Origin of the sequence: Halomonas sp. JS92-SW72, assembly GCF_003547075.1 — a bacterium.
Lineage (GTDB): Bacteria > Pseudomonadota > Gammaproteobacteria > Pseudomonadales > Halomonadaceae > Halomonas > Halomonas alkalicola.
This window is the reverse complement of the sequence record NZ_CP032147.1, coordinates 505265-616010: the sequence shown is the minus strand read 5'-3', so window position 1 is coordinate 616010 and position 110746 is coordinate 505265. Positions and strand designations below refer to the sequence as shown.

The following is a 110746-nucleotide window of genomic DNA, read 5'->3' as shown; positions in this document are numbered from 1 at the left end:
ACGACATGCGTATCTCGATCATGGGCTGGCGGGTCGGCCACAGACCGCACGCTCAGGGGTGGAAATCAGGGGGGAGCCGGCCGATAAGCCGGGTTCTGTCGTGGACAGTCATTCCTCTAGGGGGCGCGTCACCGCGACCCTCAAGCAACCTACCCGAACCCGACGCGGGCCACGTCATGGGGTTCCTATTTGGTCTTGCTCCGAGTGGGGTTTACCGTGCCACGCACTGTTACCAGGCGCGCGGTGCGCTCTTACCGCACCCTTTCACCCTTACCGGCCTCCCGAAGGAGACGTAGGCGGTCTGCTCTCTGCTGCACTTTCCGTCGGCTCACGCCGCCCAGGCGTTACCTGGCACTCTGCCCTGTGGAGCCCGGACTTTCCTCCCCCGGATCACTCCGGCGGCGACTGTCTGGCCGACTCCCGCGGCAAGGATAACAGCGCCCCGCAGGCCCCTCAATGCCTGATCGCGGCTCAACCCGCATCCTTGAGAGCCTGGGCGCGGGCATACCAGGCCTTTTTGGCGCCCCCCACCACCCGCGCCGCCACCGAGGCCGCCTGCTTGACGCCAACGCCCTCGGCCAGCAGCGCGGCGAGCAGCGCCTCACCCTCCACCACCGAGGCCCCCTCTTCCACGCGGGGGGCGGCACCGGCCACCATCACCACGAACTCGCCGCGGGCCTGGTCGGGGTCGGCCTCCATGCGCGCCAGCAGCTCGTCCGCCGAGCCGTCGAGGAAGGTCTCGAAGGCCTTGGTCAGCTCCCGGGCCAGCACCAGGCGCCGCTCGCCGACCACCGTCGCCAGGTCGGCCAGGGTGTCGCGGATGCGATGGGGCGACTCGTAGAAGACCAGGGTCTCCTCCCGGGCGGCCAGCGCCTCGAGGCGCGCCCGGCGTCCGCTCCCCTTGGCCGGCAGGAATCCCTGGAAGGTGAAGCGGTCGGTGGGCAGGCCCGCCGCCGAGAGCGCGGCCACCAGAGCGCAGGCGCCCGGTACCGGCACGATGCGCCGCCCCCGGGCGCGCAGCTCGCGTACCAGAACGAAGCCCGGATCGCTGATCAGCGGCGTGCCGGCGTCGGAGACCAGGGCGATGGACTGGCCGGCCACCAGCCGGGCGTCCAGCTGCTCGACCCGCGCCGCCTCGTTATGCTCATGCAACGAGAGCAGCGGCACCGAGAGCCCCAGGTGGCGCAGCAGCCGGCCGGTATGGCGGGTATCCTCGGCGGCGATCAGCGCCACTTCGCCCAGCAGCCGCGCGGCGCGCGGGCTCAGGTCCTCCAGATTCCCAATCGGCGTGGCGACCACGTACAATGAGGCTGAGTTAGCGTCTGACACTTGTGGCTCCTCGGCGCAATGACCGACACAACGGACTAAGGATGGATTCATGCGGATACCCACTCGCGGCCTGCTGGCCACCGCGCTCCTTGCGCTGCTGCTGGCGGGCTGTGCCACGGCACCGGGCATCGTCGATCGCGTGACGGAAGACGACCCCGCACGCCTGCTCGAACAGGCCGGCCAGCAGGAGCCGACCCAGGCAGCCAGGAGCCGGCTCGAGGCGGCCGACATCCTAGCACGCCAGGGGGAACGCACCCAGGCGCTTCGGGTCGCCTCCGACATCGACGATAGCCTGCTCGAGGGCCCGCAGCGCGCCCGCTGGGCCCTGCTGCTGGCCGACCTCGGCGAGGCGCTGGGCGAGCCGCAGGCGGTGATCCAGGCCACCCGTGACCTGGATGAGCTCGCCCTGGAGCCCGCCCAGGTCAGGGCCCTGCGCGAGCGGATGGGCCTGGCGCTGCTGGCCGAGGACGAGCCCGCCGGCGCCGCACGGGCGCTGCTGCGCGTCCAGGCCGAGACCGATGACGTGGCGCTCAACGATCCGATCTGGGAGGCCCTCATCCGCATGGACCACCAGGCCATCAGCGCCCTGGCCCAGGACGAGGACGCCCTGACCCGGGGCTGGCTCGAGCTCACCGAGCTCTACCGCGCAAGCGGCGGCGATATCGAGCGCTTCCTTGAGCGCCTGGAGGAGTGGCGCAGCCGCAACGGCCGCCATCCGGCGGCCCGCCAGCTGCCCGCCGACCTCGCCGCTCTGGGCGAGCTGCGCGGCCTGGAGGTGCGCCATATTGCCGTACTGCTGCCGGAGTCCGGCCCCTTGGCGCGCCCCGCCGCGGCCATCGCCGAAGGCATGCGCACCCAACATCGCAGCAGCGGAGGCGACATCCGCCTGAGCTTCATCGACGCCGCCAGCGGCGACCTCGAATCGCTCTATCGCGAGGCCGAGAGCCGTGGCGCCCAGGTGGTGATCGGCCCCCTGGACAAGGACCAGGTGAGCCAGCTCGAGGCGCGCGACCGCGTGCCGCTGCCCACCCTGGCGCTCAACTACGGCCATGCCGAACGCAACCGCGCCGACGGGCTCTTCCAGTACGGCCTCTCCGCCGAGGACGAGGCACGCCAGGCCGCCGTCCGCACCTGGCGGGACGGCCATCGCCGCGCCGCCCTGCTGGTGCCCGATAACGACTGGGGGCGCCGCGTCGGCGAGGCGTTCTGGAACGAGTGGCAGGCCCTGGGCGGTGAGGTGACCAACGCCGTGCGCTACAACCCCGGCGCCCCGGCCACCGAGAGCACCCGCCGCGCCATCAGCAACCCGCGCCCGGACGCGCTCTTCCTCCTGGGCCTGCCGGACTACGCCCGCCAGGTGCCGCCCACCCTGGACTACTTCAACGCCAGCCGGCTGCCGGTCTATGCCACCTCGCACCTCTTCGAGGGGAGCATCAATCCGCGGCTCGACAACGACCTGAACGACGTCCAGTTCCTCGACATCCCCTGGCAGATCCCCGAGGCCGCCGTGGGCGGCGTCGAGGTGCTGCCCTTCCTCGACAGTTACCGTTCGCTGCGCGAGGAGTCGGACCCCACGGTGTTCCGCCTGCAGGCCATGGGCGTGGACGCCTTCGAACTGGCCCGCCGCCTGCCCCAGCTGCAGGCCATCCCCGGCAGTGAAGTGCAGGGCGCCACCGGCACCCTGCGTCCGGGCAGCGACGGCCGCATCGAGCGCCAGCTGCCCTGGGCTCGCTTCGTCAACGGCGTCCCCCAGCCGATCCTGATTCCCGGGCTCTTCGGCGATGAACGGACCCCGTGATGCCCGCGCCCGCGGCGAGGTCATCGAGCGCCTCGCCGCGGCCTGGCTCGCCGAGCGCGGCCTGGCCCTGGAGGCGGTGAACCAGCACGCCAAGGGAGGCGAACTCGACCTGGTGATGCGCGACGGCGAGACCCTGGTGTTCGTCGAGGTGCGCCACCGGGCCGACAGCCGCCACGGCCACCCGCTGGAGACCGTCACCCCCTCCAAGCAGCGCCGCCTGATCCGGGCCGCGCGTTTTTATCTCCATCGCAACCGGCTATCATGTCCCTGCCGCTTCGATGTGCTGGCCGTCACCGGCCTGCCGCCCCACCTCGAGTACGACTGGGTCGCCAACGCCTTCGAGGCGTACTGACCGGTCACGTCACACTGCCAAAGGACCCGGACGCCACATGGATTTCCAGCAGCGCATTCTCGGCCATTTCAACGCCAGCATCGACACCAAGACCTACGCCAGCGAGGTGCTGCCGCCCTTTATCGAGGTGGCCAGCCAGATGATGGTCCAGTGCCTGGTCAACGAGGGCAAGATCCTGGCCTGCGGCAACGGCGGCAGCGCCGGCGACAGCCAGCACTTCTCCTCCGAGCTGCTCAACCGCTTCGAGCGCGAGCGCCCCAGCCTGCCGGCCCTGGCGCTGACCACCGACACCTCGACGCTGACCTCCATCGCCAACGACTACAGCTACAACGAGGTCTTCTCCAAGCAGATCCGCGCCCTGGGGCAGCCCGGCGACATCCTGCTGGCGATCTCCACCAGCGGCAACTCGGCCAACGTCATCCAGGCCATCCAGGCCGCCCACGACCGCGACATGACGGTAGTGGCGCTGACCGGACGCGACGGCGGCAACATGGCCTCGCTGCTTGGCCAGGACGACTGCGAGATCCGCGTCCCGGCCACCTCCACGGCCCGCATCCAGGAAGTGCACCTGCTGGTGATCCACTGCCTCTGCGACCTGATCGACGAACAACTCTTCGGTACAAGCGAGTAAAGCCCATGACCCGCAAGCCCCTGCTCACCTCCCTGCTGCTGGCCACCGCCCTGGGCGTCGCCGGCTGCACCACCGTCACCGGCGTCACCCACCAGGGCACCATCGACGAGAACTACGGCAAGCGCACCGTCGGCACTCAGGTCGAGGATCAGAACATCGAGACCAAGATCAGCCACAACCTGCGCCGCACCGATGCCCGCCTGGGCGACGCCCGCATCAACGTCGACGCCTACAACGGCGTGGTGCTGCTCACCGGCCAGGTGCCGAGCCAGGAGCTCAAGGAGAAGGCCAGCCAGGTCGCCCGCGAGGTGCGCAACGTGCGCGAGGTGCACAACGAGCTCTCCGTGGCTGCCAACCTCCCGGCCAGCCAGCGCCTCTCGGACTCCTGGCTCAACACCCGCATCCGCACCAGCCTTGCCGCCAACGAGCGCATCGACTCGGGGCGGATCCGCGTGATCACCGAGAATGCCAGCGTCTACCTGATGGGTATCGTCAGCCGCGCCGAAGGCGACCGCATCGTCGACGCCGTCTCCAACGTCGGCGGCATGCAGCGCATCGTCAAGGTGTTCGACTACACCGACTGAGGGCGGCCTCCCCGAAAGAAGCGGAAGCCGCAAACGCGAAACGGCAGGCCAGTGGCCTGCCGTTTCGCGTTGTTGGCGCCGTGCCGAGACCTGGGCGAGGCGCTACTTGATCACTCTGAGCGAGGGCTTGCGCTTGCGCGGCGTCCCGTCGGCCTTCTCGGCACCACCCTGCTCGCCCCCCTCGCTCCGGGGCGCGCCGGGCGCTTCACCGTCGCCCTCCACGCTGGTCAGGCTCGGCCCCTCCTCGCTGGGCGCCTCGGCGCCGGCCAGCACCGGCTCATGGCCGAATACCATGCCCACGCCGTTCTCGCGGGCGTAGATGGCCACCAGGGCCGAGGTGGGCACCATCACCCGCATCGGCTGGCCGCCGAAACGGGCGGAGAAACCCAGCGCCTCGTTCTCCATGAAGAGGTCCCGCACCGCGCCGGGCGAGAGGTTGAGCACGATCTGCCCGTTCTGGACGAACTGCCGCGGCACTTCCACGCCGGGCTGCTCCGCATCGACCACGATATAGGGGGTCAGGTCGTTGTCCAGCAGCCACTGATACAGGGCTCTGGCCAGATAGGGGCGACTCGACTCGGGGCGACTGGATGACATCGTCAGGCCCTCCGGATTGCGGCCCCCGGCCAGGCCGGGGGCGGTGTATTCAGCTGCGCATCTCGCGCTCGATTTCGCTCAGCGAGGCCTTGAAGCCCTCACGCTCGAAGACCCGCTCCATGTAGCCGAGCAGCGGCTTGACCTGCTTCTCGGGCAGCTCGATGCCGAGTGCCGGGAGACGCCAGAGCAACGGCGCCAGGCAGCAGTCCACCAGGGTGAACTCCTCGCTCATGAAGTAGGGCATGTCCTCGAAGATCGGCGAGATGCCGATCAGGCTCTCGCGCAGCTCCTTGCGCGCCTTGTCCGCCTCCTTCTTGGGCCCCTTCTCGATCTGCTCGACCAGCGGGCACCACTCGCGCTCGACGCGATGCATCCACAGCCGGCTCTGGGCACGGGCGACCGGGTAGACCGGCAGCAGCGGCGGATGGGGGAAGCGTTCGTCCAGGTACTCCATCATCACCTTGGACTCGTAGAGCACCAGCTCGCGATCCAGCAGGGTGGGCACGCTGTTGTAGGGGTTGAGGTCGGCAAGCTCCTCGGGGTGCTGCTCGTCGGTGACCTCGACGATGTCCACCGCCACGCCCTTCTCGGCGAGCACGATCCGCACGCGATGGCTGAAGTGATCAGCACCACCCGAGTAGAAGATCATCGACGACCGCTTGGCCACTACACCCATGAAAGAATCCTCGCTTCAGTTCGAACGGCAATGATAACACGACAGCGGACAGCGGGAGGCCGTGCTCCGGCTGCCAGCAGAAACCACAGGGGGCGCATGACCCTCGGCCATGCGCCCCCGAACGTCACCACCGCAGTGGATCAGTGGATATCGCGCCAGTACTCACGCTTCAGCAGGTAGGCGATGACACCGAAAATGAAGATGAAGATCAACACCTTGGGCGCCAGAGCCTGGGCCTGGAGCTTGGAAGGCTCACCCACGTAGACCAGGAAGTTGGTCAGGTCGTACATGGCCTCCTCGAACTCGTCCGGCTCCATGCTGCCCGGGCGAGTGATCTGCAGCACCTCGCAGGACTGGTACTTGCCGGTCAGCGGGTCCAGCTCGGCGCCCGGCAGCGGCCGGTCGCTCTCGCTGCACACCATCTCCTGCACGCCCTGCAGGGGCTCGAGCACGTTGGGCATGGCCGACGCCTCGAGCACGGTGTTGTTGACGCCGAGCGGCTGGCTGGGATCACGATAGAACCCCAGCAGATAGGAGTAGATGTAATCCGCTCCCCGCAGGCGGCTGAACAGCGTCAGATCGGGCGGCGCCACACCGAACCAGTTCTCGGAGTCGCCCGGCTGCATGGCAACGTGCATCTGGTCGTTGAAGGCCAACTCGCTGGAGAAGATCAGATTCTCCTCGATCAGGTCCTGGGGAATACCCAGGTCGGCAGCAGAGCGGGCGAAACGATGGTGCTCCAGAGAGTGGCAGCCCATGCAGTAGTTGACGTAGAGCTGCTTGCCACGCTGCAGGGACGCCGTGTCGCTGAGGTCCGGCGTCATCGAGTGCGGCATGTCCGGCAGCGGAGCTGCCATGGCCGCGAACGGCACCAGCGCGAAGAGCAGTGCGAAGAGTTGCTTTTTCATTAGCCAGTCACCCTCTCCGGAACGGGTTTGGTCTTCTCCAGCCTGGTGTAGATCGGCATCAGCAGGAAGAAGGCGAAGTAGATCGCGGTGCACAGCTGCGCCACCGCGGTGCGGAGCCCTGTGGCCGGGATGGCGCCCAGGATGCCCAGGACCACGAAGCTGATGGCGAACAGCGTCAGCATCACCTTGGACATCCAGCCCTTGTAGCGCATGGAGCGCACCGGGCTGCGATCGAGCCAGGGCAACACGAAGAGCACCGCGATGGCGCCGCCCATGAAGAGCACGCCGAGGAACTCGGCCTGAAGCGGACCAATGTTGAAGGTGATCGCACGCAGGATCGCGTAGAAGGGCGTGAAGTACCAGACCGGCGCGATATGGTCCGGCGTCACCATCGGGTTGGCGGGCTCGAAGTTCGGACGCTCGAGGAAGTAGCCGCCGCCCTCCGGGAAGTAGAAGATCACCGCCGCGAAGACGAACAGGAACACGGCCACGCCGACGATGTCCTTCACCGTGTAGTAGGGGTGGAAGGGGATGCCGTCCAGCGGTTTGCCGGTCTCGTCCTTCTTCTCCTTGATGTCGATGCCGTCCGGGTTGTTGGACCCCACCTCATGCAGGGCAATCAGGTGCAGCACCACCAGCGCCAGGATCACGATGGGCAGGGCCACCACGTGCAGGGCGAAGAAGCGATTCAGGGTGATACCGGAGATCAGGAAGTCACCACGAATCCACTGGGCCAGGTCGGGACCGATGAACGGGATGGTGGCAAACAGCGAGATGATCACCTGGGCGCCCCAGTAGGACATCTGGCCCCAGGGCAGCAGGTAGCCCATGAAGGCCTCGGCCATCAGCAGCAGGTAGATGGCCATGCCGAAGATCCACACCAGCTCGCGGGGCGCCTTGTAGGAGCCGTAGAGCAGGCCGCGGAACATGTGCAGGTAGATCACCACGAAGAAGGCCGACGCACCGGTGGAGTGCATATAGCGAATCAGCCAGCCGTACTCCACGTCGCGCATGATGTACTCGACGGAAGCGAAGGCGCCCTCTCCAGAGGGGTTGTAGCTCATGGTCAGCCAGACGCCGGTGAGGATCTGGTTGACCAGCACCAGCAGGGCCAGCGAGCCGAAGAAGTACCAGAAGTTGAAGTTCCTGGGCGCGTAGTACTTGGTCAGGTGGTCCTGAACCATCTGGGTGGCGGGAAAGCGATCATCGACCCAGCGCATCAGGCCCTTCTCCGCCTTCGCCTTGTTCGGGTTACCCATCAGGCAGTCTCCTCGTCTTCACCGACAATGATGATGTCGTCGGTCTCGAAGCGATACGGCGGCACCTCCAGGTTACTGGGCGCCGGCACGTTGCGGAATACGCGACCCGCCAGGTCGAAGTAGGAGCCGTGGCAGGGGCAGAAGAAACCGCCCGGCCAGCCACTCATGTCGACCGCATCGGGCTCGGGACGGTAGAGCGGCGAGCAGCCCAGGTGGGTGCAGATGCCGATCAGCACGCCGATCTCGGGGCGAATGGAGCGCAGCGGGCCGCTGATGTAGGCGGGCTGCTGCTGCACCTGCGAGTCAGGATCGGACAGACGAGAGCCGTCGAAGCTCTCGGTGCGCTCGATCATCTCCGGCGTGCGGTTGATGATCCATACCGGCCGACCGCGCCACTCGACGGTCATGCGCTGCCCCAGCTCAAGCTTGGAGATATCCGCCTGAACCGGCGCACCCGCCGCTCTCGCCCTGGCACTGGGCTGCCAGGAAGCCACAAAGGGGACCGCTACCCCGACGGCACCCACCGCACCCACGACGGTGGTGGCACCTACGAGGAAACGGCGCCGACCCTTGTTTACGCCGTTATCTGCCATTTCAAGGTTTCTCCCATCAGCTTACCCGTTGATCCATCACGGGCGGAAAAGCATCCCGCGACCACGGATACCAAATGCGCACTATAGTAAGAAAATGCGGCTCACCATACAAGGACAATGACCCTTGACGAAGGTGTAACACGCCCGTCAAATCATTGATCCTAAAACAAAAACGCCCGAGTCGTAGACTCGGGCGTGAGCGTCTCTGGCGCGATAATCGGCGCTTAACGCTTGGAGAACTGCGGGCGACGACGCGCCTTGCGCAGACCCACTTTCTTACGCTCGACCTGACGAGCGTCGCGGGTCACGTAGCCGGCCTCACGCAGCTGGCTGCGGAATTCCTCGTTGTACTCCATCAGGGCACGGGTGATGCCGTGACGGATGGCGCCGGCCTGGGAGGAGCCGCCGCCGCCCTTGACGGTCACGAAGACGTCGAACTGGTTCAGGGTGTCGGTCAGCTCGAGCGGCTGGCGGACCACCATGCGGCCGGTAACGCGACCGAAGTACTGGTCCAGCTCAAGGCTGTTGACGGTGATCTTGCCGGTGCCCGGCTTCATGAAGACACGGGCGGTAGAGGTCTTGCGGCGCCCGGTACCGTAATACTGCTGTGTCATGGCGAAGACTCCCTCAGATGTTCAGTTCTTGCGGCTGCTGGGCGGCGTGCGGATGCTCGGCACCGGCATAGACCTTGAGCTTGGAATACATGGCGCGGCCCAGCGGACCCTTGGGCAGCATGCCCTTGACGGCGCCTTCGATGATGCGCTCGGGCGCATGGTCGAGCAGCTTGTCGAAGGTCATGGAGCGCAGGCCACCGGGGTAGCCAGTATGACGGTAGTAGGTCTTGGCCTTGGCCTTGTTACCGGTGACCTTCACCTTCTCGGCGTTGACGACGACGATGTAATCGCCGGTGTCGACGTGCGGGGTGAATTCCGGCTTGTGCTTGCCACGCAGGCGACGAGCGATTTCGGTGGCCAGGCGGCCGAGCGTCTTGTCCGTGGCGTCGACGACATACCAGTCGCGCTGGACGGTCTGCGGCTTAGCAGTGAACGTCTTCATGGAGCTATCACCAGTTCAAGTGTATTGGGTTCTCAGCCGGCTCTCCGGCATGGAACCATCCCTATTCTTCTTGGTTGCCACCCGCCGGGGCTCGCCGCGTGGCGAACAGGGACGGGGACAACGAGTAGAGCGCGCGAATTCTACACGAGATCACGCCAGGGACGCAATGCTGATCACGGCTTGTGGGGCAGCGCCAGGTACTCGTGGGACTGCATCTCCTGCAGCCGCGACAGCGTGCGCTGGAATTCGAACTCGAGGCGGCCATCGGCGTAGAGCCGCTCGGCGGGCACCTCGGCGGACATCAGCAGCTTGACGCCGCGGTCGTAGAACTCGTCGACCATGTTGATGAAGCGTCTCGCCTGGTCATCCGTCGCCCCGCTCATGCGGGTGACGTTGGCGACCAGCACGGTGTGAAACTCGCGAGCCAGCTCGATGTAGTCGTTCTGGCTGCGCGGACCATCGCACAGCTCCCGAAACTCGAACCACACCACGTCGTCGTGGAGACGCCGCGCCCGCAGCACGCGATGGTTGATCTCGATGGGCGCATCCGCCTCGCCCTCATGGCCGGCGATCTCCCGGAAGCTGCGTGCAAGCTCGCTCTCCGCGGCGGCATCCAGCGGCGCATGGAAGATCTCGGCGCGCTCCAGGGCGCGCAGCCGGTAGTCGATGCCCGAATCGACGTTGACCACCTCGCAGTGACGCTTGAGCAGCTCGATGGCCGGCAGGAAACGCGCTCGCTGCAGGCCGTCCTTGTACAGCTCGTCGGGCACGATATTGGAGGTCGCCACCAGCACCACGCCATGCTCGAAGAGCGCCTCGAGCAGGTTGGCCAGGATCATCGCGTCGGTGATGTCCTTGACGAAGAACTCGTCGAAGCAGATCACCCGCGCTTCGCTCGCGAACTTGGCGGCGATCAGCTTCAGAGGGTTCTTCTCGCCCTTGTAGTGGGTCAGCTCGTTGTGGACCCGCTGCATGAAGCGATGGAAGTGGGTCCGCATCTTCTCCGGGAAGGGCAGCGACTCGTAGAAGGCGTCCACCAGATAGGTCTTGCCGCGCCCCACCCCGCCCCAGAAGTAGAGGCCGGTGACCTCGGGCAGCACCGGCTCGGGCGCCGACGCCTGACGGCTGCGCTTGCCGAACAGGCCTGCCATGCGCGAGGCGATCTTCCCCTGGGGAGGCACGGCCCGCGGCCGGCGCCGTGGAGCGGCCATCAGGTCGTCATGCAGACGCTGCAGGTGGGCGACCGCCTGCTCCTGGGCGGGGTCGTACTGGAAGTCGTCCCGCTTCAGGTCGGCGCGATAGCGCTCAGTGGGCGACAGGCGAGCGTCTCGGGACTCGGGCGGGGTCGGCGTGGCACTCATGCGGGGTTCGGACCATCTCGGCTGTGGATGGCTGCGCATTATACGCATAGAGGCCGAGGCACGCACCGCCATGACCCCGCCAGAGGGGCGCGTTGACCCGCCGCCGCGGCTCGGCCCTATAATGGGCGCCCGGGGCCTTGCCCCAGACGGGCCCGCACCGAGGCGGGCCGATCCACCGCCGCAGGGAGACAGACGTGGACGCAAGCAAGATCAATTGGATTCTGGCCATCGCCTGCCTGCTAGCCGGCATCGGTCTAGGCGCGCTGGGCTACCACCTGCTCAACTCCAGCGCCGCCAGCCTGCAGAAGCTGCGCCAGCGCCTGGCCGAGCGCGACCGTGAACTGGCGGCCCTGCGCGATGGCGTGGACGATCACCTGGGGGAGATCTCACGCCTGGTGAGCGCCCTGCAGCGCGACGGCGAGGCACTGGCCAGCCGCCTGGCCCAGGACGCCAGCCGCCTGGGCGGCAAGGGCGCCCCGCGCGCCGGTCTGGAGGCCAGCCCCGCCAGTCCCCCCGCGGTCGAGGGCGGCGAGGAACCGGCGATGCCCCGGGACTATGCCGATGGCACCGGCGGCACCCTGTCGGAGGATTTCGGCCTCAAGGACGACGAGGACGCCAAGGCGCCTCAGCCGCCACGCTACTGAGGCCGCCGCGGCACCCTCTCAGAGCTCTCGACAAGGTCTCGGCCTCAAGGACGACGAGGACGCCAAGGCGCCTCAGCCGCCACGCTACTGACCTCCTCCCCCACCGCCCCGGCCTCCGGGGCTATCGCAGTCACCGATGCCTTGTCAGCGAAAGGCGCCGGGGATAGGCCGGAGAGGGTGTCCGTGGACCAGGGGTGAAGAGCACTGCTCCAAACGGGCTGGCCATGGATGGCCAGCACCGGTCCTGCAAGCGGAGCAGGATGCGAGAGCGAAGCAGGGTCTAGGTAGCCCCCAGGGAGGGGTTCATGGCGCCCCCTAGCAGGCCTATCGCCGGAACAGCCTTGAGCGATGCCGCCGACAACCATAGTCCTGCCCCGGCCTCAGGCGGGATTGTCGATATCCACGAAGCGGTGCTCGATCCCACCCCCTCTTGCCAGCCACTCGCCCAGCGCCTGGACCCCGTAGCGCTCGGTGGCGTGGTGCCCCGCCGCCAGGTAGTGGATGCCGAGCTCCCGGGCCAGGTGGGTAGTGCGCTCGGAGATCTCGCCGGAGATGAAGGCGTCGGCACCCGCCTCCCAGGCCGCGGTGATCATGTCCTGGGCGCCCCCCGTGCACCAGGCCACCCGACGGATCTCGCCCTGGCCCGGCGCCTCCACCAGCAGCGGCTCGCGCTCGAGCCGCTGCCCCAGGTGGGCGGCCAGGCCCCGGGCATCCAGCCCCGCCGGCGGCGAGCCCAGCCACAGCAGTCCCTCGCCCGGCTCACCGTCGGCGCAGCCCTGGACCCGGAACGCCAGCCGGCGAGCCAGCTCGGCGTTGTTGCCCAGGGTCACATGGGCATCCAGCGGCAGGTGATAGGCCAGCAGGCTGATGTCGTGGGCCAGCAGGGTGCGGATGCGCCGGCGCTTCATGCCGGTGATCGCCACCGGCTCGTTCTTCCAGAAGAAGCCGTGGTGCACCAGCACCAGGTCCGCCTGCCAGGCCACCGCCTCGTCGAGCAGTGCCTGACAGGCGGTAACGCCGCTCAGCACCCTGCGTACCGTCTCGCGCCCCTCGACCTGGAGGCCGTTGATCGTGTAGTCCTTGAAGCGTTCCGCCGCCAGTTCCCGGTCACAGGCGGCCACCAGCGCATCGCGATTCATCATGGAGAGCTCCCTACGTCCAAGGGGTGACAATGTTACAATTGCCCCATTGTACCGGCGGGGCCACCCTCCCCGCGACCGCCCGCCACAAGGACGCCGACCCGCATGCCTCGCCTTCTGCGCTCGCTCACGCCCTACCTGCTGCCGATCACCATCGGGGTGCTGCTGGCCGTAGTGCTGCTCAACACCTTCCCGCAGTTGAGCGGACGCCAGGCGGCGCCCACGCCGCCGCCGCCACCCACGGTCCAGCCTCCCCCGGCGCCCTTGAGCGTCTCCCCCCGGGTCGAGGCACCGCAGGAGAGCGAACCGCGCCCCGCACCGGAGCTGCGCCAGGCCGCCCCGCTCTCCCGGGAGCAGGGGCCAGTGAGCTACTCCGCCGCCGTGGAGAAGGCAGCGCCGGCGGTGGTCAACATCTACTCCTCGCGGGTAGTGGAGCGCGACCAACACCCGCTGATGTCGGACCCCTTCTTCCGTCAGTTCTTCGGCGACGACGTGCCCGCCCGCCAGCGCATGCTGTCGAGCCTCGGCTCCGGGGTGATCGTCAGCGAGGAGGGCTATGTGCTGACCAACCACCACGTGATCGGCGGGGCCGACCAGATCCAGGTGGCGCTGCGCGACGGCCGCGAGACCCTGGCCGAGGTGGTCGGCACCGACCCGGAGAGCGACCTGGCCGTGCTGCGCATCGACCTCGACTCCCTGCCGGTGATCGAGCTGGCCGATTCCACCGAGGTGGCCATCGGCGATGTCTCGCTGGCCATCGGCAACCCCTTCGGCGTGGGCCAGACCGTCACCATGGGCATCATCAGCGCCACTGGACGTAGCCACCTGGGCCTCAACGCCTACGAGGACTTCATCCAGACCGACGCCGCCATCAACCCCGGCAACTCCGGCGGCGCGCTGATCAACGCCGAGGGGGCGCTGGTAGGGATCAATACCGCCATCTTCTCGCGCTCCGGCGGCTCCCAGGGCATCGGCTTCGCTATCCCCGCCAACCTCGCCGCCAACATCCTCGAGGAGCTGGTCACCCGGGGACGGGTGATCCGCGGCTGGCTCGGCGTCGAGGCCCAGGAGCTCAACCCGGAGCTGGCCGCCTCCTTCGGCCTGCAGGCCCCCCGCGGGGTGGTGATCGCCGGCGTGGTAGCTAACGGCCCCGCCGACCGGGCCGGCCTCAAGCCCGGCGACGTGCTGCTGGCCATTGACAACCGGCCGATCCTCGATGCGCGGGTCACCATGTCCGATATCGCCGCGGTGGCCCCCGGTGAGACGCTGCCACTCACCGTGGTGCGCGGCGGCGAGACGCTGCAGGTCACCCTGGAGGTGGGCGAGCGCCCGGCACCGGAGCTGCGCCGCCCGGAGTAGCCTGTCGCGCCCCGCACCAACGCAGGAGGCCCCGCCATGGCGGGGCCTCCTGCATATCGACCGAACCGTCCGACCGGCTCGGGCTCACTCCTTGATGCGATACTCGGCGCTGCGCGCGTGGGCGGTCAGCGACTCGCCGCGGGCCAGCACGGAGGCCACCCGGCCGAGCCGGGACGCCCCCTCGGCGGAACAGTGGATGATCGATGAGCGCTTCTGGAAGTCGTAGACCCCGAGGGGCGAGGAGAAGCGCGCGGTGCCCGAGGTGGGCAGCACGTGGTTGGGGCCGGCGCAGTAGTCGCCGAGCGCCTCCGCGGTATAGCGACCCATGAAGATGGCCCCGGCGTGGCGGATCTCCGGCAGCCAGCCCTCGGGGTTGGCCACCGAGAGCTCCAGGTGCTCGGGGGCGATGCGGTTGATCAGCGCCACCGCCTCCTCGCGGCTGGTGCACTGGATCAGGGCGCCGCGCCGGGAGAGCGACGCGCGCACGATCTCCTCTCGCTCCAGGGTCGGCAGCAGCCGATCGATGGCGGCCGCCACGGCGTCGAGGTGCTCGGCGTCCCAGCTCACCAGGATCGACTGGGCATCCTCATCGTGCTCCGCCTGGGAAAAGAGGTCCATGGCCAGCCACTCCGGGTCGGTGCCACCGTCGGAGACCACCAGGATCTCCGAGGGGCCGGCGATCATGTCGATCCCCACCTGGCCGAACACCGCGCGCTTGGCCGTAGCCACGTAGATGTTGCCGGGCCCGACGATCTTGTCGACCCGCGGCACCGTCTCGGTGCCGTAGGCCAGCGCCGCCACCGCCTGAGCACCGCCCACGGTGAAGACCCGGTCGACGCCGGCCAGGTGGGCCGCGGCCAGCACCAGCTCGTTGAGCACGCCGTCCGGGGTCGGCACCACCATGATGATCTCGCGCACCCCGGCCACGTGAGCAGGAATGGCATTCATCAGCACCGAGGAGGGATAGGCCGCCTTGCCCCCCGGCACGTAGATGCCGGCGCGGTCCAGCGGCATCACCTGCTGGCCCAGCACGCTGCCGTCGGCCTCGGTGTAGTGCCAGGACTCGGGCTTCTGGCGCTCGTGGTAGAGGCGGATGCGCTCGGCGGCGTGGGCCAGCGCCTCGCGCTGCTCGGCGGGCAGGCCGTCATAGGCCTGGCGCAGCCGTTCGGCGGACAGGGTCAGCTCCGCCATGCCGGTCGCCGAGAGGCGATCGAAGCGGTTGCTGGCCTCCACCAGGGCAGCGTCACCGCGGGCCTTCACCGCCGCGATGATCTCGTCGACGCGGTGCTGCACCGCGGCGTCGGAGACCCCCTCCCAGGCCAGCAGGGTCGACAGGCGGTCTTCGAAGCTCGCCTCGGCAGTGGCAAGCCGGGCGATGCCGGAGGGGGCGGTTGTCTCGGTCATGGCAGCTTCCGTCATCAATCGGGGAGGACTCTATTGTTCGGGCCCGGGGGCCAGGGGGCAAGGGGGCTTGGGCTATGGCGTCGAGACGCCGTCGCTATCATTCCTCCAACCCCTCAGGCTCAGGCCAGGGTTTCCCGGCGCGCGGCCACAGCCTGGCCGAGGCGCTCCAGCAGCGGCTTGATGCGCGCGTGCTTCATGGTCATGGCGGCCTTGTTGACCACCAGCCGGGTGGAGACCTGCGCGATCAGCTCGCGGGGCTCCATGCCGTTGGCGCGCAGGGTGTTGCCGGTGTCGACGATGTCGACGATCTCGTCGGCCAGGTTCATCAGCGGGGCCAGCTCCATGGCACCATAGAGCTTGATCACCTCGGCCTGGATGCCCTGCTCGGCGTACCAGCGGCGCGCCACTCCGACGAACTTGGTGGCCACCCGACGCCTGGCGCGGGCCGGCTCGGCCCCGATGATCCCGGCGGTCATCAGCTTGCAGCGGGCGATCTCCAGGTCCAGCGGCTCGTAGAGCCCCTCGGCGCCGTGCTCGAGCAGCACATCCTTGCCGGCGACCCCCAGGTCGGCGGCGCCCAGCTGCACATAGGTGGGCACGTCGGTGGCGCGGATCACCACCAGCTTGACGTCGGGCAGGTTGGTGTCGAACAGCAGCTTGCGGCTCCTGCCCAGGTCCTCGGCCGGGGTTATGCCGGCATCGGCCAGCAGCGGCAGGGTCTCGTCGAGTATGCGGCCCTTCGAGAGGGCCAGGATCAGTTGTTTGCTCATGCTCTTGCCTTGGTCGTCCTTAGCCCGGCACGCGACGAATCTGCGCACCCAGCAGCTGCAGCTTCTCCTCGATGCACTCGTAGCCGCGGTCGATGTGGTAGATGCGGTCGACCAGGGTCTCGCCCTCGGCCATCATCGCCGCGATCACCAGCGACGCCGAGGCGCGCAGGTCGGTGGCCATCACCGGGGCACCGGAGAGGCGCTCGACCCCCTCGATCACCGCGGTATTGCCCTCCAGGGCGATCCTGGCGCCCATGCGGTTGAGCTCCTGGACGTGCATGAAGCGGTTCTCGAAGATGGTCTCCACCACCCGGGAGGTCCCCTCGGCCACCGCATTCATGGCCACGAACTGCGCCTGCATGTCGGTGGGAAAGGCCGGATAGGGGGCGGTGCGGATGTTCACCGGCCGCGGGCGCTTGCCGTGCATGTCCAGCGCGATCCAGTCGTCGCCGGTGGTGATCTCGGCGCCGGCCTCTTCGAGCTTGGCGAGCACCGCCTCGAGGATATCGGCGCGGGTGCGACGCACCTTGACGCGTCCCCGGGAGAGTGCGGCGGCCACCAGGAAGGTGCCGGTCTCGATGCGGTCGGGCATCACGTCGTGGTAGGCGCCGTGCAGGCGCTCGACACCCTCGATGACGATGGTGTCGCTGCCGTGGCCGCGGATCCTCGCCCCCATCTTGATCAGGCACTCGGCCAGATCGACCACCTCCGGCTCCCGGGCGGCGTTCTCGAGCACCGTGGTGCCGTCGGCCAGGGTGGCCGCCATCAGCAGGTTCTCGGTGCCGGTCACGGTCACGGTATCGAAGAAGATGGTGGCGCCCTTGAGGCGACCATCGACCCGGGCGCGAATGTAGCCGCCCTCGACGCGGATCTCGGCGCCCATGGCCTCGAGGCCGCGCAGGTGCAGGTCCACCGGGCGCGAGCCGATGGCACAGCCGCCCGGCAGGGAGACGTCGGCGTGGCCGAAGTGGGCCAGCAGCGGTCCCAGCACCAGGATGGAGGCGCGCATCTTCTTGACCAGCTCATAGGGCGCATCGCAGTGCTTCACCTGGGCGCCGTCGAGCTGGATGGTCATCTTCTCGCCCATCACCGGCTCGACGCCGAGGTGGCCGAGCAGCTCCAGGGTGGTGGTGATGTCCTGCAGGTGCGGCAGGTTGCCGATGGTCACCGGCTCCTCGGCCAGCAGGGTGGCGCACAGGATAGGCAGGGCAGCGTTCTTGGCGCCGCTGGCCCATACCTCGCCGTCGACCGGCCCGTTGCCGGTGATGATCAACTTGTCCATGGGGGCTCGATCTCAGGCACCGGCGTTTTCCGGCGCGCTTTCCCACTGCGCCGGGGTATAGGTCTTGATGCTCACCGCGTGCAGGGCGCCGGAGGCGATCTCGTCGGCCAGTGCCCCGTAGATGAGCTGCTGGCGCTTGACCGGCGACAGGCCCGAGAAGACCTCGCCCACGGCCACCACCTGGAAGTTGCAGCCTTCGCCCTGAATATGAAACTCGCAGCCTTCGATGCGCGCATCGAGCAGCGCCTTGACGTCGCTGGGGTGCATGGAGCGGCACTCCTGTCTATGAAACGGGAAGGCCACCGGGCGCGGCGCGGCCGATGGCACGAAACGGGGATGGCCCATGGTAATGAAAAGCGCGTCGCTTGGCGATCTCGGCAGGCCATCGCCTCAGGCAGCGTCGCTCTCCACCGGGAGCAGGCGCTCCAGTCCGGCGAGATCGGTGAGCCGGCGCAGGGCCGGCGAGAGGCGCACCGCCTGCAGCTTGAGGCCGGCGGTGCGCGCGGCACGGGCCCACTCCAGCAGCACGCTGAGCGCCGCACTGCTGACATCGGCCACGCCGGTGAGGTCGAAGCTAACCCGGGTGCCGGCGGGCTGGCTGGCGAGCCAGCCGCGTCCCGCCTCGGCCAGGTCCGCGGCGGCCTCGAAGCCCACCCGCCCCTCGACCTTGAGAGCGCTGCCGTGGGCCTCCAGGCAGACGTCCGCGCCCTCGAGCAGCCGGGTCATGCGCTGCCGCCCTCCTCGAGCTCCTCGACGGCCAGCTCCGGCGCCCAGCCGTCGATCACCGCGTCGTAGTCGCGGCCCTGTTCGCGCATGGCCTGGTCGAACTGGTTGCGGAAGGTGAGCCCCAGGTTGATGCCGTTGACGATCACGTTGACCACCCGCCACTCGTCGCCGGAGAGGCGCAGCGAATAGCTGACCGGGTAGACCTGGCCATTGGTCGCGACCACCTCCATGTCGACGCTGGCCTGGTCCTCGTGGCGCTGGGGGCGCTGGCTGTTCAGTACCCGCAGCTCACGATAGTCGAAGGTGACCAGGCCCTTGGTGTAGGTGTCGATCAGGGTCTGGCGGAAGGTGTCGGCAAACCGCGCGCGCTGCTGGGGCGTGGCATTCTGGAAGTAGCGCCCCATCACGCTGGCGCCGATGTAGCGGAAGTCGGCGATGTCATCCAGGCTCTCGTCGACCAGCGCCTTGAGCTCGTCGAGGTTGTCGGCGAAGTAGTCGCGACGCCCCTCGATCTCGGCGGTGAGCGTCTCGACGCTGTCACGGATCACCTGCTCGGGGGAGCGCTCGGGGGCGGCGCTGGCCGGCAGGGCGAACAGGGCCAGCGCCAGGCCGGCCAGCAGGGCACGCACGGGAAGAAAAAGACGGCTCATGCAGAAACTCTCCTTGAAGGGGGCGCAAAGCGGTACCGCTGGGGTCAGTCGCTCATCATGTTGGACAGGAACTGCTGGATGAGTTCTTCCAGCACCACGGCCGACTGGGTGTCGCGAATGGTGTCGCCGTCGGAGAGGGTCTCGGGGTCCCCGCCCACGCTGAGCCCGATGTACTGCTCGCCGAGCAGCCCCGCGGTGAGAATCGCCGCGGTGGTATCGCGGGAGAGCCTGTCCTCCAGGTCGCCGTTGAGCTCGAGGATCACCCGGGCATCGTACCAGTCGGTGTCGAGCTCGATGGCCGAGACCCTTCCTACGGTGACGCCGGCCATGGTGACCCGCGCCCGCGGCTTGAGGCCGCCGATATTGGCGAAGTTGGCCTCCAGGCGGAAGGTGTCGCCGGGCGCCTGGAAGGTCAGCCCGCTGACCCGCAGGCCGAGGAATACCAGGCCGAGGATGCCGGCGAGCATGAACAGGCCCACCCCCAGCTCCATCATCTTGCTGCGTTTCATCGTTTCTCTCCGAACATCAGGCTTGCGGGGCGTCTCTTCCTGTCGGGCATCCGCTCAGGAGAGGCCACCGAACATCACCGCGGTCAGCACGAAATCGAGGCCGAGGACCGCCAGCGACGAGTAGACCACCGTGCGGGTGGTGGCCCGGGAGATTCCCTCCGAGGTGGGCACCAGGTCGTAGCCCTGGAACACCGCGATCCAGGTCACCACCACCGCGAACACCAGGCTCTTGACCATGCCGTTGCCCACGTCACCGATGAACTCGACGCTGGACTGCATGTTGCCCCAGTAGGAGCCCTCGAAGACGCCGAGCCACTCCACGCCCACCAGGTAGCCGCCGTAGATCCCCACCACGCTGAAGCCGATGGTGAGCAGCGGCAGGGCCACGAACCCCGCCCACAGCCGCGGGGCCACCACCCGGCGCAGCGGGTCGACGCCGATCATCTCCATGCTGGTGAGCTGCTCGGTGGCCTTCATCAGGCCGATCTCGGCGGTCAGCGCCGAGCCGGCGCGGCCGGCGAACAGCAGCGCGGCCACCACCGGCGCCAGCTCGCGCAGCAGCGACAGCGCCACCATCTGGCCCAGCGCCTGTTCGGCGCCGAAGTCCACCAGAATGGTGTAGCCCTGCAGCGCCAGCACCATGCCGATGAAGAGCCCGGAGACCAGCACGATGGCCAGCGACAGCACCCCCACGAAGTGCATCTGGCGCAGCCACAGGTGCCAGCCCTCGCGGCTGGGCACGCCCACCGCCGACTGGGCCACGAAGATGCCGGCTCGGCCCAGCGACTCGAGAAGCTCGCAGCCGCGCCGGCCGAGGCTGGTGATCCGCCCGATCATCGCCGCCCTCCCGCATTGAGGATATCGGTAAAGAAGTCCACCGCCGGATAGTGGAAGGGCACCGGGCCGTCGGGCTCGCCATGGACGAACTGGCTCACCCGGGGGTCCTGGTCCACGTCGAGCCCCTCGGGGGTGCCGTGGGCCATTACCTGGCCGTCGGCGATCACATAGACGTAGTCGGCGATGGTCAGGGTCTCCTTGATGTCGTGGGAGACCACGATGGAGGTGAGCCCCAGCGCCTCGTTGAGGCGCTTGATCAGCTGCACCAGCACGCCCATGGAGATGGGATCCTGGCCGACGAAGGGCTCGTCGTAGAGGATCAGCTCGGGGTCCAGGGCCATCGCCCGGGCCAGCGCCACCCGGCGTGCCATGCCGCCGGAGAGCTCCGCCGGCATCAGCTCGCGGGCGCCGCGCAGCCCCACCGCCTCGAGCTTCATCAGCACCAGGTCACGAATCATCGCATGGGGCAGGTCGGTGTGAACGCGCAGCGGGAAGGCGACGTTCTCGAACACGCTGAGGTCCGAGAAGAGCGCCCCGCTCTGGAACAGCATGCCCATGCGCCGGCGCATGGCGAACAGCGCCCGGCGCGACTGGCGATGCACGTCCTCGCCGTCGATCAGCACGCGGCCGGCGTCGGGGGCCAGCTGGCCGCCGATCAGCTTGAGCAGCGTGGTCTTGCCGGTGCCGCTGGGACCCATGATGGCGGTAATCCTGCCCCGCGGGATGACGAGATCGACGCCGCGAAAGATCTCCTTGTCACCCCGCGAGAAATGCAGACCCTCCACCACCACGAAGGGAGTGTCACTCATCGGCTCGTCAACTCTTCCGGAACCCTGGGGATAATTATCGAACATCGTATCCTAACTGCCCGGGCCGGCGCCAGCGAGACGCTCTTCGCCCCTCCCCCGGCGCCTTGCACTCCCCGTGGCCAGCGCGTTTAATGCGCCCTTCCCGCTTCATCCGCCAAGGACACCCCATGCTGGTACCGCTGATCGTCGTGCTGCTGGGCCTCGCCGCCCTGCTGTGGAGCGCCGACCGCTTCGTGGGGGCGGCGGCGGCCACCGCCCACCGGGCCGGCATGAGCACCCTGCTGGTGGGCATGACGGTGGTGGCGCTGGGCACCTCGGCGCCGGAGATGGTGGTCTCGGTGGTGGCCAGCCTGGACGGCATCCCCGACCTGGCCACGGGCAACGCCCTGGGCTCCAACATCGCCAACATCGGCCTGGTGCTGGGGATCACCGCCCTGATCGTGCCGATCCCGGTGCGTTTCTCTCTGGTGCGCCGCGAGCTGCCGCTGCTGCTGGGTGCCACGGGCCTGGCCGGCTACGCCCTGGCCAATGGCATCCTCGGCCGCTTCGACGCTCTCTTCCTGCTACTGCTGCTGGTCTTCAGCCTGTGGTGGCTGTTCCGCGCCGACACCCCGGACGCCCCCCACCCTGACGCCGGCGAGATCCCGGACATGGCCCTGCCCCGGGCGCTGGCCTGGCTGGCGGCGACCCTGCTGGTGCTGGCCGCGGGCTCCCGCGCCGTGGTGTGGGGCGCCAGCGAGCTGGCCCGCGGCCTGGGGGTGAGCGAGCTGGCCATCGGACTGACCGTGGTGGCCATCGGCACCAGCCTGCCGGAACTGGCCGCCTGCGTGGCCAGCGCCCTCAAGCGCCACCACGACATCGCCATCGGCAACGTGATCGGCTCCAACCTCTTCAACCTGCTCATCGTGCTGCCGATTCCCGGCCTGCTGGCCCCCGGCCCCAGCGATCCCGCCGCCGCGGGCCGCGACTACCCGGTGATGCTGGCGCTGACCCTGGCGCTCGGCATGCTGCTGCTGTGGCAGCGTCGCGGCCGAGTCGGCCGCCTCCCCGGAGCCCTGCTGGCGGCCACCTACCTGGGCTACCTGGCCTGGGTCGGCGTGGCCAGCCTCGCCGCTGCCCCTTGAGTGAACCCGCGCAACAGGCAACAATCATCGCCATGACCCAACAGACCCCCCAGGCCCCGCACACCTCATCGCTGCGCGACAGCGCCCGGCGCACCCTGCGCCTCGAGCAGCAGGCCATCGGTGCGCTCATCGCCCGCCTCGACGCCGACTTCGACCGCGCCTGCCAGCTGATCCTCGCCTGCCGCGGCCGGGTGGTGGTCACCGGCATGGGCAAGTCCGGCCATATCGCTGGCAAGATCGCCGCCACCCTGGCCAGTACCGGCACCCCCGCCTTCTTCGTGCACCCCGGCGAGGCCAGCCACGGCGACCTCGGCATGATCACCCCGGGGGACGTGGTGCTGGCGCTCTCCAACTCCGGCGAGACCGCCGAGGTGACCGCCCTGCTGCCGCTGCTCAAGCGCATGGGCGTGCCCCTGGTCAGCATGACCGGCCGCCCCGCCTCGACCCTGGCCCGCCACGCCGAGGCCCACCTCGATGCCGGCGTGGAACGCGAGGCCTGCCCGCTGGACCTGGCGCCCACCGCCTCCACCACCGCCGCCCTGGCGCTGGGCGATGCCCTGGCGGTGGCGCTGCTGGAGTCTCGCGGCTTCACCGCCGAGGAGTTCGCCCTCTCCCACCCCGGCGGCAGCCTCGGCAAGCGGCTGCTGCTGCGCGTGGCCGACCTGATGCACGACGGCCCCCGGCTGCCCATCGTGCCGCTGGGCAGCCCGCTGCGCGACGCCCTGCTGGAGATCACCCGTCAGGGGCTCGGCTTCACCTGCGTGGTGGACGAGCAGGGCCGGCTGGCCGGCGTCTACACCGACGGCGACCTGCGCCGCACCCTCGACCAGCATAGCGACCTCTCCGGCCTGACCGTCGACGCGGTGATGACCCGGCCCGGCAAGCGAGTGGCACCGGAGATGCTGGCCGCCGAGGCGGTGAAGCTGATGGAGGACCATCGCATCTCCGCCCTGGCGGTGGTCGACGACGACGACCGGCCGGTCGGCGCCCTGCACATGCACGACCTGCTCGCCAGCGGCGTGATCTGACCCCCACCCACCGAACCGGAGCTCCCATGCCCCACACCCTCCCGCTGCAAGACCCCCGCCTGGTGGACCGCCTGCGCCGCATTCGCCTGCTGGCCCTGGACGTCGATGGCGTGCTCACCGACGGCCAGCTCTACTTCCAGGCCGACGGCATCGAGATCAAGGCGTTCAACGTGCAGGACGGCCACGGCCTCAAGCTGCTCAAGCGAGCCGGCATCGAGGTGGCGCTGATCACCGGCCGCGACTCCCCGACGGTGAGCCGCCGCGCCGCGGCGCTGGGCATCCCGCACGTCTTCCAGGGGGTGGAGAAGAAGCTGCCGGTGCTGCGCGACCTCTGCGCCCGCCTCGGCCTCGAGTTCGATCAGGTCGCCTACTGCGGCGACGACATGCCCGACGTGGGCGCCATTCGCCGCGCCGGGGTGGGCATCAGCGTGCCCAACGCCCCGGAGTACATCCAGAAGCACGCCGACTGGGTCACCGTGAAGGGGGGCGGTCAGGGCGCCGCCCGCGAGATCGCCGACACCCTGCTCAGGGCCCAGGGCCACTGGGACGCCGTGATCGACACCTACCTGCACGGGGCCGGCTGAGCCCATGGCCCTGCCACGGCCGTCGTTTCGGGTCTGGCTCTTCCTGCTGCTGGTGGCGCTGGGGGGCATGCTGGTGCTGCTCGACTCGCGCAGCGTCAGGGAGCCCGGCGCGGTCCCGCGGGACGAAGCCGGCGAGCCGGACTTCTACCTGGAGGGGGCGCGACTGACCCGCTTCGACGGCGAGGGGCGAGCCCATCAGCGCATCGAGACGCCACGCCTGGTGCACACGCCCCACGACGACGTCACCCGCCTCGAGACCCCCGACGCACGGCTCTACGACAACGCAGGCAGAGTGTGGCTGGCCGAGGCCGACAGCGGCGTGCTGGGTCCCGGCGGCAACCCGCTCACCCTCTCCGGCAGCGCCCGACTCCACGCCCCCGAGGAGCGCTGGCAGCTCGACACCGAGGTGCTCCACTACGACGCCGAGAGCGGCCACGCCTGGAGCGACACCCCGGCCCTGCTCCAGCAGCCCCCCCAACGCATGAGCGGCGAGCGCTTCGACGCCTGGCTCCATGACAACCGTGCCCGACTGACCGACAATGTGCGCGGCCACCATCCGCCCGAGACCCGAGAGGACCCCCAGCCATGAAGCGAACCTCCGCCCTGCTGCTCTGCCTGCTGCTGCCGCTGGTCGCCGCGCCGACCCTGGCCCAGGGCCGCGATGCCGAGGCCCCCATCGAGGTGGAGGCCGACCGGCTCGACCTGGACGACCGCGCCGGCACCGCCGTCTATACCGGCGAGGTGGATATCCGCCAGGGCAGCATGCGCCTGACCGGCGAGCGGGTGGAGATCCAGCGCAACGCCCAGGGCCAGCTCTCCCGCGCCATCGCCACCGGCGAGCGCGCCTATCTGGAGCAGCAGCCCGATCCCGCAGAGCCCATGGTGCGTGGCTGGGGCCGCACCATCATCTACCACGTGGCCGAGCGGCGCATGGAACTGATCGACCGCGCCGAGCTGCACCAGGGCGGTGACACCTTCGACGGCGGCTACCTGGAGTACTTCCTCGACCGCCGCGTGGTCCAGGCCCGCAGCGAGGGCGAGGGCGTCGAAGGGCGCCAGCGCATCCGCATGACCCTTCAGCCCGAGCAGTAAGGCCGCCCATGAAGACCCTCCATGCCCGCCACCTGGCCAAGAGCTACAAGCGTCGCCGCGTGGTCCAGGACATCAGCCTGGCCATCCGCCAGGGCAGCATCGTCGGCCTGCTCGGCCCCAACGGCGCCGGCAAGACCACCTCCTTCTACATGATCGTGGGGCTGGTGCGCGCCGATGCCGGCGAGGTGGCCATCGACGACCTGGACCTGTCCCGGGCCGCCATGCACCAGCGCGCCAGGGCCGGCATCGGCTACCTGCCCCAGGAGGCGTCGATCTTCCGCAAGCTGTCGGTGGCCGACAACATCATGGCGATCCTCGAGACCCGCAAGGATCTCGACCGCGAGGGGCGCCGCGCCCGCCTCGAGCAGCTGCTCGGGGAGTTTCACGTGACCCATATCCGCGACAACCTCGGCATGAGCCTCTCCGGCGGCGAGCGACGGCGGGTGGAAATCGCCCGGGCTCTGGCCACGGAGCCCGCCTTCATCCTGCTCGACGAGCCCTTCGCCGGCGTCGACCCCATCTCGGTGGGCGAGATCAAGGGGGTCATCCGCCAGCTCAAGGCCCGCGGCATCGGCGTGCTGATCACCGACCACAACGTGCGCGAGACCCTGGATATCTGCGACACCGCCTACATCGTCGGTGACGGCAAGATCATCGCCGAGGGCAACGCCGAGGCGATCCTCGCCAACCAGCGGGTGCGCGAGGTCTACCTGGGCGAAGATTTCCGGCTCTGAGCACAATCCTCTGATATGTCTGTCGTTATTCGATGACGGCATGGTGATTGCGGGTGGCACAGAAGTTGCTTAACAAGCGCTTGCATGCCCGCGTCGGCCGCGCTAGGGTGAGGCCTTACGGCCACTTCCCGGCACAAGAGGGCAGACGATCACGATGGCCATGAAAGCCTCCCTTCAGCTCCGCGTCGGCACGCAGCTGACCATGACGCCCCAGCTGCAGCAGGCCATTGCCTTGCTGCAGCTCTCCACCCTCGACCTGCGCCAGGAGATCCAGCAGGCGCTGGAGTCCAACCCCATGCTGGAGCTCGATGAGGGCTTCGGCGAGCAGACGGTGAGCGAGGCCCCCGAGGACGACTGGGCCAGCGAGATTCCCGACGAACTCAGCACCGACAGCGACTGGTCGGACACCTACCAGGACCTGGGGGCGCCGGCCGGCGGCGAGGGCCCCGATTTCGAGCGCGAGGCGAGCGCACAGAGCCTGCAGGGCCACCTGGCCTGGCAACTGGCGATGACCGACCTCGACCCCCGCGAGCAGCAGATCGCCGAGAGCCTGATCGATGCCGTGGACAGCGCGGGCTACCTGGCGCAACCCCTCGACGAGATCCGCGACGGCCTCAAGTCCCAGGGGCTCGGCGGCTTGCGCAGCGCCGAGGTGGAGCAGGTGCTGCTGCGCCTGCAGCAGTTCGAGCCCACCGGCGTCTTCGCCCGGGACCTGCGCGAGTGCCTGATGCTGCAGCTCGCCGCCCTGCCCGACGACACCCCGCTGCTACCCCAGGCGCGCCGCCTGGTGCGCCAGTTCCTCGAGGCCCTGGCCGGCGACGACCGCCGCCTGCTCAAGCGCCGCCTCGGCCTCGACGACGACGCCCTGGAAACGGCCATCGCCCTGGTCCGCTCCCTGGACCCGCGCCCCGGCAGCGCCTACGCCAGCCTCGAGAACGACTACGTGATCCCCGACCTGGTGGCACGCCAGGACAGCCGCGGCTGGCACGTGGAGCTCAACCAGGAGGCGCTGCCCCGTCTGCGCATCCAGCCCGACTACGCGGCGCTGATCCGCCGCGCCGACAAGAGCCAGGACAACCAGTTCCTCAAGGACCACCTGCAGGAGGCGCGCTGGCTGATGAAGAGCCTCTCCAGCCGCAATGACACCCTGCTGCGGGTGGGCCGCGAGATCATGGCCCGCCAGCTCGACTTCCTGGAGCAGGGCGAGGAGGCGATGAAGCCGCTGATCCTGGCCGATATCGCCCAGGCCGTGGAGATGCACGAATCGACCATCTCCCGGGTCACCACCCAGAAATACATCCACACCCCCCGAGGGGTGTTCGAGCTGAAGTACTTCTTCTCCAGCCAGGTGGGCGGCAACGGCGAGGGCGACGCCCACTCCAGCACCGCCATCCGCGCGCGGCTCCGCAAGCTGATCCAGGAGGAGCCGCCGCGCAAGCCGCTCTCCGACAGCAAGCTGGTGGCCCTGCTCGAGGAGGCCGGCATCCAGGTGGCCCGCCGGACCGTAGCGAAGTACCGCGAGGCGATGGGCATCCCCTCCTCCAGCGAGCGCAAGCGGCTGAGATGATGCCAGCGCGGCACCGACCCCATCTCCCAGCATGCCCCGGAACGCCGGCTGCGTCGCGTGCCAACCGCCACCCGCCCGCGCTTCGCTGACCTGCATCAGGCCCGCCGCGGCGGCGGCAGACCGGGGGGTATGCAAGGCAGGAAAAAGGGTTACAATCGACCCACAACCAACGAGCAAGGAGCGTGTCATGCAAGTCAATATCACCGGCCATCATGTGGAACTGACCGATGCCCTGCGTGGCTATGTGGACGAGAAGCTGGCTCGCGTGGAGCGCCACTACGACAACATCACCAACGTGCAGGTGACCCTGTCCGTGGAGAAGGAGCGCCAGCACGCCGCCTGCACCCTGCATGCCGCCGGCGCCGACCTGCATGCCGAAGCCCAGGACGGTGACATGTACGCCGCCATCGACGCTCTGGCCGACAAGCTGGATCGCCAGCTGGTCAAGCACAAGGAGAAGGCCCAGGCCCGCGCCCAGGGCGCCGGCGCTCGCTGAGCCCATCATGTCACTGGAAGCCATCCTGCCCCCGGAGCGCACCCTGTTCGGCGTACCCGGGGGCAGCAAGAAACGGGTGCTGGAGTTCTTCAGCACCTTCATCGCACAGAATACGCCAAGCCTCGACAGCCAGGAGGTGTTCAGCCGGCTGATCGGGCGCGAGCGCCTGGGCAGCACCGGCATCGGCAACGGGGTGGCCATCCCCCACGCCAGAAGCCCTCACTGCAAGGCCCCCATCGCCGGCTTCCTGAAGCTGGCCGAGCCGGTGGACTTCGACGCCATCGACGGCGAACCCGTCGACCTGGTGTTCGTGCTGCTGGTCCCCGAGGAGGCCGACGACGCCCACCTCGCCCTGCTTGCCCAAGTGGCCGGGGTGATGAACGACGCCGACACCCGCAGCGGGCTGCGCCGCAGCGAAAGCCAGCGCGAGCTCCACGAACGGCTCATCGAGGCGATTCGACGGCAGGGGTAGCGCCCACGGGCCGCCCGGCCAGATTGACGACCAGGAGATCCCCCATGCAGCTCGTGATCATCAGCGGCCGCTCCGGCTCGGGCAAGTCGATCGCGCTGCAGGCCCTGGAGGATCTCGGCTACTACGCTATCGACAACCTCCCGGCCATGCTGCTCGGCTCGCTGGTCGATGAACTGGGCAGCTCGGAGTCGCCACGCTCCTCCATCGCCGTCAGCATCGACGCCCGCAACCTGCCCCAGGCCCTGCAGAGCTTTCCCGCCCAGCTGCAGGCGCTCCAGGCCCGCGGCATCGCCTGCCAGGTGATCTACCTGACCACCGATGCGCGCATCCTGCTCGAGCGCTACTCTGCCACCCGGCGCCGCCATCCGCTGACCCGGGACAGCCAGATGACGCTCGCCGAGGCGATCGATTCCGAGGAGTTGGCCCTCGCCGAAATCCGTGACCTGGCCGACCTGGTCATCGACACCTCACGGCTATCGGTCCACGAACTGAGGCGCCGTATCGCCGACCAGGTGGCCCGCCACCAGCCCGACCAGCTCACCCTGACCTTCGAGTCCTTCGGCTTCAAGCGCGGCGTGCCGCTGGACGCCGACCTGGTGTTCGATGCGCGCTGCCTGCCCAACCCCTACTGGGACCCGCAGCTGCGCGCCAGCACCGGCCGCGACGCGCCGGTCATCGAGTTCCTCGAGACCTACCCCCTGGTGGAGGCGATGCGCGCCGATATCCAGGCCTGGGTGGAGCGCTGGCTGCCCGCCTACCTGGCCAGCCACCGCAGCTACCTCACGGTGGCCATCGGCTGCACCGGCGGCCAGCACCGCTCGGTCTACCTGGCGGAGCGCCTGGCCGCGAGCCTGGCCGCCTCCCACCCCCTGGTCCGGCTGCGCCATCGCGAGCTGGGCATCCATGACACCCTGCCCCCGTTGCCGGACCCGGCGACCGACGTCACACCTCATCAAGGAAGTTGAGCGTGCCGCAACGCAAGCTGACCCTGAGCAATAAGCGCGGCCTGCATGCGCGCGCCGCCACTAAGCTGGTGCAGTGCTGCCAGCCCTTCGCCGCCTCCATCAGCGTGGCCAACGGGCCCATGCGCGGCGACGCCGCCAACATCATGTCGCTGCTGATGCTCGCCGCTCCTTGCGGCACCGAGCTCACGGTGACCGCCGAGGGCGAGGACGCCGAGGCGGCCCTCGACGCCATAGAGGCGCTGTTCGAGGCTCGCTTTCACGAGGATGAATAGCTGCGGTCAGCGAGAAAGCGCTCGAGGCGGCAGCGAAACGATATCTACCCGGGAATGCTGACCACGAGTGCGGCGTCGCGGGTGAATCGGCAGGGAAGCCGATTCAGGGTCGGCAAGAGGGACCTTGTTCCGGCCCGACCCGCAAGACGCAAGCGAAGTGTCAGGGTTTCATTCCCGGGATCGTGAGCGCAGCCTCGGGCGAGGGAGGATACCCGAGCCTCAGCTGCCGGCGACGGTCATCTCGTCGATCAGCCAGCTGCCGGTATGGATGCTGCCGCGGGTGTCGGTATCGCTGCCGATGCCGGCCAGGCCCTTGAACATCGCCTCCAGGTTGCCGGCGATGGTGAACTCCTCCACCGGGTGCTGGATCTCGCCACTCTCCACCCAGAAGCCTGCCGCCCCGCGGGAGTAGTCTCCGGTCACGGCGTTGACCCCCTGCCCCATCAGCTCGGTGACCAGCACCCCGCGCCCCATGCGCGAGAGCAGCTCCTCGCGCGAGGCCAGCGGCGCCTCGATGCGCAGGTTGCGCGCGCCCCCGGCGTTGCCGGTGGTCTGCATCCCCAGCCGCCGAGCGCTGTAGGCGGAGAGCATGTAGCTGGCCAGGCGCCCCTGCTCGATGAAGACGTTGTCACGGGTCTGCACACCGTCGCCGTCGAAGGGCGAACTGGCCATGGCGCCCCTCTCCATGGGGCGCTCCTGAAGGCTGAACCACTCGGGGAAGAGCGCATCGCCGAGACGGTCGCAGAGGAAGGAGGCCTGGCGATAGAGGGCCCCGCCGGCGATGGCCCCCATCAGCGAGCCGACCAGCCCCCCCGCCAGGGTGGGATCGAACAGCACCGGCATTCGCCCCGTCGCCGGACGACCGGCCCCCAGGCGGCGCAGGGTGCGCTCGGCGGCGCTCTCGCCCACCCGCTCGGGCGCCAGCAGGTCGCGGGGATGGCGGGCACTGGTGTAGTCGTAGTCGCGCTGCATGCCGCTCTCGTCCTGGGCGATCAGCATGCAGGAGAGCGAGTGGCGGCTGCCGCGCTGGCTGCCCAGGAAGCCGTGGCTGTTGGCGTAGACTCGCACGCCCTCGCCGCTGGAGAGCGAGGCGCCGTCGGAGCTCATGATGCCCGGGCGGCGACGGCCGGCGGACTCGCAGGCCAGTGCCAGCTCGATGGCCTCCTCGGTGGAGAGTGGCCAGGGGTGGTGGACGTCGAGGTCGGGCAGCTCACGCGCCATCAGCTCGGCGTCGGCCAGCCCCGATGCGGGGTCCTCGCCGGTGTGGCGAGCGATGGCCAGGGCCTTCTCCACCACCGCACGGATCGACGCCTCCCCGGCGTCGGTGGAGGAGGCACTGCCCTTGCGCTTGCCCACGTAGACCGTCACCGCGATGCCCTGGTCCCGGGAGAGCTCCACCGTCTCCACCTCGCCCTCACGCACGCTCACGCCGACGCCCTGGTCGACGCTGGCGCCCACCTCGCAGGCGTCGGCGCCGAGCCGACGGGCCAGCTCCAGGGCCATCTGGGCGCGGGTCTCCAGCAGGGCCTGCTGGGCGGCGGCATCGAATGCCTGTGTCATGGGTCTCTCCTCGTCTGCCGGCCCCGCGGGCCAACTCTTCGTGATGTTGCGCTCAAGCCCGCCGCCGCGGGCTGGTATACTGTGGCCATTCTCAAGCCCAACCATGGATGCGGCATGTCCCAGGATTCCCCCCTCGAACTGCTCGACCAGCTGATCCAGCAGCAGCCCGACGAAGACGAACGCCCCAGCAAGTCCCAGCTCAAGCGGGAGATGCATGCCCTGCAGGCGCTGGGCGAGGCGATCATCGCCATGACCCCCGCCGAGCGCGCCCGCTTTCCCCTCTCCGACGACATGCTGGCCGCCGTGGAGGAGACCTCGCGCGTGCGCTCCCACGAAGGGCGCCGGCGCCACATGCAGTATGTGGGCAAGGTCATGCGCCGCGAGAACCTCGAAGCGATCAAGGCCGTCTACGACGAGATCGAGCAGGAAAAGCTGCGCCGCGACCACGCCTTCCATCGCCTGGAGGCCTGGCGGGACCGCCTGCTCGACGAGGGCGACGCCGCCGTGGAGGCCTTCATCGCCGACTATCCCGAGGTCGATCGCCAGGCGCTGCGCCAGCTGATCCGCAACGCCCAGCGCGAGCGCGAGAGGGGCAAGCCCCCCGCCAGTGCCCGCAAGCTCTTCAAGCTGATCCGCGATACCGCCGGGCTTTAAGCCCCCCTCCGCCTGGTGGAACGTCGCCGAGCGAAGGTCAGGGCTAGACCCGCTCCCTGCGGGCCTACGCATTTCCCACATCCCTGTGGGTCACCGGCGGCGTTCGGCGAGCCAGCGGAGTTTAGGGGCCCTAAATGAGCATGGCGAGCCGAACGCCAACGCCGTATGGGCGAGCGCAGGCACGTTCCCTCAGGACGCCGTGCCGCCTACGGTCAGCTCGTCCAGCTTCAGGGTGGGCTGGCCCACCCCCACCGGCACGCCCTGGCCCTCCTTGCCGCACACGCCGATGCCGGTATCCAGCTCCATGTCGTGGCCGATCATCGAGACCCGCCCCATGGCCTCGGGGCCGTTGCCGATCAGGGTCGCGCCCTTCACCGGCGCGGTGATCCTGCCGTCTTCCACCAGGTAGGCTTCGCTTGCCGAGAAGACGAACTTGCCCGAGGTGATGTCCACCTGGCCGCCGCCGAAGCTCACCGCATAGAGGCCACGCTTGACGCTCTTCAGGATATCCGCGGGATCGTCCTGGCCGGCCAGCATGACGGTGTTGGTCATGCGCGGCATCGGCAGGTGGGCGAAGGACTCCCGCCGGGCGTTGCCGGTGGGCGCCATGCCCATCAGCCGGGCGTTGAGCTTGTCCTGCATGTAGCCGGTGAGGATGCCGTCCTCGATCAGCGTCGTGCACTGTCCCGGCGTACCCTCGTCGTCGATGGTCATGGAGCCGCGGCGGTCGACCAGGGTGGCGTCGTCGACCACGGTGACGCCCCGGGCCGCGACCCGCTGGCCCATCCGGCCGGCGAAGGCCGAGCTGCCCTTGCGATTGAAGTCGCCCTCCAGGCCGTGGCCCACCGCCTCATGGAGGAGGATGCCGGGCCAGCCTGGCCCCAGCACCACCGGCAGCTGGCCGGCGGGCGCGTCGATGGCCTCCAGGTTGACCAGCGCCTGGCGCACCGCCTCCCGAGCGAAGCGCTCGGCCACCCCCTCATCGCGCAGTCGGGCCATGGGGTAGCGACCGCCGCCCCCGGCGCTGCCGCGCTCGCGGCGGCCGTTGCGCACCACGATCACGCTGACGTTGAAGCGCACCAGGGGGCGGATGTCCGCCGCCAGGGTGCCGTCGCTGGCGCGCACCAGTACCACCTCATGGACGCCGGTGAGGGACGCGCTGACCTGGCTCACCGCCGGATCCGCGGCCCGCGCCACCCGATCCGCCTCCTTGAGCAGGGCGATCTTCTCCTCGGCGGAGAGGCCGGTGAGGGGGTCGACGCCGCCGTAGCGGGCGTCGCTCTGCACCACCACCCGCGGCGCCAGTGCCAGGCGCGTGCCGCTGCGCACGATGCCGGAGGCGGTGCGGCCGGTCTCGGCCAGGGCGTCGGCGGTGATCTGGTTGGAGTAGGCGAAACCGGTCTTCTCGCCGGAGAGGGAGCGCACGCCGACGCCTCCGTCGATGTTGTAGCTCGCCTCCTTCACCTCGCCGTCCTCGAGCACCCAGCCCTCGTGCCAGCTGCGCTGGAAGTAGAGGTCGGCGTAGTCGATCCCCGGCCCCAGGGCATGGCCGAGGCCGAGGTCCAGATCATCGAGGGTCAGTCCCCCTGGGGTGAGCAGGAAGGCTTCGGCTTCGTCGAGCAGTGAACGTCGGGTCGCAGTCATTCGGCACTTTCCACTGAGATCTGCGGCGCGGTCCAGGGACCCCGCACGCGATAATGAATTCGGGTCACGCGGTCGAGGGCGTCACCGAACAGGCGGTCGGCGATGAACAGGGCGCCCCCCACCACCGGCGCCCCGGCCAGCACCGCGGCCAGCGGCAGGTTGCGGCTGATGGGTACCGTGACCCCCAGACGCTGATCCAGTTCCCGCCGCGCCAGGTCGACGCGCCCCTCGAGGGTAAAGCGGGTGGCCGGGCCGTCGACCGTCACCGGGCCCCGGGTCTCCAGTATGCCACCATACAGGGTCGCCGCTCCGCTGACACGGTCGAAGGCGGTGCCCTGCCCGGTCACGTCGGAGAAGTCCAGGCGCAGCCGGCGAACCAGGTTGTCGACGTTGAGCAGCCCGACCAGCCGGGCGGAGGTCGAGGCAACGTTGACGAAGCGCCCGTCGCGCAGCTCCACCTCGACGCTGCCCCGGGAGCGCTCCAGGGCGAACTGCCAAGGCGCGCCGGGCCAGGCCAGCTGACTGGCGACACGGGTCTCGCCGCTGCGGATCACCGCGTCCTGACCCAGCCGCTCCATGGCCGTGCCCAGGTCGCGGCCGTCCAGGTCGAGCCGCGCCCGGGTCAGGGTGTCGGCGGCCCCGGCGGCCTCCCAGACCAGCTCGCCCCGGGCGCTGATCTGCCCCAGGGTCAGGCCCAGCGGGGCGACGGTGAGGCGCTCCGGGGTGGCCTGCCAGCGCGCCGTGAAGGGGCCCAGCCGCTGACCGCCGCGCTCGATGTCGGCGATGCGCAGGCGGCCATCGGGCAGCTCCCCCACCCAGTCGGGGAAGGGCGCGGGCTCGGGCGGGGTGGCGATCTCGTCGAACAGCGACCCCACGGCCTCGGGCTCCGGAGTCAGGCCGTCCAGGGAGAGCCGCATCAGGCTGATGTCCAGGGGCTGGGCAAGGTTCGGGCGGTAGTCGAGCTGGCCGGCCAGCAGGCTGCCCTCCAGCGCCACGCGCCAGCCGCCTCCCGCCTGGGGCCGCCCCTCCGCCGCCAGCGAACCGATGCAGCGGCCGTCGCTCTCCAGGCAGTCGGTGGCCAGGCGCAGCTCGCGCAGGGCCGTCTCTCTCCCGCCGCCGGCCAGGCCGCCGAGCCCGCCCAGCGCCTCGGCCCAGCGCGCCGGGTCCAGGCGCGGCTGGTAGGCGTCGACTCGCCACCCCTCCCCCTCGGGCCAGCTCGCGGTCGGCGCTCGCCCCACCCAGACCTGGCCCTGGCCGGGGCCGTCACCGGGCAGGGCGCGCCAGCGCAGCGTGACCTCGTCGCCCAGGCGACCCTCGAGGCGCCCCTCGGTCAGGTCCATGTCGAGCCGCAGCGGGCGCCGCTCGGCGGCGCTCTTGCCCAGCGGGGCGGGCAGCGAGATGCCGAGCCCCTCCAGGCCGCTGTCGAGGCCGAGGTGGACACGGTTCTCGCCGATGGCCAGCCGTCCCTGCCAGGCGAAACGCCCACTCGCCAGGTCGGCACTGTCCGCCAGCCCCCCCCAGCGCGCCAGGGCCGTGGCCTCGGCGCTGCCGGAGAGACCCAGGCCGCCGCCCAGGGTATCGACATCGGCGCGCACCGGACCGCCCAGCAGCCGTCCCTCGATGCGCCCCTCAAGGCCCCCCTCCTCGCCCCGCTGACGCCAGCTCAGGGGACCCGAGAGATCACTGAACGTAAGCTCGAGCGGACGGAATTCCAGCCGCGGGAAGGTGACCTCGGTCTCGATATCGAGCTCGAGCCCGCTCGGCTCGTCGGGCTGCCCCAGCGGCAGCGCCAGGCGCAGGCGGCCCTCCGCCTCCCCCTCGGCCTGCCAGTCGTCGACGGCCTCGATGCCCTCCACCGGCATGGCCAGCAGGTAGCGACGCAGCGCCTGCGCCGAGGCGGCAAGCTCGCCCTCCACCTCGAGGCGCTCGTCGATCAGGCGCACCCGGCCGTTGCGGGCCGCTACCCCCAGGCTATCGGCCCGTTCGAGGCTCGCCTCCAGGGTGGTGTCCTGCAGGGAGAGCCGCCCCTCGACGTCGGTGAGGGGCGGCCAGGCCGGATCGAAGGCCAGCCGCCCCTGCTCGATGGCGAGCTCCAGCCCGAAGCTGGGGTCGATGCGCTCGGCACCGCCGGCCAGGGGGACATGCAGGCGCAGCGAGCCCTCGGGCACCCGGCCGGCCACGCCGCCCAGCCAGGCCCGCAGCTCCTCCCCGAGGATGCCCACCGGCAGCCACTCCGACAGCGGCGTCTCCACGGCGTCCACTTCCCGGAACCCCAGCGAGAGGCCAAAACCGCCCCGCTGCCCGCCGCCCACGGCGAGGCCGAAGCCGCCCTCCACCTCGGCACCGTTCCAGCCTACCCGCAGCTCGCGACCGCTGACCAGGCTGCGCGGGCCGTCATAGGTCCACAGCACCTCGCCGGCGGCATGCTCCAACGCCATCGGTCCCTGGAACAGCGCGGGGAAGTGCAGGCTGGCCCCCGGCCCGCCCGCGAAGCGCACCCGGCCGGTCAGGTCGCGGGCCTCGACCCACATGTCCAGGGGGCCACCGCCGGGGGCCTGATCCCAGGGCGATACCTCCACCCCGCTCAGCGCGGCGCGTGCCAGCCACTGGCCCTCCCGATGGCCGAGGCGGAAGCCGTTGACCTGCCCGCGGGGGTCCAGGGTGTCCACCACCCGGGCCAAGGCCTCCGGCAGCGGCACCCGGTGACGCCAGGCGGCCAGCGACCCCAGGTCGAAGCCGCTGGTGTCCAGCCACCAGCCGTCGCCATCACCAGCGAGCTGCCAGCGGTGCGGCAGCGCCGGCCCCCAGGGCGCCTCGAGGTCGTCGGGTTCCGCCGCCCCGGGGCTCACCGCATCGCCCTCGAACCAGGCCTCCCAGCCACCGTCGCGGCGCAGCCACTGGCCCCGCCCCTCCACCTCGGTCAGCTCGATGGCGTGGCGTTCGCCGTTGCCATCGGCGTGGCTCACCGCCAGGCGGGCGATGCCCAGGTCCAGCCGCGCATCGGCCAGCTCCCCACGGTGCCAGCGGCCCCACAGCCGCGCCCGGCCGCTGGACTCGTCGAGGCGCAGCGGCTCGTTGCGGCCCAGCACCTCCACCAGGCTGATCAGGCTGTCGAGCCGCATGTCGGCCTGCAGGGCGGCGCTGAAGTCGCGAAAGCCCCCGGGGCCGGGCAACACCTCCAGGGCGGCCTGCATGGCGGCCTCGGGGTCTCCCTCGAGACGCACCTCGCCCTCGAGGTGGGCGCGTCGGTCGTCGCCGGTCATCAGCAGCCGCGGCGCCTCGAGCACCACGCGCCGCTCGCGTCCATGCAGCACCAGGCGCAGGTCCTCGACCCAGGCGCGCTGGCGCAGCAGCACCCCGACCCAGAAGTCGAGGCGCTCCAGGTCGAGCTCGCCGCGGGGCTGGAGTTCGGGGGGCAGCTCGGCGGGGTCGGGCCAGTGCCAGCCGCCCTCGGGGGTCTGGTAGAGGTGCAGGGTCACCCCGGAGAGCCTGGCATCCTCCACCACCGGCACCCCGGCGCGCAGGGAAGCCAGGCTGTCCAGGCGCAGTCGCCCGCTCTCCACCTCCAGCAGCGGCACCGCACGCTCATGGGTGCGGATACTCAGGGCGTCGAGGGAGAGCGCCGGGTCGAGGCCGGCCAGGCGAGTGTCCAGCTCGGCGATGCGCACCTCGGCGCCGAAACGCGCCGAGAGCAGCGCCTCGAGATTCGGCGTGAGCCCGTCGGCCAGCGCCAGCGCCAGGCGCAGCGCCAGCAGCAGCAGCGCCAGCGACGCCAGCAGCAGCGCCACCAGCGTCAGGCTCCAGCGCGTCACCAGGCGAATCGGAGACATGGGCTCACATCAGCACGATGTCGTACTGCTCCTGGGAGTAGTGGGTCTCCACCTGGAAGCGGATCGGCTTGCCGATGAACTCCTCCAGGTCGGCCACCGCCGCGGACTCCTCGTCGAGCAGGCGGTCCACCACGGCCTGGGCCGCCAGCACCATGTAGGTCTCGGCGCTGTAGGCACGCTCCTCGCGGAGGATCTCGCGGAAGATCTCGTAGCAGACCGTTTCCGGGGTCTTGAGGGTGCCGCGCCCCCCACAGGTGGGACAGGCCTCGCAGAGGGTCTGTTCCAGGCTCTCGCGGGTGCGCTTGCGGGTCAGCTGGACGAGGCCCAGCTCGGTGACGCCGGTGCACTTGGTCTTGGCGTGGTCCCGCTCAAGCGACTTCTCGAGCATGCGCAGCACCTGTCGCTGGTGCTCCGGATCCTCCATGTCGATGAAATCGATGATGATGATGCCACCGAGGTTGCGCAGGCGCAGCTGGCGGGCGATGGCGGTGGCAGCCTCGAGGTTGGTCTTGAAGATGGTCTCCTCGAGGTTGCGGTGCCCCACATAGCCGCCGGTGTTGACGTCGATGGTGGTCATCGCCTCGGTGGGATCGATCACCAGATAGCCGCCCGACTTGAGCTGCACCTTGCGGCCCAGGGCCTTCTGGATCTCGTCTTCGACGCTGAACAGGTCGAAGATCGGCCGCTCGCCGGCATAGTGTTCGATGCGCTCCACCGCATCGGGCATGAACTCCTCGGCAAACTCGATCAGCTTGACGTGGTTCTCGCGGGAGTCGATGCGCACCTTCTCGATGTCGTCGCGCATCACGTCGCGCAGGATGCGCATGAACAGCGGCAGGTCGTCGTAGATGACGCTGGGGGCCCCGGCGGTCACCTTGCGCTCGCTCACCTTGCGCCACAGCCGCAGCAGAAAGTGCATGTCGGTGGCGAGCTCATCGAGGCCGACACCCTCGGCGGCGGTGCGCACGATGAAGCCGCCGACCACCTCCTGGCCCTGCTGGGCCTGGGCCTCCTCGATCAGCCCGCGCAGCCGCTCCCGCTCCCGCTCGTCCTCGATGCGCTGGGAGACCCCATGATGGGGGGCATCAGGCATGTAGACCAGGTAGCGCGACGGCACCGACAGGTGGGTGGTGAGCCGGGCCCCCTTGGAGCCGATGGGGTCCTTGGTGACCTGCACCACCAGCGCCTGCCCCTCGTGGAGCAAGTGGCCGATGGAGAGCTGCTCCTCGGCCGGGGTGCCGGGGGGCATCACCTCATGGGCGTGGATGAAGGCGGCGCGATCCAGGCCGATATCGACGAACGCCGCCTGCATGCCGGGCAGCACCCGGACCACCCTGCCCTTGTAGATATTGCCGACGATACCGCGCCGGCGGCTGCGCTCGATGAAGGCTTCCTGCAGCACGCCGTTCTCCACCACGGCGACGCGGGTCTCCATCGGCGTCAGATTGATCAGTACTTCGCCGCTCATGCGGAAGTCCTTATCCAGAATGCTTTGCGTCCATTATGACATAGTGTCATACGCCCAAGGCGTTGATGACCGGCAAGGGGTCAACCGAAGGTCCTGCCCCACAGCGCCACCCCCTGGCGGCGCAGCAGCTCGGCGGTCTCGTAAAGCGGCAGCCCCACCACCGCCGAGTGGCTGCCCTCGATGCGCTCGACGAAGATCGCCGCCAGCCCCTGGATGGCATAGCCGCCGGCCTTATCGGCGGGCTCGCCGGTGGCCCAGTAGGCGGCGACCTCCGCCTCGCCGATCGCGCGCATGGTGACCCGGGTGGCAACACAGGCCTCGAGCACGCCGGCGGGCCCGCTCACCGCCACCGCGGTGAGCACCTCGTGGGTCCGGCCGGCGAGGCGACGCAGCATGCCGGCGGCATGCTCGGGCCCCTCCGGCTTGCCGAGGATCTCGCCATCGCATACCACGGCGGTATCGGAGCCCAGGGTCGGCAGCGTCGTGAGCCGGGCCCCGGCCAGGGCCTTCTCCCGGGCCAGCCGGGTCACGTAGTCGACCGCCCCCTCGCCGGGGCGCGGGGTCTCATCGATATCCACCGGCCGTACCGCCACCGACACGCCGATGGAGGCGAGCAGCTCGCGGCGCCGCGGCGAGGCGCTGGCCAGGCAGAGCGCGGGGCGGGCGGTGTCGGAGAGGGGCTGACGGGGATCGGACATGCGGGGCTCCGGATCAGTCGCGGGCCAGGCGCCGGCCCAGGGCCTCGAAGAGAGTGGCGAGCCAGGGCCACAGCACGGCGCCGATCAGCGAGGGCAGCAGGAAGGCCAGATGGATCGAGAAGGGGCCTAGCAGGGTGCGCAGCCACTGTTCGGCCAGCTGCACGGTGCCGAGCAGCACGAAGATCAGCACCGCCTGCTGGACCAGGGAGTAGGCCCGGAAGCGCGGATAGACCAGCGCGCAGAGGAAGGCCAGCAGCGACAGGATCAGGGCGTTCTGCCCGAGGGTGGCCCCCTCGATCAGGTCGAGCAGGATGCCAAGCGCGAAGCCGTGGAAGACGCCCACCCTGCTCGGCGCCTTCATGCACCAGTAGATCAGCATCAGGCCCAGCCAGTCGGGGCGCCAGATCTGCCAGCCGTCGGCCAGCGGCATCACCTGCAGGCAGAGCGCCAGCAGCAGAGAGAGCCAGATCCACGGCAGGGCCAGGTGGGCGGAAGAGGGAGCGGCCATCAGCGTGCCTCCTGGTCGGCGTCGAGGCCGATCACCGCCCGTGCGGCCTCCATCGCCTCGGCGGAGAGCTCGAGCTCCCAGACCTCGTCGTCGACTCCCGGGGCGGGCGGCGGAAAGAGCAGCAGGAAGTGGCGGGAGCGCTGCAGCTGCGCCACCGGCGTGGCGGTGACCCGGGCGAAGGGCTGGCCCGGGTCGTGGACCACCTCGGCCACCCTGGCCACCGGGTAGCCCGGTGGGAAACGCCCCGCCAGCCCCGAGGTGATCAGCAGGTCACCCTCGCGGATATCGGCGGTGTCAGGCACGTGCAGCACCGTGAGCGCCTCGTAGCGGCCACTGCCCTGGAGGATGAAGCGCAGGCCGTTGCGGTTCACCTGCACCGGCAGCGCATGGCTGGCGTCGGCCACCATCAGCACCCGGCTGGAATAGGCGGAGACCGCCGTCACCTGCCCCACCAGGCCAGAGGCGTCCATCACCGGCTGACCCACGTAGACGCCGTTGCGCCGGCCCCTATCGATCACCATCTGGTGGGCGAAGGGGTCCGGGTCCAGGGAGAGCAGCTCGGCGGTGATGAAGGGCATGTCGTGCCGCTGGGCCGCGGAGAGCAGCTCGCGCAGGCGCACGTTCTCGGCGGTGAGGCTGGCCATGTGCTGCACGCGGTGGGAGAGGGTCAGGATCTGCTCGCGCAGCCGGCGGTTCTCCTCCAGCAGGGCGCGCTGGTCGGAGAGCGCCAGCGACCCCCAGGTGAGCACATCGCTGGGCAGGCTCACCGCCCACTGGATGGGGGCCACCAGGGTGGAGAGCTGGGCGCGCACCTCCTCCATGCGCGTGAGGCGGGTATCGGCGAACATCAGCGCCGATGCCATCAGCACGCACAGGAGGAGGCGGTAGCCGGGCAGCGATCCGTCGGAGAACAGCGGCTTGATAGGGAGGCCCCCCGGGTCAGTCGCTGGAGAGCAGCTCGAAGGTGTGCTGGTCGATCATCTCCAGGGCCTTGCCGCCGCCGCGGGCCACGCAGGTCAGCGGATCCTCGGCGACGATCACCGGCAGGCCGGTCTCCTCGGCAATCAGCTTGTCCAGGTCGCGCAGCAGCGCCCCGCCACCGGTCAGCACCAGGCCGCGCTCGGCGATGTCCGAGGCGAGCTCCGGCGGGGACTGCTCCAGGGCGTTCTTCACCGCGGTGACGATGGAGGCCAGGGTCTCCTGCAGGGCATCGAGGATCTCGTGGGAGTTGAGCGTGAAGCTGCGCGGGATCCCCTCGGCCAGGTTGCGGCCGCGCACATCGATCTCGCGCAGCTCACCGCCGGGATAGGCACAGCCGATCTCCTCCTTGATGCGCTCGGCGGTGGCCTCGCCGATCAGGCTGCCGTAGTGGCGGCGCACATAGGCGATGATCGCCTCGTCGAAGCGGTCGCCGCCGACACGGATCGACTCGGAGTAGACGATGCCGTTGAGGGAGATGATGGCGATCTCGCTGGTGCCGCCGCCGATGTCCACCACCATGGAGCCCTGGGCCTCCTCCACCGGCAGACCGGCGCCGATGGCGGCCGCCATGGGCTCCTCGATCAGGAACACCTCGCGGGCGCCGGCGCCCTCGGCGGACTCCTTGATGGCGCGCCGCTCCACCTGGGTCGACATGCAGGGCACGCAGACCAGCACCCGCGGGCTCGGGGTGAGGAAGGTACTCTGGTGGACCTTGCGGATAAAGTGCTGGAGCATCTGCTCGGTGACGGTGAAGTCGGCGATGACCCCGTCCTTCATCGGGCGGATGGCGGTGATGTTGCCGGGCGTGCGGCCCAGCATGCGCTTGGCATCGGAGCCAACCGCGGCCACGCTGCGCATGTTGCCGGACTGGCGGATGGCCACAACCGACGGCTCATCGAGCACGATGCCACGACCGCGCACATAAATCAGCGTATTGGCGGTTCCCAGGTCGATCGACAGATCGCTGGAGAACAGCCCCCTCAAGCGTTTGAACATGGAAGTCGTTACCTAGTGCAGTCCGGGAACCCTGTGCGGACGCAAACGGTATCACCGCGGCCCCTGCGCAGCAAGCGCGAAGCCCGCAAGCCCGGCCTCTCACGGGCCTGCCCGCGGGTCGCGGTATGTGGTACCTTTTGCGGCCTGTTTTCCCTTCGAGGACATCCGAACCATGGCGCTTGAACACGCTGACGTGCTCAGGGCCGCGCACCTCGCCCGGCTCGGCCTGAGCGACGAGGACGCCGCCCACTACCTGGACGACCTCGGCCGCATCCTGGAGATGGTGGACCAGCTCCAGGCGCTGGACACCGAGGGCGTTGCCCCCCTGGCCCATCCCCTCGACGCCACCCAGCGGCTGCGCGCCGACGAGGTGACCGAGAGCGACCAGCGCGACCGCTTCCAGCGCTGCGCCCCGGCGGTGGAACAGGGCCTCTACCTGGTCCCCCGCGTGGTCGAATAAGCCTTCCTGCCTGACGGAGCCCCCGGCCCATGCATGACAAGACACTGAGCGAACTGGCCGCCGCCCTCACGGCCGGCGAGTTCACCAGCCGCGAGCTGACCGAACACCAGCTCGCGCGCATCGCACGCCTCGACGGCGAGCTCAACAGCTTCATCACCGTGACCGAAGAGCAGGCCCTCGCCGCGGCGGATGCCGCCGACGCCGCCCGCGCTCGCGGCCAGGCCGGCCCGCTCACCGGCCTGCCGCTGGCCATCAAGGACCTGTTCTGCACCGAGGGGGTGCTGACCACCGCCGGTTCGAAGATGCTGGCCAACTTCGTCTCCCCCTACGACGCCACCGTGGTCGAGAAGCTCAAGGCCGCCGGCACGGTTAGCCTGGGCAAGGTCAACCTGGACGAGTTCGCCATGGGCTCCTCCAACGAGAACAGCGCCTTCGGCCCGGTGAAGAACCCCTGGGATACCAGCGCCGTACCCGGCGGCTCCTCCGGCGGCAGCGCCGCCGCGGTGGCCGCGGGCCTGGTGCCCGCCGCCATGGGCACCGACACCGGCGGTTCGATCCGCCAGCCGGCCGCCTTCTGCGGCATCACCGGCCTGAAGCCCACCTATGGCCGCGTCTCGCGCTGGGGCATCATCGCCTACGCCTCGAGCCTCGACCAGGCCGGCCCCATGGCGCGCACCGCCGAGGACTGCGCCCTGCTGCTGAACGCCATTGCCGGCCCCGACCCGAAGGACTCCACCAGCGTGGCCCGCGGCGTGCCGGACTACACCGACGAGCTCGGCGCCCCGCTCTCCGGCCTCAAGATCGGTCTGCCGGTCGAGTACTTCGGCGACGGCCTCGACCCCGAGGTGGAGGCCGCGGTGCGCGAGGCGGTCAGGATCTACGAATCACTGGGCGCCACGGTGCGCGAGGTGAGCCTGCCCCACACCCACTACGCGATCCCGGCCTACTACGTCATCGCGCCGGCCGAGGCCTCCTCGAACCTGTCGCGCTACGACGGCGTGCGCTTCGGCCACCGCTGCAAGGCCCCGTCCGACCTGATCGACCTCTACAAGCGCTCCCGCGCCGAGGGCTTCGGCGAGGAGGTGCAACGGCGCATCCTGATCGGCACCCACACCCTCTCCGAGGGCTTCTTCGACGCCTACTACAAGAAGGCCCAGCAGGTGCGCCGGCTGATCCGCCAGGACTTCCTCGACGCCTTCGAGGAGGTCGACGTCCTGATGGGCCCGGCCTCCCCCACCCCGGCCTTCGACCTGGGCGCCAAGAAGGACCCGGTCTCCATGTACCTGCAGGACATCTACACCATCGCGGTGAACCTGGCCGGGATCCCCGGCATCAGCGTGCCGGCGGGCTTCGTGGGCAAGCGCCCCGTGGGCCTGCAGATCCTGGGCACCCACTTCGCCGAGGCCCGGCTGCTCAACGTCGCCCACCGCTTCCAGCAGGCCACCGACTGGCACCTGCGTCGTCCCGCGCTTGCCGAGGAGACCACCTGATGCAATGGGAAACCGTGATCGGGCTGGAGGTGCACGTCCAGCTCGCCACCCGCTCGAAGATCTTCTCCGGGGCCTCCACCGCCTTCGGCGCCGCGCCCAACACCCAGGCCTGCGCCGTGGACCTGGGCCTGCCCGGGGTGCTGCCGGTGCTCAACGAGCAGGCGGTGGCCATGGCGGTACAGTTCGGCCTGGCGATCCACGCCGAGATCCCCGAGGTCTCGGTCTTCGACCGCAAGAACTACTTCTACCCGGACCTGCCCAAGGGCTACCAGACCAGCCAGATGTACCACCCCATCGTCGGCCCCGGCGAGGTGGAGATCACGCTCGAGGACGGCAGCAGCAAGCGCATCCGGGTGCACCATGCCCACCTGGAGGAGGACGCCGGCAAGTCGCTCCACGAATCCTTTTCTGACGGCATGGGCCACGGCATGACCGGCATCGACCTCAATCGTGCCGGCACCCCGCTTCTGGAGATCGTCTCCGAGCCTGACATGCGCAGCGCCAAGGAGGCCGCCGCCTACCTGAAGGCGATCCACTCCATCGTCACCTACCTGGGGATTTCCGACGGCAACATGGCCGAGGGCTCCATGCGCTGTGACGTCAACGTCTCGGTGCGCCCGGTGGGCCAGGCCGAGTACGGCACCCGCGCCGAGATCAAGAACGTCAACTCCTTCCGCTTCGTGGAGCGCGCCATCGAGTTCGAGGTGGAGCGCCAGATCGAGCTGCTGGAGGACGGCGGCAAGGTGGTCCAGGAGACCCGCCTCTTCGATCCCGAGCGCGACGAGACCCGCAGCATGCGCACCAAGGAGGAGGCCAACGACTATCGCTACTTCCCCTGCCCCGACCTGCTGCCGGTGGTGCTGGACCGGGCCTACGTCGACCACCTGCGCGAGGCGCTGCCGGAGCTGCCCGACGAGAAGCGCGCCCGCTTCCAGTCGGCGCTGGGCCTCTCCGCCTATGACGCCGGGGTACTGTCCGCCACCCGCGAGATGGCCGAGTTCTTCGAGGAGGTCAAGGAGACCTGCGGCGACGCCAAGTCCGCCGCCAACTGGGTGATGGGCGAGCTCGCCGGCGCGCTCAACCGCGAGGGGCTGCCGATCACCGACAGCCCCGTCTCGGCACGCCAGCTCGGCGAGCTGATTGGCCGAGTGCTGGACGACACCATCAACGGCAAGGCCGCCAAGCAGGTGTTCCAGGCGCTCTGGAACGGCCAGGGGCAGTCCGCCGATGAGGTGATCGAGGCCAAGGGGCTCAAGCAGGTCACCGACACTGGCGCCATCGAGGCGATGATCGACCAGGTGATCGGCGAGAGCCCGGCCCAGGTGGCCCAGTACCGCGACGCCGAGCCGGACAAGCGCGGCAAGATGATCGGCTACTTCGTGGGCCAGGTGATGAAGGCCTCCCGCGGCACCGCCAATCCGCAGCAGGTCAACCAGCTCCTCAAGGAGAAGCTGGACGCCCTGTGCTGAAGAGGAGCCACCATGGCCGATGACGTGGGCGAGCGGCTGCGCGCCCTGCGCACCCTGCGCGGCATCTCCCAGCGCGAGCTGGCCAAGCGCTGCGGGGTGACCCACTCCAGCCTGTCGCTGATCGAGCAGGGCAAGGTGAGCCCCTCGGTCAGCTCGCTGAAGAAGATCCTCGACGCCATCCCGATGAGCGTCGGGGACTTCTTCACCATGGACCTGGAGAACGGCCGCCGGGTCTTCTACTCGGCCGAGGATCTGGCCGACGTGGGCACCGGCGACGTCATCTACAAGCTGGTGGGGGCCGATCGCCGCGACCGGGCGCTGGCCTTCATGGTGGAGACCTACCCGCCGGGGGCCGACACCGGCCGCGAGATGATCGCCCATCTGGGCGAGGAGGCTGGCATGGTGCTCGAGGGCGAGATCGAGATCACCATCGGCGCCGAGAGCCGGGTGCTCAAGGCGGGGGAGGCCTACTACTTCGAGACCAACGTCCCCCACCGCTTCCGCAACCCGGGCAGCGAGCCCTGCCGCCTGGTGAGCTGCGCGACCCCCGCCCGGGCCTTCTGACCCACCCGGGCGCTCTTCTTCCTACTCCTGCTTCAGCGCCTCGATCTCGGCGCGGATCGCCTCCGCCTCCTCGGTGAGCGAGGCGTTGGCGCGCATGTCGCCGTTGCGGGCGGCGTGCATCGCCTGCTCGAGCTTGCGCTCATATGCCTTCTGCAGCTTCTTGGTCGGGTCGCTCTTGAAGAGTCCGAACATGGGAGTACCTCTGGCCGGGGAGTGTCAGCCACAGGCTACTCCCCTCGCCGAAAAAAATCGATACAAGAGCTGTACATTTTAATCATTCCGCATAGATACGACGAGGCCGGCGCCCATGGCGCCGGCCTCGTCGCGTCAGGCTACGGTGAAAGGGCTCAGCTCGAGAGCGAGATCCAGACGCTCTTGAGCTCGGAGTACTCCTCCAGGGAGTGATGGGACTTGTCGCGGCCGTTGCCCGACTGCTTCACCCCGCCGAAGGGCATAGTCTGGTCGCCGCCGGCCCAGTTGTTGACGAACACCTGGCCGGAGTGGAGCCGCCGGGTGACACGCATGATGCGGTCGATGTCCTGGCTCCACAGCCCTGCGGCCAGGCCATAGACGCTGTCGTTGGCCATGGCCACCGCCTCCTCCTCGCTGTCGAAGCCGAACACCGAGAGCACCGGGCCGAAGATCTCCTCGCGGCCGATGGCCATCTCGGGGGTCACGCCGTCGAACACCGTAGGTGGAATGAAGAGCCCCTTACCATCGACCTGGGTGGCCTCACCGCCCACACGCAACCGCGCGCCCTCCTCGCGGCCCTTTTCGATGTAGCCCAGGATGCGCCGGTACTGGGGCTCGTCGACGATGGCCCCCATGAAGCTGTCCGGGTCCAGGGGGTCGCCGGGCTGCATCCGCTTCGCCGCCACGAGCACCTGGTCGATGAAGGCCTCGCGGATCGAGTTCTCCACCAGCAGCCGGGAGCCGGCGATGCATACCTCCCCCTGGTTGTGGAAGATCGCCGAGGCGGCGTGCTTCGCCACCCGCGCGAGGTCCTTGCAGTCGGCGAAGACGATATTGGGGGACTTGCCGCCGCATTCCAGATAGACCCGCTTGAGGTTGGACTGGCCGGCATACTGCATCAGCTGCTTGCCCACCCCGGTGGAGCCGGTGAAGGCGAGGCAGTCCACCCCCATGGAGAGCGCCAGAGCCTTGCCCACGGTGTGGCCGAAGCCCGGCAGCACCTGGAAGACCCCGCGGGGGATACCCGCCTCATGGGCCAGCGCCGCCAGGCGCAGCGCCGAGAGCGGCGACTTCTCCGAGGGCTTGAGGATCACGCTGTTGCCGGCGGCCAGCGCCGGGGCGACCTTCCAGGCGGTCATCATCAGCGGGAAGTTCCAGGGCACGATGGAGGCCACCACGCCAAGCGGCTCGCGCAGCACCAGGGCCAGGGCCTCCTCGCCGGTGGGCGCCACCTCGCCGTAGAGCTTGTCGATGCACTCGGCCTGGTAGCGGAAGCAGGCGATGGCGCCGGCCATGTCGCCCAGCGAGCTTGCCACCGGCTTGCCCATGTCCAGGGTGTCGAGCAGCGCCAGCTCGTGCCGGTGGGCCTCCATCAGGTCGGCCAGGCGCAGCAGCACCTTCTTGCGCCGGCCAGGCGCCAGGCGCGACCACTCGCCGGCATCGAAGGCAGCCCGGGCATGGCCCACGGCGAGCTCGGCGTCGGCGGCGTCGCAGCTCGCCACCTCGGCCAGGGGCTCGCCGGTGGCCGGGTTCGTCGTGGTGAAGGTCTCGCCGCTCAGCGCATCGACGAAGGCGTCGTCGATAAAAGCGCGAGTTTCCAGATGCGGAATCAGACGATCGGCCAGGGCCTGCCAGTCGGCCAGGGTCTTGGGGGGTTCGAGGCGACTCATGCGGGGGACTCCTCCTGGGGGTCGGGTCGGGGGTCGGACTGGGGCTCGGCCAGCCGCGCCAGGGTGGCATCCAGGGCGGCGCGCGCCTTGTCGATCAGCTCGTCGATCTCGTCACGGGAGATCACCAGCGGCGGCGAGATGATCATGGTATCACCCACCGAGCGCATCACCAGGCCGCCGGCGAAGCAGAGATCGCGGCACAGGGTGCCCACCCCCCGGGACTCGGCGAAGCGCTCGCCGGTGGCGGGATCGACCAGCTCCAGGGCGCCGATCAGCCCCAGGGAGCGCGCCTCGCCCACCAGGGGGTGCGCCTCGAGGGCCTTCCAGCGGCTGGCCAGGTAGGGGCCGATCTCGTCGCGGACCCGGTCCACCAGCCCCTCGGCCTCCAGCAGTTCGAGGTTGCGCTGCGCCACCGCGGCGCACACCGGATGGCCCGAGTAGGTGAAGCCGTGGAAGAACTCACCGCCCTCCTCGATCAGGGTCTCGGCGACCCGGTCGCCCACCAGCACCCCGCCGATGGGCAGGTAGCCCGAGGAGAGCCCCTTGGCGATGGGCATCAGGTCCGGCTCCAGGCCGTAGTGGACGCTGCCGAACCACTCGCCCAGCCGCCCGAAGCCGCAGATCACCTCGTCCACCACCAGCAGGATGTCGTACTTCGTCAGCACCGCCTTCACCGCCGGCCAGTAGCTTTCCGGCGGAATGATGGCACCGCCGGCGCCCTGCACCGGCTCGGCGATGAAGGCGGCGACGTTCTCCTCGCCGAGCTCCTGGATCTTCGCCTCCAGGGCCGCGGCGCACTCCCGGCCGAAGGCCTCGGGGTCCTGGCCGGCCGTGCGCCCTTCTCCAGACCGACCCTCTCCAGACCGCCCCTCTCCAAACCAGTAGGGCTGGCGCACATGGGCGATCTTCGGCACCAGGGGTCCGCCCTGGGCGTGCATGGGGGCCATGCCGCCGAGGCTCACCCCCGCCACGGTGGAGCCGTGGTAGGCGTTCTTGCGGCCGATCACCCACTGCTTGTCGGGCTGGCCCTTGAGCGCCCAGTAGCGGCGCACCATGCGCAGCACGGTATCGTTGGCCTCGGAGCCGGAACCGGTGAAGAAGACGTGGTTGACATGGGCGGGCGCCAGGCGGCAGAGGGTCTCGGCCAATTTGACCGCCGGAGGGTGAGCGGTCTTGAAGAAGCTGTTGTAGTAGGGCAGCTGGCGCATCTGCTCGGTAGCCGCTGCCACCAGCTCCTCGCGGCCATAGCCCAGGTTGACGCACCAGAGCCCCGCCATGCCGTCGAGGATGCGGTTGCCCTCGGAGTCGTGGATATAGACCCCCTCGGCGTGCTCGATGATGCGGCTGCCCTCCTCGCCCAGGGCCTTGAAGTCGGTGAAGGGGTGCAGGTAGTGGGCGCGATCCAGGGCCTGGTAGTCACGGGTATGCATGGGGGATCTCCAGATAGCGGGGCGTTCAGTCCACCCGGGGCGCGCGGGAGGCGGCCTGGCGGACGCGGCACGCCTCGGCGAAGGCGCGATAGAGGGCATCGTTCAGGGGGTGCTCACGGGGACGCCACTCGGGATGCCACTGCACGGCCAGGGCGAAGCCGGCGGCATCGGCCACCGACACCGCCTCGATCAGCCCGTCCGGGGCATGGGCCTCGGCCGCAAGGCCCGCTCCCAGCTCGGCGATGCCCTGCTGGTGCAGGGAGTTGACCCGCGCCCGGGGCTCGGGGTGCAGCGCCGCCAGGCGCCCACCGGGCACCAGGGTGATCTCGTGGGCGGGGGCATACTGCGCCTCGCGCTCCCCCGGGGGCTCGCGGTGGTCCTGCAGGCCGGGCACGCCCTGCACCGCCTGGTGAAGAGTGCCGCCGAAGGCCACGTTGAGCTCCTGGAAGCCCCGGCAGATGCCGAACAGCGGCAGGCCGAGGTCCAGCGCCGCGGGAATCCACACCAGAGCCGCCGCATCGCGGTGGCGGTCATCCCGGGTATTCTCCGGCACCCGCTCGGCCCCGTAGCGGCGCGGCTCGACGTTGGTGTAGCTGCCGGTCAGCAGCAGGCCATCGAGGCGGGCCAGCAGGGCGCGAGCGGCCTCGGGGTCGGCCTCCTGCTCTTCCCACACCGGCAGGATCACCGGCGACAGGCCGTAGTCCCACAGGGCACGCAGGTACTTGTCGGTCACCATCTGGGCGGGATGCCCCTCCACCTCACGGTGGCAGGCGATCACCCCCACCAGGGGTCGGCTCTTCATCGCGTCTCTCCTCGTCGGAAGCGGGCCCGGTGTTATGCTTTATTCACCATAACCACCTGGCGATCGCTTTCCAAGGCGGAAATTCCCGCCGATACGTAAATTATTTGACAACACCGGGCACCCCTACAAGGATAGAAGCCACAAGGATCACAACGCCAGAGGTGCGCCCATGCCTGCTCCCGACGATGTCCGGGCCTTCCTCGACGCCCACCCGGAGATCAACAGCGTCGACCTGCTGATCAGCGATCTCAACGGGGTGATGCGCGGCAAGCGCATTCCCCGGGAGAGCCTCACCAAGGCCTATACCAGCGGCATCGCCCTGCCCGCCTCGGTCTTCGCCCTGGACATCAACGGCCACACCATCGAGGAGACCGGACTCGGCCTCGACAGCGGGGATGGCGACCGCCTCTGCCGACCGATCGACGGCAGCCTCAAGCCGGTGCCCTGGGTCGCCCGGGGCCATCAGGCCCAACTGCTGATGACCATGGAGGAGTTCGACGGCACCCCCTTCTTCGCCGACCCCCGCCAGCTGCTGGGCCGGGTGCTGGGCCGCCTGACCGCCATGGGGCTGACCCCGGTGGTCGCCGTGGAGCTGGAGTTCTACCTGGTGGATCGCGAACGCACCGCCACCGGGCTGATCCAGCCGCCCTGCTCGCCGGTCAGCGGGGAACGCGCCAGCCAGAGCCAGCTCTACTCCATGCTGGAGCTCGACGAGTACGCCGACTTCCTCGAGGAGGTGCAGGCCGCGGCCCAGGTCCAGGGCCTGCCCCTGGACACCGCCCTCAAGGAGTGCGCCCCGGGGCAGTTCGAGATCAACCTGATCCACTGCGACGACGCACTGGCGGCCTGCGACCACGCCGTGCAGCTCAAGCGCCTGATCAAGGGGGTCGCCCTGCGCCACGGCTTCGAGGCCACCTTCATGGCCAAGCCCTACGGCCAGGAGGCGGGCAACGGCATGCACGTGCATATCAGCCTGCTGGATGAGGCGGGCCGCAACGTCTTCACCGAGCCGGGTGACGACCCCCTGGGCAGTCCGGCGCTGCACCAGGCGGTGGCCGGCCTGCTCGCGCTGATGCCCGCCTCCATGGCGATCTGCGCGCCCAACCTCAACGCCTTCCGGCGCTTCCAGGCGGGGCTCTACGTGCCCATGGCCCCCACCTGGGGCTTCGACAACCGCTCGGTGGCGCTGCGCATTCCCGCCGGGGCCCGGGTCGCCCGGCGCATCGAGCACCGGGTGGCCGGCGCCGACGCCAACCCCTACCTGCTGCTGGCCGCCCTGCTGGCCGCCATCCACCATGGTCTCGCCGAGGGGCTCGAGCCGCCGCCGCCCAGCGTCGGCAACGCCTACGAGACGACGCCCCCCAGCCTGACCAACAGCTGGCAGCAGGCCCTCGACCTGCTGGAGGCCGACGAGATCCTCGGCGAGGCCCTGGGGCGCGACTTCCTCCACGTCTACCTGGCCAACCGTCGCGCCGAGCGTGCCCAGGCCCTGCAGGCGGTGAGCCGGCTCGAGTACGACTGGTACCTGCGCCACGTCTGAACCCCCTGGCGCGGTCCCCCGAAACGCATACGCCCCCGGATCCTGGCGGATCCGGGGGCGTGCATGAGCCGGGCCAATGGGGCGCAGAGCGCTCTTGCTCAACCCTCTTGCCAAGCCCTCTCGCTCAGCCCTCGCGCTGGGGCTCGGCCTCCTGCAGCGCGGCCTGCCACTGCACCTCGCCCTCGACGACCGGCAGGCGCTCGGCCTGGGGGGCGCTCTCCATGCGCCGGGTCAGCTCCTCGCCGTTGAGGCGATAGGTGACGTCGTAGCCGAGGTGCTCCTCGTGGCTCTCCATCACCGTCTGGCACTGCCGCTCGGTCACGGTCTGGTTCCGAGTCTCGTAACGGGTCTCGTAGCGGGTCTCGTACTGGACCTGGCTACCCGCCTGGGCGTGCTGGCGGGCCTCGACGCGGTTCTGCACCTCGCGCCCCGCCAGACCGCCGCCGATGGCACCGGCCACGGTGGCCAGCTTCTTGCCGCTGCCGCCGCCCACCTGGTTGCCTAAAAGGCCGCCGACGATGGCCCCGGCCGCGGTGCCGACGACGCGATGGGGGTCCTGGCTCGCCCCGGGGCCCGAGGGCGCGGCCTGGGTAACGGGCACCTGGACGGGCACCTCCACCGGTACCTCGACGCTGACCACCTTCTCCACGTCCTCGCACACCTCACGGGGGCGCTCCACGCTGCGGGTGGCCGCCGCGACGTCAATGATCTCGGCAAACTGCGGTTCGGGTGCGCGGTTCTCCTGGACCTGCCAGGCGCCGAAGGCCAGCCCCCCCAGCCCCAGCACGGCCAGGCTGGACCCCACGATGATCGACTTGCTCATGGTTCTCCTCCTCGCGGGCGCAAGGGCGCCCGTCGCTGAAACTCGCATGGCTCCAGGCGTGGATGACTCGGTTCGGTGATGGTGACGATGAGAGCCGCGGCGGGGCCTCCTGCGCCACCGCGATAGGGGCATTATAGGCGCCCGCGCCGCCCGGTGGAGGGCGCGGGCAGGGTTTCCCCATTATCTGACCGGCTGTCGCAGGGATGCGACAGCCCGGTGGCACCCGGGGCTCAGTGCCCCACGAGGTCCCGGTTGGCCCTCAGAGCCCCAGACGGTCCCGGGTCGAGTAGTACCAGGCGCCCAGCGCCGAGAGCGGCACCCGCAGCAGCCGCCCGCCGGGGAACGGCAGGTGGGGAATGCCGGCGAAGGCGTCGAAGCGCTCACCCTGGCCATGGATCACCTCGGCGATCAGCTTGCCGGCCAGGTGAGTGCAGGTGACGCCGTGACCGGAGTAGCCCTGGGCATAGTAGACGTTGCCGTTGACCACCCCGAACTGGGGCAGGCGGTTGAGCGTCATCAGGAAGGTACCGCTCCAGGCGTGGTCCACCTTGACGTCGGCAAGCCCCGGGAAGGTGGCCAGCATCTTGGGCCGGATCACCGCGGTGATGTCGGCCGGGTCCTCGCCGCCGTAGTTGACCCCGCCGCCATAGAGCAGCCGATTGTCGCGGGTCAGCCGATAGTAGTCGAGCAGGTAGTTGCAGTCCTCCACAGCCAGGCCGTTGGGTATCAGCGCCCGGGCGCGGGCCTCGCCGAGGGGCTCGGTGGTGATGATCTGGGTGCCGCAGGGCATTGACCGGCCCTCGATCTCCGGCAGCACCCCGCGCAGGTAGGCGTTGCCGGCCATCACCACCCGCTCGGCGCGCACCCGCCCGCCGGCGGTGCGCAGGGTGACCGGCTCGCCGTGGATCACCTCCCGCACCGCCGACTGTTCGAAGATGCGCCCGCCGAGCGACTCGAGCGCCGCGGCCTGGCCCAGCACCAGGTTCAGGGGATGCAGGTGGCCGCCGCCATGGTCCACCAGGGCGCCCACGTAGCGGTCGGAGTTGACCTCGCGCTTCACCCCCTCCCCCTCCAGCAGCTCCAGCTCCCGGTAGCCGTAGCGCTCCCAGAGCGCCTTGTGCTCGCGCAGCCCGGCCAGCTGCTTGCGGTTGCAGGCAGCGAAGAGGTTGCCGTCGCGCAGGTCGCAGTCGATGGCGTAGGTCGCCACCCGTTCGCGGATGATGCGATTGCCCTCGAAGGCCATGTCGCCCAGGGCGCGGGCGGTCTGGGCGCCATACTTCGCCTCGATCACGTCCATGTCGCGGCTGTAGCTGTTGACGATCTGGCCGCCGTTGCGCCCTGAGGCGCCGAAGCCCACCCGGGCCCCCTCCAGCACCACCACCGAGAGGCCGCGCTCGGCCAGGTGCAGCGCCGCGGAGATGCCGGTGAAGCCGGCCCCCACCACGCAGACGTCGCACTCGACCTCCCCGACGAGCGCCGGGCGCTCGGGAGCGGGGTTGGCGGTGGCGGCGTACCAGGAGGCGACGTGCTCGCCGGCGGGATAGTCAGGCATGAGAGGGCTCCAGACTCTGCAAGGGGGGCATCAGGGCGTCTCCTGCTGGCGCAGGGCGGCCAGGCGGCGCGCCTCGCTGCGGCGCATGAAGTACCAGGCCAGGAAGGTGGCCAGCGACACCGCCAGGATGATCAGGGTTGCCAGGGCGTTGATCTTGGGCGAGACGCCCATGCGTACCGAGGAGAAGACCACCATGGGCAGGGTGGTGGCGCCGGGGCCGGAGACGAAGCTGGCGATCACCAGGTCATCCAGCGACAGGGTGAAGGCCAGCAGCCAGCCCGCGGCCAGCGCCGGGGCGATCACCGGCAGGGTGATCTGGAAGAAGGTCTTCACCGGCGGCGCGCCGAGGTCCATGGCCGCCTCCTCGATGGAGCGGTCCACCTCGCGCAGCCGCGACGACACCACCACCGCCACGTAGGCGCTGCAGAAGGTGGTGTGGGCGATCCAGATGGTGGCCATGCCGCGATCCGCCGGCCAGCCGACGATCTGGGCCATCTGCACGAAGAGCAGCAGCAGCGAGAGGCCGGTGATCACCTCCGGCATCACCAGAGGCGCGGTGATCATGCTGGAGAGCGCGGTCTTGCCGCGAAAGCGGCCGAAGCGGGTCATCACGAAGGCGGCCAGGGTGCCGAGGCAGACGGCCATGGTGGCGGAGAAGAAGGCGATGCGCAGGCTGGTCCACACCGCGGCGAGTATCTGCCGGTCGCGCAGCAGCTCCAGGTACCAGCGCCCGGAGAAGCCCGCCCAGACCGTCACCAGCCGCGACGAATTGAAGGAGTAGACCACCAGCACCACCATGGGCAGGTAGAGGAACAGCAGCCCCAGGATCAGCATCAGGGTGGTGAACGAGGGGGGGGTGAAGGATCGGCGCATGGTCACTCCTCCAGCTCGCGGGACTGGTAGCGATGGAACAGCGCGATGGGGATCAACAGCAGCAGCAGCATCACCATGGCCAGCGCCGAGGCCACCGGCCAGTCGCGATTGAGGAAGAACTCCTCCCACAGCACCTTGCCGATCATCACCGTGTTGGGTCCGCCGAGCAGCTCGGGGATCACGTACTCCCCCACCGCGGGGATGAAGACCAGCATGGAACCGGCGATGATCCCCCCCTTGGAGAGCGGCAGGGTCACCTTCAGGAAGGTGTTGAACGTCCGGGAGCCGAGGTCCGCGGCGGCCTCCAGCAGGGAGTCGTCGAGCCGGGTCAGGTTGGCGTAGAGCGGCAGGATCATGAAGGGCAGGTAGGCATAGACGATGCCCAGCATCACCGCGAAGTTGGTGTTCATCATGCGCAGCGGCGAATCGATGAGGCCGAGCCACAGCAGCAGGTTGTTGAGCAGACCGTTGGTGCTCAGGATCCCCATCCAGGCATAGACCCGGATCAGGAAGGAGGTCCAGGAGGGCAGCATCACCAGCAGCAGCAGCACCAGCTGCCAGCGCGCCGGGGCGCGGGCCATGGCATAGGCCATGGGGTAGCCGATCAGCAGGCAGAACAGCGTCGAGAAAAAGGCGATCTTCACCGAGCCCCAGTAGGCCGCCACGTAGAGTGAATCGCTGGCCAGGAAGAGGTAGTTGCCCAGGTTCAGGGCGATATTGAGGGTCTCGGCGGTGAAGTCGAGAATCGGCTGGTAGGGGGGCACCGCGATGGCCGCCTCGGAGAGGCTGATCTTGAGCACGATGGCGAAGGGCGCCAGGAAGAAGAGGCTCAGCCAGATCAGCGGCACGGCGATGACCCAGCCGCGCCCCGGGCGCAGGCGGCGCGAGAGGCGCTCGAGGGGAGTCGATTTCATGGGGCTCCTCGCTCCGTCGGGCTTATTCGTATCTGGCGCATTCTTGCCGGGCTCACTTATGCAGGGCCTATTCGTTCAGCTCACTCATGCAACACCACGGCGCTCATCTCGTCCCAGCTGACGTAGACCGTCTCGTCCCAGTCGGGGCGGTCGCCGCGACGCTCCACGTTGGCCAGGCTCGCCTTGACCAGGGCGCCGGCCTCGGTGCGTACGTAGTAGACCGAGAGCCCGCCCAGGTAGGCGATATCCTCCACCGTGCCGGCGGTCCAGTTGTGCTCGCCCTCTGGCCGCGTGCGGGTGAGCGTGGTCTTCTCCGGGCGAATGGCCACCCACACCCGGCGCTCGTCGGCCTGGGTCGAGACCCCGTGGCCGATGCGGATATCGCGACCGAGTGCCGGGCTTGCGATGATGCAGTGGTCGGCCTCGTCGACGCGGATCTCCCCCTCGAAGAGGTTCACGGTGCCCACGAACTCCGCCACCATGCGACTCGCCGGGCTCTCGTAGACGTCCATGGGGCTGCCCACCTGGGCGATCCAGCCATCCGACATGATCGCCACGCGATCGGCCATGGTCATCGCTTCCTCCTGGTCGTGGGTCACCATGATGCAGGTCACCCCCACCCGCTCGAGGATCGCCACCACCTCGAGCTGCATCTCGGTGCGCAGCTTCTTGTCCAGCGCCCCCATGGGCTCGTCGAGAAGCAGCAGCTTCGGCCGCTTGGCCAGCGAGCGGGCCAGGGCCACCCGCTGGCGCTGCCCCCCGGAGAGCTGGTGAGGGCGACGCCGGGCGAAGCCCTCCATGTGCACAAGCTTGAGCATCTCGGCCACCCGCTGCTCGATCTCGGCCCGTGGCAGGCGGTCCTGCTTGAGCCCGAAGGCGATGTTCTGGGCCACCGTCATGTGGGGGAAGAGCGCGTAGGACTGGAACATCATGTTGATCGGCCGCTCATGGGGCGGCATGGCGGTGATGTCCTGACCGTCGAGCAGGATCTGGCCCTCGCTTGGCGTCTCGAACCCCGCCAGCATGCGCAGCAGGGTCGACTTGCCGGAGCCCGAGCCGCCCAGCAGGGCGAAGATCTCGCCCTGGCGGATGGTCAGGTTGACGTCGTCCACCGCCAGGGCGCCGTCGAAGCGCTTGCTGATGCGGCGGATCTCGACCAGCGCCTCGCCGGTGCGTCGCCCGGGTGGACGCGCCGCGGTCTGGTTCTGTGGCATCGGCATCTCCTCTCTCGAACTGCCCGCGGCATCCCTCGCCGCGGGCATCACGGGCTCAGCGCCCCGACTTGACGCGGTTCCAGACCCGGGTGCGCACGCGCTGCACGGCCAGCGGCTTCTCCTCGGCCACGTAGAGGTTGTCCATCACCTCCTGGTCGGGATAGATCGCCGGGTCGTCGCGGATGGCCGGATCGAGGAAGGCGTTGGCCGCCAGGTTGGGGTTGGCGTAGACCACGTACTCGGTGATCGCGGCGGCGATCTCGGGCTCCAGGATGAAGTTGATGAAGGCGTGGGCGTTGTCTGGGTTCGGCGCATCGGCGGGGATCGCCATCATGTCGAACCAGAGCGCGGCGCCCTCCTTGGGGATGCTGTAGCGGATGGTGAAGTCGCGGCCCGCCTCCTCGGCGCGGTCGGCGGCCTGGAAGATGTCGCCGGAGTAGCCCGCCGCCACGCAGATGTCGCCGTTGGCGAGATCGGTGATGTAGCGCGAGGAGTGGAAGTAGGTGACGTTGTCGCGCACCGCGGCGATCAGGTCGCCGGCGGCCTCCAGGTCGGCACTCTCCTCGGAGAGCGGCGAGAGCCCCAGGTAGGCCATGGCCGGCGAGAGCATCTCGTCGCCGGAGTCGAGCATGGAAATGCCGCAGCCCCCCTCGCGCAGGGCGGTGGTGATCTCGGGATCGAAGAGCAGCGCCCAGGAGTCCACCGGGGCGTCGTCGCCGAGGATCGCAAGGACCCGCTCCTCGATGTAGCCGATGCCGTTGGTGCCCCACATGTAGGGCACCGAGTAGCGGCTGCCCGGGTCAACGAATTCCAGATCGTCCATCAGCTCCGGGTTGAGGTTGGCCATGTTGGGCAGCTTGTCATGGTCGAGCTCCCGATAGACCCCGGCGCTGATGTGGCGGGTCAGGTAGTGGTTGGAGGGCACCACCACGTCATAGCCAGAACGGCCCGCCAGCAGGGCCGCATCGAGCACCTCGTTGCTGTCGTAGACGTCGTAGATCACCTCGATGCCGGTGGCCTCGGTGAACTTCTCCAGGGTGTCCGGCGCGATGTAGTCCGACCAGTTGTAGATCCGTACCTCGCCCGCCGCCTGGGCGGCGGCGGCACCCAGCGCCAGGCCGGCGGCGGCCACGGCCAGTGAGAGTCGCTTGGCTTGCATCATCCTGATCACCTCTTCGGTCGCTTGTTGTTATCGGTTGCCCTGGTCCGGGCCCGATGAAGCCAGCGTAGCGGCCCGCTTCGGGGGCGGTCTCAACGCTGGGGTGCGCATCAGACACTCAGCAGCAGGAATTCCCGCTCCCAGGAGCTGATCACGCGCTTGAAGTTCTCGTTCTCCACCCGCTTGACCGCCACGAAGCCGGTCACGAACTTGCTGCCCATGTAGGTCTCGAGCTCGGCGCAGTGCTCCATGCGCTCCAGCGCCTGCTCCAGGGTGAAGGGCAGGCGCAGGTTGCGGCGCTCGAAGGCGCGCCCCTGCACCGGGGCCGAGGGGTTGAGCTTCTGGATCATCCCCAGGTAGCCGCACAGCAGGGACGCCGCGATGGCCAGGTAGGCGTTGGCGTCGGCCCCCGGCAGGCGGTTCTCGACCCGGCGGTTCTGGGGGCTGGAGTCGGGCACCCGCAGGCCGCAGGTGCGGTTCTCCTCCCCCCACTCCACGTTGACCGGCGCCGAGGTGTCGGGCAGGAAGCGGCGGAAGGAGTTGACGTTGGGGGCCATCAGCGGCAGCGCCTCGGGAATGAACTTCTGCAGCCCGCCGATATGGTGCAGGAAGAGCTGGCTCATGGTGCCGTCGGCGTTGGAGAAGACGCTCTTGCCGCTCTTCGCGTCCAGCACGCTCTGATGGATGTGCATGGCGCTGCCCGGCTCATTGGTCACCGGCTTGGCCATGAAGGTGGCGGCCACGTCGTGCTTGAGCGCCGCCTCGCGCATGGTGCGCTTGAACAGGAAGACCTGGTCGGCCAGGGTCAGCGGGTCGCCGTGACGGAAGTTGATCTCCATCTGGGCGGTGCCCTCCTCGTGGATCAGGGTGTCGATATCCAGCCCCTGGGCCTCGCACCAGTCGTACATGTCCTCGAAGAGCGGGTCGAACTCGTTGGCGGCGTCGATGGAGAAGGACTGGCGGCCGGTCTCCTGGCGGCCGCTGCGGCCGATGGGCGGCTGCAGCGGGAGGTCGGGGTCCTCGCAGCGCTTGGTGAGGTAGAACTCCATCTCGGGGGCCACGATGGGGCGCCAGCCCTGCTCGGCGTAGAGCGCCAGCACGCGCTTGAGCTGGTTGCGGGCGGAGAGCTCGATGGGATTGCCCATCTTGTCGAAGCAGTCGTGGATCACCTGAGCAGTGGGCTCGAGCGCCCAGGGGACCGGGTAGGCCGCCCCCGCATCAGGCTTGCAGACCATGTCGATATCGGCGGGGTCGAGCAGCGAGTAGTAGATGTCGTCCTCGACGTAGTCGCCGGTCACCGACTGCAGCAGCACGCTCTCCGGCAGGCGCATACCCTTCTCGGCCACGAACTTCGATACCGGGGTGATCTTGCCGCGGGCGATGCCGGTGATATCCGTCACCAGGCACTCCACCTCGGTGATGCGTCGCTCCTTCAGCCAGCTTTCCAGGTCTTTCATGGGAACCTCGTCAGTCGCCCGGGGCCCGGGCGCTCGTCATAGTCGATCGCGCAGCTTGTAGAAGGCGGTGGCCAGCACCAGCAGCGGCGTGCGCAGCCGCTCTCCGCCGGGAAAGCGCCGGTGGGGCATGGCGGCGAAGGCGTCGAAGCGCTCGCACTGGCCGGCCACCGCCTCCGCCATCAGCTTGCCGGCCAGCCCCGCCAGCGCCATGCCGTGGCCGGAGTAGCCCTGGGCATAGTAGAGCGTCTGGCCGATGCGGCCGAAGTCCGGCGCCCGGTTGAGGGTGATGGCCACCTCGCCGCCCCAGCGGTAGTCGATCGCGACGCCACGCAGCACCGGGAAGAGCCGGGCGATCTTGGCGTCCATGCGCGCCTGAAGACCCCTGGGCTCACGCCCGGTATAGCTCACCTCGCCGCCGTAGATCAGCCGCCGGTCGGCGGAGAGACGATAGTAGTCGAGCACGAAGTTGGCGTCCGAGAGGGCATCGTTCTTCGGCAGCACCCGGGCGGCGCGTTCGGCGCCGAGGGGCTCGGTGGCGATGAGGTAGTTGGCGGCGCGCATCACCCGGCCCGCGAGCTCCGGCACCAGGCGGTGCCGGAAGGCATTGGTGCCCAGCACCACGATGTCGGCGGTGACGCTGCCACCGGGCGTAACCACCCGGTGGGGGATGCCGCGCTCGATCGCCAGGGCCGGGCTGCCCTCGTGGAGCACCGCGCCGGCGAGGCGGGCGGCGCGGGCCAGCCCCAGGGTGTAGTTGAGCGGGTGCAGGTGCCCCGCCTCGCTCTCGTGGAGGGCGCCGGGATAGACATCGCTGACCACCCGCTCGCGCAGGGCCTCGCCCTCGAGCCAGGTCAGCGCCTCGTAGCCGTAGTCGCGGGCCAGGCGGTCGCGGAAGGCCTTGAGCTCGCGCACGTGGCGCGGCTTCACCGCGGCGTGCAGGTAGCCCCAGGCGAGATCGCAGGGGATGGCATGGCGCTCGACGAGCTCGGCGGTGAGCGCCACCGCCTCGCGGCTCATGGCCCAGATGTCACGGGCGGCGCCGAGGCCCAGCGCCCGCTCCACGGTGGCGATGTCGGTGCCGAGCCCCGGCAGGATCTGGCCACCGCTGCGCCCGGAGGCACCGAAGCCGATCTCGCTGGCCTCCAGCAGCACCACCGAATAGCCCCGCTCGGCCAGGTGCAGCGCCGCCGAGCAGCCGGTGATCCCGCCTCCGATCACACAGACGTCGGCACGCACCTCCCCCGCCAGCGGGGGGCAGGGGCCTAGGTCGACGGCGATGGAGTCGCGGTACCAGGAAGCGGGACGCCGATCGAGGCTGGAAGGGGGGGTCGCCGATGCGGTCATGCGCAGTGCGCTCGTTGTTGTGGGATGGAGGGCCGTGCGGCTCTTCTCTTGGAACAGTTTGACATCAGCCGCCGCGAGATTGTCAAGTATTCAACAACAACGCCACGCCTGACCGCCGGGCAAGAGTCACCGAAAGCCCGCCATCCTGGCCGTCAGATCCCATCCGCGACGTCACAGGCGTCAAGAAATGACGACCAGCAGCCGCCAGGCCTCAGCCACCGCAGACCGGGCAGGCGGGATCCCGGGGCACCTTGAAGTGGCGCCACTGGCCGGTGAGACCGTCGAAGGTAGAGAGCCCGCGGTGGGGGGTGCCGGCCCCGCTGAGCAGCTTGATCGCCTCCAGCGCCTGGAAGCTGCCGATCAGCCCCACCAGAGGGGCCACCACGCCGCTCTCGGCGCAGGAGAGCGCCTCGTCGCCGCGATCGTCCGGGGGGTAGAGGCAGGCGTAGCAGGGGCCGTCGGGATCGCGGGGGTCGAACACCGCCAGCTGCCCCGAGAAGCGGATCGCCGCCCCGGAGACCAGCAGCACGCCGGCCGCGCGGCAGGCGGCGTTGATGGCGTAGCGGCTGGAGAAGCGATCGGTGCAGTCGAGCACCACGTCGGCCTCGGCCACCGCCGCGGCCATGGCCTCGCCCTCGAGATGAGCGGTCAGGGTCTCGATCGCACAGCCGGGGTTCAAGGCCCGCGCCGAGTCCCGGGCGGACTCGGCCTTGTTGCGTCCCAGGTCCGCCTCGCCGTGGGCGATCTGGCGCTGCAGGTTGGAGAGTTCCACCGCGTCGGCATCGGCCAGCGTCAGCCGCCCCACCCCGGCAGCGGCCAGGTAGAGGGCCACCGGGGAGCCGAGCCCGCCGGCGCCCACCACCAGGGCCCGGCCGGCCAGCAGCCGCTCCTGCCCCTCGATGTCGATCTGGGCCAGCATGATCTGGCGGCTGTAGCGCAGCAGGTCGGCGTCGTGCATGGTCACTTGTCCTCGAACTCCTCGATGTCGGGCACGTGGAGGGCGAACTCCTCCTTCACCTCCTCCATCACTACATAGCTCTTGGACTCCTTGACCCCCGGCAGGGTCAGTACCACGTCGCCGAGCAGCTGTCGGTAGGCGGCCATCTCGGGGATGCGGCACTTCAGGATATAGTCGAACTGCCCGGAGACCAGGTGGCACTCCTGAATCTGCGGCAGCTTGGCCACGGCGCGACGGAACTCGTCGAACACCGCCGGCGACTGGGTCTCCAGGCTGATCTCCACGAACACCAGCAGGTTGGCCTTGAGCGCCCGGGGGTCGAGCACCGCCTTGTAGCCGCGGATCACGCCCGCGCGCTCCAGGCGCTTGACCCGTTCGAGACAGGGCGTGGTGGAGAGCCCCACCTGGGCGGCGAGGTCGACGTAGGAGATGCGGGCGTTCTCCTGCAGGCAGCGCAGGATCTTGAGGTCGATGCGGTCGAGGGCACGGGACTTGGCTTTCATGGGGGTGGCGGCTGCTCGGTCTCGGGAGTGGCAGAACGTGCCGGCGCGACGGTCGATCGGACTGAAAACCACCGCCAGGAGAGCGGCATTGTGGTCTTCAGGCATGAAATCACGGCGGCTTTAGGTGTTATTTTCTGATCAAGGTGTACCACACCGCCGCCGATCACCGCCAGTTGAACCCTCAACGCCCCGGCCAGCGCCCCAGGCTGACCCGCTCGAGGCCGGCCAGGTCGCAGCGGGTCGCCACCTCGTCATAGCCGGCATCGATCATGGCCTGGCGCACCGCCCCGCCCTGCTCGGCGCCGTGCTCGAGCATCAGCCAGCCCGCCACGGCCAGGTGCTCCCGGGCCGTGCGCACCAGGTGATGGAGGTCGGCCAGGCCGCCGTCGCCGGCCACGAGGGCGCTTGCCGGTTCGAAGCGCACGTCACCACGGGCCAGGTGCGGGTCGTCGTCGGCGAGATAGGGGGGATTGGAGACGATCAGGTCGAAGCGCTCGGCACTCTCGCCCTCCGCGGGGGCCAGGGCGCTGAACCAGTCGCTGTGACGAAAGGCGGCGTTGGCGATGGCGAGCCGCGCGGCGTTGCGGCGGGCGAGCGCCACCGCCTCGGGGCGCAGGTCCACCCCCAGCACCCGCCAGCCCGGCCGCTCGCTGGCGAAGGCGAGCGCGATGGCGCCGGTGCCGGTGCCGAGATCCAGCAGGCGCCCGCCGGCCGCGCCCGCCTTCTCCAGGGCGGCCTCGACCAGGATCTCGGTATCGGGGCGCGGGATCAGGGTGCTCGGCTCGGTGGCCAGGCGCAACCCCCAGAACTCCCGTTCTCCGGTGAGGTAGGCCACCGGCTCCCCCGCCTCGCGGCGCGCCAGCAGGGCGGCGAAGCGCTCGGCCGTGGCGGGGTCCGCCTCGCGATCCCCCCAGGTGTAGAGCCAGGTGCGATCGACCTCGAGCAGGTGGCAGAGCAGCACCTCGGCGTCGAGGCGCGGGGTGGGCGAGCCGGCCGCCGCCAGGCGCGCCGCCGACGCCACCAGCAGGGCATCGAGGCGCATCAGCTCTCCTGCTGCAGGGCGGCGAGCTGCTCCGCCTGGTACTCGTGGATCAGCGGCTCGATCACCTCGTCGAGCTGCTCGCCGCCGATCACCTCGGCCAGCTTGTAGAGGGTCAGGTTGATGCGGTGGTCGGTGACCCGCCCCTGGGGGAAGTTGTAGGTGCGGATGCGCTCGCTGCGATCGCCGGAGCCCACCAGGCTCTTGCGCTCGTCGGCCTGGGCCTGGCGGCGCGACTCAACGGCGCTCTGCTTGAGGCGCGCGGCGAGCAGCGACATCGCCTTGGCGCGGTTCTTGTGCTGGCTGCGCTCCTCCTGGCACTCCACCACCACGCCGCTGGGCAGGTGGGTGATGCGTATCGCGGAGTCGGTGGTGTTGACGTGCTGGCCGCCGGCGCCGCTGGAGCGGAAGGTGTCGACCCGCAGGTCGGCGGGGTTGATGTCGATATCGCCCACCGCATCGGCCTCGGGCATCACCGCCACGGTGCAGGCGGAGGTATGGATGCGCCCCTGGGACTCGGTGGCCGGGACCCGCTGCACCCGGTGGGCGCCGGACTCGAACTTGAGCCGCGCGTAGACCCCCTCGCCCTTGATGCGCGAGATGATCTCCTTGTAGCCGCCCTGCTCGCCGTGGCTGGCGCTCACCACCTCGACCTTCCAGCCGTGCTGCTCGGCGTAGCGGGAGTACATGCGAAAGAGGTCACCGGCAAACAGCGCCGCCTCGTCGCCGCCGGTGCCGGCGCGCACCTCCAGGAAGACGCTGCGACCGTCGTCGGGATCCTTCGGCACCAGCAGCTGCTTGAGGCGCACCTCCATGGCCGCAAGCCTGTCGCGCCCCTCGGCCAGTTCCAGCTCGGCCAGCTCGCGCATCTCCGGGTCGCTGTCACCGGCGAGCTGCTCGGCGTCGGCGATATCGCCCTCCACGCCGCGGAACTCGCGCCAGGCCTCCACCAGGGGCTCGAGCTCGGCGTACTCGCGGGAATAGTCTCGGAAGCGGGGTTGGTCGCCGATCACCTCGGGCTCCGCCAGCAGGGCGGCGAGCTCCTCGAAGCGCTCGCCGAAGGCGTCGAGGCGCTGACGCAGGGAAGCTTTCATGGGTTGTCCTATCGGGTCTTGTCGGGGGCGGCGCCGAGCAGCAGGGCGCCGGCGGCCTCGAGCAGGTCGTGACGTTCGGCGGAGGCGGCCTCGCGCAGCGCCACGGTGGGGCTGTGCAGCAACCGGTTGGTGAGCTGGTGCGCCAGGCGGCGCACCACCGCCTCGGGGTCCTCGCCGCGGCCAAGCCGCATCAGGGCCTGCTCCAGGGAGCGGTCGCGCAGCGCCTCGCCCCGGGAGCGGAAGTCGTGGATCAGCTCGCCGCCGCCGCGGATGCGCCGCTCGTGGAGCCAGGCGCCGACCCCGTGCTCGATCAGCGATTCGGCCTGGTCGGCGGCCACCTGGCGGTGGCGGCGGTTCTCCTCGATCACCTCCTGAAGGTCATCGACGGAGTAGAGGAAGATGTCGGCGAGCCTGCCCACCTCGGGCTCGATGTCCCGGGGCACGGCGATGTCGACCATGAAGATGGGGCGGTGGCGGCGCGCCTTCAGCGCTCGCTCCACCATGCCCTTGCCGATGATCGGCAGCGGCGCCGCCGTGGAGGAGATGACGATATCGGCCTCCACCAGCGCCTCGGGAATGGCGTCCAGGGTGATGGCGCGCCCGCCCAGGCTGCCGGCCAGCAGCTCGGCGCGCTCCCGGGTGCGGTTGGCCACGGTGATCTGGCGCACGCCGGCCTCGAAGAGGTGGCGCGCCACCAGCTCGATGGTCTCGCCGGCGCCGATCAGCAGGGCCCGGGCGCGACCGAAGTCATCGAAGATGCGGCTGGCCAGGCTGACCGCCGCATAGGCCACGGAGACGGGGTTGCGACCGATACCGGTCTCGGTGCGCACCTGCTTGGCCACCGCGAAGGTGTGCTGGAAGAGGCACTCGAGCTCCTTGCCGAGCCCGCGAGCCTCGCGGCTGGCCTGATAGGCATCCTTGAGCTGGCCGAGGATCTGCGGCTCGCCGAGCACCATGGAGTCGAGGCCCACCGCCACCCGCATCAGGTGGCGGGCGGCCTCGTTATCGAGATAGTGATAGGCGCAGGTCGAGAGATCCGCCACCGGCAGGCCATGGAAGCGACCCAGCCAATCGAGGATCGCCATCTCCCCCTGGGGCTCGGTGACGCAGTAGAGCTCGGTACGATTGCAGGTCGAGAGAACCGCTGCTTCCTTGACCTGGGGCAAACCGCGCAGCTCGCCGAGCGCCGTTTCCAGCTGGGCGGGGGTAAAGGCCACCTGCTCGCGCACCTCGACGGTGGCGGTTCGATGGTTGATTCCTAGGGCAAGCAGCGTCATCCGTCGGGCATCTTTGCTAGTGGTGGCCGGCCTTGGCGGCGTCCTGATCATTGGGCGTGGATTCTACCATAGCGTCGCCCGCTTGGCCGCCTACGGTGGTGCGCTTTGCCCACGCCGGTCAAGCCGTTATGCTGACCCCTCGGCCCTGCCAGCGAGAACCCCATGCCTGCCGCTCTTCCCTCGTCACTTCGCCCGCTCTCCGCCCGCCTGGCCCCGCTGGCGCTGGCCATGCTGCTCGCCGGCTGCCAGACGCTGTCGGCCGTGGGCGGGGCGGGCGAGCCGCTGGACGACCCGCTGGCCGGCGCGCCCCCCATCGAGCGCGGCCTGGACGCCGAAGGACTGGCCGGCCTGCTCACCGCGGAGCTTGCCGGCCAGCGCGGCGACTACCGCCGCGCCGCCCTGGGCTATCTGGCGGCCACCGAGCGCTACGCCACCCCGGCCCTGGCCGAGCGCGCCGCCCTGGCCGCCAGCTTCAGCAGCGACCGAGAACTACTGGCCCGGGCCGCCGACCGCTGGCAGGCGCTGGCCCCCGGCGCCGAGGCGCCCTCGCGGCTGCTCGCGGGCCTGGCGGTGCAGCGCGGCGACTGGCCCGATGCGCTGCGCCAGCGCCTGGCGCTGATCGAGCGCGGCAGCGAGAGTGACCTGACCGCCTTCGTCGAGGCGGCGCTTGGCGAGAACGCCGACCCGGCACCGCTGCTGGCGCTGCTCCGCCCCTGGCTGCCCCGCGCCCCCCAGGGCGCAGCCCGCCAGGACGCGGAGCTTGCCACCGCGCTGCTGGAGGTCTCCAGCGGCGACACCGCCGCCGCCGAGCGCCGCCTGGAACGGCTGGGCCAGAGTGCGCCGGAGTTGCCGGCGCTGTGGCTGACCCGGGCGCGCCTGGCCCAGGAGCGCGGCGACCACCGCGGCGCCCGCGAGGCGGCACGGCGGGGGCTGGCCATCTCGCCGGACGATGCCCGCTTCATCCTGCTGCTGGCCCAGAGCGAGCTGCGCCTGGGCAACGTGGCCGCCGCCGAGGCGAGCACGGACGCCCTGCTGGAGGATCACGCCGGCAACGCGGAGCTGCGCCTGGCACTGGCCCGCCTCTACCTCGAGGAGAGCGCCACCGAGGCCGCCCGCCGCCTGCTGCTGCCCCTGGTGGACGAGCCCGACACCCCGCCCATGGCCTTCTACCTGCTCGGCACCACCGCCGAGGCGGAGGGCGAGGTGGACAACGCCCTGCTCTACTACCGCCAGGTGGCACCGGGCCCCGAGTTCCTGGCGGCACGCCTGCGCGCCGCCGAGATGCTGATCGAGGATGATCGCCTGCTCGACGCCCGCGCCTTCCTGCGCATCGAGCGGCTGCGCCACGAGGTCCACTTCGCCGACCTGGTCAGCCTCGAGGTGGAGCTGCTGGGGCGCGAGGGGCTCGCCGACGAGGCCACCGCCCTGCTCGACCGCGAGCTCGACCGCACCCCCAACGACGAGCAGCTGCTCTATCTGCGCGCCATGCGCGCCTGGGAGGCCGGCGATCCAGAGGGGATGGAGCGCGACCTGGGGCGCATCATCGAGCGCAACCCGGACAACGCCATGGCCCTCAACGCCCTGGGCTACACCCTGGCCGACATGAACGTCACCGAGCGTCTCGACGAGGCGCGCGAGATGATCGAGCGCGCCCACGAACTCGACCCCGGCAACCCCGCCATCAAGGACAGCCTGGGCTGGGTCCACTATCGCCTGGGCGACCCCGAGCGCGCCCTGCCCTGGCTCGAGCGCGCCTATGCCCAGATGCCCGACCAGGAGATCGCCGCCCACCTGATCGAGGTGCTGTGGGCCCTGGAGCGGCGCGCCGAGGCCCGCGAGCGCCTGGCCGAGGCCCTCGAGCGCTTCGACGAGCGCCCGCTGGTCGATGACCTGCTGCGGCGCATCCCTGAGCTGGCCCGCTGAAGGCCCGACTCTCACCGACTACCGCCACGAGACACCCATGACGCCACGTTCCCTGACGACGCTGCTGATTCCCCTGCTCGCCCTGCTGCTGCTGGCCGGCTGTGCCGGCCGCACGCCCGCCCCGGATGGCCAGCGCGCCGCCGGCCAGTGGCAGGCCCAGGCCGAGCGCACCGAGGCCCTGGACACCTGGATCCTGGTGGCACGCGTCGGACTGCGCACCTCCCAGGACGGCACCAGCGCCAACCTCGACTGGAGCCAGCACCCCCACTACTACAGGATGCTGCTCAGCGGCCCCTTCGGCAGCGGGCGCAGCACCCTGGAGGGCCGCGAGGGGCGTTTCTCGCTGACCACCTCCGAGGGCCGCTTCGAGGCCGAGACCCCCGAGGCGCTGATGGAGGAGCAGCTCGGCTGGTCGCTGCCGATGGGCGCCCTGCAGGACTGGGTTCGCGGCCTGCCCGGCGCCGACAGCGACTACCGCCTGGAAGAGGACGACCTCGGCTTCCCCCAGCGGCTCGAGCAGGATGGCTGGGAGATCGACTATCGCGACTGGACACTGGCCGAGGAGCTCTGGCTGCCGCGCCGGCTGGTGATGACCTACGGCGACCTGCGCGTCACTCTGGTGGTCACCGACTGGCGCCCCGTCGTCGATGAGTAGGTCGATGAGCGAGCCCCTCGTCCTGCCGGCCCCGGCCAAGCTCAACCGCCTGCTGCATGTCGTCGGACGCCGTCCGGACGGCTACCACGAGCTGCAGACGCTGTTCCAGTTCCTCGACCACGGCGACACCCTGCGCTTCCAGCTTCGTGAGGATGGCGAGATCCGCCTGACCCCGGAGATTCCCGGGGTGTCCGCCGAGGAGAACCTGATCGTGCGCGCCGCCCGAGCACTGCAGGCCGAGAGCGGCTGCCGGCTGGGCGCCGAGATCCACCTCGAGAAGCGCCTGCCCCTGGGCGGCGGGCTGGGCGGCGGCAGCAGCGATGCCGCCACCGCCCTGCTCGGCCTCAATGCCCTGTGGCAGCTGGGGCTGACCCTGGACCGCCTGGCCGAGCTGGGGCTCGCCTTGGGCGCCGACGTGCCGGTGTTCGTGCGCGGCCACGCCGCCTGGGGAGAGGGAGTCGGCGAGCGCCTCACCCCCGTCGAGCTCGACACCCCCTGGTTCGTGGTGGTGCATCCCGGCGTGGCGATCTCCACCCCGGCCGTGTTCGGGGCCCCCGAATTGACACGCAACACCCCCCCGATTACCATGGCGCGCGCACTTCAGGGGGGTGCGTCGAGCTGGCGCAACGACTGCGAGGCCACGGTCAGGGCCCTCTATCCGCCCGTGGCGGAGGCGCTCGACTGGCTATCGGCACGAGCACCGGCCCTGCTGACCGGTACCGGCGCCTGCATCTTCGCCAGTCTGGCCAGCGAGGCCGAGGCCGACCGGCTGCTGGCCGAGATCGCCGGACGCTGGCCGGCCTTCAAGGCCCGCGGCCTGAACCGCTCCCCTCTCCATGATGTTCTGGAGCACGACGTCCTGGGCCATGACGCTGTGGAACTCGACTCCTGATGACCCAACCCTGCATAGGTGGCTGCGCGTGTCAAAATTGATGGTTTTCGCCGGGAACGCCAATCCCGAACTCGCCCGGAAGATCGCCGAGAGTCTGGACACCCGCATGGGCAACGCCACGGTCGGTCAGTTCAGCGACGGCGAGATCGCGGTCGAGATCAACGAGAACGTGCGCGGCAAGGACGTCTTCGTCCTCCAGTCCACCTGTGCACCGACCAATGACAACCTGATGGAGCTGGTGCTGATGGTGGACGCCCTGCGTCGCGCCTCGGCCCACCGCATCACCGCCGTGGTGCCCTACTTCGGCTACGCCCGTCAGGATCGTCGCGTGCGCTCCGCCCGCGTGCCCATCTCCGCCAAGATCGTCGCCGACATGCTGGTCAAGGCCGGCGTCGACCGGGTGATGACCATGGACCTGCACGCCGACCAGATCCAGGGCTTCTTCGACGTGCCGGTGGACAACGTCTACGGCTCGCCGATCCTGCTCGACGACATCGAGCGCCAGAACTACGAGAACCTGGTGGTGGTCTCCCCCGACGTGGGCGGCGTGGTGCGCGCACGCGCCATCGCCAAGCAGCTCAACGCCGATCTCGCCATCATCGACAAGCGTCGCCCCTCCGCCAACCAGGCCCAGGTGATGCACATCATCGGCGAGATCGAGGGGCGCAACTGCGTGGTGGTCGACGACATGATCGACACCGCCGGCACCCTGTGCAAGGCCGGCGAGGCCCTCAAGGACCACGGCGCCCAGCGCGTGGTGGCCTACGCCACTCACCCCATCCTCTCGGGGCCTGCGGTCGACAACATCGTCGGCTCGGTGCTCGACGAGGTGGTGGTCACCGATACCATTCCGCTCTCCGACAACGCACGCCGCTGTGGCCATATCCGCCAGCTCAGCGTGGCCGGGCTGATCGCCGAGGCGATCCGTCGGGTGAGCAACGAGGAATCCGTCAGCGCCATGTTCCACTGAGGCCCGCCTCGGGAACCGCGCCGGAAAGCGCCCTGCGGGGCAACTGGAAGCGTCACGGTCAGGTCGCGGGCCGCGGCGCCTTCCTTACTTCACTGAAGAGGCAATACCATGTCTGATTTTACCCTTAACGCCAGCGTTCGTAACGACCTGGGGAAAGGTGCGAGCCGCCGCCTGCGTCGTGCGAACCTCCAGGTGCCGGCCATCGTCTACGGTGGTGAGAAGGCGCCCCAGCCGATCTCCGTCGAGAAATCCGCCTTCTACAAGGCCGCCGAGAGCGAGTCCTTCTTCTCCTCCGTGATCAACCTGGTCATCGACGGCAAGAGCGAGCAGGTCGTGGTGCGTGACATGCAGCGTCACCCCTTCAAGCCGCTGATCACCCACGCCGACTTCCTGCGCGTGGACGCCACCCACGAGATCACCATCAACGTGCCGCTGCACGTGGTGGGCGAAGAGAAGTCCAAGGCCATCAAGGACAACGGCGGCGAGCTGCACGTGCTGGCCAACGAAGTCCAGATCAGCTGCCTGCCGAAGGACCTGCCGGACTTCCTGGAAGTGAACATCGCCGACGTCGAGCTGGGCTCCACCCTGCACCTGACCGACCTGGTCCTGCCGGCCGGCGTGACCCTGGTCGAGCTGACCCACGGCGAAGACCACAACCAGGCGATCCTCAGCATCACCAAGGCCAAGGTCCGCGGTGGCGAGGAAGCCGGTGAAGGCGAGGAAGGCGAGCAGGGCGAGGAGTAATCCTCACCGCTCCATCCGACCGTCCGGGGCCGTGCCAAGCACGGCCCCTTCCGGTTACGATCAAGCGCCCCGGCGCTTGATTTTTTTTGGAGGCAACCCATGAGTCAGGTCAGAGCGATCATCGGGCTGGGCAACCCCGGCGCCGACTATGAGGCCACCCGCCACAATGCCGGCGCCTGGCTGGTGGAGGCGGTGGCCCGCCGCGCGGGGGCCGAGCTGCGCCCCGACCGCAAGTTCCTCGGGCTCCATGCCCGGGTGCAGTTCGAGGGCTACGACCTCCACCTGCTCAACCCCACGACCTTCATGAACCGCAGCGGTGGCGCCGTGGCGGCCCTCTGCCAGTTCTACAAGATCGCCCCGGACGAGCTGCTGGTGGCCCACGACGAGCTGGACATCCCCCCCGGCACCGCCCGCTACAAGACCGGCGGCGGCCACGGCGGCCACAACGGGCTGCGCGACATCATCAGCGCCCTGGGCAACGAGCGCGGCTTCCACCGCCTGCGCCTCGGCATCGGCCACCCGGGCGATGCGAAACAGGTGACCCACTTCGTGCTGGGGCGCCCCGGCAAGGCCGAGCATGGCGCCATCGAGGCCGCCATCGACGAGTGCCTGGCCACCCTGCCCCAGGCGCTCGCCGGCGACTGGGTCAAGGCCATGAACCGGCTGCACAGTTTCAAGAGCGCCTAACGTTTCAAACACGCTTCGCCCGCGTAGAATAGACGCCACCTTCCAATCGCGAACACGCTTTCCAGGACGATCCCATGGGTTTCAACTGCGGTATCGTCGGCCTGCCCAACGTCGGCAAGTCGACCCTCTTCAATGCCCTCACCAAGTCCGGCATCGACGCCGAGAACTTCCCCTTCTGCACCATCGAGCCCAACGTCGGCATCGTGCCGATGCCCGACCCGCGCCTCGACCGGCTCGCCGAGATCGTCAAGCCGCAGAAGGTGCTGCCCACCACCATGGAGTTCGTCGACATCGCCGGGCTGGTGGCGGGCGCCTCCAAGGGCGAGGGGCTCGGCAACAAGTTCCTGGCCAACATCCGCGAGACCCAGGCCATCGCCCACGTGGTGCGCTGCTTCGACAACGACAACGTGATCCATGTCGCCAACCAGGTCGACCCGCGCGCCGACATCGAGATCATCAACATGGAGCTGGCGCTGGCCGACCTGGACACCGTGGAGCGTGCCATCCAGCGCCTGGTGCGAGTCGCCAAGGGCGGCGACAAGGAGGCCATCGCCACCAAGGCGATCCTCGAGCGCATCCAACCCCACCTGGCCGAGGGGATGCCACTGCGCAGCTTCGGCCTCGACGAGGACGACAAGAAGCAGCTCAAGGGCTTCGGCTTCCTGACCCTGAAGCCCACCATGTACATCGCCAACGTCAACGAGGACGGCTTCGAGGCCAACCCCTATCTGGACGTGGTGCGCGAGATCGCCGAGGCCGAGGGCGCCGTGGTGGTGCCGGTGTGCAACCAGCTCGAGGCGGAGATCGCCGAGCTCGATGACGAGGAGCGCGCCATGTTCCTCGACGAGATGGGCATGGAGGAGCCGGGCCTCGATCGGGTGATCCGCGCCGGCTACGCCCTGCTCGGCCTGCAGACCTACTTCACCGCCGGAGTGAAGGAGGTGCGCGCCTGGACCGTCAAGGTGGGCGCCACCGCCCCCGAGGCCGCCGGCGTGATCCACACCGACTTCCAGAAGGGCTTCATCCGCGCCGAGGTGATCGCCTACGACGACTTCGTGAGCCTGGGCGGCGAGCAGGGCGCCAAGGATGCCGGCAAGTGGCGCCTGGAGGGCAAGGAGTACATCGTCCAGGACGGCGACGTGATCCACTTCCGCTTCAACGTCTAGGCCCGCGGCCCCTCCCGAGCGCTCGCTCCGGCGAGCGCTCAGCGTTGAGCCGGCGTGATCCCCGGGCGGCCGTTGCCGGTCACATTCCTGCCGCGGGGTGCCACAATGAGAGGACCTCACAGGCCCCGACGACGAGGAGAGAGGCTATGCGAACCAAGATCGAGAAGAGCGAGGCCGAGTGGCGCCAGCAGCTGACGCCCGAGCAGTACCGTGTCACCCGCCAGCAGGGCACCGAACCGCCTTTCAGCGGGGACTACCGGGTCAGCGACGAGCACGGCATCTACCACTGCGTCTGCTGCAACGCCCCGCTGTTCGAGAACGAGCACAAGTTCGACGCCGGCTGCGGCTGGCCGAGCTTCGACAGGCCGCTCGGCCAGCATAGCCTCGAGGAGCGCCAGGACAGCTCCCACGGCATGCTGCGCACCGAGGTGGTCTGCGCCCGCTGCGATGCCCACCTGGGACACGTCTTTCCCGACGGCCCGCCGGACACCACCGGCCTGCGCTACTGCATCAACTCGGTGGCCATCGACTTCCACGCCGGGGAATAACGCCCCGGCGAGTCGCCGACCCCCTCATCCTGCCGCGGCCGCCCATCTGGTAAGATGGGCGGCCGTTCTTTTGGCTGACCCAAGTGAGGCCCCCATGCTCGGCTGGTACCCGGGACACATGCATAAGGCAAGGCGCCAGATCACCGAAGCGCTGCCGGAGATCGACGTGGTGATCGAGGTCCTCGACGCCCGCCTGCCCTACTCCAGCGCCAACCCCATGCTCGCCCAGCTGACCCGTCACAAGCCGGTGCTGAAGCTGCTGTCGCGGGCCGACCTGGCCGACCCGGCGCGCACCAAGGAGTGGGTGGCGTTCTTCGACGCCCAGCCCGACATGCGCGCGCTCGCCGTCACCACCACCAACGCCCGGGAGCTCAAGCGCATCCCCAAGCTCTGCCACGAGCTGGCGGGCCAGGTGCGCGCCGATCGCGACGTGCGGGTGATGGTGATGGGCATTCCCAACGTCGGCAAGTCGACCCTGATCAACGGCCTGGCCGGCAGGAGCATCGCCAAGACCGGCAACGAGCCCGCAGTGACCAAGCGCCAGCAGAAGGTGCGCATCGGCGGGCGCGTCGCCATCATCGACACCCCCGGGGTGCTGTGGCCCAAGATCGAGGACCAGGCCAGCGCCTATCGGCTGGCCGCCAGCGGCGCCATCCGCGATACCGCCATCGACTACGTCGACGTGGCGGTGGTCACCGCCGCCGAGCTGGCCCGCCGCTACCCCGAGGCGCTCACCGCGCGCTACAGGCTCAAGGCGCTGCCGGCCTACACGGCCAACCCCGAGGCCGAGCGGGTCGAGGCCGACGGCCCGGCGCGCGTGGACCTGCTGGCGCTGGCCGGCTTCGATGGCCACGCCATCCTGGCCGAGATCGCCAGCCGCCGCGGCGGCCTGCGCCCCGGCGGCGAGGTGGACCTGCACCGCGGCGCCGAGGTACTGCTCCACGAGCTGCGCGACGGCAAGCTCGGCCGCCTGACACTGGAGACCCCGGCGGATATTCCCCCCGAGCCCGTGGAAGAACCGGCCTGTGCCGAGGATGACGCCGGCCCCGACCACACCGCATAATCCCCCTTCGCCCGCCGCCCTGGACACTGGACACTGGACACCGAACGACATGGACACCACCCCGATCCGGAAATCGCACAAGCTGCACAACGTCTGCTATGACATCCGCGGCCCGGTGCTCGACCACGCCAAGCGGCTGGAAGAGGAAGGCCAGCGCATCCTCAAGCTCAACATCGGCAACCCCGCCCCGTTCGGCTTCGAGGCGCCGGAGGAGATCCTCCAGGATGTGATGCGCAACCTGCCCACCGCCCAGGGCTACTGCGACTCCAAGGGACTCTACTCGGCGCGCAAGGCGATCATGCAGGAGTGCCAGCGCAAGGAGATCCCCGGCGTCGGCATCGAGGACATCTACATCGGCAACGGCGTCTCCGAGCTGATCGTGATGGCCATGCAGGCGCTGCTCAACGACGGCGACGAGGTGCTGATCCCCGCGCCGGACTACCCGCTGTGGACCGCCGCCGCCAACCTCTCCGGGGGACGCGCCGTGCACTACCTGTGCGACGAGCAGGCCGACTGGGCGCCGGATCTCGACGATATCCGCAGCAAGGTGACCAGCCACACCCGGGCCATCGTGATCATCAACCCCAACAACCCCACCGGCGCCGTCTATCCGCCCGAGGTGGTGCGCGAGCTGCTGGAGATCGCCCGTCAGCACGACCTGGTGGTCTTCTCCGACGAGATCTACGACAAGATCCTCTACGACGGCGTCGAGCACGTCTCCACCGGCGCCCTGGCCGGCGAGGACCAACTGGTGGTGACCATGAACGGGCTCTCCAAGAGCTACCGCTGCGCCGGCTTCCGCTCCGGCTGGATGATCCTCTCCGGCAACCTCGCCAAGCAGCGCGCCGCCGACTTCATCCAGGGGCTGACCATGCTCGCCTCCATGCGCCTGTGTGCCAACGTGCCGGCCCAGCACGCCATCCAGACGGCGCTGGGCGGCTACCAGTCGATCAACGACCTGATCCTGCCCGGCGGGCGCCTGCTGGCCCAGCGCGATATCACCCATGAGAGGCTCAACGCCATCCCCGGCGTGAGCTGCGTCAAGCCCAAGGGAGCGCTCTACGCCTTCCCGCGGCTCGACCCCAAGGTCTACAACATCCGCGACGACCAGCAGCTGGTGCTCGACCTGCTGCTGCAGGAGAAGATCCTGCTGGTCCAGGGCACCGCCTTCAACTGGCCGGAGCCGGACCACGTGCGCATCGTCACCCTGCCCTGGGCCGACCAGCTCGGCGACGCCCTGGAGCGCTTCGAGCGCTTCCTGTCGCGCTATCGCCAGTAGTGGCGCAGGCCCGGCGCCCGCGGCGCTTGAAACCCGCGGGCCCCGGCCGTATCTAAGCCAAAGCTTCTGAACGCCGCGCCCCGGCACGGCACCTCACTTCGGACCCCCTTTCCCTCGATAACCATTGGAGACCCTGCACCATGATGAGAATCCTGCTCTTTCTGGGCACCAACCTGGGCGTCATCATCGTCGCCAGCATCACCCTGCGGCTGCTGGGCGTGGAGCCCTACCTCAGCGCCCAGGGCATCAACTTCAACAGCCTGCTGATCTTCTGCTTCATCGTCGGCATGGCAGGCTCGATGATCTCGCTGTTCATCTCCAAGTGGATGGCCAAGCGCAGCACCGGCACCGTGATCATCGAGACGCCAAGCAACGCCACCGAGAAGTGGCTGCTCGACACCGTGGAAGAGCTCTCCCGCGAGGCCGGCATCAAGACGCCCGAGGTGGGCATCTTCCCCGCCCAGCAGTCCAACGCCTTCGCCACCGGCTGGAACCGCAATGACGCCCTGGTGGCGGTCTCCGCGGGCCTGCTCAACCGCATGCGCCCCGAGGAGGTGCGCGCGGTGCTGGCCCACGAGATCGGCCACGTGGCCAACGGTGACATGGTGACCCTGGCGCTGATCCAGGGGGTGGTGAACACCTTCGTGATGTTCTTCGCCCGGGTGGTCGCCCACCTGGTGGACCAGTTCCTCAAGAGCCGCAGCGACGGCGCGGGGCTCGGCTTCATGGGCTACTTCGCGGTGGTGATCGTCGCCGAGATCGTCTTCGGCATCATCGCCTCGGCCATCGTCGCCTGGTTCTCGCGCTTCCGCGAGTACCGCGCCGACGCCGCTGGCGCCAAGCTCGCCGGCTCCGGCGCCATGATCAATGCCCTCGCCCGCCTCAAGGCGGAGACCGAGATGCCCGACCAGATGCCGGACACCCTGCGCGCCATGGCCATCACCAAGGGCCAGACCAAGTCGCTGATGGAGCGCCTGTTCGCCAGCCACCCGCCCCTGGATGACCGCATCCGCGCGCTCAAGGAAGCGGCCTACCGCCAGTAAGACGATCAGCGGCGGGCCACCCGCCGCTGCTCTCTGTATCGGCCGCATCTGCGCGCTCAAGCAAGCGGCCTACCGGCAGTAAGCCAGCATACTGAAAGCCACAACGCAGAGGGCCCGCCATTGGCGGGCCCTCTGCCGTTGGTGCCCCAGGCTCAGGGACGCTGGCACGGCCGCGCTGGTGATACCGACGCATACTCGCTGGTATGCGTGAGCTCACGCTTGTTCCCTGGGAAAGCGTCGAAAAGTGCCCGGTGCCGGCGAAGGCCGTACTCGTCCGAGCGGGTAGCATAGGAAGCCACCCACTCGATGAGAGTCTCCAGGTGTTCATCCTGATCCTGCTTGGAGCTGAACTTCTCTGGCTCCCAGGGGCGCGCGCGACAGTGAGCGATACACACCTCAACGCCAGGGTTCAAGAAGATGAGCTGATCGCACTCGCCGAGTACCGGCTCGATGATGTCGGCGTAACACCCCTCGATGATCCAGCTCTCATTGTCGGCAATGAAGCGCCTGACATCGGCGAGACTCTCCTCGAGCGGGCGCCTCTCGCTGCCAGCGTGGAACGCCACTTCATCGAGAGACAGCCGCGCGGCTGGCTGCTCCGCCATCCATCTCCTGGAGAGCGTGCTCTTGCCCGCCCCGGCATTGCCAAGGAGTATTATTTTCACTATGAGGTTCCTAATGCGGCATAACGCCTAAGCTCAGGTGCGTTTGAGGCGACGGCCGTTTTTGCTTTAGCAAAAAATGGTCGGCGGGTCAAACGTCACCTGCAGCGATTTGTTATGTGACACTTTTCAACCAAACTCAGAGCACAGGAGCAATATCGCAGAAGCAGTGGAATTAACTGCGTATGTAGCCACGTGCTCCGGTATGACTTTGGGCTGAGCGCCGGCACCATGTGATGAACTAAGGCGATTTCTTAGAGTCGCGATCAAGATCAACGGCTGCTCCCAATACTGTTCAAGCTGGCCATTTCTAAGCAAAGCCTTGAGCAGTGCAGAGGCGGTATCTTTTTCATTGTATGGCACGGCGTTCTTGCCACAAAGAACCTTCATCACGCTCTCGAACGAGCTCCCGCATTTAGTGAGGCAATCTCGATAGTCTCCCTTTCTATGGTCTTCCAATGCCTTCAAAAATTCGTCGTTCGCATGTCTGAATTCCGCGGCATTCAGCAACTTCAGAGCGGGCTCCATCGCTTTTCGATGCACAACTTCGCTATCTTTCCGAATGATCTGCGGGTATTCCTTAATTCGGATCGCTGTTGTCGGAGTACCGTGGAACGATGATTCAAATTCCTCCATTGAGTAGCCAGTCAGATGGTAAGGAAGGTCATCAATACGGAAAAACTCGTTGATGCCTGGGATGAGTGAATTATCTGGCCATGTGATACCAGGGAGGTCGGAACGGAAAATTAACTCGAGTAAATCAAGAAAGTGCTCATCGCTGCAGGTCGCGAAGAAATTCAGCAAATCGTCTTCCGGCGAGGAGTAGGCGGATGTTCCGGACAGCCCAAACTTGCCATAGAGATACGCCGCTTTCTGATGCAACCGGCCCAAGAAGTCCCGAAAACCGTATTGCAGAGTGTCGCGCAGCAGCATCAAAACGCGATTTCGAAACTCTTCGGTCAGCGGTTTTATATCAGTATTCGCAGGAGGCGGCTCGCGCCTCGAGAAGACGTCAAATAACTTTTCAAACACCCTGAGGCCTCCTTGTCACATAACCCCCACAACACCGGTAAAATTGGAGCGCGGCGTAAACTTTATCCGTGTGATTGTGTTTGTTAGGCATTTTCTGCCAGTGATCTTAAGCGTTCTTCCAAACCCGTTTTCAGCTCTCTCATATTTTTGAAGAAAATAACAGGGTAATCTTTTAGGTCAAACTCTAACCGAGTTCCATCCCGAGCTATATAAATTGGAATTTTCCCTAGTCCTTGAGCATAGCCAGCTTCATAGAATACATTTGGGCGCGAATGGGTCAGGTCAACAATTACGAACTGAGCTTTATCGATAGATTCCAAAATTCGATCAGTGATTCTGTTATTGCTCTGAACCTCATCCACCCTTTCTGCATGAATTCCACACTTATTAGCAGCTTCCTTTATGGAATCGAGAACGTCCTCCAAGTGTGGGTCATTTGGATCGATAGCCATAGCAACAAACGCATAAGTGCCTGCTCAGAAGAAAAAACGCATGAATTTTTCGTAACTGCATGATTTCATTGCCGCGCAGCGCGCGAAAACTTAAGCGCAGGTACTTAACCTTCTTCATAGTCTGGCTCTGCGGAAACTGATGGATTTGTCGTCACTACTTGCCTGCCACCAGCCATAATCACTCCTATGGTTTCATCAATGATATCGAAAACAATGGAGCTTACCGACATGTTATAGGGTGGGTTAAATATGCACTCAAAAGGATCAACGTTTCTCATCACTAATCCACCAACAGCCGGAGGTGGCGAAACTGTAAATGTCTTAAAGCAGCCAGCCTCAAGAACTTCTCTTCGAACCCATGCCTTATTTCTATTAATTTCGCTTCTTATGGCAGGGTCATAGTCAGAGAAAAAATTATTAACGAGATTTTTGAATTCCTCGAGCTTTGCAATTTTTTCTTCAGGTTCCATTAGTTCCTCTTTATTAATTCGTAGCCTGCCTAACGCTTGCAGCAGGGGCGCGACGTCAGGAGCGTCCCTTGCCTGCATTTGTTAGCTGATTTCCCAAAGCCTCTTTGATAGCGCCCCAAAATCGTTCGCGATCAAACGATATTCGATCGTATGGATATCGCTCAGCAAGCTTCGAGCCCAATACTTTTGGTGCGTCGGAGCTATGATCAGTCAACAGTACGAGGGTAACCGCAGACTGCTCGTGTGGCACCAATGTTTGGTGATATACACCACGAGGAACCTCATAACGACTCCCGGACCGACGTAACTCATCCACTTCTGCAAAGGTATCGACCTCATTAGGTGTTCTAACTATCTCTGAACCACCACTATAATAACTGACGGAGTATTCACACCACTCCGTCCCCGGCTGAACACGATACTGTAAGTCCCTCACCGCTCCCGCCAGTACGAGGCTCTCCAATCTGTAAGTATGGGTATGAATGGGCCAATCAGGGTTTTTAACTCTTCGCTCACCTTCAGGCCAATAATGCACGCGTGCAATATGGCTTGAAGAAACCTCGTCGATAACACAGGAGACGAACCCTAGCGGATGCCAAAGCGGAACCAAATTGGCCGAGAGAGAACCAAAGTTTTCTCGAAGAAAACTGAGCATTTCTGAAATTTCAATTTTCATATGGATTCTTCGACTCCCGACACGCCTGAAGAACAACCGCCGGTGTAATTTTTTTACATAGTTCCGTCATTCCGGCCCTGTCAAGAGCATCAGATACATCACTTTCCTCAATCTGGGCGAATTCAATTCCACGCCGCATACCATCAAGGTTTACTTTTGTCCCCTGATCTCGCGCAAACTCCATTGATGTCTCAAAGTGTTCATAGATGAAATGATCTCGGTTGATTTTGAGCGCAGGTTGTCGTCGGTCTTCCACTGTTATGATCATTGCCTCGTCATTTGAATCTATCCTAACAGGATCAAATGAAGCACTCAGATATAAATCTATGTTTACCCGTCGATTGTTTGAATACCAAGAACAAATAACAACTGTTACTAGAATCTGAAGGGCGACGGTGTCTGCATCATACTGTTTTCCCTTATCGATTGAGTTTATTTGGCTTCGGTACGACGCGTGTTTTTCGCACAATGCCTTATTGTTAGGATCGATCACGCAAGCACTTATATGGCAATTTTGTCGATCTGCCAAAGTCGGGAGAACCTTACCCCTCATATACCGGCCAAAGTTTCCCTTATAACGCCACCTCGTGGCCGTGCTCAATAGCTTGTCGAATTCCTTAGTTATTTTTCCGGCTTCAAGCTCAACCATACCTTCGGCAGTTTTTTGCCGAGGAATGAAAGAGCTCACTACCCACAATAAGTGCCTGCTCAGAAGAAAAAACGCATGAATTTTTCGTAACTGCATGATTTCATTGCCGCGCAGCGCGCGAAAACTTAAGCGCAGGTACTTAAGAACAGTGACGTGAGAATTGCTGCCGCTATAGCTCTAATATATCCAAGTAGCGTTTCGATGAAGGGCAATGTGCCGAGCTTCCAATCGAGCAGTAGCGCAATCGTAAACAAAGCGATCAACAGCACAACGAAGGTTCGCCGGTGTTTTTGGGGCAACGTGAGAATTGATTGGGTATCCATCTTTTATTTTTGATCCAGAGGAAATGTTTATGACTTGAGCAGCTAACGCCCGCCATCACCGGTGGCGAAACCGGAGCAAAGCGGAGGTTTTGGCATCCGGTGGATGGCCTGGTTAAGTTGTTCATTGCTCAAAGAATGCATTACCGGATAGCTCGGACCACGACAGTGAACGCGCTGGCTTTGCTGGCCGCGCCTCTCTCGCTCCTCTTGCAGGTCTTGCGCCACGCGCACCTCTGGCTGGTCGAGCAGACCGTGCTGGACGAGCGGGACCACCAGTAGAGTCCTCAGTGAAAAATGCTGGTCGGCCATTTCGGTCGTAAAACCAACCATTATCGACCCACCCCAAATAGCGACCGCTGTATGCGAACACGGACTCATCTGACAACCAGGCAACCGGTCTGCCGTCATACAAATATATCGATTGGCCATCGTGGTCCACATAGGCCACGGCCTGACCTGAGGAGCTGTAAAGTGTGACCATAACTCCGAATACTCCCTTTCAACTTAACGCCTTGGGTAAGCCGCCGGGACGGAGCGCAGCGTAGTACCGGTCGGCTTCACCCACTGGTTAAGTTTTGTCTGCGGCTGCCACAAACAGGTCATAATACTTCTCAGCCTCTTCCTTTGGGCCCAACGAAACATCTATAAGCATTTGGAGACTCCAGACTGGCCCAGGAATCACCTGATCCAGATCCAAATCGTCTGGATAGGATTCCGGATCTATTGCCATTTCAAAATGCTCGAACCACCACATTTCGATCTTTCGTAACAGCGCCACCATTTCGTCGAATGCTTCCGCAACGTCGAAATCTACCCCACTAGACGCGAAAGAAAGCATTTCGTGTGTCAGCGTGTTGCGGCACTTTTTGACTTGTTCAAACTTCCCCATGTCCTCATCATTGATGGCATCCATGTCCTGCAGCCACCTCAATGACGCATAGACGGGACTTCTATTCAGGGAAAGGACCTTTTCTTTGTATTCTGGGCTGATAATCGGTCCATTCTGATCAAACCCGTTCGTAAAGAAACCTTCGATCTTTTCTACAATGCTGCTCTTCAGCATTTCGAAAGCCATCGAGAATATTGATGCTGTGATGATGTTGGTTTTGAGGGTTTCTGGATGAAGAGTTCGTTCCCAGGATGCTCGTATTTTTTCATCCATGACCGATCCCGATGTAAACTTAATGTTTGAATTCACCGGCCTTGCGCGGCTTTATGCGCAAGGTCCGGTGGAATGATGGGTTGGGCCTCGGCCATACGCCAGCAGGAGTGCCGACAAGGCAGAGAGCTATGCTTCATAGGACAGCAAGACCATTTCAGCCGCTTGCTGTCGAAGCGGAATAAGTGATTGATAGGCGGACGACGAAAACCAACCGTTTACTGCTGCGACACTCGGGAAACGGATAACGACAATGTCAGGGTGGGGGTTCTCGCCGGAAAAGGCTGCTACTTGTTTGCCACGAAAGACAAGCTCACCTCCCCATTGGGCCAATGTTTCTGGAACCTTGCTTCGATATTCAGCCCACATTTCTTGATTTTTTACTGTGATGTGGCCGACAACATATGCATTACTCATGTTCTGAAATTCCTAATGTGATTGAGGGAGGAAGCCCAACAGGTATTAGACAGCGCACTCGTTTATTGACTTGAACGCGCGTGCTCGTTCAAGTCAATAAATGCGCACGTAATTGTTCCACCAAGCGACTGATTCCCCTGGAAATTAAGAATAATTTGGCTACATAATAAGGATTGGCGTGCCTGCTCGCTCGGCCATTCAGGCACGCTACCGCCCACTGCATGCTGACACGACACCTGCCATCCATGCGGTGCAATGCGCCTTGTTGATGACACTGGCGCCGTCGCGGCTAGCTTGCCGCATCTCAGCGTATGCCGGGGACGTTGTGGTTGCAAAGGGCAGTTAGGATGCGAAGGCCCTGCGCTCGCCCTGGTGAGCTATTATTCCTTGCCGTTATCGCCCTGCAGCAGCCGGAAGCCTGCCCCCGCCAACAGCGCGGCCAGCGCGGCGTTGGGCTCGTCCAAGGCGACCTCCAGGGTGGCGAACTCGCGGCGCAGGGGGTAGTGGGCGCGGCAGGCGTCGAAGCCCTTGGCCATGCCCTGGCGGCGCGCCTCGCGCAGCAGGCTGTCGTGATCTCGGCGCACGTCATGGACGGCACGCAGGCAGAGCCGCAGCGCCTCCTCGGCGGCGAGGCCCGGGCCGAGTTCCAGGCGGCGCAGCGGTGGCGGGGGCAGCAGGTCGGCAAGGGAGACTCTGGCAGGCAGGCCCAGCTCGCGGCACAGTGCCCGGTAGATCTGATGGGTGCCGCGCCGCTTGCCGTCCAGGCTGTGGCCAGCGATATGTGGCGTGGCGATCTCGGCGAGGTCGCGCAAGGCGCCGTCGATGGCGGGCTCGTGTTCCCAGACGTCGAGCACCGCGCTGATATCGCCCTCTCCGGCCAACCGCTGACGCAGTGCCGCACCGTCCACGCAGTCGCCGCGACCGGCATTCAGCAGCACGGTGCCGGGCGCGAGTTCGGCAATCGCCTCGGCCCCCAGCAGGTGGTGGGTGGCATGAGGCCCATCGCGCACCAGGGGGGTGTGCAGGCAGAGTACGTCGCACTCATCGAGCAGCGTCTCGAGGTCGACGAAGTCGGCCCTCTCCTTCTCCACGCCGCCTGCCTCGGCCCGGGGCGGGTCACAGGCCAGGCAGTCGATGCCCATGGCGGCGAGGCGCCCCAGCAGCCGCCCCCCCACGTTGCCGGCGCCCACCACCCCTACCCGCCGCTCGGCAAGCCGCCAGCCCTGGCGCTCGGCCAGGGTCGCGAGGCTGCCGAGCACGTAGTCCACCACCGCCTCGGCGTTGCAGCCCGGGGCGCTGGCGAAGGCGATGCCGCGAGCCGCCAGCAGGGGGAGATCGACATGGTCGGTGCCGATGGTGCAGGTGCCGACGAAGCGCAGCCGGCGGGCCTCGGCGAGCAGTGCCGCATCGACCTGGGTGATGGAGCGCACCACCAGGGCATCGACATCGCGCAGGTCGGCGGCCGAGATCTCGCGGCCGGGAAGGCGCACCAACTCGCCCAGGGGCCCGAAGCAGGCCTCGGCGGCGGGGACATCGGCATCGACAAGGATTCGCAGGGTCACTTCCAGTAGAGCTCCTCGAGGGGGACGGCGGGAATGGGCGCATTCTCCCAGACCCCGCCCAGGTTGGCCTTGTGGATCGCCTGTTGCGGCTTCATGAACAGGAAGACGTTGACCGCCTCCTCGGCCAGGTGGCGCTGCGCCTGGCTCAGCAGCCTGTTGCGCTGCGCCTCGTCCGGGGTTCGCTGGATGCGCTCCCACAGCGCCCGAAATTCGGGGCTCTGGTAGTTGAAGTAGTAGTCGTCCCGGGCATAGATATCGAGGTCGAAGGGCTCCACGTGGGCCACCAGCGTCAGCTCATAGTCGCGCTCGGTGAACACTCGCTGGAGCCACTCCCTCCAGCCCAGCCGCTCGAGACGCACCCGGATGCCTACCGCTTCCAGGTCATTGGCGATGTGCAGGCTGCCGCGCTCGGCGTAGATGGTGGGCGGCAGGCTGAGGGTCAGCTCGAGCCCCTCGGCATGACCTGCCTCGGCCAGCAGGGCGCGGGCGACTTCTGGAGAGTGGGAGTAGCGATCGGACAGGTCCAGATAGGCGGGATGCAGCGGGGAGAAGTGGCTGCCGATCACCGGCGGATTGGCACTGGGGTAGATCGACAGCAGGGCCTTCCGGTCCACCGCATAGCTCAGCGCCCGGCGCACGCGAAGGTCGCCGAGGGGCTCACGATCGTGGTTGAGGGCCAAGATCACCTCACCCTCGCTCAGGCCGTCCTGAATGACGTAATCGCTGCGCTGGGAGAGCTGCAGGTGAGACACCAGGGGGCTGCCGTCGGGGAAGAGGTCGATCAGCCCCTCGGCCAGGGCGCTCTCCATCTCCAGCCGGTTCGGCGTGAAGGTGAAGACCGCCTTCGAGATGGCCGGCGGCTTTCCCCAGTAGCCGGGGAAGGCACTCAGGTGGAGCTCCCCCCGGCGCCAGCCGTCGACCCGATACGGGCCGGTACCCACGGGATCTTCGGCATTGGTGGCCGCGCTGTCGGGATGCACCATCACCGCCGCCGAGAGTCCCAGCCGAAAGGGCAGCAGCGCATCCGGACGCGCGAGCTGCAGCCGCAGACGATGAGGGGTGATGACCTCGCTGGACGCGATGGCCTCGAAGAGATGGCGCTGCGGGTTACCCGCTTCGGGATCGAGCAGCCGATCCAGGCTGTAGGCGGCCACTTCCGCCGTGAAGGGGCGGCCATCGTGAAAGTGCACGTCCGGGCGCAGATCGAGCGTCAGCGAGTGTCCATGGTCGTCGACGACCCAGCGGGTCGCCAGCGCAGGCCGCACCTGCCCCTCCCGATCGATGCGCGTGAGCCCCTGGAAGACATTGAGATGCATTGCCTCGGCGGCGGTCGCGGAAGCGGTACGCGTGGGATCGAGGTGGGGCGGCCTGAGCTGGAGCTCGACACGCACGAGGTCGACGGCGAAGCCGGCCCCGGAGCAGGCCAGCAGCAGCACGGCACAGCAGAGCTTCCAGAAGGGTCTCATGGCGTCTCCACACCGGGGTCGGTGGCACGCTGCGGGCGGAGCACCAGGCGATTGCGCCCGCGCCGCTTGGCCAGGTAAAGCGACTCGTCGGCCGCCTTCAGGGAGTGCTCGAAGCCGCCCATGGGCAGGCGCGGGGCCAGGCCGATGCTGACGGTGACGGCCACATCGCCTCCCTCGACCGCCGTGGGGGTATCGGCCACCCGTTGACGAATCCGCTCCAGGCACTCGCGGGCCGATTCCATGTCGACGCCAGGCAGCAGGGCCGCGAACTCCTCGCCACCGTAGCGAGCCAGCAGGGCGCCATCGGGCAGCCCGTCCCGTATCAGACCGGCCACCTGGACGATCACCCGGTCCCCCACCGCATGGCCATGTAGGTCATTCACCTGCTTGAAGTGGTCGATGTCGATCATGGCCGCGCAATAGTCGCCTGCCAGCAGCGACTCGGCCCCCTCGGCGAGGGCCTGCTCGAAGTAGCGGCGATTATGCAGACGGGTCAGCGCATCGTGGCTGGCCAGGAAATCGAGCTCGCGGTTGATCGTCAGGATCCGCTGCTCGTTGAGGTTGATGCGATCGACGTAGCGATGGACGGTCCTGGCCACCCTGGCGATCTCATCGCGGCCCTGGACGTCGATCTCCTCTGGCCGCGGTCGCTCGCAGCGCAGCGCCAGCTCCAGGCGACTCAGCCGCCCCACCACCGAGCGCTGGATGAAGAGAACGGTGGCCAGCACCGCCAGCAGCGCCGCCAGCCCCGAGGCCTTGAGCAGCCAGGCGCTGCGCTGGGTCTCGTCGGCCAGCGACCGGACCCGCTGCTGTGCCTCCTCGCGGGCGGCCGCCAGATGGAAGCCCACCGCCACGCTGAGCTCGGTGGTGAGGGTTCGAGCGGCACGTATCACCTCGGCGATGCCAGACTCGACCCGCGCGAGCTGGGCCAGGGTAGGCACATCCGGCAGCGCCTGGCGCTCGAGCTGAAGGCGCAGGTCGATGCGCTCCTCCACCAGGGCGTCGAGGGTCTCAAGGTTCGCCACCAGGCGGTCCCGGGCGTCATAGATGGCATCGAACTGCTCGGGAGCCTTGCGAAACTCGGCCAGGTCCTCCACCAGACGGCCGATCCACTCCTTGCGATCGGCGATCTCGAACATCGCCTGCCGGCGAGCCAGGTGATCATCGGCCAGCAGCAGCATGGCGGTGCTGGCCACCATGCCCTCGCTCTGCTGCAGCAGCCGGCTGGTGGTCACCAGCACCTGAGCCTGGCGGTCGGCCAGGTAGCCGACCGCCTCTCGATACTTGGCAAAGGTGTTCAGCGCCAGGACGATGGACGCCAGCGTCACCCCTACCATCACGGCACTCAGGACCGCCGTGCGTGCGGTCAATCCGGAGACAGGATGCATTCTCGCTCTCCCTGCGCAGCTGGTCCTCCTTCATCCGATCTCGAGCCGGAGCGGGGCCACCTATCGTTATTCCTGCCATTATGCCTGTCATCGTACGACCGGGAGTGTAAAGATTACTTCGGCCCATGGAAAGGCCGCTTGCCCCCCGCACAGCAGCCCTTACAATACACGCCGCCTCTGGCCGTCCTCGAAGCTGCTCAATGGGAGTCGCCGTGATCATCCGCTGGGAAACCGACCACGACTATGTGCTGGTGCATATCCACCAGGACATGTTTGGCGACTGGATCTTCAGTCGCGCCTGGGGGCAGATCGGCACCCAGTTCGGGGGCCTCAAGCACCAGCTGGCCGACGATCATGACCAGGCGCTGATGTGGCTGGCCGACGAGGCCACCATCCAGGCCTCCCGGGGCTTTCGCAAGGTGCTGGAGGTCGAGGACGAAAGCCCCGAGGGACGCGAGGCGGTCAGCCAGCTGTCGCTGCTGGACGCCCTGTAGGACGCTATCCCAGGTAGCGCCGACCGTTGCGCATCTCGGCCCCGCGTACCTCGCGGGTCGGCTCCTCGCCCGCCAGCTGGCGGTGCAGGACCTCCCAGGCGTCGTCATCCAGCCAGTCCCGCTCGGCCAGCCAGGCCGCCAGCCGTGGCGCCTCGAAGCCGCGGTCCAGCTCCTTCCCCTCGGCATCCGCCAGCACCGGGATGCGCACCCCGTAGCGCTCGACCAGGGCATCATCCTCGCTGATCTCGACCCGATCCAGGGCCACCGGCTCGCGGCTGAGGTGGCCCAGCAGCGCCTCGAGCTGGCTGCACAGATGGCAGCCCAGGGTGGTGTAAAGGGTCAGCCGGATCATGCGCGCGCCTCCCGGTGACGAATCAGGAAGACGTGGTGCAGGTCGGGATTGCGTTTGAAATCCGGGTCGAAGGTCTTCGCCGAGATGTCGTCCACCGCGTAGTGCTCGGCCAGGTCGGCGTCCAGCGTGAAGCGGCGCTGGTTGTTGGAGAACACCAGGGTGCCACCCGGCGCCAGGCGGGCCATGGCCAGGCGCACCAGGCGCCCGTGGTCGCGCTGCACGTCGAGGGTCCCCTCCATCTTCTTGGAGTTGGAGAAGGTGGGCGGGTCCATGAAGATCAGGTCGAACTCGGCCCCCGCCGTCTCGAGCCAGCGCAGGCAGTCGTCGCGTACCACCCGGTGGCGGCTCGGGTCGAGGCCGTTGAGGGCGAAGTTGTCCCGCGCCCACTCCAGATAGGTGTTGGAGAGATCCACGCTGACGCTGTCGCTGGCACCGGCGCACCCCTCGGCGCCACGCGGCCCCAGCGCCGCCTGCACGGTGGCGGTGGCCGTGTAGCAGAAGAGGTTGAGGAAGCGCTTGCCCGGCGCCATCTCACCCAGCATCCGGCGCACCGGACGGTGGTCCAGGAACAGGCCGGTGTCGAGGTAGTCGCGCAGATTGACCCACAGCCGGGCGCGGCCCTCGCGCACCTCGAAGCGCTCGCCGCTGGCCGCCTGCTTCTGGTACTGGGCGCGGCCGCTCTGGCGTTCGCGGCGCTTGACCACCACCCGCGTCGGGTCGACCTCGAGCACCTCGGGGATCACCGCCAGCGCCTCGAACAGGCGCTTCTGGGCCTGGGCGGCATCGACGGAGTGGGGTGCGGCATACTCCTGCACATGGACCCGATCGCCGTAGAGATCAACGGCCAGGGCGTACTCCGGCATGTCGGCATCATAGAGCCGATAGCACGGCTCGCCGCTCTGCTTGAGCCACTTCTTCAGGCGCTTGCGGTTCTTCTCCAGCCGGTTGGCGAACATCTGCGCGCCCTCGGAGCGGCGCGGGGCGGTGCCCTCCCCTGACGCTGGGCCATCGGCCTCGGTAACCTCCATGAGCAGCAGCTTGGCCTCGAGCGGCCCGTTGCGCAGGGCATACTGCTTGTGGGCTCGCAGGCCGATGCGGTGGCCGAGGTCGGGGTTGGCGGTGAAGACCGCCAGCCGCCAGCCGGGAAAGGCCGCGCGCACCCGCTCGCCCAGCTGCGCGTAGAGGCCGACCAGCTCCGGCAGCTCGCCGAGCCGCTCGCCGTAGGGCGGATTGGTGATCACCAGGCCAGGCGGTTCGACGCCCAGGCCCTCGGGACGCGAGAGCTGGGCCAGCCCCGCCCCGGTCAGGGTGATCAGCGCCGGGATGCCGGCCCGCATGGCGTTGGCCCTGGCCGCGGCGAGTGCCGCCGGGCTCTGGTCGAAGCCATGGAAGTGCGAGCGGCAGCGCTTGCGGCCGATGCTGGCCCGGGCCTCGGCCTCGCGCTTCAGTTCGCGCCACAGGGCCTCATCGTGACCGGCCCAGCCATGGAAGCCAAAGCGCGCACGAGCGAGGTTCGGGGCCATATCGGCGGCCATCATCGCCGCCTCGATCAGCAGGGTCCCGGCGCCACACAGCGGGTCCACCAGCGCGGCCCCCTCCCGGGCCAGGGCCGGCCAGCCGGCGCGCACCAGCAGTGCCGCGGCCAGGTTCTCCTTGAGCGGGGCATGGCCCACGTCGCGGCGATAGCCGCGGCGGTGCAGGCTGTCGCCGGAGAGGTCCACGCCGATGATCAGCCGCCCGCGGTGCAGGTGGGCATAGAGGCGCAGGTCGGGGGACTTCAGGTCGACATCGGGGCGCGCCAGCCCCGCGGCCTGCAGCCGGTCGACCACCCCGTCCTTGACCGTCTGGGCGCCGAAGCGGGTGTGACGAATGGCCTCACTGCGCCCATGGAAATCCACCGCCAGCGTCGCGCCGGGCGCCAGATGGCGTGACCAGTCGATGGCCGCCACGGCGGCACGCAGCTGTTCCGGGGTCTCGATGCTCTCCTCCCTGGCCAGGCAGAGCACTACCCGGTTGGCCAGCCGCGACCACAGGCAGGCGCGGTAGGCGCCGGCGAGGTCGGCGCGCAGGTTCACCCCGCCGACCGTGGTCTTGCCGGGCTCGGCGCCCAGGGCGGCGAGCTCTTCGGCCAGCAGCAGTTCGAGCCCCTGGGGGCAGGTGGCCAGGAGATCCAGCGTGGCGTCGTGTGGTGGTGGTGTCATCGCGTCGATACCGCTTGGCAGATTCTCGGGGTCCACCGTGTCAGACAGGTGAACGGGTTGTTACAAATCGGGGGTCGACAAGCCCGATCGAAGTGGGCTATCAATACCCCAGTAGCTACTGAAACACGCATGCGTTTGCTGTCAACGGGCTCGCTCTTCATGAACCGGCCCGTGGCACGTTAGGGTAAGGCTCGAGCCGACGGTTGGAGCCTGCCGGTTAGATACCTTTTCAAGAGGTAGTCCAATGAAACGACAGAAACGTGATCGCTTCCAGCGTGCCTACATTCATGGCTACAAGGCAGGTATTTCAGGTCGCTCTCGCGATGACTGTCCGAGCCAGGACATCAATCTTCGCGAATACTGGATGAGCGGTTGGCGTGAAGGTCGTGGGGATCAATGGTCCGGTATGACGGGAGTCTCCGGCATCCACAAGAACCCCATGGTGATGTGACCCCTACCCGCTTTCGGGTTCACACCCACCGATCTCGATAGACTGGAGATCCCAACTCGATGGAGCCCGTGGCACTCACCACGGGCTTTTTGCGTGCCTCACCAACTCATCGCGCGCCGGCCTGGGCCTTCAGGGCCCGGGCGCACTCGCCCACCAGGGCTGGGCCGCGATAGATGAAGCCCGAGTAGAGCTGCACCAGGTCGGCGCCGGCCTCGCGCTTGGCAAGGGCCGCCTCGCCGCTGTCGATGCCCCCCACGCCGATGATCGGCATCTCGGGCAGCTGCCGGCGCAGTTCGCGGATCACCGCATTGGAGGCCTCGAACACCGGGCGGCCGGAAAGCCCCCCGGCCTCCTCGGCGTGGGGCAGTCCCGCCACCGCCTCGCGGGAGATCGTGGTGTTGGTGGCGATCACCGCGTCGATGGCGTTGCCGGTCAGGCAGCGCGCCACCAGGCCGACCTCCTCGGCCTCCATGTCCGGCGCGATCTTCACCGCCAGCGGCACCCGACGGCCGCCGTCGCGGTCGAGCAGGCTGCCCTCCTCGCGCAGCGCCGAGAGCAGGCCATCGAGCTGCTCGCCGAACTGCAGGTTGCGCAGCCCCGGGGTGTTGGGCGAGGAGATGTTCACGGTGATGTAGTGGGCATGGGCATGCACCTTGCGCAGGCAGGCGAGGTAGTCGTCCACCGCCTGCTCCACCGGCGTGGTGAGGTTCTTGCCGATGTTGATGCCGATCACGCCGTCATAGCGGCTCGCCCTGACCTTCGCGACCAGGTGGTCGACCCCGGCGTTGTTGAAGCCCATGCGGTTGATGATGGCGCCGGCCTCGGGCAGCCGGAAGAGCCGCGGCCGCGGGTTGCCTGCCTGGGGCTTCGGGGTCACGGTGCCGACCTCGACGAAGCCGAAGCCCAGCGCCCCCAGGGCGTCGAGGTGGTCGGCGTTCTTGTCGAGGCCGGCCGCCAGGCCCACCCGGTTGGGAAAGCGCAGCCCCATCAGCTCCACCGGGTCCTCGACGCGCTCGCCGCCGAGGCGGCCCGCCAGGCCCAGGCGCCCGGCCAGGTCGAGCCCCCGGAGGGCCACCCCGTGGGCGGTCTCGGCATCGAGGCGAAAGAGGATCGAGCGGGCGAGGGAATACATGGCGTCTCCAGGCGGCGAGGGGCTAGACGTGTCGGCGCAGGAGTATAGCAGCGCCCCCGCCCCATGACGACGCACACCGCCAGGCGGCAGGGTGCGTCGATGCCGGAGGCAGGGCGCGCTCAGCTCTCCTGGCTGCTCTCCGCCAGGTCCACCAGCTCGCGCACGGCCACGGCAAACAGCGGGAAGCCACCCTGGCCACCGCTGCCCACCTGCTCGAGCAGCTTGCACCAGCGGCTGTGCATGCCGGCGTGCAGCTCAAGCCACTGATCGACCCGCTCGCCGGCCTCCCGAGCGCCGCCCTCCATGCGCAGCACGCTGACGGTGAGCGCCAGCTGCTGGCGGTCGACGTCGTCGCGGAAGGTGTCGCGGGCCTGGGCCTGCCAGCTGTCGCGCACCTTGAGGTCGGTGATCTGGCCGATCAGCCACGGCAGCTCCAGGCGGTCGCCGATCTCGTAGAACACCTCGGACACCCGCTGGGGCTTCTCGCTGGCCTGGCGGGCCGCCTGGATGATGCCGAGCCCCGCATAGAGGCTGGCGGCCGCCGCCGAGGCGCCGGCCAGCGCCTCGGGCACGCCGGCCTCGATGAGCTCGGCGCGCCGCGCCTCCCAGGCCGCGAGCTCCTCGCCGCGCAGCCGCTTGCCGATGCCCTCCTGGAGCTGAGCCAGGCGCGGGGCGAAGTACTCGATGGTCTCGCGGGTCTCCATGCCCAGCCGGGCACGCAGGAACCAGCGGGTCGCGCGGCGGATCAGGCGCATCAGGTCGATCATCATGCCGTACTGCACGGCGCTCGGCACCCGGTTGTCCAGGGCCTCGATCTGCTGCCACAGGCTGCCGAGCTGGAACACCTCCCGGGCGATCACATAGGCGCGGGCGATCTCGGCGCGACTGGCCCCGGTGGCGTCGATCAGCCGACGCACGAAGACGATGCCCATATGGTCGACCAGATCGTTGGCCACCTGGGTCGCCACGATCTCGCGCTTGAGGCGATGCTCGTACATCTCGTCGCGGTAGCGCTCCACCAGGGCCGCGGGGAAGATCCGCTCCACGTGGCGCTCCATGACCGGGTCATCGGGCACCTCGGAGGCGATCAGGTCGCCCTTGAGCACGCTCTTGGCGTAGGAGACCAGCACCGAGAGCTCCGGCAGCAGCATGCCCTGCTGGTTGGCGGCGCGCTCCTCGAGCACCTCGTCGGCGGGCAGGAACTCCAGCTCGCGATCCAGCAGCCCCTGGGCCTCGAGCTCGCTGATGAAGCGGCGATAGGGGCCGATCCCCTCCCGGGAGATGGTCTCGGCCAGGTCCAGCGCCTGGGTCTGGCGGTAGTTGTCACGCAGCACCAGCTCGGAGACCTCGTCGGTCATGTCGGCGAGCAGCTGGTTGCGCTGCTTCTCGGTCATGTCGCCGCGCTTGACCACCTCGTCGATGAGGATCTTGATGTTGACCTCATGGTCCGAGCAGTTGACCCCGCCGGCGTTGTCGATGAAGTCGGTGTTGATGCGCACGCCGCGGGCGGCGGCCTCCATGCGGCCACGCTGGGTGAAGCCGAGGTTGCCGCCCTCGCCCACCACCCGGCAGTTGAGCTCGCGACCATCGATGCGCAGGGCGTCGTTGGCCTTGTCGCCCACCTGGGCGTCGCTCTCCTCGCAGCCCTTGACGTAGGTGCCGATGCCGCCGTTCCAGATCAGGTCGACCTCGGACTTGAGCATGGCGCGGATCAGTTCGCTGGGCGAGAGCCGCTCCTCCCGGATGCCGAAGAGGCGCTTCATCTGAGGCGAGATCGGGATCGACTTGGCGCTGCGCTTGAAGATGCCGCCCCCCTCGGAGATCAGCGAGGCATCGAAGTCCTCCCAGCTGGAGCGCGGCATCTCGAACAGGCGCTGGCGTTCGGCGAAGGTCGCCGCGGCGTCGGGGTCGGGATCAACGAAGATGTGCAGGTGGTTGAAGGCCCCCACCAGGCGGATGCGGTCGGAGAGCAGCATGCCGTTGCCGAAGACGTCGCCGCCCATGTCGCCGATGCCCACCACGGTGAACTCGTCCTGCTGGGTGTTCACGCCGAGGTTGCGGAAGTGGCGCTTGACCGACTCCCAGGCCCCCTTGGCGGTGATACCCATCTTCTTGTGGTCGTAGCCGTTGGCGCCACCGGAGGCGAAGGCGTCGCCCAGCCAGTGGCCATACTCGGCGGAGATCTTGTTGGCGATATCGGAGAAGGTGGCGGTGCCCTTGTCCGCCGCCACCACCAGGTAGGGGTCATCCTCGTCGTGGCGCACCACCGCCCTGGGCGGCACCACCTCGCCCCCCTTGAGGTTGTCGGTCACGTCGAGCAGCGCGCGGATAAAGGTCTTGTAGCACTCGATCCCCTCGCGCTGATAGGCCTCGCGATCGCCCTCGGGCAGGCGCTTGCAGACGAAGCCGCCCTTGGCGCCCACCGGCACGATCACCGAGTTCTTGACCTGCTGGGCCTTGACCAGGCCGAGCACCTCGGTGCGGAAGTCCTCGTGGCGATCGGACCAGCGCAGGCCGCCGCGGGCCACCTTGCCGCCGCGCAGGTGAACGCCCTCGAGGCGCGGCGAGCAGACGAAGATCTCGAAGGCCGGCCTGGGCTTGGGCATGCCGGTCACCCGGGCGGGCTCCAGCTTGAAGGCCATGTAGTCCTTGGGCTGCCCATCCGCGCGGGTCTGGTAGTAGTTGGTGCGCAGGGTGGCCTGGATCAGCTCCACGTAGCGGCGCAGCAGCTGGTCATCGTTGAGGCTCGCCACGTCGTCAAGCAGGCGCTGGATGCGTTCGAGGCACGCCTCCTCCTCTCCCTCGGCGGGACGCTCCTCGGGGTCGAAGCGCAGCTCGAAGAGGGTCACCAACTCGCGGGTGATCTCCGGATGGCTGGTGAGGGTGTTGGCCATGTACTCCTGGGAGACGCCGAAGCGGATCTGCTTCATGTAGCGCGCATAGGCGCGCAGCATGGCCACCTCGCGCCAAGTCAGGTTGGCGCCGATGATCAGCCGGTTGAAGCCGTCGTTGTCCGCCTCCCCCGCCCAGATGCGCTGGAACGCCTCGATGAAGGGCTCGCGCATCTCCTGGAGGTTCACCTCGACGCTGGTGTGGTGCTCCAGGTCGAAGTCGTGGATCCAGTAGACGACATCGCTGGCCTCGATCTCGTAGGGGCGCTCGCCGATTACCCGCAGGCCGAGGTTCTCCATCATCGGCAGCACGTCGGAGAGCGGAATCGGCTTATCGCGATGGAACAGCTTGAGATTGACCCCGCTGCCCTCCTCCTCCACCAGCCGGTAGAGCGACAGCGACAGCGGCGCGCCCTCGTCCAGCTCGCCGATATGCTGCAGGTCGTAGACGGCGGTGCGGGCGCTGAAGTCGTCGCGATAGCTGGCCGGGAAGGCATCGCGGAAGCGGTCCATCAGACGGTTGGCCTGCTCCTCGCCGAAGCCCTCGATGCTGGCGGCCTGCAGGTCGTCGCGCCAGTTGCGGGCCAGCTGGGCCACCTTGGCCTCGAGGCGCCTGACGTCATACTCCACCGGCCGGTCGCCCTGGAAGCGCAGGATGAACTGGATGCGGGCCAGCACCGACTCCGAGAGGTAGGTGTTGAAGTCGCCGAAGGTGGCATCGAGCTCCTCGCAGAGCAGGTTCTGGATGCGCACGCGCAGCTCGGTGGAGAAGACATCCCGCGGGATGTAAGCCAGGCAGGAGTAGAAGCGCCCGGGGCGGTCCTCGCGAATGAAGAGCCGCACCCGGCGCCGCTCGCGAATGCTGAGGATGCCAAGCGCGGTCTCGGCCAGCTCGTCGGTGTCGATCTGGAAGAGGTCGTCGCGGGGATAGACCTCGAGGATCTGCAGCAGCTGCTTGCCGTTGTGCCCCTTGGGGTTGAAGCCGGCGATCTCCATGACCGCCTTGAGCCGGCGGCGCAGGATCGGCACGTTGCGCGGTGACTCGTTGTAGACGGTAGCGGTGAACAGGCCCAGGAAGCGGTGTTCGCCGATCAGGTTGCCCTGCTCGTCGTAGCGGTCGATGGAGATGTAGTCGGGGTAGGTCGGGCGATGCACCCGGGCGTGGTGGGCGCTCTTGGCAAACGACAGCAGCTCCGGCACCAGCACGAACTCGCCATTCTCGACGCCGAGCTCGGTGCGGATGCGCTCGCGATAGCGCGGCTGGTCGAGCCGGAAGACCCCCAGCTCGCTGCCCTTGGCCTTGACCAGCTGCTGCTGGCCGCCCTTCGCAGTGACCTGGTAGGCGTCGTAGCCGAGGAAGGTGAAGTTGTCGTGCAGCAGCCACTCGAGGAAGGCGATCGCCTCGCGGTGGTCCTCCGGATCGATCTGGGCCGGACAGGCGGCGCGCAGCTCCTCCAGGGCGGCCTTCACCTGCTCGCGCATCGGCTCGAAGTCGGTGACCGCGGTACGCACGTCCACCAGCACCTCATGCAGGCTGGCCTGGAGCTCGGCCAGCGCGGCCGGGTCGGAGTGGCGATCGATCTCGATGACGATCAGCGACTCCCGGCCGCTCGGCGCATCGGCATCGCGGGGCGAGGCGACCCGAGTCAGGCGAGTGTCTGTGCCGCGCTCGGTGGCCAGCACGGCATTGTGAATGGCATGCACGGTGATGCCGCGACGGTTGAGCTCGATGCGCACCGAGTCCACCAGGAAGGGCATGTCCTCATGCAGCACCGCCACGAAGGTGTGGGGCGACTGCCAGCCGTGCTCCTCGTAGTCGGGGTTGAAGACCCGCACCTTGGGGGAGGCGGCATCGAACTGCTGGAGGAAGTGCCAGACCGACAGGGTGGCCCCGTAGAGGTCGTCCAGGCGGCGATCCTCGAGGTCATCGAAGGGCACGGAGGCGTAGAAGTAGCGAGCGAAGGCGCCCACCTCCGCCGCCTTGCGCTCCTCGAGTCGGGCGTTCAACCGCTCGGAGAGCTGCTTGAGAAAGTCCTGTCTGGCGTCGTTGTTCGCAACATGCAGCATCCTTCACCTCGTGCCTTGGGCCGCGACAGCGACCGGAAGTGTTCGACATGGCGCCCGCCCCGGGCGCCCTGTCGCCAGCTTACGCCACTCTCCGCACCGGCCCCACCGGGATGCCAACATGCTCATGGAGCATGACGGTTGGGCATCGCCACTTGACAGGCTCGCCCCGCGACCCGGTCAACCGCGCCGCTCCAGCAGCACCCCGCACTCGCAGTGGTGGGTCCAGGGAAACTGGTCGAACAGCGCGAAACGGGTGATGGCATGAGTCTCGGTCAGTCGCTCCAGGTTGTCCGCCAGCGTATCCGGATTACATGAAATATAGACGATGCGCTCATAGCCGCTGAGCTGGCGGCAGCTGGCCTCGTCCAGTCCGGCGCGGGGCGGGTCGACCAGCACGGTGGTGAAGTCGTAGTCGTCCAGGGCCCACTCGGCCACCCGCCGGCCGCCCTTCTCGCCCTGGAGGGCCGCGGCGAATTCCTCGGCCGACATGCGTCCCACGGTGACGTTGTCGAGGCCGTTGGCGGTGAGGTTCTCGCGGGCGCTGGCCACCGCGGTGCGCGAGATCTCGGTGGCCAGCACACGGCGGAAGTTCTCGGCCAGCGCCACGGTGAAGTTGCCGTTGCCGCAGTAGAGCTCCACCAGGTCGCCGGCCTGGCTGCCCCGGGTCACCTCCCGCGCCCAGGCGAGCATCGAGCGACAGATCTCGGCATTGGGCTGGGTGAAGCTGTTCTCCACCTGCTGGTAGACAAACTCGCGCCCCTCCACCGTCAGGCGCTCCCAGACGTGGTCGCGCTCGAGCACCAGGCGCTGCTTTCGGGCGCGCCCGATAATCATCACCCCGAGCGTCTCCTGGAGGCGGCGCGCCTCGGCCTCCCAGGCCTCGTCCAGCGGGCGGTGGTAGACCAGGGTCACCAGCGCCTCGCCGGCAAGCGTGGTCAGGAACTCCACCTGGAAGAGCTTGCGGCGCAGCAGGGGAACGTCACGGATGGCGTCGAGCAGGGCCGGCATCAGCTCATTGATGCGACGGCTGGCCACCGGGTACTGGTCGAGGCGAATCACCCTCTTCGTCCTTTTCTTCGGCTCCTCGGGGCCCGCCTCGGACTGCTCTATTTCGAACATGGCATAGAAGAGGTCGTCACCCTCGTGCCAGATCCGGAACTCGCAGCGCTGGCGGTAGTGGCTAGGCGGCGAGGGATAGACCTCGAGGGCCGGCGGCGAGAAGCGCGCAAAGTCGCGGGTGATGCGCTCGCGCTTGGCCTCGAGCTGCTGGTCATAGCGGGCGGGGTCGACAACAGGAATGGCCAAGAAGCCTCCTTCGGGGAATGACAGGAAACGGATGGGGGCTGCGCTCAGTCCAGCTCCAGCAGCCGCGGCTCGGCAAAGCCGAAGCGGGCAAGGCCCGCGGTCAGCCGGGGGTCCAGGGCGGTGACATGGCTCTCTCCCGGACCGCACCGGGGGGCCACGCCGCGCGCCACCTGGGCGGTGCGCCGGGCGATGGCCTCGCTGGAGTCGATCCACGCAATCTCGCGGGGCGCGGCGGCGGCCAGGAAGTCGCGCAGCAGGGGAAAGTGGGTGCAGCCGAGCACCACGGTATCCAGCCGCGGATCCTCCCACAGCGGCGCCAGGGCCCGGCGGATCACCGCGGGGTCCGGGGCCTCGCCGGCCAGCCAGCGTTCGGCCTCGCGGACCAGCTCATCGGCGGCCACCCGGGTCACCCGGCAGTGGGCGGCGAAGGCCTCGATCAGGCCCAGGGTATAGGGACGCGCCACCGTGGCGGAGGTGGCCAGCAGGCCGAAGTGGCCGCTGCGCGAGGAGGCCGCGGCGGGCTTGATGGCCGGCACGGTGCCAACCACGGGAATCGCCAGCCGGCTGCGCAGGGCATCCAGCGCCAGGGTGCTGGCGGTGTTGCAGGCCACCACCAGGGTCACGCAGCGGCTGGCCGACACGGCGGCCTCGCATACCCGCAGGATGCGCGCCACCAGCCAATCGTCCTCGCGCAGGCCGTAGGGGAGCATGGCATTGTCGCAGGCGTAGGCCAGCGCGGCCTCCGGCAGCTGGTGACGCAGGGCCGTCACCACGGAGAGCCCCCCCACCCCGGAGTCGAAGACCAGGATCGGTCCGCCGCTCATGAGCACGCCCCGTCAACGCCGCAGGCGGCATCACGGTCGGGACGGCGGTGGAGCGTCGACGAGTGTCGGGGGTCTGGCATCACGAGGCACCGGCTGGAAGTGGCGACATTCTACCCCAGCCGGCGCCCGCTGGCAGCCCGGGTCAGGCGAGTTCGGGCGTCTCGCGAAGCTCGGCGTAGAGCTCCGGATAGGCCTCCTGGAGGCGCTCCAGTTCGGCCGCGGCACCCTCGGGAAGCGCCTGGGCGAGGCGATCGAGGTCCTGTTCGTTGAAGTGCTCGCGAATCATCGGGAAGAGCAGCTCCCGCTCGTCGCGCAGGTAGGCGCGGTGGGCATCCAGGTACGCCTTGAGGTCGTCGGCGAAGCGATCCATGGGGATCACCGCGTCCATCAGGATCATGTCGATATCGCTGGAGAGGCGACTCAGCTGGACCTTCAGCGCCTGATAGTCGGCGGCGAGACGCTCGGTCATCGGCCGGCTGCCGGGGTCGAGCTCTGCCAGACGCTCGCTGAACAGCCGCTCCAGGGGCAGGGTGAAGCCTTCCATGTAGTCCAGGATGTAGTCCACCACCTCACGCACCAGCTGGAAGTTGGGGCGCTCGCCTGCCGCGAGGGTCTTATGCTTCAGCTGCAGAACGTGCAACATGCGAGCCATGTTGGCATGATCCAGACGCAGTTGGGTCAGCACGGGCATGTCGGGCCCTCCTGTGTAGTGACATCATTGCAGGGACGTACGGAGTCGGCACACGCTTTCATTGGATGCGCCATCGGGGATGAGGTTCATCGACTGCCTGGCCGGCGATGATACCTCCCCACTCTAGCAGCCACTCCCCCGACCTGCCTCTGTCCGAGATCAACGTAAGGAACCTGCCATGGACCTCTTCGCCGATGAGAGCGATCACGACGCCCCACTGGCCTGGCGCATGCGGCCCCGCACCCTGGCCGACTATGTGGGCCAGCAGGCGCTGGTAGGCCCCGGCCGCCCCCTGGCCCGCATGATCGAGACCGGCGTGGTGCGCTCGATGATCCTGTGGGGGCCACCGGGCAGCGGCAAGACCACCCTGGCGGAGATCCTGGCCGCCGAGTCCGGCGCCGAACTGGAGCACCTCTCGGCGGTGATGGCCGGCGTCAAGGAGATTCGCGCCGCGGTGGAGCGGGCCCGGGCGCGCCAGGCTCGCGGCCAGGCGACGCTGCTGTTCCTCGACGAGATCCACCGCCTGAACAAGAGCCAGCAGGACGCCCTGCTGCCCCACGTGGAGTCGGGGCTGCTGACCCTGATCGGCGCTACCACCGAGAACCCCTCCTTCGAGGTCAACTCGGCGCTGCTCTCGCGGGCCCGGGTGCACGTGCTGACCTCGCTCGGCGAGGCGGAGCTGGTCGAGGTGCTGCGCCGGGCGCTGGCCGACGAGGCCCGCGGCCTGGGCGCTCGACGCCTGCGAGTCGATGATGAGGTGCTGGCCCTGCTGGCCCGGGCCGCCGCCGGGGACGCCCGCCGGGCGCTGGGCCTGCTGGAGACCGCCTGCGACTTCGCCGAGCCCGATGGCGAAGATGGCGAGGTGGTGCGCCGCGAGGCGCTGGTCGACGTGCTCGGCCACCAGGCCAGCGCCTTCGACAAGCAGGGCGATCACTACTACGACCTGCTCTCGGCGATCCACAAGTCGGTGCGCTCCTCACGCCCCGATGCCGCTCTGCTCTACATCGCCCGTTTCGTGCAGGGCGGCGGCGACCCGCTGGACGTGGTCCGGCGCCTGACCGCCATCGCCTCCGAGGACGTGGGCAACGCCGACCCGCGCGCCCTGCCGCTGGTGATGGCCGCCTGGGACGCCTACCTGCGCCTGGGCGACCACGAGGGGCAGCGGGCCATCGCCCACGCCGCCATCCATCTGGCGGTGGCGCCCAAGAGCAATGCCATCGACCAGGCCTGGAAGCGTGCCCAGGCCTTCGTGGCCAGCCAGCCACGGCTGGAGGTGCCCGGCTACCTGCGCAACGCGCCGACGAAGCTGATGGAGAGCCTGGGCCACGGCCATGGCTACCGCTACGCCCACCATGAGCCCCATGCCTACCCCGCCGGCAGCAGCCACGACTGCTGGCCGGAGGAGACGCCCCGAGAGCGCTTCTACCGGCCGACCGAGCAGGGCCAGGAGAAGCGCTACGGCCAGCTGATGGCCTGGCGCGAGCAGCTCGACGCCGAGGCCGACGAGGGCGGCGGCGCCTAGCACCAGAGCGAGCGCCGGGCTTCCACCAGAAACGCCGGAGCCCCCGTCGGATTCCTTCCGACGGGGGCTCCCTGGCATGTGGCACCGGCCGCCCGTGAACCGAGCGGCTGGCCGAGGCCTCAGTGCGTATCGCGGATCACATCGGTGCCCTCGGGGATCTCGAAGACGAAGCGGCTGTCGTCGATGGCCTGGTTCATGGTGGCATCGCGGAACTCGATGGCGGTGCGCTGCCCGGTGCTGTCGGTCATCTGCAGGGTGGTCAGCAGCTCACCGCGGAAGGTCATCTTCAGCTCCTCGAAGAGGGTATCCGCGGATTTGGGCAGCAGGGTGAAGGTCTCGGCGCTCCCCTGCTGCTGGCGAGTCACGTCGTAGCTGTCGACCAGGTCGCTGGCGCTGCCGGAGAGCAGCAGGGCCGGGGTATGGGTGACGCGATGATCCAGGGCCTGGATGGTGGCCTGTTCCAGGTCGGGGTCGTGCAGCATCACCTCCTCGCCGTCGGAGATCACCTCCTGCTGGTAGGGAGCCTCCACCTCCCAGCGGAACTTGCCGGGACGCGCGAGCCACATCTGGCCGTGGGCCTCCTGGAGACGCTCGCCGCTGGCGTCGAGGATCTGCTGCTCGAAGCGCGCCTCGAAGGTCTGCAGCGGCTCGAGCATGCGGGTCAGGCGATCCGCCCCTTCGCTGGCCAGGGCCGCGAGCGGCATGGCCAGGGTCATGGTGATAGCGGCAAGGGTCTTCTTCACTGTCATGGTGCTCTGTCTCCCTGGACGGTTCCAACTGGAATCCTGTCACTCGGACTGTGTGGACGCCGGCGGGTTGCAGGCCTGCCGACGCTTTCATGCTGGTTGCATGGTTGAAGGGGGGCGTCTCCCAGGGGAGACGCCCGCGTCGGTGGCGGGCGCGCTGCTAGTCGCCCCCCGCCCGCGGGGACAGCACCTCGCGGGAGCCGTTGGTCCCCATGGTGGAGACGACACCGGCCATCTCCATGGCCTCCACCAGGCGCGCCGCGCGGTTGTAGCCGATCTTGAAGCGGCGCTGCACGGCCGAGATCGACGCTCGGCGCGAGTCGATGACGAACTGCACCGCCTCGTCGTAGAGGGCATCCTGCTCGGCATCGTCGCCGTCACCGACGCCCTCGGCCTCGAGGCCGGTGAGCGCCTCGGCGGAGACGCCGCCGGAGAGGATCTCCTCGATATACTCGGGCTCGCCGCGGCGCTTCCAGTCCTCCACCACCCGGTGCACCTCGTCGTCGTCGACAAAGGCGCCGTGGACCCGGGTCGGCAGGCCGGAGCCCGCCGGCAGGTAGAGCATGTCGCCGTGGCCCAGCAGGTTCTCGGCGCCGCCCTGGTCGAGGATAGTGCGCGAGTCGATCCGCGAGGAGACCTGGAAGGCCATCCGCGTGGGGATGTTGGCCTTGATCAGGCCGGTGACCACGTCCACCGAGGGGCGCTGGGTGGCCAGTATCAGGTGGATGCCGGCGGCCCGCGCCTTCTGGGCCAGGCGGGCGATCAGCTCCTCGACCTTCTTGCCGACGATCATGAACATGTCGGCGAACTCGTCGACCACCACCACGATATAGGGCAGCTTCTCCAGCACCGGCGGTGCCTGGTGCATCTCCCAGGGCTGCGGCTCCCACAGCGGATCGGCCACCTGGGCGCCGGCCTGCTCCGCCTCATCGAGCTTGGCATTAAAGCCGGCGATGTTGCGCACCCCCATGGTCGCCATCAGCTTGTAGCGACGCTCCATCTCGGCCACGCACCAGCGCAGGGCGTTGGCCGCCTCCTTCATGTCGGTCACCACCGGCGCCAGCAGGTGCGGGATGCCGTCGTAGACGGAGAGCTCGAGCATCTTGGGGTCGACCATGATCAGCCGCAGCTGCTCGGGCGTGGCCTTGAGCAGCATGGAGATCAGCATGGCGTTGACGCCCACCGACTTGCCCGAGCCGGTGGTGCCGGCCACCAGCAGGTGGGGCATCTTGCCCAGGTTGGCCACCACCGGGCCACCGCCGATGTCCTGGCCCAGCGCCAGGGTCAGGGCGGAATCGGCCTGCTGGTAGCGGTCGGAGTCGATCACCTCGCGCAGGCGGATCATCGCCCGATGGGGGTTGGGAATCTCGATGCCCACCGTGGGACGGCCCGGGATTACCTCCACCACCCGCACGCTCTTGACCATCAGCGAGCGCGCCAGGTCCTTGGCCAGGTTGCTGATCTTGGAGACCTTCACCCCGGCGGCAGGCTTGATCTCGAAGCGCGTGATGACCGGCCCCGGCCAGGTGTCGACCACCTCGGCCTTGACGCCATACTCGCGCAGCCGCACCTCGAGGAGCTCGGCCATCTCGGCCAGCTGGTCACCGGTGTAGTTCTGCTGCTGGGGTTCCGGTGGCGTCAGCAGGCGCAGACTGGGCAGCTCGCCCTCCGGCTCCGGCAGCTCGTCCAGCACCGGACGCTGGCTCTGCAGGTGCTCCACGGTCCACAGCCGCATGCCGGAATCGTCGGCGGCCTCCCGGGCCTGCTCGGCGGTGGCCAGGCGCGGCGGAGCATCACCGCCCTGCGCGTCACCATCGAAGGCCTCCTCGGGCTCCTCCGGCTCCGGCGGCTGCAGCGCTGCACTGCGCTGGGGCGGGGCTTCCGGGGCGGGCGGCCGGGGCGGCTCGACGGCGCTGTCGGCCCGCTCGGGCTCGTCCCAGGCGAGCCTCGGCTCATCGTCATCCGCCTCGTCCCAGTCGATCTCCTGCCAGTCCACCAGGCCAGGCTCGCGACGGCCGCTCTCGCGCAGGGGGTGCGGCGAGGCCGCAGAGGAGGCACGGGCGGGCGGCATCTCCGGCTCAGCGGCGCGCAGCGGGTCGACGGGTTCGTCGCGGGGGGAAGGCTCGGGAGAGGCCGTGGTGCCCTCCTCCCGGAACGCCTCGGCGGACGCCGGTGCTTCATGGCGACTCGCCCGCAGTGAGGGGCCCTCCCAGGCGGCGGCGGGCTCATCATCGTCGGGAAGCATCGGCTCGGGCACCGTTTCCGGCCTGCGAGGTGAGCTGGCCTCGCCGGCGGGCGTCGCCGCCGGCGCTCGGGGCTCGGAGGCCTGGCCGGCGGGTGTCCGCGCCGTTACCTCGTCGTCGGGCCTGGCGGCATCAGGCCGTGCCACCGGAGCCGACGGCGCGGGGCCCTCGGCGCGGGCCAGCCCACCAGCCGAGGCGCCTTCGGTCGCGGCACTGGCCGCGCCGGCGGCCACACCGGCTACCGCCCCGCCACCCGGCACGCCGCCCGGCGAACGCTCGCTGTAGGCCGCCCCCGGCTGCTTGGCCGAGGGGGTCTTCTCGGGGACTTCCCAGGGGATCTCGGTGTCGCCGTCGTTGCCGAAACCGGGCTCGCGGCGGCCGGGGGCCTGAAGATCGATCTCGGGCTCACGGGAGCGGCCGCCAGGCAGCAGCCGCTGCCACCAGCGGGAGCGGCGGGATGATTCTTCCTCGGCAGGCTCCTCGGCCTCGGGCGCCGGCGAGGCGGGAGAGGCTTCCTCGGCCGCTCCCTTGGTGTCCGGTTCGACGCGCTCATAGGCCGGCTCACGGGTAAAGGCGAAGCGTTCCGCCAGCCAGCCCCACACGCGCAGGGCGCGCAGCCCCAGCTCGTCCATCACCGAGAGCCAGGAGAGGCCGGTCAGCAGCGGCAGGCCGCAGAGCAGCGCCGCCAGCGCCGCCAGGCCGGTGCCGCCGGAGCCCACCAGGGGCACCAGGGCGCCCACTAGCCCCTCGCCGAGGATGCCCCCCGAGGAGTAGGGAAGCACCGTTTCTGCCGGGGGCCGATAGAAGTGCAGCGCGCCCAGGGTGGTAGTGCCGAGCAGCACCAGCACCAGGCCACCACCGCGCACCGCCAGCGCCGTGGCGTCCCACTCCAGGACGATCCCCTGGCGGGCCCGCAGCAGCCGCCAGGCGGCGTAGCCCAGCATGGTCGGCCACCACAGGGCGCTGGCGCCGAACAGCGAGTAGAGCACATCGGAGAGCCAGGCCCCCACCGCCCCCATCCAGTTGTCGATGTGGGTCTCGGGCCCGCTGCGCGACCAGCCGGGATCACCGGGTTCGAAGCTGAACAGGGCCAGCAGCAGGAAGACGCAGCCGGCCAGCAGCACGATGGCCACCCCCTCCCGCGCCGAGCCCTGCAGCTTCACGCCGAAACGCCTGGCCGTCTCCCTGGCCTGGGCCGCGCTCACTCGACGCGGCGAGGACTTCTTGTTGACACTCAAGTGGTCATCCCCCTTGCGCCACCGCTGGCGTCTTCCAGTTGATTGGCGCCAATCATACCGAGCCAGGCCCGCCCATCACAGTGGCCCGAACGCCTTGAGCCGAGGCGCCGCGAGCGGCACACTGGCCTCCCCTTCTGCTGGATGCCCGCCGATGGTGCCCTGGCTGCTCGAGCGCCCGATCCGCTTCCCGCCCGTCACGGCGGCCCTGCGCGACCCCGACGGTCTGCTGGCCGCCGGCGGTGCCCTCGATCCCGGCTGGCTGCTGGCCGCCTACCGGCGCGGGATCTTTCCCTGGTACGGGGACGATCAGCCGATCCTGTGGTGGAGCCCTGACCCGCGCATGGTGCTCTTCCCGGAGGAGCTCAGGGTGCGTCGCAGCCTGGCCAAGCGGCTGCGCCACGCCGGCTTCACGATCACCGCCAACCGCGCCTTCAACGCCGTGATGACCGCCTGCGCCGAGCCGCGTGCCGGGCAGCCAGGCACCTGGATCACCGACGAGATGCGTGCGGCCTACGCCCGGCTTCACGCCCTGGGGGCGGCGCACTCCGTCGAGGTCTGGCAACGGGAGCGCCTGGTGGGCGGCCTCTACGGCGTCGCGCTGGGACCGGCCTTCTTCGGCGAGTCGATGTTCACCCGGGTGGCGGACGCCTCCAAGGTGGCCCTGGTGCATCTGGCCCGGGCCATGTCGTCGGGCGGCGGGCGGCTGATCGACTGCCAGATGCACACCGCCCACCTGGCAAGCCTCGGCGCCCGGGATATCGCCCGCGCCGAGTTCATCGGCTATCTTGAGAGGTGGCTGGGCAAGCCCCAGGATGTGGAGCCCGACGCCCTATCCTTTACCCCGGCCTGCTGGTCCTTCGAAGCCATCGGCGAGCCCCCCGGGGGGCCGCCAGTGAACGCCACCAGGAGCCGGAGAGAGCCGTCGTGAGCAGTAACGCCCCCCGCCAGCCCGTCCGGGATCTACGCTTCTTCCTGACCGTACCCCATGCCTGCAGCTATCTGGCCGGGCGCGAGGCAACGACCCTGTTCCTCGACCCCCAGGAGTCGCCCGGGCAGGGCGTCTACGACTCCCTGGCACTGCTCGGCTTCCGGCGCAGCGGCCGCCATCTTTACCGGCCCCACTGCGAAGGCTGCAGCGCCTGCATCTCGGTGCGCCTGCCGGTGGCGGAGTTTGCCCCGAACCGCAGCCAGCGCCGGCTGGCCAGGCGCAATGCCGACCTGACTCTGCACCTGCGCCCGGCGATCTTCGACCCGGAACACTACGGCCTCTATGCCCACTATATCCGCACCCGGCACGCCGACGGCGACATGTACCCGCCGAGCCACGAGCAGTACCGCACCTTCCTGACCCTGGATCAGGAGTATGCACGGCTGCTGGAGTTCCGCCTCGCAGGCCGGCTGGTGGCCGTCGCGGCCTTTGACCAGCTCGAGCACGGCCTGTCGGCCATCTACACCTTCTTCGACCCCGACCCCGCACTGGAGCGGCGCTCCCTGGGCACCTTCGCGGTGCTCACCCTGGTGGAACAGGCGCGTCGCCGCGGCCTGCCCCACGTCTATCTGGGCTACTGGATACGCGAATGCCGCAAGATGGCCTACAAGCAGGCGTTCCAGCCCCTGGAGATGCTCGAGGGCCGCCACTGGCGGCGCCTGATTCCCGCCTGACCCCCGCCGCCGAGTGCGATGCTTTGCCATGTCGGCCGGCATGCGGCACAATATCGCGCTATTCTTTCAGGGCGGCAGCGCCCTGCCGAGCGTCATATCCATCAGCGAGGAACCGCCTATATGGCACGTGAAGACCATATCGAAATGGAAGGCGTCATCGTCGACACCCTCCCCAACACCACCTTCCGCGTCGAGCTGGAAAACGGCCACGTGGTCACCGCGCATATCTCCGGCAAGATGCGCAAGAACTACATCCGCATCCTGACCGGCGACAAGGTCAAGGTGGAGCTGACTCCCTACGACCTGACCAAGGGTCGCATCGTCTACCGCTCCCGCTGAGCCGCGGTCGAGCCTCCCCCAGCCCGACGCCAGCCGCACAGGACAACGCCCCGTCGATCGACAGGGCGCTGCATCGTATGCGGGTGTCGGCCGTCAGGGTGCGTCGGCCAGCTCCGCTTCGGTGGAGAGATGGAGCTCGCCCTCCTCCACGGTGACGTGCACTACGCCGCCGTGCTCCGAGAGCTCGCCGAACAGGATCATCTCCGCCAGCGGCTTCTTGAGCTTCTCCTGGATCAGCCTCGCCATGGGGCGAGCGCCCATGTCAGGGTCGTAGCCCTTCTCGGCCAGCCAGTCCCGGGCTGCCAGGTCCACATCCAGCTGCACCCGCTTCTCGTCGAGCTGCGCCTGCAGCTCCACCAGGAACTTGTCCACTACACTGCGCACCACCGAGGCGGGCAGGGCGTGGAACTGGATGATGCCGTCCAGACGGTTGCGGAACTCCGGCGAGAAGGTCTTGCGAATCACCTCCATGGCATCGGTGGAGTGGTCCTGATGCTGGAAACCGATGGAGCGCCGGGTGGCCTGCTCGACCCCGGCGTTGGAGGTCATGATCAGGATCACGTGGCGGAAGTCCGCCTCGCGGCCGTTGTTGTCGGTCAGACGACCGTGGTCCATCACCTGCAGCAGCAGGTTGAAGACCTCGGGATGCGCCTTCTCGAGCTCGTCGAGCAGCAGCACGCAGTGCGGATGCTTGGTGATCGCCTCGGTCAGCAGGCCGCCCTGGTCGTAGCCCACGTAGCCCGGCGGGGCACCGATCAGCCGCGACACCGTGTGACGCTCCATGTACTCGGACATGTCGAAGCGCACCAGCTCGATCCCCATGATCTTCGACAGCTGGCGGGCCACCTCGGTCTTGCCCACCCCGGTGGGGCCGGCGAACAGGAAGCTGCCCACCGGCTTGTCCGGCGCCTTGAGCCCGGCCCGGGAGAGCTTGATCGCGGCAGAGAGGCTGTCGATCGCCTCGTCCTGGCCGAAGACCAGCATCTTGAGGTCGCGATCGAGGTTCTCGAGCAGCTTGCGGTCGGAGCTGGAGACGCTCTTCGGCGGAATCCGCGCGATGGAGGCGACCACTGCCTCCACCTGGGCGGTATCGATGGTGTCGATGCGCACCTCGGGCGGCAGCAGGCGCTGGTGGGCGCCGGCCTCGTCGATCACGTCGATGGCCTTGTCCGGCAGGTGGCGGTCGCTGATGTAGCGATCCGCGAGCCTCGCGGCGCTCTCGAGGGCCGCATCGGTGTACTTGAGCCGGTGATGCTCCTCGAAGCGCGAACGCAGCCCCTTGAGGATGCGAATGGTGTCCTCCACCGAGGGTGCCGGCACGTCGACCTTCTGGAAGCGGCGGGCCAGCGCGCGATCCTTCTCGAAGATCCCGCGGTACTCCTGGAAGGTGGTGGAGCCGATGCAGCGCAGCTCACCGGAGGAGAGCAGCGGCTTGAGCAGGTTGGACGCGTCCATCACCCCGCCCGAAGCGGCACCAGCGCCGATCACGGTGTGGATCTCGTCGATGAAGAGGATGGCGTTGGGCTGCTTGCGCAGCTCCGCCAAGAGCCCCTTGAGGCGCTTCTCGAAGTCGCCGCGGTACTTGGTGCCGGCGAGCAGGGCGCCCATGTCCAGCGAGTAGACCACGGCATCGCTGATTACCTCGGGCACGTCCTCCTCGACGATGCGCTTGGCCAGACCCTCGGCGATGGCGGTCTTGCCCACGCCGGCTTCACCCACCAGCAGCGGATTGTTCTTGCGCCGCCGGGCGAGGATCTGCACCACCCGCTCGAGCTCATGCTCGCGGCCAATCAGCGGGTCGATCTTGCCCATGCGGGCCTGTTCGTTGAGGTTGGTGGCATAGCCGGTGAGCGGGTTGGCCCCGTGCTCGCTGGCCCCCTCCTCGCTCTCCTCGGACTCCGAGGGGGACGACGAGGGGCTCTGGCCGTGCCCGGCCACCTTGGAGATGCCGTGGGCGATGTAGTTGACGGCATCGACACGCGCGACGTTCTGCTGCTTCAGGAAGTAGACCGCCTGGCTCTCCTGCTCGGAGAAGATCGCCACCAGCACATTGGCCCCGGTGACCTCGCTCTTGCCGGAAGACTGCACGTGGAAGACCGCCCGCTGCAGGACGCGCTGGAAGCCCAGGGTCGGCTGGGTCTCGCGGTCTGACTGATCCTCGGGAATCAGCGGCGTGGTGGAGTTGATGAAGTCCTGCAGGTCGGAGCGCAGCTTGTCGAGGTTGGCCCCGCAGGCACGCAGCACATCGGCCGCGGAGGCGTTGTCCAGCAGCGCCAGCAGCAGGTGCTCCACGGTCATGAACTCGTGCCGCTTGGAGCGCGCCACGGTGAACGCCGTGTTCAGGGTCAGTTCAAGTTCTTTGCTCAGCATGGCAGTCCCCTTCTTGCCGCCCAGGGCATTGCGTCGGATCTTTCGTCATCCGGCATCATCAACATCGGGCACAAACGCCTCCGTTGCAAGCCTTGCTGCCAACGGCAGGCGGTGACCACCCGTCGCGACCATGTCCGGGGGGAGTCAGTCCGCCGCCTCGATGTCCGAGAGCAGCGGATGTTGACACTCTCTAGCGTATTGATTGACCTGATGGCTTTTGGTTTCCGCGATATCGCGAGTGAAGATGCCGCAGGTCGCCTTGCCCTGCGTATGCACCGTCAGCATCACCTGCACCGCGGTCTCGCTGTCCATATGAAAGAAGGTCTGCAGCACCTCTACCACGAACTCCATGGGGGTGAAGTCGTCGTTGTGCAATACCACCTTGTACATCGGCGGGCGCGCCAGCGCAGGCTCGGCGCTCTGCACCGCCAGGTCGCCCTCCTCGTCGGTCCCCGGAGGGCGGGTCATGCCGCACCATATCTGTCGTTGCCACATAGCGGGAGACTACTCGTTTCACGGGCCGGCTAGCGGGCGGGTCAGGACGTTTTGACGTCGCCCGGCCGGCGGGGTTCATCTTGCTCTTCAACGCAGCGCCAGGCCTCAACGCAACGGCCCCCGCCCGTCATCCAGGCAGGGGCCGATGCACTCGCGGCTGACAGCGCTACCGACCTCTCGGCATCAATCGCGCCGAGAGAGCGCTTAGCCCTTGGCAGCTCAGTCCTTGGCCGCTCAGTCCTTGGAAACCAGGGCCAGGGCGGCATTGAGGGTCGCGCTCGGGCGCATGGCCGCGTCCGTCAGCTCACGGTCAGGGTGATAGTAGCCCTTGATGTCCATGGCCTGACCCTGCACCGAATTGAGCTCTTCGATGATCACCTCCTCCTTGGCCTTGAACTCCTCGGCCAGCCTGGTGAACAGCGCCTTGAGCTCGGCATCCTCGTCCTGCGCCGCCAGGGCCTCGGCCCAGTACATCGCCAGGTAGAAGTGGCTGCCGCGGTTGTCCAGCTCGCCGACCTTGCGCGAGGGCGACTTGTTGCTGTCCAGGAACTGACCGTTGGCCTCGTCCAGCGCCTTCGCCAGCACCAGCGCGCGGCGGTTGTCGAAGGTCTTGCCCAGGTGCTCCAGGGAGGCGGCCAGGGCCAGGAACTCGCCGAGGGAGTCCCAGCGCAGGTGGTTCTCCTCGAGGAACTGCTGGACGTGCTTGGGCGCAGAGCCGCCGGCGCCG

At 68.3% G+C, this 110746-nt stretch carries 108 protein-coding genes and 1 other RNA gene (2 of these 109 cut by a window edge); 41 read left to right on the top strand and 68 right to left on the bottom strand.

Going from position 1 to position 110746, the window contains the following annotated elements; all coding sequences use genetic code 11:
• The 3 genes from rsmH to rsmI all read right to left on the bottom strand — a co-directional run.
• Positions 1–7, bottom strand: the 5' portion of a protein-coding gene (rsmH, locus tag D1793_RS02950) for a 16S rRNA (cytosine(1402)-N(4))-methyltransferase RsmH (RefSeq protein ID WP_119020813.1). 950 nt of this gene lie to the left of the window's left edge; 7 of the gene's 957 nt are visible here — the first part of the coding sequence; the start codon lies at positions 5–7; its stop codon lies off the left edge, out of view.
• A gap of 61 nt (positions 8–68) precedes the next feature.
• Positions 69–421: RNase P RNA component class A (gene rnpB, locus D1793_RS02945), an RNA gene on the bottom strand.
• A 50-nt stretch (positions 422–471) separates the two neighbouring features.
• A complete protein-coding gene (gene rsmI / locus D1793_RS02940; RefSeq protein ID WP_240407757.1) occupies positions 472–1305 on the bottom strand; it encodes a 16S rRNA (cytidine(1402)-2'-O)-methyltransferase in 834 nt (277 codons plus the stop codon).
• Between the two features lie 73 nt (positions 1306–1378).
• Here rsmI and D1793_RS02935 point away from each other — a divergent pair, with 73 nt between their 5' ends.
• The 4 genes from D1793_RS02935 to D1793_RS02920 are packed head-to-tail and all read left to right on the top strand — an operon-like array spanning position 1379 to position 4694.
• Complete coding sequence (locus tag D1793_RS02935) at positions 1379–3127, top strand: penicillin-binding protein activator (RefSeq protein WP_119020811.1); 1749 nt, start codon at positions 1379–1381, stop codon at positions 3125–3127.
• Complete coding sequence (locus D1793_RS02930) at positions 3111–3479, top strand: YraN family protein (RefSeq protein WP_119020810.1); 369 nt, start codon at positions 3111–3113, stop codon at positions 3477–3479. Before D1793_RS02935 ends, D1793_RS02930 begins: the two co-directional genes overlap by 17 nt.
• A gap of 37 nt (positions 3480–3516) precedes the next feature.
• A complete protein-coding gene (locus D1793_RS02925) occupies positions 3517–4110 on the top strand; it encodes a phosphoheptose isomerase (RefSeq protein ID WP_110068125.1) in 594 nt (197 codons plus the stop codon).
• A 5-nt stretch (positions 4111–4115) separates the two neighbouring features.
• Positions 4116–4694 (top strand): BON domain-containing protein, encoded by a 579-nt coding sequence (locus tag D1793_RS02920; protein ID WP_119020809.1) that lies wholly within the window; start codon positions 4116–4118, stop codon positions 4692–4694.
• 102 nt (positions 4695–4796) lie between these two features.
• On the opposite strand, the gene D1793_RS02915 is transcribed toward D1793_RS02920, so the two are convergent.
• The 8 genes from D1793_RS02915 to zapE form a co-directional block, all read right to left on the bottom strand.
• On the bottom strand, positions 4797–5291 hold the full coding sequence (locus D1793_RS02915; protein ID WP_119020808.1) for a ClpXP protease specificity-enhancing factor: 495 nt from the start codon (positions 5289–5291) through the stop codon (positions 4797–4799).
• A 49-nt stretch (positions 5292–5340) separates the two neighbouring features.
• Complete coding sequence (gene sspA / locus D1793_RS02910) at positions 5341–5967, bottom strand: stringent starvation protein SspA (RefSeq protein WP_119020807.1); 627 nt, start codon at positions 5965–5967, stop codon at positions 5341–5343.
• Between the two features lie 140 nt (positions 5968–6107).
• The gene (locus tag D1793_RS02905; RefSeq protein ID WP_119020806.1) at positions 6108–6875 is read right to left on the bottom strand and encodes a cytochrome c1; all 768 of its coding nucleotides are present in this window, start codon (positions 6873–6875) and stop codon (positions 6108–6110) included.
• On the bottom strand, positions 6875–8134 hold the full coding sequence (locus D1793_RS02900) for a cytochrome bc complex cytochrome b subunit (RefSeq protein WP_119020805.1): 1260 nt from the start codon (positions 8132–8134) through the stop codon (positions 6875–6877). Before D1793_RS02900 ends, D1793_RS02905 begins: the two co-directional genes overlap by 1 nt.
• Complete coding sequence (petA, locus tag D1793_RS02895; RefSeq protein WP_119020804.1) at positions 8134–8727, bottom strand: ubiquinol-cytochrome c reductase iron-sulfur subunit; 594 nt, start codon at positions 8725–8727, stop codon at positions 8134–8136. The genes D1793_RS02900 and petA overlap by 1 nt, the downstream gene beginning before the upstream one ends.
• A 224-nt stretch (positions 8728–8951) precedes the next feature.
• Entirely contained in the window at positions 8952–9341 is a 390-nt protein-coding gene (gene rpsI / locus D1793_RS02890; protein WP_110068132.1) for a 30S ribosomal protein S9, read from the bottom strand.
• A gap of 13 nt (positions 9342–9354) precedes the next feature.
• Entirely contained in the window at positions 9355–9783 is a 429-nt protein-coding gene (gene rplM, locus D1793_RS02885; protein WP_110068133.1) for a 50S ribosomal protein L13, read from the bottom strand.
• Positions 9784–9956: 173 nt separating this feature from the next.
• On the bottom strand, positions 9957–11144 hold the full coding sequence (gene zapE / locus D1793_RS02880) for a cell division protein ZapE (RefSeq protein ID WP_119020803.1): 1188 nt from the start codon (positions 11142–11144) through the stop codon (positions 9957–9959).
• A gap of 194 nt (positions 11145–11338) precedes the next feature.
• Here zapE and D1793_RS02875 point away from each other — a divergent pair, with 194 nt between their 5' ends.
• Positions 11339–11788: a DUF1043 family protein gene (locus D1793_RS02875; protein ID WP_162899896.1), complete on the top strand. Its 450-nt coding sequence runs from the start codon at positions 11339–11341 to the stop codon at positions 11786–11788.
• Positions 11789–12168: 380 nt separating this feature from the next.
• On the opposite strand, the gene D1793_RS02870 is transcribed toward D1793_RS02875, so the two are convergent.
• A complete protein-coding gene (locus tag D1793_RS02870; RefSeq protein ID WP_119020801.1) occupies positions 12169–12930 on the bottom strand; it encodes a Nif3-like dinuclear metal center hexameric protein in 762 nt (253 codons plus the stop codon).
• A gap of 102 nt (positions 12931–13032) precedes the next feature.
• Between D1793_RS02870 and D1793_RS02865 the strand changes: the two genes are divergently transcribed.
• Positions 13033–14286 carry a Do family serine endopeptidase gene (locus D1793_RS02865; RefSeq protein ID WP_119020800.1) on the top strand — a complete coding sequence of 418 codons (1254 nt, stop codon included), beginning with the start codon at positions 13033–13035 and terminating at the stop codon, positions 14284–14286.
• An 84-nt stretch (positions 14287–14370) separates the two neighbouring features.
• On the opposite strand, the gene hisD is transcribed toward D1793_RS02865, so the two are convergent.
• From hisD to D1793_RS02820, 9 genes are all read right to left on the bottom strand, one after another.
• The gene (hisD, locus tag D1793_RS02860; protein WP_119020799.1) at positions 14371–15690 is read right to left on the bottom strand and encodes a histidinol dehydrogenase; all 1320 of its coding nucleotides are present in this window, start codon (positions 15688–15690) and stop codon (positions 14371–14373) included.
• A 119-nt stretch (positions 15691–15809) separates the two neighbouring features.
• A complete protein-coding gene (hisG, locus tag D1793_RS02855; protein ID WP_119020798.1) occupies positions 15810–16460 on the bottom strand; it encodes an ATP phosphoribosyltransferase in 651 nt (216 codons plus the stop codon).
• A 19-nt stretch (positions 16461–16479) separates the two neighbouring features.
• Positions 16480–17742 (bottom strand): UDP-N-acetylglucosamine 1-carboxyvinyltransferase, encoded by a 1263-nt coding sequence (gene murA, locus D1793_RS02850; protein ID WP_119020797.1) that lies wholly within the window; start codon positions 17740–17742, stop codon positions 16480–16482.
• Positions 17743–17754: 12 nt separating this feature from the next.
• Complete coding sequence (locus tag D1793_RS02845) at positions 17755–18009, bottom strand: BolA family protein (RefSeq protein ID WP_110068140.1); 255 nt, start codon at positions 18007–18009, stop codon at positions 17755–17757.
• A 123-nt stretch (positions 18010–18132) separates the two neighbouring features.
• Positions 18133–18468 (bottom strand): STAS domain-containing protein, encoded by a 336-nt coding sequence (locus tag D1793_RS02840; RefSeq protein ID WP_119020796.1) that lies wholly within the window; start codon positions 18466–18468, stop codon positions 18133–18135.
• Entirely contained in the window at positions 18465–19118 is a 654-nt protein-coding gene (locus D1793_RS02835; RefSeq protein ID WP_119020795.1) for an ABC transporter substrate-binding protein, read from the bottom strand. Before D1793_RS02835 ends, D1793_RS02840 begins: the two co-directional genes overlap by 4 nt.
• 44 nt (positions 19119–19162) lie before the next feature.
• Positions 19163–19627 (bottom strand): outer membrane lipid asymmetry maintenance protein MlaD, encoded by a 465-nt coding sequence (gene mlaD, locus D1793_RS02830; RefSeq protein WP_110068143.1) that lies wholly within the window; start codon positions 19625–19627, stop codon positions 19163–19165.
• A gap of 54 nt (positions 19628–19681) precedes the next feature.
• Positions 19682–20464 carry a lipid asymmetry maintenance ABC transporter permease subunit MlaE gene (mlaE, locus tag D1793_RS02825; protein ID WP_110068144.1) on the bottom strand — a complete coding sequence of 261 codons (783 nt, stop codon included), beginning with the start codon at positions 20462–20464 and terminating at the stop codon, positions 19682–19684.
• Positions 20461–21273, bottom strand: a complete 813-nt coding sequence (locus tag D1793_RS02820; protein WP_119020794.1) for an ATP-binding cassette domain-containing protein — start codon at positions 21271–21273, stop codon at positions 20461–20463. The genes mlaE and D1793_RS02820 overlap by 4 nt, the downstream gene beginning before the upstream one ends.
• A gap of 167 nt (positions 21274–21440) precedes the next feature.
• Here D1793_RS02820 and D1793_RS02815 point away from each other — a divergent pair, with 167 nt between their 5' ends.
• From D1793_RS02815 to D1793_RS02765, 11 genes are all read left to right on the top strand, one after another.
• Positions 21441–22397, top strand: a complete 957-nt coding sequence (locus D1793_RS02815) for a calcium/sodium antiporter (RefSeq protein ID WP_119020793.1) — start codon at positions 21441–21443, stop codon at positions 22395–22397.
• A gap of 32 nt (positions 22398–22429) precedes the next feature.
• Positions 22430–23425 carry a KpsF/GutQ family sugar-phosphate isomerase gene (locus D1793_RS02810; RefSeq protein WP_119020792.1) on the top strand — a complete coding sequence of 332 codons (996 nt, stop codon included), beginning with the start codon at positions 22430–22432 and terminating at the stop codon, positions 23423–23425.
• Positions 23426–23451: 26 nt separating this feature from the next.
• On the top strand, positions 23452–24009 hold the full coding sequence (locus D1793_RS02805; protein ID WP_119020791.1) for an HAD-IIIA family hydrolase: 558 nt from the start codon (positions 23452–23454) through the stop codon (positions 24007–24009).
• Positions 24010–24013: 4 nt separating this feature from the next.
• A complete protein-coding gene (lptC, locus tag D1793_RS02800; RefSeq protein ID WP_119020790.1) occupies positions 24014–24598 on the top strand; it encodes an LPS export ABC transporter periplasmic protein LptC in 585 nt (194 codons plus the stop codon).
• Positions 24595–25101 (top strand): lipopolysaccharide transport periplasmic protein LptA, encoded by a 507-nt coding sequence (lptA, locus tag D1793_RS02795; protein ID WP_119020789.1) that lies wholly within the window; start codon positions 24595–24597, stop codon positions 25099–25101. Before lptC ends, lptA begins: the two co-directional genes overlap by 4 nt.
• Before the next feature lie 8 nt (positions 25102–25109).
• Positions 25110–25835: an LPS export ABC transporter ATP-binding protein gene (lptB, locus tag D1793_RS02790; RefSeq protein WP_119020788.1), complete on the top strand. Its 726-nt coding sequence runs from the start codon at positions 25110–25112 to the stop codon at positions 25833–25835.
• 154 nt (positions 25836–25989) lie between these two features.
• Entirely contained in the window at positions 25990–27402 is a 1413-nt protein-coding gene (locus D1793_RS02785) for an RNA polymerase factor sigma-54 (RefSeq protein ID WP_119020787.1), read from the top strand.
• 187 nt (positions 27403–27589) lie between these two features.
• Positions 27590–27898, top strand: coding sequence for a ribosome-associated translation inhibitor RaiA (raiA, locus tag D1793_RS02780; RefSeq protein ID WP_119020786.1), 309 nt, complete (start codon positions 27590–27592; stop codon positions 27896–27898).
• 7 nt (positions 27899–27905) lie between these two features.
• A complete protein-coding gene (gene ptsN, locus D1793_RS02775; RefSeq protein WP_119020785.1) occupies positions 27906–28370 on the top strand; it encodes a PTS IIA-like nitrogen regulatory protein PtsN in 465 nt (154 codons plus the stop codon).
• A 44-nt stretch (positions 28371–28414) separates the two neighbouring features.
• Positions 28415–29335, top strand: coding sequence for an RNase adapter RapZ (gene rapZ / locus D1793_RS02770; RefSeq protein WP_119020784.1), 921 nt, complete (start codon positions 28415–28417; stop codon positions 29333–29335).
• A gap of 2 nt (positions 29336–29337) precedes the next feature.
• Positions 29338–29607, top strand: coding sequence for an HPr family phosphocarrier protein (locus D1793_RS02765; protein ID WP_119020783.1), 270 nt, complete (start codon positions 29338–29340; stop codon positions 29605–29607).
• Positions 29608–29826: 219 nt separating this feature from the next.
• Here the strand turns inward: D1793_RS02765 and pmbA are convergent, their stop codons facing one another.
• Positions 29827–31167: a metalloprotease PmbA gene (pmbA, locus tag D1793_RS02760; protein ID WP_119020782.1), complete on the bottom strand. Its 1341-nt coding sequence runs from the start codon at positions 31165–31167 to the stop codon at positions 29827–29829.
• A gap of 114 nt (positions 31168–31281) precedes the next feature.
• On the opposite strand from pmbA, the gene yjgA reads away from it, so the two are divergent.
• The gene (gene yjgA / locus D1793_RS02755) at positions 31282–31821 is read left to right on the top strand and encodes a ribosome biogenesis factor YjgA (RefSeq protein ID WP_119020781.1); all 540 of its coding nucleotides are present in this window, start codon (positions 31282–31284) and stop codon (positions 31819–31821) included.
• A 189-nt stretch (positions 31822–32010) separates the two neighbouring features.
• Here the strand turns inward: yjgA and tldD are convergent, their stop codons facing one another.
• From tldD to D1793_RS02720, 7 genes are all read right to left on the bottom strand, one after another.
• Complete coding sequence (gene tldD, locus D1793_RS02750) at positions 32011–33465, bottom strand: metalloprotease TldD (protein ID WP_119020780.1); 1455 nt, start codon at positions 33463–33465, stop codon at positions 32011–32013.
• Positions 33462–37295 (bottom strand): YhdP family protein, encoded by a 3834-nt coding sequence (locus tag D1793_RS02745; protein WP_119020779.1) that lies wholly within the window; start codon positions 37293–37295, stop codon positions 33462–33464. The genes tldD and D1793_RS02745 overlap by 4 nt, the downstream gene beginning before the upstream one ends.
• 4 nt (positions 37296–37299) lie before the next feature.
• The gene (gene rng, locus D1793_RS02740; RefSeq protein WP_119020778.1) at positions 37300–38763 is read right to left on the bottom strand and encodes a ribonuclease G; all 1464 of its coding nucleotides are present in this window, start codon (positions 38761–38763) and stop codon (positions 37300–37302) included.
• 80 nt (positions 38764–38843) lie between these two features.
• Positions 38844–39461 (bottom strand): Maf family protein, encoded by a 618-nt coding sequence (locus tag D1793_RS02735; protein WP_119020777.1) that lies wholly within the window; start codon positions 39459–39461, stop codon positions 38844–38846.
• Positions 39462–39474: 13 nt separating this feature from the next.
• Positions 39475–39969 carry a rod shape-determining protein MreD gene (gene mreD, locus D1793_RS02730; RefSeq protein WP_119020776.1) on the bottom strand — a complete coding sequence of 165 codons (495 nt, stop codon included), beginning with the start codon at positions 39967–39969 and terminating at the stop codon, positions 39475–39477.
• Positions 39969–40865, bottom strand: coding sequence for a rod shape-determining protein MreC (mreC, locus tag D1793_RS02725; protein ID WP_276110989.1), 897 nt, complete (start codon positions 40863–40865; stop codon positions 39969–39971). Before mreC ends, mreD begins: the two co-directional genes overlap by 1 nt.
• A 43-nt stretch (positions 40866–40908) precedes the next feature.
• A complete protein-coding gene (locus D1793_RS02720; protein WP_102588540.1) occupies positions 40909–41946 on the bottom strand; it encodes a rod shape-determining protein in 1038 nt (345 codons plus the stop codon).
• Between the two features lie 172 nt (positions 41947–42118).
• Here D1793_RS02720 and gatC point away from each other — a divergent pair, with 172 nt between their 5' ends.
• The 4 genes from gatC to D1793_RS02700 are packed head-to-tail and all read left to right on the top strand — an operon-like array spanning position 42119 to position 45929.
• Positions 42119–42406: an Asp-tRNA(Asn)/Glu-tRNA(Gln) amidotransferase subunit GatC gene (gatC, locus tag D1793_RS02715; protein WP_110068164.1), complete on the top strand. Its 288-nt coding sequence runs from the start codon at positions 42119–42121 to the stop codon at positions 42404–42406.
• Positions 42407–42435: 29 nt separating this feature from the next.
• Complete coding sequence (gene gatA / locus D1793_RS02710; protein WP_119020774.1) at positions 42436–43896, top strand: Asp-tRNA(Asn)/Glu-tRNA(Gln) amidotransferase subunit GatA; 1461 nt, start codon at positions 42436–42438, stop codon at positions 43894–43896.
• Entirely contained in the window at positions 43896–45365 is a 1470-nt protein-coding gene (gene gatB / locus D1793_RS02705) for an Asp-tRNA(Asn)/Glu-tRNA(Gln) amidotransferase subunit GatB (protein ID WP_119020773.1), read from the top strand. Before gatA ends, gatB begins: the two co-directional genes overlap by 1 nt.
• Positions 45366–45377: 12 nt before the next feature.
• Entirely contained in the window at positions 45378–45929 is a 552-nt protein-coding gene (locus D1793_RS02700; RefSeq protein WP_119020772.1) for a cupin domain-containing protein, read from the top strand.
• Between the two features lie 21 nt (positions 45930–45950).
• Here the strand turns inward: D1793_RS02700 and D1793_RS02695 are convergent, their stop codons facing one another.
• The 4 genes from D1793_RS02695 to D1793_RS02680 all read right to left on the bottom strand — a co-directional run bounded on the left by D1793_RS02695 (position 45951) and on the right by D1793_RS02680 (position 50023).
• Positions 45951–46121, bottom strand: a complete 171-nt coding sequence (locus D1793_RS02695) for a DUF6435 family protein (RefSeq protein WP_119020771.1) — start codon at positions 46119–46121, stop codon at positions 45951–45953.
• A 155-nt stretch (positions 46122–46276) separates the two neighbouring features.
• The gene (locus D1793_RS02690) at positions 46277–47791 is read right to left on the bottom strand and encodes an aldehyde dehydrogenase (protein ID WP_119020770.1); all 1515 of its coding nucleotides are present in this window, start codon (positions 47789–47791) and stop codon (positions 46277–46279) included.
• Entirely contained in the window at positions 47788–49221 is a 1434-nt protein-coding gene (locus D1793_RS02685; RefSeq protein ID WP_119020769.1) for an aspartate aminotransferase family protein, read from the bottom strand. The genes D1793_RS02690 and D1793_RS02685 overlap by 4 nt, the downstream gene beginning before the upstream one ends.
• 25 nt (positions 49222–49246) lie before the next feature.
• Positions 49247–50023 (bottom strand): gamma-glutamyl-gamma-aminobutyrate hydrolase family protein, encoded by a 777-nt coding sequence (locus tag D1793_RS02680; RefSeq protein ID WP_119020768.1) that lies wholly within the window; start codon positions 50021–50023, stop codon positions 49247–49249.
• 169 nt (positions 50024–50192) lie between these two features.
• Between D1793_RS02680 and D1793_RS02675 the strand changes: the two genes are divergently transcribed.
• Entirely contained in the window at positions 50193–51563 is a 1371-nt protein-coding gene (locus tag D1793_RS02675) for a glutamine synthetase family protein (protein WP_119020767.1), read from the top strand.
• A 124-nt stretch (positions 51564–51687) separates the two neighbouring features.
• Here the strand turns inward: D1793_RS02675 and D1793_RS02670 are convergent, their stop codons facing one another.
• The 13 genes from D1793_RS02670 to hemA form a co-directional block, all read right to left on the bottom strand.
• Positions 51688–52386 (bottom strand): glycine zipper 2TM domain-containing protein, encoded by a 699-nt coding sequence (locus D1793_RS02670; RefSeq protein WP_119020766.1) that lies wholly within the window; start codon positions 52384–52386, stop codon positions 51688–51690.
• Between the two features lie 259 nt (positions 52387–52645).
• Positions 52646–53938, bottom strand: a complete 1293-nt coding sequence (locus tag D1793_RS02665; protein WP_119020765.1) for an FAD-binding oxidoreductase — start codon at positions 53936–53938, stop codon at positions 52646–52648.
• A 30-nt stretch (positions 53939–53968) separates the two neighbouring features.
• Positions 53969–54811, bottom strand: a complete 843-nt coding sequence (locus D1793_RS02660; protein ID WP_305502324.1) for an ABC transporter permease subunit — start codon at positions 54809–54811, stop codon at positions 53969–53971.
• A gap of 2 nt (positions 54812–54813) precedes the next feature.
• The gene (locus D1793_RS02655) at positions 54814–55725 is read right to left on the bottom strand and encodes an ABC transporter permease subunit (protein WP_119020763.1); all 912 of its coding nucleotides are present in this window, start codon (positions 55723–55725) and stop codon (positions 54814–54816) included.
• An 80-nt stretch (positions 55726–55805) separates the two neighbouring features.
• Positions 55806–56939 carry a polyamine ABC transporter ATP-binding protein gene (potA, locus tag D1793_RS02650; protein WP_240407755.1) on the bottom strand — a complete coding sequence of 378 codons (1134 nt, stop codon included), beginning with the start codon at positions 56937–56939 and terminating at the stop codon, positions 55806–55808.
• 55 nt (positions 56940–56994) lie between these two features.
• Positions 56995–58101, bottom strand: coding sequence for a polyamine ABC transporter substrate-binding protein (locus tag D1793_RS02645; RefSeq protein ID WP_119020761.1), 1107 nt, complete (start codon positions 58099–58101; stop codon positions 56995–56997).
• Between the two features lie 107 nt (positions 58102–58208).
• A complete protein-coding gene (locus D1793_RS02640; RefSeq protein WP_119020760.1) occupies positions 58209–59555 on the bottom strand; it encodes a glutamine synthetase family protein in 1347 nt (448 codons plus the stop codon).
• A gap of 36 nt (positions 59556–59591) precedes the next feature.
• Entirely contained in the window at positions 59592–60899 is a 1308-nt protein-coding gene (locus tag D1793_RS02635; RefSeq protein ID WP_119020759.1) for an FAD-binding oxidoreductase, read from the bottom strand.
• Positions 60900–61110: 211 nt separating this feature from the next.
• Complete coding sequence (gene moeB / locus D1793_RS02630; protein ID WP_119020758.1) at positions 61111–61857, bottom strand: molybdopterin-synthase adenylyltransferase MoeB; 747 nt, start codon at positions 61855–61857, stop codon at positions 61111–61113.
• Between the two features lie 2 nt (positions 61858–61859).
• Positions 61860–62360 carry an Lrp/AsnC ligand binding domain-containing protein gene (locus D1793_RS02625; RefSeq protein WP_119020757.1) on the bottom strand — a complete coding sequence of 167 codons (501 nt, stop codon included), beginning with the start codon at positions 62358–62360 and terminating at the stop codon, positions 61860–61862.
• Positions 62361–62541: 181 nt separating this feature from the next.
• Positions 62542–63402, bottom strand: a complete 861-nt coding sequence (gene prmC / locus D1793_RS02620) for a peptide chain release factor N(5)-glutamine methyltransferase (RefSeq protein WP_119020756.1) — start codon at positions 63400–63402, stop codon at positions 62542–62544.
• Entirely contained in the window at positions 63402–64493 is a 1092-nt protein-coding gene (gene prfA, locus D1793_RS02615; protein WP_119020755.1) for a peptide chain release factor 1, read from the bottom strand. Before prfA ends, prmC begins: the two co-directional genes overlap by 1 nt.
• A gap of 8 nt (positions 64494–64501) precedes the next feature.
• Positions 64502–65770, bottom strand: coding sequence for a glutamyl-tRNA reductase (hemA, locus tag D1793_RS02610; protein ID WP_119020754.1), 1269 nt, complete (start codon positions 65768–65770; stop codon positions 64502–64504).
• Between the two features lie 162 nt (positions 65771–65932).
• Between hemA and D1793_RS02605 the strand changes: the two genes are divergently transcribed.
• The 12 genes from D1793_RS02605 to D1793_RS19355 all read left to right on the top strand — a co-directional run bounded on the left by D1793_RS02605 (position 65933) and on the right by D1793_RS19355 (position 77429).
• Positions 65933–67693 (top strand): tetratricopeptide repeat protein, encoded by a 1761-nt coding sequence (locus D1793_RS02605; RefSeq protein WP_119020753.1) that lies wholly within the window; start codon positions 65933–65935, stop codon positions 67691–67693.
• Between the two features lie 37 nt (positions 67694–67730).
• On the top strand, positions 67731–68348 hold the full coding sequence (lolB, locus tag D1793_RS02600; RefSeq protein ID WP_119020752.1) for a lipoprotein insertase outer membrane protein LolB: 618 nt from the start codon (positions 67731–67733) through the stop codon (positions 68346–68348).
• A gap of 4 nt (positions 68349–68352) precedes the next feature.
• Positions 68353–69240, top strand: a complete 888-nt coding sequence (gene ispE, locus D1793_RS02595) for a 4-(cytidine 5'-diphospho)-2-C-methyl-D-erythritol kinase (protein WP_119020751.1) — start codon at positions 68353–68355, stop codon at positions 69238–69240.
• Positions 69241–69268: 28 nt separating this feature from the next.
• The gene (locus D1793_RS02590) at positions 69269–70210 is read left to right on the top strand and encodes a ribose-phosphate pyrophosphokinase (RefSeq protein WP_169957852.1); all 942 of its coding nucleotides are present in this window, start codon (positions 69269–69271) and stop codon (positions 70208–70210) included.
• Positions 70211–70318: 108 nt separating this feature from the next.
• Complete coding sequence (locus D1793_RS02585; RefSeq protein ID WP_119020749.1) at positions 70319–70954, top strand: 50S ribosomal protein L25/general stress protein Ctc; 636 nt, start codon at positions 70319–70321, stop codon at positions 70952–70954.
• Between the two features lie 99 nt (positions 70955–71053).
• The gene (gene pth, locus D1793_RS02580) at positions 71054–71641 is read left to right on the top strand and encodes an aminoacyl-tRNA hydrolase (protein ID WP_119020748.1); all 588 of its coding nucleotides are present in this window, start codon (positions 71054–71056) and stop codon (positions 71639–71641) included.
• A gap of 74 nt (positions 71642–71715) precedes the next feature.
• Positions 71716–72807 (top strand): redox-regulated ATPase YchF, encoded by a 1092-nt coding sequence (ychF, locus tag D1793_RS02575; RefSeq protein WP_119020747.1) that lies wholly within the window; start codon positions 71716–71718, stop codon positions 72805–72807.
• Between the two features lie 146 nt (positions 72808–72953).
• Entirely contained in the window at positions 72954–73355 is a 402-nt protein-coding gene (gene msrB / locus D1793_RS02570) for a peptide-methionine (R)-S-oxide reductase MsrB (protein ID WP_119020746.1), read from the top strand.
• A 94-nt stretch (positions 73356–73449) separates the two neighbouring features.
• Positions 73450–74418, top strand: coding sequence for a ribosome biogenesis GTPase YlqF (ylqF, locus tag D1793_RS02565; protein WP_119020745.1), 969 nt, complete (start codon positions 73450–73452; stop codon positions 74416–74418).
• Between the two features lie 49 nt (positions 74419–74467).
• Positions 74468–75697, top strand: a complete 1230-nt coding sequence (locus D1793_RS02560; protein WP_119020744.1) for a pyridoxal phosphate-dependent aminotransferase — start codon at positions 74468–74470, stop codon at positions 75695–75697.
• A gap of 140 nt (positions 75698–75837) precedes the next feature.
• Positions 75838–76740 carry a protease HtpX gene (gene htpX / locus D1793_RS02555; protein WP_119020743.1) on the top strand — a complete coding sequence of 301 codons (903 nt, stop codon included), beginning with the start codon at positions 75838–75840 and terminating at the stop codon, positions 76738–76740.
• 320 nt (positions 76741–77060) lie between these two features.
• A complete protein-coding gene (locus tag D1793_RS19355; protein ID WP_162899895.1) occupies positions 77061–77429 on the top strand; it encodes a hypothetical protein in 369 nt (122 codons plus the stop codon).
• Positions 77430–77531: 102 nt separating this feature from the next.
• Here the strand turns inward: D1793_RS19355 and D1793_RS19350 are convergent, their stop codons facing one another.
• From D1793_RS19350 to D1793_RS02520, 10 genes are all read right to left on the bottom strand, one after another.
• Positions 77532–78434: an abortive infection family protein gene (locus D1793_RS19350; RefSeq protein WP_162899894.1), complete on the bottom strand. Its 903-nt coding sequence runs from the start codon at positions 78432–78434 to the stop codon at positions 77532–77534.
• Between the two features lie 83 nt (positions 78435–78517).
• Complete coding sequence (locus D1793_RS02545; RefSeq protein ID WP_205527616.1) at positions 78518–78859, bottom strand: hypothetical protein; 342 nt, start codon at positions 78857–78859, stop codon at positions 78518–78520.
• A gap of 131 nt (positions 78860–78990) precedes the next feature.
• Positions 78991–79356 carry a hypothetical protein gene (locus tag D1793_RS19345; RefSeq protein ID WP_162899893.1) on the bottom strand — a complete coding sequence of 122 codons (366 nt, stop codon included), beginning with the start codon at positions 79354–79356 and terminating at the stop codon, positions 78991–78993.
• 55 nt (positions 79357–79411) lie between these two features.
• Positions 79412–80032 carry a hypothetical protein gene (locus D1793_RS19340; RefSeq protein WP_162899892.1) on the bottom strand — a complete coding sequence of 207 codons (621 nt, stop codon included), beginning with the start codon at positions 80030–80032 and terminating at the stop codon, positions 79412–79414.
• Positions 80022–80729 (bottom strand): hypothetical protein, encoded by a 708-nt coding sequence (locus D1793_RS19335; protein WP_162899891.1) that lies wholly within the window; start codon positions 80727–80729, stop codon positions 80022–80024. Before D1793_RS19335 ends, D1793_RS19340 begins: the two co-directional genes overlap by 11 nt.
• An 843-nt stretch (positions 80730–81572) precedes the next feature.
• Positions 81573–82166: a hypothetical protein gene (locus D1793_RS02540; RefSeq protein WP_162899890.1), complete on the bottom strand. Its 594-nt coding sequence runs from the start codon at positions 82164–82166 to the stop codon at positions 81573–81575.
• A gap of 126 nt (positions 82167–82292) precedes the next feature.
• A complete protein-coding gene (locus tag D1793_RS02535; protein ID WP_119020740.1) occupies positions 82293–82580 on the bottom strand; it encodes a DUF1330 domain-containing protein in 288 nt (95 codons plus the stop codon).
• Between the two features lie 380 nt (positions 82581–82960).
• Positions 82961–84136, bottom strand: a complete 1176-nt coding sequence (pdxB, locus tag D1793_RS02530; RefSeq protein ID WP_119023545.1) for a 4-phosphoerythronate dehydrogenase PdxB — start codon at positions 84134–84136, stop codon at positions 82961–82963.
• 2 nt (positions 84137–84138) lie between these two features.
• Positions 84139–85608: an ABC transporter substrate-binding protein gene (locus D1793_RS02525; protein ID WP_119020739.1), complete on the bottom strand. Its 1470-nt coding sequence runs from the start codon at positions 85606–85608 to the stop codon at positions 84139–84141.
• Positions 85605–86996 carry a GGDEF domain-containing protein gene (locus D1793_RS02520; RefSeq protein ID WP_119020738.1) on the bottom strand — a complete coding sequence of 464 codons (1392 nt, stop codon included), beginning with the start codon at positions 86994–86996 and terminating at the stop codon, positions 85605–85607. The genes D1793_RS02525 and D1793_RS02520 overlap by 4 nt, the downstream gene beginning before the upstream one ends.
• A gap of 212 nt (positions 86997–87208) precedes the next feature.
• Between D1793_RS02520 and D1793_RS02515 the strand changes: the two genes are divergently transcribed.
• Positions 87209–87490 (top strand): hypothetical protein, encoded by a 282-nt coding sequence (locus D1793_RS02515; RefSeq protein WP_119023544.1) that lies wholly within the window; start codon positions 87209–87211, stop codon positions 87488–87490.
• Positions 87491–87494: 4 nt separating this feature from the next.
• On the opposite strand, the gene D1793_RS02510 is transcribed toward D1793_RS02515, so the two are convergent.
• Positions 87495–87842 carry a glutaredoxin family protein gene (locus D1793_RS02510; protein WP_119020737.1) on the bottom strand — a complete coding sequence of 116 codons (348 nt, stop codon included), beginning with the start codon at positions 87840–87842 and terminating at the stop codon, positions 87495–87497.
• A complete protein-coding gene (gene rlmKL, locus D1793_RS02505; RefSeq protein ID WP_119020736.1) occupies positions 87839–90043 on the bottom strand; it encodes a bifunctional 23S rRNA (guanine(2069)-N(7))-methyltransferase RlmK/23S rRNA (guanine(2445)-N(2))-methyltransferase RlmL in 2205 nt (734 codons plus the stop codon). The genes D1793_RS02510 and rlmKL overlap by 4 nt, the downstream gene beginning before the upstream one ends.
• A 244-nt stretch (positions 90044–90287) precedes the next feature.
• Here rlmKL and rmf point away from each other — a divergent pair, with 244 nt between their 5' ends.
• Entirely contained in the window at positions 90288–90494 is a 207-nt protein-coding gene (rmf, locus tag D1793_RS02500; RefSeq protein WP_110068206.1) for a ribosome modulation factor, read from the top strand.
• Positions 90495–90600: 106 nt separating this feature from the next.
• Here rmf and D1793_RS02495 read toward each other — a convergent pair whose 3' ends face one another.
• The 5 genes from D1793_RS02495 to D1793_RS02475 all read right to left on the bottom strand — a co-directional run bounded on the left by D1793_RS02495 (position 90601) and on the right by D1793_RS02475 (position 99404).
• The gene (locus D1793_RS02495) at positions 90601–91626 is read right to left on the bottom strand and encodes a quinone-dependent dihydroorotate dehydrogenase (protein WP_119020735.1); all 1026 of its coding nucleotides are present in this window, start codon (positions 91624–91626) and stop codon (positions 90601–90603) included.
• A 119-nt stretch (positions 91627–91745) separates the two neighbouring features.
• Positions 91746–96584: an NAD-glutamate dehydrogenase gene (locus D1793_RS02490; protein WP_119020734.1), complete on the bottom strand. Its 4839-nt coding sequence runs from the start codon at positions 96582–96584 to the stop codon at positions 91746–91748.
• Between the two features lie 177 nt (positions 96585–96761).
• On the bottom strand, positions 96762–97889 hold the full coding sequence (trmA, locus tag D1793_RS02485) for a tRNA (uridine(54)-C5)-methyltransferase TrmA (RefSeq protein ID WP_119020733.1): 1128 nt from the start codon (positions 97887–97889) through the stop codon (positions 96762–96764).
• Positions 97890–97933: 44 nt separating this feature from the next.
• Complete coding sequence (gene murI, locus D1793_RS02480) at positions 97934–98713, bottom strand: glutamate racemase (protein ID WP_119020732.1); 780 nt, start codon at positions 98711–98713, stop codon at positions 97934–97936.
• A gap of 142 nt (positions 98714–98855) precedes the next feature.
• Positions 98856–99404 carry a hemerythrin domain-containing protein gene (locus tag D1793_RS02475; protein ID WP_205527615.1) on the bottom strand — a complete coding sequence of 183 codons (549 nt, stop codon included), beginning with the start codon at positions 99402–99404 and terminating at the stop codon, positions 98856–98858.
• Between the two features lie 178 nt (positions 99405–99582).
• Between D1793_RS02475 and D1793_RS02470 the strand changes: the two genes are divergently transcribed.
• The gene (locus tag D1793_RS02470; protein ID WP_119020731.1) at positions 99583–100926 is read left to right on the top strand and encodes a replication-associated recombination protein A; all 1344 of its coding nucleotides are present in this window, start codon (positions 99583–99585) and stop codon (positions 100924–100926) included.
• A gap of 119 nt (positions 100927–101045) precedes the next feature.
• Here the strand turns inward: D1793_RS02470 and lolA are convergent, their stop codons facing one another.
• Positions 101046–101675, bottom strand: coding sequence for an outer membrane lipoprotein chaperone LolA (gene lolA / locus D1793_RS02465; RefSeq protein WP_119020730.1), 630 nt, complete (start codon positions 101673–101675; stop codon positions 101046–101048).
• 157 nt (positions 101676–101832) lie between these two features.
• Positions 101833–105153, bottom strand: coding sequence for a DNA translocase FtsK (locus D1793_RS02460; protein ID WP_119020729.1), 3321 nt, complete (start codon positions 105151–105153; stop codon positions 101833–101835).
• A gap of 151 nt (positions 105154–105304) precedes the next feature.
• Here D1793_RS02460 and aat point away from each other — a divergent pair, with 151 nt between their 5' ends.
• From aat to infA, 3 genes are all read left to right on the top strand, one after another.
• Complete coding sequence (gene aat, locus D1793_RS02455; RefSeq protein WP_119020728.1) at positions 105305–106081, top strand: leucyl/phenylalanyl-tRNA--protein transferase; 777 nt, start codon at positions 105305–105307, stop codon at positions 106079–106081.
• Positions 106078–106815: an arginyltransferase gene (locus D1793_RS02450; protein WP_119020727.1), complete on the top strand. Its 738-nt coding sequence runs from the start codon at positions 106078–106080 to the stop codon at positions 106813–106815. Before aat ends, D1793_RS02450 begins: the two co-directional genes overlap by 4 nt.
• Before the next feature lie 120 nt (positions 106816–106935).
• Positions 106936–107154: a translation initiation factor IF-1 gene (infA, locus tag D1793_RS02445; RefSeq protein ID WP_027961652.1), complete on the top strand. Its 219-nt coding sequence runs from the start codon at positions 106936–106938 to the stop codon at positions 107152–107154.
• A 93-nt stretch (positions 107155–107247) separates the two neighbouring features.
• On the opposite strand, the gene clpA is transcribed toward infA, so the two are convergent.
• The 3 genes from clpA to D1793_RS02430 form a co-directional block, all read right to left on the bottom strand.
• Positions 107248–109524, bottom strand: a complete 2277-nt coding sequence (gene clpA, locus D1793_RS02440; protein ID WP_119020726.1) for an ATP-dependent Clp protease ATP-binding subunit ClpA — start codon at positions 109522–109524, stop codon at positions 107248–107250.
• A 144-nt stretch (positions 109525–109668) separates the two neighbouring features.
• Entirely contained in the window at positions 109669–109992 is a 324-nt protein-coding gene (gene clpS / locus D1793_RS02435; protein ID WP_119020725.1) for an ATP-dependent Clp protease adapter ClpS, read from the bottom strand.
• 261 nt (positions 109993–110253) lie between these two features.
• Positions 110254–110746, bottom strand: partial view of an NADP-dependent isocitrate dehydrogenase gene (locus D1793_RS02430; protein ID WP_119023542.1) — the 3' end only. The gene runs 1742 nt beyond the window's last position; only the last 493 of its 2235 coding nucleotides appear in the window; its start codon lies off the right edge, out of view; it ends in the stop codon at positions 110254–110256.

What these genes read in the sequence shown, in the direction of transcription:
- D1793_RS02935 (WP_119020811.1), top strand. Translation starts at nt 1,379, where the DNA reads ATGCGGATACCCACTCGCGGCCTGCTGGCCACCGCGCTCCTTGCGCTG.
- D1793_RS02930 (WP_119020810.1), top strand. Translation starts at nt 3,111, where the DNA reads ATGAACGGACCCCGTGATGCCCGCGCCCGCGGCGAGGTCATCGAGCGC.
- D1793_RS02925 (WP_110068125.1), top strand. Translation starts at nt 3,517, where the DNA reads ATGGATTTCCAGCAGCGCATTCTCGGCCATTTCAACGCCAGCATCGAC.
- D1793_RS02920 (WP_119020809.1), top strand. Translation starts at nt 4,116, where the DNA reads ATGACCCGCAAGCCCCTGCTCACCTCCCTGCTGCTGGCCACCGCCCTG.
- D1793_RS02915 (WP_119020808.1), bottom strand. Translation starts at nt 5,291, where the DNA reads ATGTCATCCAGTCGCCCCGAGTCGAGTCGCCCCTATCTGGCCAGAGCC.
- sspA (WP_119020807.1), bottom strand. Translation starts at nt 5,967, where the DNA reads ATGGGTGTAGTGGCCAAGCGGTCGTCGATGATCTTCTACTCGGGTGGT.
- D1793_RS02905 (WP_119020806.1), bottom strand. Translation starts at nt 6,875, where the DNA reads ATGAAAAAGCAACTCTTCGCACTGCTCTTCGCGCTGGTGCCGTTCGCG.
- D1793_RS02900 (WP_119020805.1), bottom strand. Translation starts at nt 8,134, where the DNA reads ATGGGTAACCCGAACAAGGCGAAGGCGGAGAAGGGCCTGATGCGCTGG.
- petA (WP_119020804.1), bottom strand. Translation starts at nt 8,727, where the DNA reads ATGGCAGATAACGGCGTAAACAAGGGTCGGCGCCGTTTCCTCGTAGGT.
- rpsI (WP_110068132.1), bottom strand. Translation starts at nt 9,341, where the DNA reads ATGACACAGCAGTATTACGGTACCGGGCGCCGCAAGACCTCTACCGCC.
- rplM (WP_110068133.1), bottom strand. Translation starts at nt 9,783, where the DNA reads ATGAAGACGTTCACTGCTAAGCCGCAGACCGTCCAGCGCGACTGGTAT.
- zapE (WP_119020803.1), bottom strand. Translation starts at nt 11,144, where the DNA reads ATGAGTGCCACGCCGACCCCGCCCGAGTCCCGAGACGCTCGCCTGTCG.
- D1793_RS02870 (WP_119020801.1), bottom strand. Translation starts at nt 12,930, where the DNA reads ATGATGAATCGCGATGCGCTGGTGGCCGCCTGTGACCGGGAACTGGCG.
- D1793_RS02865 (WP_119020800.1), top strand. Translation starts at nt 13,033, where the DNA reads ATGCCTCGCCTTCTGCGCTCGCTCACGCCCTACCTGCTGCCGATCACC.
- hisD (WP_119020799.1), bottom strand. Translation starts at nt 15,690, where the DNA reads ATGACCGAGACAACCGCCCCCTCCGGCATCGCCCGGCTTGCCACTGCC.
- hisG (WP_119020798.1), bottom strand. Translation starts at nt 16,460, where the DNA reads ATGAGCAAACAACTGATCCTGGCCCTCTCGAAGGGCCGCATACTCGAC.
- murA (WP_119020797.1), bottom strand. Translation starts at nt 17,742, where the DNA reads ATGGACAAGTTGATCATCACCGGCAACGGGCCGGTCGACGGCGAGGTA.
- D1793_RS02845 (WP_110068140.1), bottom strand. Translation starts at nt 18,009, where the DNA reads ATGCACCCCAGCGACGTCAAGGCGCTGCTCGATGCGCGCATCGAAGGC.
- D1793_RS02840 (WP_119020796.1), bottom strand. Translation starts at nt 18,468, where the DNA reads ATGACCCGGCTGCTCGAGGGCGCGGACGTCTGCCTGGAGGCCCACGGC.
- D1793_RS02835 (WP_119020795.1), bottom strand. Translation starts at nt 19,118, where the DNA reads ATGAGCCGTCTTTTTCTTCCCGTGCGTGCCCTGCTGGCCGGCCTGGCG.
- mlaD (WP_110068143.1), bottom strand. Translation starts at nt 19,627, where the DNA reads ATGAAACGCAGCAAGATGATGGAGCTGGGGGTGGGCCTGTTCATGCTC.
- mlaE (WP_110068144.1), bottom strand. Translation starts at nt 20,464, where the DNA reads ATGATCGGGCGGATCACCAGCCTCGGCCGGCGCGGCTGCGAGCTTCTC.
- D1793_RS02820 (WP_119020794.1), bottom strand. Translation starts at nt 21,273, where the DNA reads ATGAGTGACACTCCCTTCGTGGTGGTGGAGGGTCTGCATTTCTCGCGG.
- D1793_RS02815 (WP_119020793.1), top strand. Translation starts at nt 21,441, where the DNA reads ATGCTGGTACCGCTGATCGTCGTGCTGCTGGGCCTCGCCGCCCTGCTG.
- D1793_RS02810 (WP_119020792.1), top strand. Translation starts at nt 22,430, where the DNA reads ATGACCCAACAGACCCCCCAGGCCCCGCACACCTCATCGCTGCGCGAC.
- D1793_RS02805 (WP_119020791.1), top strand. Translation starts at nt 23,452, where the DNA reads ATGCCCCACACCCTCCCGCTGCAAGACCCCCGCCTGGTGGACCGCCTG.
- lptC (WP_119020790.1), top strand. Translation starts at nt 24,014, where the DNA reads ATGGCCCTGCCACGGCCGTCGTTTCGGGTCTGGCTCTTCCTGCTGCTG.
- lptA (WP_119020789.1), top strand. Translation starts at nt 24,595, where the DNA reads ATGAAGCGAACCTCCGCCCTGCTGCTCTGCCTGCTGCTGCCGCTGGTC.
- lptB (WP_119020788.1), top strand. Translation starts at nt 25,110, where the DNA reads ATGAAGACCCTCCATGCCCGCCACCTGGCCAAGAGCTACAAGCGTCGC.
- D1793_RS02785 (WP_119020787.1), top strand. Translation starts at nt 25,990, where the DNA reads ATGGCCATGAAAGCCTCCCTTCAGCTCCGCGTCGGCACGCAGCTGACC.
- raiA (WP_119020786.1), top strand. Translation starts at nt 27,590, where the DNA reads ATGCAAGTCAATATCACCGGCCATCATGTGGAACTGACCGATGCCCTG.
- ptsN (WP_119020785.1), top strand. Translation starts at nt 27,906, where the DNA reads ATGTCACTGGAAGCCATCCTGCCCCCGGAGCGCACCCTGTTCGGCGTA.
- rapZ (WP_119020784.1), top strand. Translation starts at nt 28,415, where the DNA reads ATGCAGCTCGTGATCATCAGCGGCCGCTCCGGCTCGGGCAAGTCGATC.
- pmbA (WP_119020782.1), bottom strand. Translation starts at nt 31,167, where the DNA reads ATGACACAGGCATTCGATGCCGCCGCCCAGCAGGCCCTGCTGGAGACC.
- yjgA (WP_119020781.1), top strand. Translation starts at nt 31,282, where the DNA reads ATGTCCCAGGATTCCCCCCTCGAACTGCTCGACCAGCTGATCCAGCAG.
- tldD (WP_119020780.1), bottom strand. Translation starts at nt 33,465, where the DNA reads ATGACTGCGACCCGACGTTCACTGCTCGACGAAGCCGAAGCCTTCCTG.
- D1793_RS02745 (WP_119020779.1), bottom strand. Translation starts at nt 37,295, where the DNA reads ATGTCTCCGATTCGCCTGGTGACGCGCTGGAGCCTGACGCTGGTGGCG.
- rng (WP_119020778.1), bottom strand. Translation starts at nt 38,763, where the DNA reads ATGAGCGGCGAAGTACTGATCAATCTGACGCCGATGGAGACCCGCGTC.
- D1793_RS02735 (WP_119020777.1), bottom strand. Translation starts at nt 39,461, where the DNA reads ATGTCCGATCCCCGTCAGCCCCTCTCCGACACCGCCCGCCCCGCGCTC.
- mreD (WP_119020776.1), bottom strand. Translation starts at nt 39,969, where the DNA reads ATGGCCGCTCCCTCTTCCGCCCACCTGGCCCTGCCGTGGATCTGGCTC.
- D1793_RS02720 (WP_102588540.1), bottom strand. Translation starts at nt 41,946, where the DNA reads ATGTTCAAACGCTTGAGGGGGCTGTTCTCCAGCGATCTGTCGATCGAC.
- gatC (WP_110068164.1), top strand. Translation starts at nt 42,119, where the DNA reads ATGGCGCTTGAACACGCTGACGTGCTCAGGGCCGCGCACCTCGCCCGG.
- gatA (WP_119020774.1), top strand. Translation starts at nt 42,436, where the DNA reads ATGCATGACAAGACACTGAGCGAACTGGCCGCCGCCCTCACGGCCGGC.
- gatB (WP_119020773.1), top strand. Translation starts at nt 43,896, where the DNA reads ATGCAATGGGAAACCGTGATCGGGCTGGAGGTGCACGTCCAGCTCGCC.
- D1793_RS02700 (WP_119020772.1), top strand. Translation starts at nt 45,378, where the DNA reads ATGGCCGATGACGTGGGCGAGCGGCTGCGCGCCCTGCGCACCCTGCGC.
- D1793_RS02695 (WP_119020771.1), bottom strand. Translation starts at nt 46,121, where the DNA reads ATGTTCGGACTCTTCAAGAGCGACCCGACCAAGAAGCTGCAGAAGGCA.
- D1793_RS02690 (WP_119020770.1), bottom strand. Translation starts at nt 47,791, where the DNA reads ATGAGTCGCCTCGAACCCCCCAAGACCCTGGCCGACTGGCAGGCCCTG.
- D1793_RS02685 (WP_119020769.1), bottom strand. Translation starts at nt 49,221, where the DNA reads ATGCATACCCGTGACTACCAGGCCCTGGATCGCGCCCACTACCTGCAC.
- D1793_RS02680 (WP_119020768.1), bottom strand. Translation starts at nt 50,023, where the DNA reads ATGAAGAGCCGACCCCTGGTGGGGGTGATCGCCTGCCACCGTGAGGTG.
- D1793_RS02675 (WP_119020767.1), top strand. Translation starts at nt 50,193, where the DNA reads ATGCCTGCTCCCGACGATGTCCGGGCCTTCCTCGACGCCCACCCGGAG.
- D1793_RS02670 (WP_119020766.1), bottom strand. Translation starts at nt 52,386, where the DNA reads ATGAGCAAGTCGATCATCGTGGGGTCCAGCCTGGCCGTGCTGGGGCTG.
- D1793_RS02665 (WP_119020765.1), bottom strand. Translation starts at nt 53,938, where the DNA reads ATGCCTGACTATCCCGCCGGCGAGCACGTCGCCTCCTGGTACGCCGCC.
- D1793_RS02660 (WP_305502324.1), bottom strand. Translation starts at nt 54,811, where the DNA reads ATGCGCCGATCCTTCACCCCCCCCTCGTTCACCACCCTGATGCTGATC.
- D1793_RS02655 (WP_119020763.1), bottom strand. Translation starts at nt 55,725, where the DNA reads ATGAAATCGACTCCCCTCGAGCGCCTCTCGCGCCGCCTGCGCCCGGGG.
- potA (WP_240407755.1), bottom strand. Translation starts at nt 56,939, where the DNA reads ATGCCACAGAACCAGACCGCGGCGCGTCCACCCGGGCGACGCACCGGC.
- D1793_RS02645 (WP_119020761.1), bottom strand. Translation starts at nt 58,101, where the DNA reads ATGATGCAAGCCAAGCGACTCTCACTGGCCGTGGCCGCCGCCGGCCTG.
- D1793_RS02640 (WP_119020760.1), bottom strand. Translation starts at nt 59,555, where the DNA reads ATGAAAGACCTGGAAAGCTGGCTGAAGGAGCGACGCATCACCGAGGTG.
- D1793_RS02635 (WP_119020759.1), bottom strand. Translation starts at nt 60,899, where the DNA reads ATGACCGCATCGGCGACCCCCCCTTCCAGCCTCGATCGGCGTCCCGCT.
- moeB (WP_119020758.1), bottom strand. Translation starts at nt 61,857, where the DNA reads ATGCACGACGCCGACCTGCTGCGCTACAGCCGCCAGATCATGCTGGCC.
- D1793_RS02625 (WP_119020757.1), bottom strand. Translation starts at nt 62,360, where the DNA reads ATGAAAGCCAAGTCCCGTGCCCTCGACCGCATCGACCTCAAGATCCTG.
- prmC (WP_119020756.1), bottom strand. Translation starts at nt 63,402, where the DNA reads ATGCGCCTCGATGCCCTGCTGGTGGCGTCGGCGGCGCGCCTGGCGGCG.
- prfA (WP_119020755.1), bottom strand. Translation starts at nt 64,493, where the DNA reads ATGAAAGCTTCCCTGCGTCAGCGCCTCGACGCCTTCGGCGAGCGCTTC.
- hemA (WP_119020754.1), bottom strand. Translation starts at nt 65,770, where the DNA reads ATGACGCTGCTTGCCCTAGGAATCAACCATCGAACCGCCACCGTCGAG.
- D1793_RS02605 (WP_119020753.1), top strand. Translation starts at nt 65,933, where the DNA reads ATGCCTGCCGCTCTTCCCTCGTCACTTCGCCCGCTCTCCGCCCGCCTG.
- lolB (WP_119020752.1), top strand. Translation starts at nt 67,731, where the DNA reads ATGACGCCACGTTCCCTGACGACGCTGCTGATTCCCCTGCTCGCCCTG.
- ispE (WP_119020751.1), top strand. Translation starts at nt 68,353, where the DNA reads ATGAGCGAGCCCCTCGTCCTGCCGGCCCCGGCCAAGCTCAACCGCCTG.
- D1793_RS02585 (WP_119020749.1), top strand. Translation starts at nt 70,319, where the DNA reads ATGTCTGATTTTACCCTTAACGCCAGCGTTCGTAACGACCTGGGGAAA.
- pth (WP_119020748.1), top strand. Translation starts at nt 71,054, where the DNA reads ATGAGTCAGGTCAGAGCGATCATCGGGCTGGGCAACCCCGGCGCCGAC.
- ychF (WP_119020747.1), top strand. Translation starts at nt 71,716, where the DNA reads ATGGGTTTCAACTGCGGTATCGTCGGCCTGCCCAACGTCGGCAAGTCG.
- msrB (WP_119020746.1), top strand. Translation starts at nt 72,954, where the DNA reads ATGCGAACCAAGATCGAGAAGAGCGAGGCCGAGTGGCGCCAGCAGCTG.
- ylqF (WP_119020745.1), top strand. Translation starts at nt 73,450, where the DNA reads ATGCTCGGCTGGTACCCGGGACACATGCATAAGGCAAGGCGCCAGATC.
- D1793_RS02560 (WP_119020744.1), top strand. Translation starts at nt 74,468, where the DNA reads ATGGACACCACCCCGATCCGGAAATCGCACAAGCTGCACAACGTCTGC.
- htpX (WP_119020743.1), top strand. Translation starts at nt 75,838, where the DNA reads ATGATGAGAATCCTGCTCTTTCTGGGCACCAACCTGGGCGTCATCATC.
- D1793_RS19345 (WP_162899893.1), bottom strand. Translation starts at nt 79,356, where the DNA reads ATGGAACCTGAAGAAAAAATTGCAAAGCTCGAGGAATTCAAAAATCTC.
- D1793_RS19340 (WP_162899892.1), bottom strand. Translation starts at nt 80,032, where the DNA reads ATGAAAATTGAAATTTCAGAAATGCTCAGTTTTCTTCGAGAAAACTTT.
- D1793_RS02540 (WP_162899890.1), bottom strand. Translation starts at nt 82,166, where the DNA reads ATGGATGAAAAAATACGAGCATCCTGGGAACGAACTCTTCATCCAGAA.
- D1793_RS02535 (WP_119020740.1), bottom strand. Translation starts at nt 82,580, where the DNA reads ATGAGTAATGCATATGTTGTCGGCCACATCACAGTAAAAAATCAAGAA.
- D1793_RS02525 (WP_119020739.1), bottom strand. Translation starts at nt 85,608, where the DNA reads ATGAGACCCTTCTGGAAGCTCTGCTGTGCCGTGCTGCTGCTGGCCTGC.
- D1793_RS02520 (WP_119020738.1), bottom strand. Translation starts at nt 86,996, where the DNA reads ATGCATCCTGTCTCCGGATTGACCGCACGCACGGCGGTCCTGAGTGCC.
- D1793_RS02510 (WP_119020737.1), bottom strand. Translation starts at nt 87,842, where the DNA reads ATGATCCGGCTGACCCTTTACACCACCCTGGGCTGCCATCTGTGCAGC.
- rlmKL (WP_119020736.1), bottom strand. Translation starts at nt 90,043, where the DNA reads ATGACACCACCACCACACGACGCCACGCTGGATCTCCTGGCCACCTGC.
- rmf (WP_110068206.1), top strand. Translation starts at nt 90,288, where the DNA reads ATGAAACGACAGAAACGTGATCGCTTCCAGCGTGCCTACATTCATGGC.
- D1793_RS02495 (WP_119020735.1), bottom strand. Translation starts at nt 91,626, where the DNA reads ATGTATTCCCTCGCCCGCTCGATCCTCTTTCGCCTCGATGCCGAGACC.
- D1793_RS02490 (WP_119020734.1), bottom strand. Translation starts at nt 96,584, where the DNA reads ATGCTGCATGTTGCGAACAACGACGCCAGACAGGACTTTCTCAAGCAG.
- murI (WP_119020732.1), bottom strand. Translation starts at nt 98,713, where the DNA reads ATGAGCGGCGGACCGATCCTGGTCTTCGACTCCGGGGTGGGGGGGCTC.
- D1793_RS02475 (WP_205527615.1), bottom strand. Translation starts at nt 99,404, where the DNA reads ATGCCCGTGCTGACCCAACTGCGTCTGGATCATGCCAACATGGCTCGC.
- D1793_RS02470 (WP_119020731.1), top strand. Translation starts at nt 99,583, where the DNA reads ATGGACCTCTTCGCCGATGAGAGCGATCACGACGCCCCACTGGCCTGG.
- lolA (WP_119020730.1), bottom strand. Translation starts at nt 101,675, where the DNA reads ATGACAGTGAAGAAGACCCTTGCCGCTATCACCATGACCCTGGCCATG.
- aat (WP_119020728.1), top strand. Translation starts at nt 105,305, where the DNA reads ATGGTGCCCTGGCTGCTCGAGCGCCCGATCCGCTTCCCGCCCGTCACG.
- infA (WP_027961652.1), top strand. Translation starts at nt 106,936, where the DNA reads ATGGCACGTGAAGACCATATCGAAATGGAAGGCGTCATCGTCGACACC.
- clpA (WP_119020726.1), bottom strand. Translation starts at nt 109,524, where the DNA reads ATGCTGAGCAAAGAACTTGAACTGACCCTGAACACGGCGTTCACCGTG.
- clpS (WP_119020725.1), bottom strand. Translation starts at nt 109,992, where the DNA reads ATGACCCGCCCTCCGGGGACCGACGAGGAGGGCGACCTGGCGGTGCAG.